We start from the raw sequence: 115,343 nt of genomic DNA on the forward strand, positions 1-115,343 counted from the left end.
GGTTGTCGTAGCTTCTTGGGTGCTTATGAAGAAAACGGTCATGAAGTGCATGATGGTCGCAATAATTTAGGCGTGGTCAGTCTGAATCTGCCTCGCATTGCTCTGGAAGCACAAGGAAATGAAGAAAAATTCTACCGCACTTTAGATGAACGCTTAGCCCTCGCGAAGAAAGCCTTACTTACCCGTATTGTGCGCTTAGAAAATACCAAAGCTCGTGTTGCGCCAATTCTCTATATGGAAGGCGCTTGCGGCGTTCGACTAAAAGCCGATGATAATGTTGCGGATATTTTCAAAAATGGACGAGCATCAATTTCTTTAGGCTATATTGGCATTCATGAAACCATCAATGCACTGTATAAAAAGGGACATATTTTTGACGATGAACAACTACGTGAAAAAGGTATTGCGATTGTGCGTCGTTTAAGCGAAGCGGTAAAACAATGGCAGAAAGAAACCGGCTATGCATTTAGCCTTTATTCCACACCAAGTGAAAACTTGTGCGATCGCTTCTGTCGTTTAGATACCAAACAATTTGGTGTCATTGAAGGCGTTACCGATAAAGGCTACTACACTAATAGCTATCACTTAGATGTAGAGAAAAAAGTCAATCCATACGATAAATTAGACTTTGAAATGCCTTATCCTGAACTAGCAAGTGGCGGCTTTATCTGTTATGGCGAATACCCTAACATTCAGCATAACCTCAAAGCACTCGAAGATGTGTGGGATTATAGCTACGATCGCGTGCCTTATTACGGCACCAACACGCCAATTGATGAATGTTACGAATGTGGTTTCACAGGAGAGTTTAATTGCACAAGCAAAGGCTTTGTTTGTCCTAAATGTGGTAATCATGACAGTGCAAAAGTCTCCGTAACCCGACGTGTTTGTGGTTATCTCGGCAGTCCTGATGCTCGTCCATTCAATGCGGGCAAACAGGAAGAAGTAAAACGTCGAGTGAAACACCTATAATGTCGCAACATTGATTATGATAAAATAGCTCATCAAAAGTGAGCTATTTTTATTTCAATAAATAAGGAAGTACCATGCCAACACTTACACAAATCACGCAATCCATTATGCAAGATCCCGATAATCAATCATTCACGGCAAAAGGAATTGAACCGCTTTTTGCGGCACCAACGACAGCTCGTATTAATATTGTCGGACAAGCCCCCGGAATTAAAGCCCAAGAAAGTCGTTTATATTGGAATGATAAAAGTGGTGATCGCCTGCGAGAATGGCTAGGCGTGGATCGTGATACCTTTTATCACTCGGGTATGTTTGCTGTCATCCCGATGGATTTTTATTACCCTGGGAAAGGCAAATCTGGTGATTTACCGCCACGCAAAGGCTTCGCAGAGAAATGGCATGCACCGATTTTAGCTAACTTGCCCAACATAGCGCTTACCATTCTTATCGGGCAATATGCACAAAAATATTATTTACCAGAAAACGAGCTTAATGTGACTGAAACGGTTCACCATTTCCGTGATTTTCTCCCTCACTTTCTCCCGCTCGTTCATCCCTCACCACGCAACCAAATTTGGCTCAAGAAAAATCCATGGTTTGAACAAGAGATTATCTCAGTATTACAAAAGCAAGTGAAAGCGATTTTATCTCGCTAAATTGATATTCAACGATAAAGTGCGGTCAAAAAGCATCCAGTTTTGACTGCACTTTTCTTTTACTGTAATCAATTTTTAGTATGCATTATTTCCTGATTTAAATCTCTATGGTAAAATCGCCAACTTCTTAAAATATATAGGGAAAATACATGCAACAAACCCCCATTACAAACTCACAATCTAAAGTTTGGAATAAAAATGCGATTATATTCCTCGCCGATATGGGTCTCTTTTTTATTTTATTAAATATTCTACCTTTTGAACCGGCAGCGAATAAAGGTTTAGCATTATTGGCATTCGTGGCGATTTTGTGGATGACTGAAGCAGTAAATGTCACCATCACCGCGTTATTCGTTCCAATTTTGTCGGTATTACTCGGATTGGTGAATAGTCGCGAAGCGCTCGTAGCCTTTGCAGATCCAACTATCTTCTTATTCTTCGGTGGTTTTGCACTTGCAACGGCATTAAATGTGCAAAAGATCGACCAAATGATTTCTAATAAAATCATGCAGTTAGCTAGGGGGCATTTATCTGTTGCCATACTCTATTTATTCATCGCTACCGCATTTTTATCTATGTGGATGAGTAATACTGCTACTGCTGCAATGATGATTCCTCTTTCAATGACCATTTTGAGTCAATTAGATCAGAAGGAAGAACATAATACTTATGTTTTCGTACTGTTAGGGATTGCTTATAGTGCCACCATTGGCGGAATGGGAACCCTTGTGGGTAGCCCGCCAAATGCCATTGCAGCATCTCAACTTCATTTAGATTTTGCTGACTGGTTAATGTATGGCACGCCAGTGATGTTAATTTTATTCCCGCTTATTATTGGTTGGTTATACCTTGTTTTTAAACCGAAACTCGGTCTCCGTTTTGATGCTGAATTTGCCAAAATTCACATGACGAAAAAACGTATTTTAACCTTAACTATTTTTGTGACTGTGGCGATTCTTTGGATTTTTGGTGGTTACCTCAATCCAATTCTTTCTCAATTATTAGGGCTACCAAAACCCATTGGCAGTTTTGACAGTATGGTTGCCCTATCGGCTGCAATCGTCATTTGCGTGACGGGTATCGCAAGCTGGAAAGAAATACAAGACAATACAGAATGGGGGGTGTTGTTCCTTTTCGGTGGAGGTTTAACCTTAAGCTCAGTATTGACTCAATCTGGCGCAAGCAAAATCATGGCGGATGGCATTGTCTTCATCATTGAAGGAGGTCACTACTATGTAATGGCATTAATTGTTGCAACCTTTATTGTCTGCTTGACTGAATTTACGTCAAACACAGCAAGTGCGGCCTTGCTCGTTCCAATCTTTATTTCGATCGCACAAGCACTGAATATGCCACCGCTTGGTTTTGCGATGATTATTGGTTTGGGTGCATCTTGTGCCTTTATGATGCCGGTTGGTACACCGCCGAATGCAATTGTGTACTCCACAGGCTTTGTTAAACAATCCGAAATGATCCGCGTTGGTAAATTTATTGATTTAACCTGTATGCTAATTATCGGAACAATTGCTTATCTATTCTGGATGTAGTCTTTAAATCAAACAAGTGCGGTTGAAAATCACGTAATTTTTAACCACACTTTTTTTATTTTCTTTACGCAAACGTTTGCGCTGAATAAAAATTAACGTATAATTCGCACAATTTTTTTCTACTTAAGGGAACCTAATGAATAACAACCTGCTTTATACCGTGGAAGACAAACCACCTTTCGGATTAAGTTTACTCCTTGCGGCACAACATTTACTTGCCGCACTTGGGGGAATTATTGCCGTACCATTGGTCATTGGTAACGTCTTAAAATTACCGACTGAAGATACTATTACCTTAGTTAATGCGGCTCTGCTCATTTCCGGCGTAGTGACCGTTATCCAATGTAAAGGCTTAGGACCTGTGGGCATTCGTTTGCCAAGTGTGATGGGAACCAGTTTTACTTTCGTTGCCGCAGCACTAGCGATTGGTTTTAGCGAATATGGCATCGCCGGTATTTTAGGTTCTTCTCTCATTGGTTCCTTAGTGATGATTATCGGCAGTTTCTTCATGCCGTATATTCGCAAATTGTTCCCACCACTTGTGACAGGGACTGTTGTCATGATGATCGGCTTAAGCCTGATTCCAGTTGCAGTTGACTGGTTTGCTGGTGGTCAACGTGGTGATGCGAATTATGCAACGCCAGAAAATTTAATGATGGCGAGCTTTGTATTAGTCATCGTAGTCGCACTCGTGCAATGGGGTAAAGGGATTTTCTCCGCCGCAGCTATCGTTATTGGGATGATGACAGGCTATCTCGTTTGTTTAGCCATGGGCTGGGTAAGCTTTGAAGGCGTAAAACAAGCACAAATTTTCGCGATTCCACAACCACTACACTTTGGCTTAGCCTTCCCAATTTCAGGTATTATCGGCATGTCCATTGCGTATTTAGTGACGATCGTTGAATCAAGCGGTAACTTCTTAGCGCTGGGTAATGCAACACAAACAGAAATCACCGGCAAACATTTACGCGGTGGCGTTTTAGCCGATGGTTTAGGATCTGCCCTAGCTGCCATTATGTCCACCACACCATTCTCTTCATTCTCACAAAACATTGGTGTCATTTCTCTAACGGGCGTGGCAAGTCGTCACGTTGTTGCGCTAACCGGTGTACTTCTAGCGCTAGCGGGTTTATTCCCTGTATTCGGTGCATTAATTGTATCAATTCCATTACCAGTATTAGGCGGTGCAGGCTTAATGATGTTCGCGATGATTATCGCCGCAGGTATCCAAATGTTAGATAAAGTCGCACGTAGCAAACGCAATGGTTTAATCATCGCCATTTCCATTGGCTGTGGCTTAGCCGTGACGACCCGTCCTGAATTGCTTGATAAATTACCACATTTTTTCAAAGAAGTGCTCGGTTCAGGTATTACTGTAGGTTCATTACTTGCCTTAATTCTTAACCTCGTGCTTCCAGAAGATAAAGTGAAAGAAATAAAAGAATAAAAATAGATCGTAAATAAGGGCAGATTAACACTGCCCTTTTCTTTTCCTGTAAAACATTTCTAAAACTGACCGCACTTTGCTAAAATCAAGCATCATTTTCCATTTATCAAGGAATAAAAATGGCAGATTTACCTTTTTTAGTTGAACTCAACGAACAAAATCTTACCGAAACGTTGCAAAGCTCTGTTGAAACCCCGCTTGTCATTAACTTTTATGCACCAAGCCATAAAGAATCAGCTGATTTTGCAAAAGTTCTACAACGTGTTGCTGAACAATACCAAGGGCAATTTATCCTCGGCTTAGTCAATTGTGAAACAGAGCAAATGATTGCTGCACAATTTCGTATTCAAGCGTTGCCTACAACTTATCTTTTTAAAGAGGCACAAGCATTAGATGCGTTCCCTGGTGCATTAGATGAAGCCAGTTTATTGCAACGTTTGAGTGCAATTTTGCCAAAAGAAGAAGATTTAAAATTCCAAAAAGCTTTGGATTTTTTACAAGTGGAAGATTACGACTCAGCCCTTCCATTACTGAAAGACGCCTGGGAGCTTTCAGATAAGAAAAACAGCGATGTCGCATTACTTTATGCAGAAACCTATATTGCCATGAAAAAAACGGAGCCTGCTGCAGATATTTTAGCGCAAATTCCGATTCAGGATCGCGACAGCCGTTGGCATGGCTTACAAGCGCAGATTGAGCTTTTAATTAAAGCGGCAGATACGCCAGAAATTCAGCAATTACAAGCGGATTATGCGAAAAATCCAACGCCTGAAATTGCGTTGAAATTAGCAGTTCAGCTACATCAAGCCAATCGAAACGAAGAAGCATTGGACTTATTATTTAGCATTCTTAGACAAGATCTTTCAGCTGAAAATGGTGAAGTAAAACAGCAGTTTTTATCTATTTTATCGGCCATTGGTAATGCGGATCCTATCACCAATAAATATCGCCGATTGTTGTATTCATTGCTTTACTAATACGATCAACTATTTTTTTATGCATGAAGGCTTTATAATGAACAAACTCCCAAAGCCTCATGCTTTATTTTATAAACAAAGGATTCTTTATGTCAGACGTTAAACACAGCAAATTATTAATTTTAGGTTCGGGCCCTGCGGGTTATACCGCGGCTATTTATGCCGCACGTGCAAACTTAAAACCTGTTTTAGTGACCGGTCTTCAACAAGGTGGGCAACTTACTACCACGGATGAAATTGAAAACTGGCCGGGTGATTTTGAAATGACAACTGGCCCAGGTTTAATGCAACGTATGTTGCAACACGCTGAAAAATTTGAAACCGAAATCGTGTTTGATCATATTAACAAAGTCGATTTATCTTCTCGCCCATTCAAACTTTATGGTGATATGCAAACCTTCACATGTGATGCATTAATCATCGCAACAGGGGCATCAGCACGTTATATCGGATTAGAATCTGAAACCGCTTATAAAGGCCGTGGCGTTTCAGCTTGCGCAACCTGTGATGGTTTCTTCTATCGTAATAAACCGGTTGCCGTTGTTGGTGGCGGAAATACTGCTGTTGAAGAAGCACTTTACTTAGCTAATATTGCGTCTGAAGTACATTTAATTCACCGTCGTGATAGTTTCCGTGCAGAAAAAATCTTAATCGATCGCTTATACAAAAAAGTCGAAGAAGGCAAAATCGTGCTTCATACTGACCGCACTTTGAATGAAGTGTTAGGTGATAACATGGGTGTAACTGGTGTACGTTTAGAAAACGTGAAAACCGGCGAAAAAGAAGATGTGAAATTAGACGGTTTATTTATTGCCATCGGTCATGCACCAAATACTGAAATCTTCCAAGGTCAGCTTGAACTTAACAATGGTTATATTGTGGTTAAATCAGGTCTTGAAGGCAATGCAACAGCAACCTCTGTAGAAGGCGTATTTGCTGCGGGTGATGTGATGGATCACAACTATCGCCAAGCCATTACTTCAGCGGGTACAGGCTGTATGGCTGCATTAGATGCTGAACGTTATTTAGATGCACAAGAATAAGTGCGCTAAATTCTCATGTAAGGTGCGTAAAACAAGGTTTCACGCACCTATTATTTTTCAAAGGTAAATTTTTTAATCCTCCAGCCAACCCATCCTATCCTAGGATAAACAAAAACAATGGATAAACTTCGCCAAAAATATTTACAAAAATGGCTTCATGCGCAACAACAACCTGTTAAAAAATTAATGCGCACCAATATTGCCCTTGCCACACTTTCTTCCTTAATTCTTGTGGCTCAAACCTATTTTCTTGCGACATTGCTCGACAAGCTGATTATGCAAAATGTCGATCGCGCTGAACTGGTTCCCTATTTTATTGCATTAATCATGACTTTTGCTTTGCGTGCGGTCATTTTATGGCTACGCGAAAAAATTGGCTTTAAAGCAGGTCGATTACTGCGCAGTCATATGCGTCAAAAGATCTTAGACAAAATCCACCAAGTGGGGCCGGCCACCATCAATAATAAACCAGCCGGTAGCTGGGCAAGTATCATGCTTGAACAAGTGGAAAATCTGCATAACTTCTATGCGCGTTTCTTACCACAACAAAGTTTGTCTGCCATTGTACCAATGGTGATTTTAATTGCCGTATTCCCGCTCAACTGGGTGGCAGGATTGATTTTGATGGTCACTGCACCGCTTGTACCAATTTTTATGATTCTGGTGGGGATTGCAGCAGCAGATAGCAGCCAAAAAAATATGGCGACCCTTTCTCGCTTAAGTGCTCAATTCTTGGATCGTTTACGTGGTTTAGAAACCTTGCGTCTTTTCAACTGCACTTCAGAACAAACTCAACATATTGAAAGCACAACGGAAGACTTCAGAGAAACCACAATGGCTGTGCTTAAAATGGCGTTTCTCTCTTCTGCAGTGTTAGAGTTTTTTACCTCTATTTCCATTGCTTTAATGGCGGTGTATTTTGGTTTTAGCTATTTAGGCCAAGTCGAATTTGGTACTTACGGTACCACACTGACCTTATTTACCGGTTTTTTCTGCTTAATTCTGGCACCAGAGTTTTATCAACCATTGCGTGATCTCGGGACTTACTACCACGATCGTGCAGCCGGTATTGGTGCTGCTGATGCCATTGTTGATTTCTTAGAGGCAGATTATTTAATTGCACATCAGGGTAATGAACAAATTCCAGCGCAAAGTGCGGTCGACATTCAGGCTGAATTTTTAGTGGCGCTTTCTCCACAAGGTCAACCATTAACTAAGCCGCTGTCATTCCATATTCCGAAAAAAAGCCATATTGCCCTTGTTGGTCAAAGTGGTGCAGGAAAAACCTCTTTAATCAATGTATTACTCGGTTTCTTGCCTTATGAAGGCAGCTTAAAAATTAACGGCGTGGAACTGAATCAAAGTCGTTTAAGCGACTGGCGCAAACAAATTGCGTGGGTAGGTCAAAATCCATTACTGCTACAAGGCAGCATCAAAGAAAATCTACTTTTAGGCGATATTCAAGCAACTGATGAGCAAATTGAGCAAGCCTTGACTTCTGCTCAAGCGAAAGAGTTTACCGACAAATTAGGCTTAGATAGTGAGATTAAAGATGGTGGAATTGGTGTATCTGTAGGCCAAGCTCAACGCTTAGCTATCGCTCGCGCTTTATTACGCAAAGGCAATTTATTATTACTCGATGAGCCAACTGCTAGCCTCGATGCTCAGTCTGAAAATCTGGTACTTGCTGCCCTTGCAGAAATGAGCCATAACCAAACGACCTTAATGATCACACACCGTATTGAAGATCTGAAACAATGTGACAATATTTTTGTGATGCAAGAAGGTGAAATCGTTCAACAAGGGCATTTCAACCAATTAAAAGATCAAGGCTTCTTTGCCGAATTATTGGCTCAACGAAAAGAGGATATTCAATAATGCGTGCTTTACTTCCCTTTTTACGTTTATTTAAATTCGCTAAGTTGCCTTTATTTTTAGGCTTGGTTTTAATGATTACAGGCCTCGCATCCAGTATTGGCTTGCTGACCACATCGGGTTGGTTTTTAGCGGCAACGGCCATTGCGGGTCTTGGCACGTTATTTAATTTCTTCTACCCTTCTGCTTCTGTGCGTGGCCTTGCTATTAGCCGCACCTTTTTCCGCTATTTTGAAAAGTTAGTGACGCACGATGCGACTTTCCGCATTTTGGCTAAATTACGGGTACAAGTTTTTGAGAAGATTATTCCATTAAGTCCTGCAGTGTTAAATCGCTACAGTAACAGCGATTTATTAAACCGCTTAGTGTCTGATGTGGATACGCTCGATAGCCTTTATCTTCGTTTAATTGCACCACTTATTACGGCTATTTTTGTGATTCTAGCTATGTGTATTGGCCTAAGTTTCGTCAATGTACCTTTAGCCTTAGGTCTAGGTGTGAGCCTGCTTTTATTAGTATTCGCCATTCCAACCGTTTTCTACCAACTGGGTAAAAAATTTGGCGACAAACTCGTGCATTCACGCGCACTTTATCGCACGCAATTCTTAGAATTTATCCAAGCACAAGCGGAATTATTGCTCTTTAATGCCGAAGATAAATTGAAAGATAATATGGCTAAAACTGAAGCTAACTGGCAAGCAGACCAGCAAAAAGAAGCAAATTTAAGCGGATTTTCAACCGCCCTTTCACTCTTTTTAAATGGTTTAATTATTGCCGCAATGTTGTGGTTTAGCTCCAAAGCGGAGTTTGGTAACGATGAATATAGCATGGCATTTATTGCACTCTTCACTTTTGCGGCCTTAGCCTCATTTGAAATCTTAATGCCATTAGGTTCTGCATTCTTACATATAGGACAGGTGATTGCTTCAGCTGAACGTGTGACAGATATTATCGAACAACAACCATTAGTAACTTTTAAGGGCAAAGCGGAGTTCAATCAAAACGCCACAATATTAATTGAAGCCAAAGATCTTTCTTTCACTTATCCTGAACGTCAAAATCGTGCTTTAGAGAATTTGAATTTAACTATTCAAAAAGGCAAAAAAGTCGCAATTTTAGGTAAAACAGGCAGCGGAAAATCCACGTTATTACAGCTTTTAGTGCGTAATTATGATGCTAATCAAGGAGAATTATTCCTTGCTGGAAAACCCATTGCTGATTATTCAGAAGACACATTACGCAGCCAATTCTGCTTTTTAACACAACGTGTTCATGTATTTAGCGATACACTTCGTCAAAATCTGCAATTCGCAAGTGCGGTCAATATTTCAGATGAAAAAATGATCGAGGTGTTAAATCAGGTTGGTTTAGGAAAATTGTTGGAACAAGAACAAGGCTTAGATATTTGGCTAGGTGATGGCGGCCGTCCACTATCCGGTGGAGAACAACGTCGTTTGGGCTTAGCCCGTATTTTGCTTAATGATGCGCCAATTTTATTATTAGATGAGCCAACTGAAGGTTTAGACCGCGAAACTGAGCGCCAAATTTTACGTTTGATTCTTGCTCATGCTGAAAATAAAACCTTAATTATGGTGACTCACCGCTTAACGGCGATTGAGCAATTTGATGAACTTTGTGTGATTGATGAAGCGAAGCTAATTGAAAAAGGCACTTATGCAGAATTATTGCAATTAGAAAAAGGGTTCTTCAAACAATTAGTGGAGCGTGTGTAAAATAAGGAAGGATAAGTTGGGTGGAAATCTTCCCAGCTTATTCTCGGCACACAGAAATTCCGACTTTGGCTGCTTTCTTCCGAACCTGACCGAGTAAACCGGACACCGTTGCGAGAGACCGAGAAGATTCCCATTGATATCGCAATGCGATTAGGTGGGCTATTATGCAAGAATTGCCCCTGTATTGCAAAGGTTAATTTATCAATTCGGTGAATTTGACGAGAAAATCGACCGCACTTTTGAGGTAAAACCATGAACTATCTCCAATACTACCCTACCGATGTTGTAAATGGCGAAGGCACGCGTTGTACCCTTTTCGTTAGCGGTTGTACGCACGGTTGCCGTGGTTGCTACAACCAAAAGAGCTGGTCTTTTGATAATGGCGTATTATTTGATGAAGCGATGGAACAACAGATCATCAATGATTTAAAAGATACGCGCATTAAACGTCAAGGGCTTACACTTTCCGGTGGGGATCCGATGCATCCTCGTAATGTTGAAGCCTTACTTCCTTTTATTCAGCGTGTAAAAAAAGAATGTCCTGATAAGGATATCTGGGTGTGGACGGGATATAAACTGGATGAACTTGATGATTATCAACGTCAAATGTTGCCTTATATTGACGTGCTTATTGATGGAAAATTTATACAAGAACAGGCTGACCCAAGCTTAGTTTGGCGAGGTTCAGCCAATCAAGTGATTTATCGTTTTAAGGTTTAACCGAATAAGGTTAAGCTATTCTGCCAAGCCGTTTCTTTAATCACTTCAGCATTTTCACTTCTTAAACGGCATAACACCTCAAATATGAGAACAATCCGCTCTGGTCGATTAGGTTGTCCTTGAAAGCCAAACACTGGCATATCTGGTGTATCCGTTTCTAATACCAGTGCCTCTAATGGCAACTTCGCAATCGCTTGGCGCGTTTTATTCGCACGTTCATAAGTAATCGTGCCGCCTACACCAATTTTATAGCCTAAATCCACAAATCGTTTTGCTTGATCATAACTTCCAGAAAAACCATGCACCACACCATATTTTGGCAAATTAGCCTGTTTCAAAAAGCGGAATAATTGCTCGTGGGATTTGCGACTATGTAAATTGACCGACAGATTGTATTTCTTCGCTAAATAAAGCTGACTTTCCAAAAAGTGCTGTTGCTTTTGCCACAATTCATCCGTCAATAAATCTGGAATCGCACACTCTAAGCCAATTTCTGCTACGGCTGTACAATTTTGATTACGAACGGATAATGCCGCATCCAATATCTCTAAATCATGCTCTTGATGCTTTTTGATATAAAGCGGATGCAACCCAAGTCCACAATAAAGATGCTCAGGGAAAAGTGCGGTCATATTTTGGATCGTTTTAAAATCCGACTCTTTTACCGCCACAATCAAGATTTTTTGCACATCCGCTTGCTTAGCGTTCTCCACCAGCTGAGCTAATGGCTCACCAGTATCATGATGAAGATAATCAAGATGGGTATGAGTATCGAAGAAAGGCATAATGTTATTTTACTTAAGAAAAAAGTGTGTAGATTACGCATCCACACACCGAATTAATTATTCTACAGAAACGGATGTAATCACCACATCTTCTGTCGGAACGTCTTGGTGGAAACCTTTATTACCGGTTTTTACTTTCTTGATTTTATCAACCACATCCATGCCTTCAACCACTTCACCGAATACGGCATAGCCCCATTCTTGCACGACTTCACGGCCAAACATCTCTTTTGAACGGTAGTTTAAGAAGTCATTATCTGCCACGTTAATGAAGAATTGTGCCGTTGCAGAATGAGGATCAGAGGTACGCGCCATGGCGATTGTGCCACGTTTATTGCTTAAACGATTGTTAGCTTCATTTTGGATCGGTGCGTTTGTTGCTTTTTCACGCATTCCGCTTTCCATACCACCACCTTGGATCATAAATCCATCAATAACACGATGGAAAATTGTGTTATTATAGAAACCGTTTTTACAATAATTTAAAAAGTTTTCTGCAGTGATTGGCGCTTTATCAAAATCAAGTTTAATTTTAATATCGCCAAAATTTGTGTGTAATGTAACCATGTTGTTTTCCTCTTGAAAATTAAGGCGTTCATTATTCCACAAATGGCGAGAAAGTGCCATAAGGAGCAGAAAAAGTGCGGTCGTTTTCCAACCTGTTTTAAGAGAAAAATATGTTAAAGATTTTTAATACCCTCACTCGAGAAAAAGAAGTATTCAAACCTATCCATGAAGGAAAAGTGGGTATGTATGTGTGCGGCGTGACCGTTTACGATTTATGCCATATTGGCCACGGCCGTACCTTTGTGTGTTTTGATGTGATTGCTCGCTATTTACGCGCTTTAGGTTACGATTTAACTTATGTGCGTAATATCACGGATGTGGATGATAAGATCATTAAACGTGCATTAGAAAATAAAGAAACCTGCGATCAACTTGTGGATCGTATGGTACAAGAAATGTATAAAGATTTTGATGCGTTAAACGTATTACGCCCTGATTTTGAGCCTCGTGCGACGCATCATATCCCTGAAATTATTGAGATTGTGGAAAAACTGATTGCACGCGGTCATGCTTATGTTGCTGACAATGGCGACGTGATGTTTGATGTGGAAAGCTTTAAGGAATACGGTAAATTATCACGCCAAGATCTTGACCAATTACAAGCTGGTGCACGTATTGAAATTAATGAAATCAAGAAAAATCCAATGGATTTTGTGCTTTGGAAAATGTCGAAAGAAAACGAACCAAGCTGGCCATCCCCATGGGGCGCAGGTCGTCCAGGTTGGCACATTGAATGTTCGGCAATGAACTGCAAACAACTTGGTGAACACTTTGATATTCACGGTGGCGGTTCTGACCTAATGTTCCCGCACCACGAAAATGAAATTGCGCAATCTTGTTGTGCTCATGGTGGTCAATATGTGAATTATTGGATCCATTCTGGCATGATCATGGTAGATAAAGAAAAAATGTCGAAATCCCTCGGCAACTTCTTCACTATTCGTGATGTATTAAACCACTACAATGCAGAAGCGGTACGTTATTTCTTACTAACGGCACACTATCGTAGCCAACTCAATTATAGTGAAGAAAACCTGAATTTAGCACAAGGTGCATTGGAACGTTTGTACACCGCTTTACGTGGTACTGATCAAAGTGCGGTCGCTTTTGGCGGTGAAATTTTTGTGGAAGCCTTCCGTGAAGCAATGGACGATGATTTCAATACGCCTAATGCCCTTTCTGTTCTATTTGAAATGGCGCGTGAAATCAATAAATTGAAAACTGAAGATGTAGAAAAAGCCAATGGTCTTGCTGCGCGTTTACGTGAGTTAGCGGGTATCTTAGGTTTACTTCAACAAGATCCAGAAAAATTCTTACAAGCTGGCTCTGACGATGATGAAGTCGCAAAAATTGAAGCGCTCATCAAACAACGCAACGAAGCTCGTGCAGCTAAAGATTGGGCTGCTGCGGATGCGGCACGTAATGAACTCACAGCAATGGGAATTGTGTTAGAAGATGGCGCCAACGGCACAACGTGGCGTAAACAATAATCTCACTTTGATACAAAAACTGCGGTCAATTTGACCGCAGTTTTTCTTTTAAGAAGAAAGCATTACATTTTCGGGTTTTCCATTGTTTTTGCTTTTTTCTTCATTTCTTTTGCTTTCATTTCTTTTGTTTTCATATCATCAGATTGCATGACTTCTGATTTCATATTATCCATTTTCATATCGTGAGATTTCATATCATGAGATTTCATCATTCCATCAGATGCCATTTTATCGTTTTGCATTGGCATAGCATCTTTTGTCATCGGCATGGGATCTTTTGCCATCGACATTTCATTAGATTTCATATCGGTCGCATAAAGACTGGTTGCGAAGAAAAGTGCAGCAATAGCAGTAAAGGTTGTTTTTGCAGTAATATTTTTCATTTTGAATCTTCCTTAATTTGTGAATAATTAACGTTATCTAGAAAGGTCTTCCCCTTTCATTATCATTAGACGGATAAGGAACCTTTTTCTTACACATTTTCCAAGGAAAAAATATGGAAACCGGAATTTCCGATAAAGAACTGACACAAATTAGAGAGCAAATGCTGAAATTTGCCACATTACAGGTGAATAATCCTGTATTAGCTGAAGATTTGGTTCAAGAAAGTTTTTTGAGTGCATTTAACAATCTCGAGCACTTTAAGCGACAAGCCGCATTTAAAACCTGGGTCTTTGCTATCTTAAAAAATAAAATCATCGATTTTCTTCGTCAAAAAGGCAAATTTGTACTGGAAACCGAAATAGAAGATGAAGAGCAAACCAATCATTTCTTTGATGAAGGCGGACACTGGAAAGCTGAACAGTCCCCGCTTGATCTTGAACAGAGCGAAAGTGCGGTCTATTCCGAAGAGTTTTGGCTGATTTTTGAAACTTGTTTAACTTGCCTACCGGCCAAACAAGCCAAGATTTTTATGATGAGAGAGTTTTTGGAATTATCTTCTGAAGAAATTTGCCAAGAAAATCAACTAAGCATAAGTAACTTGCACACGACACTCTATCGTGCCCGCTTACAACTTCAAAACTGCTTATCTCATAAACTTTAAGGAGTGACTTTATGAAATGTCGCCAAGCGACTCGCCTTATTTCAGATGCTCAAGAACGACAATTAATGACCAAAGAAAAAATTGGACTCAATCTGCATCTTTCCATTTGTACACATTGTCGTAAATTTCAACGAAACTGTAATACATTGAGAAAGTTAATGAAGGATTTCAAGGGATAAAAAAGCGGAAGAAAACTTCCGCTTGTAAGTCTATTACTTCGCCATTAACGCTGTTGCACGAGAAATGACTTCCTTGACTTCATCATCCGTCAATTTACCTTCTTTCACAAATTGCACTTTGCCGGTTTTATCAAGCAAAATAATCACACTGTCTTTTTCACGCAATTCCCATGCGTTTTTGACCGCACTTTTATCATCTAAAATCACTTGGCTGTGGGCATTCTCTTTTTTGCCTTTTTCTGCACTACTTTTCACAAACATGCCTGTGCCCACAACAGCATCATCTGCATTAATAATCGTCGTGGTTTGATATTTAGCTTGGTTAAAATGAGCAGCTTTGATGGCTTCGATCATTGCTTGATTTTTCTCTTTTGCCGCACTTCTGCCTGCAATATGCTGAATCACTCGAACTTTGCCTGGCAATGCCGTTGAGCTCCACGATTTATAAGTCACATCATTACCATTTAAAGTAATTTCGCCTTTATCCGAAACTGTTACGTTCGCTAAAAGTTGGTTAGGTTGAATATTGTGTGCGAATGCATTGATTGAGATTAAACTCCCCATCACTGCACTTAAAAGCATAATTTTTTTCATAAATACCTCATAAATTCCGTGAAATTGCCCATTTTTTGGCGAATAGTCACTTTTTTGTTATACTCCGTGCGCATTATACTTTGCTTAAATCAGATAAAGAAGGAAAAAGAAATGGATCAAATGCCAGCTTGCCCAAAATGTAAAGGTGAATATGTTTATCACGATTCTGTGAATTTTGTTTGTCCTGATTGTGGCAATGAGTGGAATGGTAATGAAACAGTTGAAGCCGATGACGATCAACTGATTGTTAAAGATAGCAACGGTAATTTATTAGCCGATGGTGATGATGTGCTTTTAATTAAAGATTTAAAATTAAAAGGCTCATCTGAAGTGTTGAAGAAAGGCACTAAATTCAAAAATATCCGTTTAGTTAACGGAGATCACAACGTCGATTGTGGAAAAATCATGTTGAAATCCGAATTCTTGAAAAAAGCTTAAGAATTCACAATAAAAAGAGCGGTCGATTTTAACGTTGTTTTAAATCGATCGCTCTTTTTTTCGTTATACCTTCGCAGGTTTCACAATTTCACTTGGATAACAACCAAGCACTTTCAGATAATTACTGAATTGCTTAAGCTCTTCCAAGGCAATTTGGGTATCTGGATGATGAATATTTCCTTCAATCTCCAAATAGAACATTTCTTCCCAAGGTTTGCCATAAATTGGACGAGATTCAAGCTTGGTCATATTAATACCGTGCTTTTTAAACACAAGTAAAGCATCCACTAGGGAACCCGCTTGTTGCGATGTTGTCATCAACAATAAAGTTTTCGTGTGAATTTGCGGTGAAACTTCTCGAGCTTGTTTTGCTACGACAATAAAACGAGTAATATTGTTTTCTTGATTCGCAATATTATGTTTTAACACATGTAAGCCGTAAAGCTTGCCGCCATCTTCATTGCCCAGTGCCGCAATATTCGGTTTATTCAAGCTTGATACAAGCTGCATTGCATGAGAGCTACTTTCACAGTACTCGATATGCACTCGCTCAAGACTTTGAATAAATTGACTACACTGCTGGATCACCTGTGGATGGCTATAAAGTGTATCAATTTTGCTTAAATCATCCTGCTCATTCACTAAAACACAGTGCTTGATAGGATAAGCCAACTCGCCCACCAAAGATAAGGTGGTATGTTGAAGCAAATCATAAACTTCATTAATTGCACCAGATGTGGTGTTTTCTAAAGGAAGTACACCATAATCAGCTTCTCCGCTCTCAACTTTTTCAAAAATTTGAGCAAAGGAATCACAACTGATTTCAGCAAATTGTTGATGGTAACGAGCCGCATAGTTACGCGCAGCCAAATTAGAGTAAGAACCACGCTTGCCTAAGAAAGCGATATGTAACGTTTCTTCTCGTTGCTCATTGAGTTTTTTCTGTAAATACACTTGTTGTGTTAACACAGAATCTTCAATAATTTTTTGGAAGACCGATGTAATATACTGTGGTTCAAGCTGGTAATTTTGACTTTCAGAAAATTGCACAAGCTCTTGCAATAGCTGCTGCTCGCGTTCTAAATCGCGCAACGCTTTTTGCGTCACTTCTTTGCTTCTTACTACATCATATGCCAGGCGATGACGCTCTGAAAGCAGCTTTAACAAGCTGCGATCAATTTGCGTAATTTGCTGACGAATTTCTGATAAATCTAATGCCATTTCATTCCTTATTTAAAGATTACTTCATTGTGAGGGATGTATTTCTCCGCATTAATAGGTGAATTTTTCTCAAAAAATTCTTTTAAAACATCCGCATCAATAAAACCTGTGTTAACAAAAGTTGGATTTTTTGTCATGACTGGATAACCATCTCCACCTGCAGCATTATAGCTTGGTACAGAAATACGGTAAGTTTTATTTAAATCCAATGGTTTACCTTGAATCTTCACATTTTCAACTTTCTTATTCGCACGATTCACTGTCATGCTGATACCTGAATATTGTGCATAAGCACCAGAATCCACTTCTTTCAATGCGACTACATTTAAATAATCCAATAATTCTTTACCGGTTAATTCAAAATAGCTTACAATATTACCAAATGGATGGATTTTTAAAATATCTTTATAGGTTACATCACCTTCTTGGATAGAATCACGAATACCACCTGAGTTCATGATACCAATGTCTGCTTTCGCTTTTTGACGTTGTGCTTCTGCAATTAAGTGACCAAGGTTAGTTTGTTCAAAACGAATAATGGTACAATCAACATCTAACTTACCATTTAATTTCCCCATTTTTTGGCTTAATAAAGCATCACCTTTATCTTGGTAAGACTTTAAAAGTTTTTCCATTTCCGGATCTTGTGGAATCTCTTCGGCATAGTTCACATATTCTGTTTTACCGTCTTCTTTTTTCACTTTTTTCTTCAGGTTCACTGGAATTAATTGATAATTCACTAATTTTAACTCACCATTTTTGAACTCAAAGTCAGCTCGACCAACGTATTTACCCCATTCAAACGCTTGCATAATCCAAGTACCATTTTGGAAATCTGGTTTACATGGTTGAGTTGGTTGATAATCTTTAATCCATACCCCTTTATCATCCACACAAATAGGATCATGGATGTGACCACCGATAATCGAATGCGCCTTTATTCAAATTACGCGCAAGACTCACATCACCTGGTGCATTTGAACTATGTTTCGCATCATAATAATAGCCCATATGCGTTAAAGCGATTTTTACATCCGGCTTAACTTTTTCATTTAGCTCCTTTAATGTGGCTTTTGCTACCGTTGTTGGATCTTCAAATTTCACATTGTGAAGGTATTCTGGGTTATCTAATTTTGCAGTATCTTCTGTGCTTAAACCGACCACGGCAATTTTAAGATCTTGTTTATTTAAAATGGTATAAGGCTTAACTAAGGTTTTACCTGTTTTCGTATTAATCACGTTTGCAGATAAGAATGGGAAGCTCGCCCATTTTTCTTGCATATCAAGAATTTGTAGTGGATTATCAAACTCGTGGTTACCTAATACGGTTGCTTCATAGCCCATCGCATTCATTGCTTTAATGTCAGGTTCTGCTGTTTGCATATCTGACTCAGGTACACCAGTATTAAAATCACCTGCATTTAATAAAACGAGTGAACCACCTTTTTGCTCGACTTCAGCTTTTACGCGATTAACAATTGTTTTGTGTGCAGGAAAGCCATATTCACCTTTTGCATTCGGCCAAAAATGTCCGTGCGTGTCATTAGTATGCAATATGGTAAATTGATAGGTTTTGTCCTGTTCATATGCCATTGCTGCAGAAGTTGCTAACACAAGAGGAAGCACGGTAAATAATTTTTTCATAATAAAAAACCCCTCTATTTTTGACCGCTCTTTACCTTAGCAGAAAACAAAATAACAGCGCAAGATGAGAAATAAAAAAGCTATACTCCCGAAAGAAGTATAGCTTTTCAACAAAACATTCTTAGATTAGTACCTGTGTAAGCGCAACATAACCTTGTGGAACTTGTTTCTTATCTTCAAAGGTAACAAATTCCCACGCTTCCTGATCGGCAAGTACAGCACGGAGTAACTTATTATTTAAACCGTGACCAGATTTATAAGCTTTAAAATCACCGATGATGTTATAGCCACACATATAAAGATCGCCAATCGCATCAAGCATCTTATGACGAACTAATTCATCTCTGAAACGTAACCCATCTTCATTTAAGATACGGTAATCATCTAATACGATGGCATTATCTAAGCTGCCACCTAGCGCAAGACCTTGAGATTGAAGATACTCAATATCTTTCATGAAACCAAAGGTTCTTGCACGACTAATTTGATGTACGAATGCCTGTGCTGAGAAATCCATCACGTAATTGCGTACATTTTTACTAATCGCAGGATGATCAAAGTCGATTGTGAAATCTAAACGGAAACCATTATAAGGTTTGAATTCTGCCCATTTATCACCGTCTTCTACTCGTACATTTTTCTTAATACGAATAAATTTCTTCGGTGCATTTTGTTCTTCAATACCTGCGTCTAAAAGCAAGTAAATGAATGGGCTTGCACTACCGTCCATGATTGGAATTTCAGGTGCATCAACTTCGATAATGATATTATCGATACCTAAACCTGCTAATGCTGCGTTTAAGTGTTCTACAGTTGAAACACGCACACCTTGTTCATTCACCAGTGCAGTACAAAGCATAGTATCGCGCACTGAATCCGCATTTGCAGGGAAAGTCACTGGCGGATTAAGATCAGTACGGCAGTAAATCACACCTGTATTCGGCATAGCAGGACGCAACGTTAATGTTACTTTTTTACCGCTATGTAAGCCGACACCTGTAACTTTAATGCTTTGTTTTAATGTTCTTTGTTTAATCATCTTTTTTACCTTATTGCTTCACAACAAGATTACTTCTACTCTTATCTCTCACCACGACCAAATGATGCCGGATTAAAGAAATTAGGATTATTTCTTAACTGTTCTAAACGACTTGGATCAAGCGGTTTATTTAAGTTACCGTATTGTGGATTTTCTTCCTGTACTGGTTCTGGTTGTGGATTATGTCTTAATGCATCTAAACCATGTAAACCAACTGGCGGCTGTGGCTGAATTGTTTCTTGCGCTACTGGTTGTTGAACTGGCGCTTGTTGTACTGCGGCTTGAGGACGAGCAATCACTACTGGCTCAGCTGCAACAACATCACCTAAACCCGTTGCAACGATCGTCACACGAATTTCATTACTCATTTCAGGGACTAAACTGGTACCCACAACGATAGTCGCATCTTCTGATGCAAAGCTACCTACTGTGTCACCCACCACGTTAAATTCGTCAAAACCGAGATCCATACCTGAGGTAATATTAACAAGGATACCTTTAGCATTAGAAAGATCGACTTTCTCTAATAAATCATTTTTTATTGCAAGACGTGCTGCTTCTTCTGCACGACCCGCACCTGGTTCACTTTGAGCTGAACCGAAACCAATCATTGCTTGGCCCATTTCTGACATAACGGTTCTTACGTCTGCGAAGTCCACGTTGATTAAACCTGGAGACGTAATCATATCTGAGATGCCCATAACAGAGTTACGTAATACGTCATTGGCAGCAGCAAAAGCATCAATTAACGTTGCATTTTTTGGGAGAACTTTTTGGATTTGTTGGTTAGGAATAATGATCATTGAATCCACGTATTGTGAAAGATCTTTAATCCCTAATTCAGCAAATTGCATACGTTTTTTGCCTTCAAAGCTAAATGGCTTAGTAACAACAGCAACAGTTAAAATGCCTAATTCTTTCGCAACTTTAGCGACGATCGGTGCGGCACCAGTACCTGTCCCCCCCCCCATACCGGCTGCGATAAAGACCATGTCTGCACCTTCAAGCATTTTACGGATTTCTTCTTGGTCATCTTCAGCCGCTTTACGACCTACATTTGGATTTGCGCCTGCACCAAGACCTTTCGTTGTTGCCCCACCAATTTGTACAGTTTGTTGAACTTGGCTTTTGCGTAACGCTTGCGCATCAGTATTCACCGCATAGAATACGATTTTACCGTGCTCTTCGCTATCAATTGCACTTTCGCCCAAGAAATTACCATTGAACTCTTGTTGCACCATGTTAGCAACCATGTGGTTAACCGCGTTACCGCCGCCTCCACCGACACCGACAACCTTAATCAGTGCACCTGTTTGCTCTTCAAAATCACCATACTCTGGGTATAACATTTGCTGTTCTCCGTTACTGCTAATACTCTGCTAGCACTTTAATAAAAGTTAAATTTTTTCTATTGTAAATGAAAAAGCCAAAATGATCAAAATTCTGATTTCACTTTATTGAAAATATTTTTAAGGCCTTTCCAGAATTTTTTACCTAATGCTTCATCGCCATAATTACTATCTACTGGATCATTATCACTATTTTGATGATGGTATTGTAATAATCCCACTACAGTTGAATATTGTGGACGATTCACATAATCTGTTAAACCCGTAATATTTAATGGACTACCAATACGAACCTGACAACCAAATACACTTGATGCGCAATCTTTTAAGTCTTCAATCTGTGCACCACCGCCAGTGATTACAATACCTGCAATTAATTCAAATTTAATATATTTGGTTTCTAAATCAGCTTTGAGCTTATCTAATTCGTCCTTAACAACGCCTAATAGTTCAATATATCTTGCTGAAGTGATTAAAGATAAATCACTTTTTGTTAAAGCACGTGGCGCTCGACCACCAATACTTGCTACTTCAATTTTCTTATCGCCATGTAAACGTGCCGGATATAATGCACTCGCATAATTCACTTTAATGCGTTCAGCTTCTGCACGAGAAACGGTACATGCATGGGCAATATCATTGGTTACAATGTTCCCAGCGTAAGGAATAACCTTGCTGAAACGCAACGAGCCATTGGTGTAAACCATCATATTCATGGTACCTGCACCAAAATCAACTAAGCAAACACCAAGATCTTTTTCATCTTCAGTTAAAACAGAATGTGTTGCTGCAAAGCCGGAGAACACGACTTTATCGACTTGTAATCCGCAACGCTCAACTGCTTTTTTCAAGTTATTTTGCCAGTCTTGATGACACGCAATTAAGTGTACGTTTGCTTTTAAACGAACACCTTGCAAACCTAATGGGTTTTTAATATTAACTTGTTTATCCACGGCATATTCTTGCGGGATTATGTGTAATAAAGAAAGAGCCTCAGGTAATTTCACTGAGCTCGCTGTATGTAGAGCATCATCAATTTCATCTTGAGTCACTTCATTTTCAGAAATAGCAACAAAGCCGCTCTCATTCAGGCTTTGAATATGCTCACCTGTAATCGCAAGAGTCACGCTCATAATTTGGCAATCGGCCATTGATTCAGCTGCTTCAATGGCACGTTGGATAGAATTAACAACGGCATCTAAATCAGTAATACTGCCACGATCAATCCCTTTCGATGGACAACTACCTACGCCAAGTACATTTACTACGCCATCAGGAAGCACTTCCCCAACGACAGCAACAACTTTTGATGTACCAACTTCAAGACCTACAATTACTTTCGGTTCCAACTCTTTTGCCATTTTCTTATTACACCCAATGAATTATTTTTATTTCTCTGTCAATCCAACCGCTGCTGATGCAGATGCATAACGCAAATCTACATAATCAATTCGTTTACCTTCAGGCACTTCAATTTGTGGGTAAATCGTTACAAATCTATCTAATTTGGGTTTCCAATCTCCGCGCCCAAGTTTTAATACTATATCATTATCTAGCGTAACTTGCCACGCACCACGATCATCAATTGTCACACCTTTAACCACCAAATTTTTCGCCTTAAAATCAGCAAAAATTTGATTCCAAGCCTCTAAGACCTTCAAGCTTTGATAATCTGGACCACCTAAATAAGGTAAAGCTTTTTCTTTTAACTTATCCATCGGCAATTGGAAAACCGTTCCCTCTTTTGTTACGAACTCTGTTTTGTTCCAAATGGCGACTGGCTGATATTCTGATAACCAGATACTTAAACGATTTGGCCAAATTTTACGAACTACCGCACCTTTTACCCAAGGAATCGTTTCAAGCTGTTCTTGAATTTGCTTAACGTCTTGTCCCCAGAAGCCCTTGAGAGATCCCATTTTGAGCAACACATCTTGCACATCTGGATAAGTGGTAAATTCATTTTGACCTACTAAGGCATAGGCAGTAATTTTTCTATCACCGTCTAAGCTGTCAAGCCAATTTTGCCAGTTTGAATAAACGAAATACCCTAGCCCCGCACAAAGTAACACCAAAGCAAGTTTAACCTGCAACATAAAACGGAATTTACCTTCTCCGTTAGATGAACGAGCAAATTGCGTTGGCGGTGTATTTTTGCGCTTAATTACATTCATTACGCACTCAACTCCAAAATTTTCACGACGAGTTGTTCAAATGAAATACCGACTGTTGACGCAGATTTAGGGAATAAACTGTGACTTGTCATGCCTGGGTTCGTATTTACTTCGACTAAACGGAAATTACCTTGTGCATCGGTCATCACATCAATACGACTCCAACCACGACAACCCACAACGTCATAAGCACGTTTAACTAATTTCGCTAATTCTTGCTCACGTTCAGCTGAAAGGCCAGCAGGGCAAAAATATTGAGTGTTATCTGAAATATATTTCGCATCATAATCATAAAACTCACCTTCTGGCACAATGCGAACAGCAGGCAATACTTCGCCACCTAAAACAGGCACAGTTAATTCATCACCAGCTAACCATTCTTCAATCAAAATGGTGTTATCAAATTTGAGTGCATAATCGACCGCACTTTTTAATTCTTCGACTGCTTTTACTTTAGTTAAACCCACACTTGAACCTTCAAGAGATGGCTTAACCATCAAAGGTAAACCTAATTTTTCGACCACTGCTTGTGGGTTTAGTTCGTGAGCGTTTTCTTTCGTCACAATCTCCATATCGGCAACGGGTAAATCAAAGGCTTTCCATAACATCTTAGTACGCATTTTATCCATGGTTAATGCTGAAGCCATCACGCCACAACCAGTATAAGGTAAGCCAATTTGTTCTAATAAACCTTGCATGGTGCCATCTTCACCACCGCGACCATGTAAAATATTAAAGACACGATCAAAACCATCAGCCTTTAAATTCGCGACATTATACTCTTTAGGATCGATACCGTGTGCATTATATCCTTGGCTCACTAATGCGTTTAACACGGCTGCGCCAGAATTAAGAGAAACTTCACGTTCAGCTGATGTGCCGCCTAACAACACAGCAATTTTTTCTTGTTTTAAATTCATTGTTTTATCCTGTTTTCTTTTTATTCTTTATAAAAAATGCGGTTATTTTTCGATGTATTTATGCTTTCCAACGTTCAGCTAAACCACGAGAAATTTTGCTTACACTTCCCGCACCTTGGGCAAGAATTAAATCACCATCTTGAATAATTTGATCTAATACATCACCAAGTTGTTCCGTATCCGAAACTAAAATTGGATCGACTTTTCCTAGATTACGAATAGAACGACAAAGTGCTTTACTATCTGCACCAACGATTGGCGTTTCACCTGCGGCATACACGTCTAACATAATCAAGGTATCCACTTGGGATAATACTTGCACAAATTCATCAAATAAATCGCGAGTACGTGAATAACGGTGAGGTTGGAAAATCATCACAATACGTTTATCCCCCCAACCTTCACGTGCCGCTTTAATTGTTACACCAACTTCTGTTGGGTGATGGCCATAGTCATCTACTAAGCGTACTTTACCATTTGGACGAATAAACTCGCCTAATTGGTCGAAACGTCTGCCTGCACCTTGGAAATCAGCAAGTGCTTCTAAAATCGCTTCATTGCCAATGCCTTCTTCTTTTGCCACAGCAAGTGCGGCCGTCGCATTTAACGCATTGTGTTTACCTGGTACATTCAATAATACATTAATACGTTCACCACTTGGACAAACTACGGTGTAATGACCTTGGAAACCAGTTTGTTCATAATCTTCGATACGATAATCAGCATGTTCACTGAAACCATACGTTAACACCTGACGACCAACTTGAGGAACTAGTTCCATTAATACCGCATCATCTGCACACATCACCGCTAAACCATAAAACGGCAAGTTATGTAAGAATTTTACATAGGTGGATTTCATTTTCTCAAAGTCACCTTCATAGGTATCCATATGATCCGGTTCAATATTGGTCACCACAGAAACCATTGGCTGTAAGTGTAAGAAAGACGCATCACTTTCATCTGCTTCAGCGATTAAATAACGGCTTGCACCTAAATGTGCATTTTTACCGGCTGATTTAACTAATCCACCATTAACAAAAGTTGGGTCCAGTTTCGCTTGAGTATAAATCATAGAAATCATGGCTGTAGTGGTGGTTTTACCATGGGTACCCGCAACTGCAATACCATGACGGAAACGCATAATTTCAGCCAACATTTGTGCTCGCTGAATCACTGGAATACGATTTTGTTTTGCGGCGATTAATTCAGGGTTATCTTCATGGATCGCGCTTGATACAACAACGACACTTGCCCCTTGCACATTTTCCGATTGATGACCAATGAAAATTTTTGCGCCTGCTTGAGCAAGACGCTGAGTCACGACACCATCTGCAATATCGGAACCAGAGATATCATAACCTTCATTTAATAAAATTTCGGCAATCCCACTCATACCGGCGCCGCCGATACCAATGAAATGAATTTGTTGAACCCGACGCATCTCAGGAATAATCTTTCTAATTTCATCCGAAATATGTTTCATATTATTTCACCTTTATTTTTAACCGCACTTTTAGGTTAAGGGTTTATTTACTATCCCTCAACTTCTCTATTCTTATTTCGCGTTCTCTACGATGACATCAGCCACACGTTTAGCCGCTAATGGTGCTGACATTTCTTTTGCCTTAATCGCCATCGCTAGCAAAGTTTCACGATCTGTTTTTTCTAAGAAATCGACCAACACATCCGTATTTAATTCATTCTGCTGAACAATTTTTGCTGCGCCTACATCGGCAAGATATTTCGCATTTAAATATTGTTGTTGATCTTTATGCTGGAATGGTACAAAAATTGCTGGTGTCCCCACTGCTGCTAATTCACATACAGTTAAAGCACCAGATCTACAAATCACCACATCTGCCCAAGCGTAGGCTTCTGCCATATCATCGATAAACTCTGTAATTTTGACCGAATCTGCGTGTTCACCATAAAGTGCAGTCACGCTTTCAACAGAACCTTTACCCACTTGATGAAACACTTCTAGTTTATCTGCCAAACACGCTACTACTTGCGGAATAGTCTGATTGAGTATGCGAGCCCCTTGGCTTCCACCCACGACAAGTACTCTCAGTTTTCCACTTCTTTCTGAAAAACGCGCTTGTGGTGATGGCATTTCAAATAAATCTTGACGAACTGGGTTTCCTACAACTTCGGCATCTTTGAATGCCGTTGGGAAAGCTTGCAATACACGTGTCGCAATTTTAGCCAGCCATTCATTGGTTAAGCCTGCTACGGCATTTTGTTCATGTAAAATAACTGGCACGCCACAAAGTTTTGCAGCGATACCACCAGGGCCTGATACATAACCGCCCATGCCTAATACTGCATTAGGTTGATATTCTTGAATAATTTTACGAGCTTGCAATACTGCTCTAAAAATAGCAAAAGGGGCACCAAGTAATGCTTTAATGCCTTTACCACGTAACCCTGAAATTTGAATAAAACGAATCGGAATACTATGCTTTGGTACAAGCTGTGCTTCCATGCGATCTTTAGTACCTAACCAGCAAATTTCCCAACCTTCTTTTTGTAAGGTTTGAGCAACAGCAATGGCGGGGAAAACATGTCCACCAGTACCACCTGCCATAACTAATAATTTTTTACTCATAAATATCCCTAATCATCTCTCAAACGTGCTTGACCACCACGTTGTAATCTATTTTCATGGTCAATACGCAATAAAATTCCTACGGTTGCCGACATAATAATGATACTTGAACCACCGTAACTCACTAATGGAAAAGTTAAACCTTTTGTCGGTAACATCCCTAAGGCCATGCCCAGATTGACGAAACCTTGGAAAAAAATCCAGAAACTAATACCTAAAGCAAAAAAGCCACGGAAACGCTGTTCTAACATGAGTGATTCTCGTCCAATTTTCATCGCACGGAAAATCAATAAACCTAAGAGAACCACTACCGCCAAAATACCAATAAAACCAAATTCTTCGCCGATAATCGCCATAATAAAGTCAGTATGTGCTTCAGGAAGATAATCAAGTTTTTGAATGGAGTTACCGAGCCCTTCCCCACTAATTTCACCACGACCAAAGGCCATTAAAGAGTTAGTCAGCTGGAACCCTGTTCCGTAAGGATCTTTAAACGGTTCTAAGAAACCGGTAAAACGTTTTAAACGATATGAAGCTGAAAGAACCAGCCATACAAAGAGAAGTATGCCTGTACCAATTAGCAAAATAAATTGCCAAAAATTTGCCCCAACAATAAAAAGCATGCCAAAGGTAATAACGAAAAGTACAACGGTACTCCCTAAGTCAGGTTGGGCTAATAAGAATACACCTAATACGCCCATCACAATAAAAGGCTTAGCTGCACTGAATTTTTTACCACGTACTTCATCATAACGACGTGTAAAATAGCTCGCCAGGAAACAGGTTAACGCTAACTTCGCAAATTCCGCAGGCTGGAAATTTAAAATTCCTAAAGAGATCCAACGTTTTGCACCATTAACAGAAGTTCCAATACCGAGAACCAGTATTAATAAAACAATAGCCAACAAGAAAACTTTTGCGTGCCACTTTTCCCATTGCGAAGAAGAAATTTGGAGAGTTAAATAGCAGGTTGCTAACGAAAGCAAAACATACACTGCATCACGTTTAGCAAAATAGAATGTATCATTAAATACACGTGCACTGTAAGGCATCGAAGCAGAAGTTACTGCCACTAAACCAATTAACAATAGCACGATAAAAAGCCAAAACAATGCGCGATCATAGAGTAACCCTTGTGGCGTCACTCTCGCCCATTGTTCATAATTTTGTTTAATTTTATTGATAAATTCCATTACTACCCTAATTTTTAAGCTAATTTTGCTAGACGAGTAAACTCTTCGCCACGTTTCTCAAAAGAGGCAAACTGATCCAAACTTGCGCAAGCAGGAGACAATAACACCATATCGCCTGATTTTAAATGTGGACGTAAAAATGAAATGGCTTGTTCCATGGTTTCAAACAAATGGCTTTGACTTGAAAGTGCCGCGAGTTGTTTACCATCACGACCAAAGCAATACGTTGAAATATGAGGTTGGTTGATTAAATCAGAGAGCTCAGAAAAATCTGCACCTTTGCCATCACCACCTAATAAAAGATGTAATGTTCCTTCAACATATAACCCTGCTAATGCCGCAACGGTACTGCCTACATTGGTGGCTTTAGAATCATTAATCCAACGAATGCCATTCGCTTGATGCGCTAATTGGAAACGATGGTCTAGGCCTTTAAATTGACGAAGTGCGGTACGAATTGCCTCTAAATTTATACCTACTGCTTGCGCTAACGCTGTCGCCGCTAAAATATTCATGTAATTATGACGACCAACTAAGGTGGCTTCATCACAAGGTAAAATTACTTCATCTTTCGCCATTAAGTACTGTTTACCGTTTTCGGTTTTCAACCAGTAATCTGCTTGATTTTCAGCAAAAGATACAACCTTCTTAGCTTGATTTTCACCTTCGCCAAAAGTGAGTTTGTCTTCTAAGTTCACTACTGATCTTTCCGCATTGTGGTAAATGCGTAATTTTGCTTGGCGATAATCTTCTAAATCTACATAGCGATCCATGTGATCTTCAGTCACATTAAGCACAGTCGCTGCAGCCGCTTTCAAACTGTAAGTGGTTTCAAGTTGAAAACTGGAAAGTTCTAATACATAAAGATCGCAATCTTCATTTAATAATGACAACGCAGGAATGCCAATGTTTCCGCCCATGCCCACTTTTATTCCTGCTGCTTTTGCCATTTCATAGACCAATGTTGTTACGGTGCTCTTACCGTTAGAACCAGTAATCCCGACAATCGGCTTCGTTGCTGCTCGGCAGAATAATTCGATATCCCCAATCACTTCCACACCTGCTGAAAGTGCGGTCTGAATTTCAGGTGTTTTTACCGCGAGCCCTGGGCTAATCACAATAATATCGCTTTCAAGTAACCATTGTTGATTTAGACTACCCGTGTGTAAAGGAACATCTTTAGGTAATTGAACTGCGCCTGATGGATGTTGCCGTGTATCAATCACCCGGATATTAGCTTGTTGAGATTGAAGATATTCAACGCAAGAAAGGCCTGTTTTCCCAAGACCTATGATGGTGATAGTTTTATTTTGATATAGAGTTGTCATGTTGTTTTTCTTCTCTCGTATTCTGGGATCACGCAGGGTGCAACAAGTGCACCCTACAAAAATTATCTTAGTTTGAGCGTAACAAGCCCCATCAACACCAACATTAAGGAGATAATCCAAAACCGAATAATCACTCGAGGTTCTGGCCAGCCTTTCAATTCAAAGTGGTGATGAATCGGCGCCATTCTAAAAATACGTTGTTTTCTTAATTTGTAAGAACCCACTTGCAAAATCACAGACAAGGCTTCAACAACAAATACCCCGCCCATAATCACTAATAAGAATTCTTGGCGAACAAGGATGGCAACAACACCAAGAGCACCACCAAGTGCTAGAGAACCTACATCGCCCATAAAGACTTGAGCGGGATAAGTGTTAAACCATAAGAATCCTAAGCCTGCCCCTACGATTGCAGTACAGAATACCACGACTTCAGAACTGTGTTTGATGTAAGGAATATGTAAGTATTCTGCGAAATTAACGTTACCGGTTGCCCATGCGATTAAAGCAAATGCACCTGCAACTAAAGCGGTTGGCATAATTGCAAGACCATCTAAACCGTCGGTTAAGTTTACCGCATTACCTGTACCCACAATTACAAAGTAAGACAACACAATATAGAATAGGCCTAATTGTGGCATGATATCTTTGAAGAATGGAATCACTAAACGAGTTGCATCTGTATCATGACCTAACCAATACAACCAAATGATCGCCACTAATGCGACGACTGACATCCAGAAATATTTCCAACGCGCAATTAAACCATCAGTATTTTTACGCGTGATTTTACGGAAATCATCCACAAAGCCAATCGCGCCATAACCAAACAATACAAATAAGCAAATCCAAACATAAGGATTCGTTAAGTTGGCCCATAATAACGTACTGACACCGATGGAGAATAAAATCATCACCCCGCCCATAGTTGGCGTACCTTTTTTCGCAAAGTGACTTTCAGGACCATCATTACGCACTTCTTGCCCAAATTTTAAAATTTGAAGGCGTTTGATCACTTTAGGACCAATCCATAAAGAAATGAAAAGTGCGGTCAATAATGCCAAAATCGCACGTACGGTAATATAGGAAATGGCATTGAATGCCGTTTCATAGCGAACTAAGTATTCAGCAAGCCAAACTAACATAAGCTATCCTTTAATGAATAAATCGTCTCTTCCATTTTCATTGAGCGAGAACCTTTCGCTAATACGACGACTTTTTGGTTTTCTTGTAATTTCTGTTTAATAATATCTAACGCATAAGCTGTCAATTCAGCTTTATCTGTAAAATGTTTTCCCAAAACAGCTTCAGAAATGACCGCACTTTCTGTTCCGTAAGAAAGCACTAAATCTAATTTAGCTTGTTTGGCGTGCTCACCCACTTGTTGATGGCATTTTAGGCTATCCTCGCCTAATTCTTTCATATCGCCCACAAGTAGAATACGGAAAGCATCATAACCTTTTAAAACATCAATCGCAGCTTGTAAAGAATCGACATTCGCATTGTAAGTATCATCTAATAAAAGTAGATTTTCATTCACTTGTATCGGGAACAAGCGTCCTTTTACTTGAGAACGATGTTCAAGACCAGCTTTAACATCAGCAAGGCTCGCCCCCACATTCATAGCAAGTGCGGTCGCTGCCAAAGCATTTTTTACATTATGCTCCCCTAAATAAGGCAAATTAATTTCAATGCGACCTTTTGGTGAAACTAACGAAAACGTCGAGCCATTAGGTGAATGTTTTACATTTTCAGCTTTGTAATCGCCACCATTAAAATATTGAATAGCATGGGAACCAATTTCTTTTTGCCACAATTCAATATAATTATGTTCACTGTTAATAATGGCTACACCATTTGGAGTTAAACCACGATAGATTTCACCTTTCGCACGTGCCACACCTTCAATGGAACCAAAACCCTCTAAATGTGCAGCTGCCACGTTATTCACTAATGCAGCTTCTGGCTGTGCAAGATGCGTGGTGTAATCAATTTCACCTTGATGATTAGCACCTAATTCAATAACGGCAAATTTATGTTGTTCAGTTAAGCGTAATAATGTGAGTGGTACCCCAATATCGTTGTTAAAATTACCATTAGTGAATAAGACTGCTTCAGGATTACCAGCTGTTTGTTGCAAAATGGATGCTGTCATCTCTTTCACCGTCGTTTTACCTGATGAACCTGTCATCGCCACGGTACGAGGATTAATTTTTTCACGTAACCATTTTGCTAATTGACCAAGGGCTAAGCGCGTATCTGCAACAACTAATTGTGGCGTTGCAATTTCAGTGTTGGCTTCTTGCACAACTAAGGCTGTCGCACCTTGCTCAACGGCTTTATCTAAGTATTGATGTGCATCAAAATGCTCACCTTTTAATGCAAAGAAAAGCGAGTTAGATACTACTTTGCGTGTATCAGTATTGATATTCTCAACAACGGCCTGCCCATCGCCAATAAGATTGGCATTTAAAATTTGAGCAAGCTGTTGGGTAGTTACTTTAATCATTCTGTTTTATTATTTTTTTGTTAAATAGGCTTCCGCCACTTCTTGGTCTGAAAAATGAAGTGTTTTATCTCCAATAATCTGATAGTTTTCATGGCCTTTTCCTGCAATTACGATCACATCATCTTCAATTGCATTCTCAATAGTAAATTTGATGGCTTCTTCACGATCCGGAATTACACCAACATCCTCCATTCTACTAAAACCAGTAAGAATATCTGCTTCAATTTTATTTGGATCTTCTGTGCGCGGATTATCTTGAGTTACGATCACTAAATCAGCAAATTGCTCTGCGGCTTTTGCCATCAGTGGACGTTTACCCGCATCACGATCACCACCACAACCAAAGATACACCAAAGTTTACCTTTACAATGTTGACGAGCAGAATTCAATGCTTTTTCTAATGCATCTGGAGTATGTGCATAGTCAACGATAATGGTTGGTTTTCCTGCTTTTTTAATTAATTCCATTCTTCCATTTACTCCTTTTAGCTGTGAAACAGTACGGATAAGATCATCGAAAGAATAACCTAAAGCCAATAAAACAGCCGTGGCTAACAACAGATTACTCACGTTAAAAGCGCCAATTAATGGGCTATGTAATGTGCCATTCCCCCAACTTGATAAAAACTCAATGACTGCTCCTTCATGAGTAAAACGAATTTCCGTAGCATAAAGCCATTGTTTAGATGTTGCATGGAAATTGGGGTGACAGCTGACTGCGATACTATTTGGTGATTCATTTAACCATGCGGCCCCAATTGGATCATCAGCATTAAGAATTTGTAACTCAGGTGCCAAATCAACGAAAAAGCGTTTTTTAGCTTCGGCATACTTTTCCATTGTTTCATGATAATCCAAATGATCACGACTCAAATTGGTAAAAATAGCGGCTTTAAATTTAAGTGCTTCAACACGATGTTGAACTAAACCATGTGAAGACACTTCGATAGAAGCAAAATCAGCCCCTTTCTCTACAAAATCAGCGAGGTTTTCTTGAACTTCAACGGCTGAACCTGTGGTATTTTTTGCTTCCTTAACTTGACCTAATAAACCATTACCAATCGTGCCCATAACCGCTGCTTTATGACCTAACATCGTAGCCCATTGAGCTAATAATTGAGAAACGGTGGTTTTACCATTTGTTCCAGTCACACCAACTAAAGTCAATTTTTCGGAAGGATTATTATAAAATTGACCTGCCAATGCTGAAAGATGAGCTGATAAATGATAGAAGTGAATCACAGGCACATTATTTTGCCATTGGATGCTCAAATGCTCGTTTTCTAAATCTGTTTCTAAAATAACAGCACTTGCACCAGAAGAAATGGCTTGAGGCACAAATTGACTCGCATCAAAACGATGTCCCTTTACTGCCACAAATACATCACCTTTGGTCACTTTGCGGCTATCTAACACCATCGCCTTCACATTTATGTCTGAAAGCACCGGAAGATCAAAAAGTGCGGTCAATTTTTTCATTATTTTGCCTTTTCTTAATTCATTTTTTCAAATTTTTGATCGCTTAAGCGAACAGTGCGTCTTGCTGTTTTTTCTGTTGGTTCTGCATCTGGTGCAATACCGTTAGCACGCAAGGTATAGCCCATAATGCTCGAGAATACCGGTGCAGATACTGCACCACCATAGTACTGCCCTGCTTTCGGATCGTTAATCAAAATAACTAATGCATAACGTGGATCGCTAATTGGTGCAATACCTGCTGTAAATGCTACATATTTATTGACATAGTGACCATTTTCAATTTTACGTGCCGTACCTGTTTTCACGCCTACACGATAGCCTTCAACCATCGCACGTTTATTTTTGATCGCGACTTTTTCTAACATGCCCACTACATCTTTCGTGATTTTTTCAGAAAAGACTCGTTGACCAATAACTGGCGGATCAACTTTAGTGATAGAAAGCGGACGATAAATCCCGAAGCTACCTAAAGTTGCATAAGCGCGTGCAATTTGTAATGGAGTTGAAGTAATACCATAACCATAAGCTACTGTTGCACGTTCGATATCGGCCCAACGTTTACGGTTTGCATTTAATACACCGCGTTGTTCACCAATTAAACCTAACTCGGTATCTTTACCTAAACCTGCATTTTGGTAAGTTTCCATTAAGGCAGAAGGTGGCATACGTAACGCAAGACGACTCACACCACGGTTACTGGAATTAATTAAAATTTCATCTAATGTTTGTTGTGGACGAGGTGCTACGTCAACAATTTCTTTACCACTTACGGTAAATGAACCTGTATTAATCACTTCATCACGTCTCACCGCGCCTCGTTGAAGTGCGGTCAACACAACGAAAGGTTTTACTGTTGAACCTGGTTCAAATGTATCCGTAATCGCACGGTTACGTTTTAACTCATCTTTTACATTGTTTAGATTATTCGGATTGTAAGAAGGCGCAGTTGCCATCGCTAATACTTCACCCGTACGCACATCTACCAATACGGCCGTGCCTGATTCAGCTTTATTCTCTGTTACCGCTTTTTTGATTTCTCGATACACCATGGATTGTAACTTTTCATCAATACTTAAGGTAACATCTTGTGCATCATATTTTTTCTCATCTGCAATATGTTCAACCACATTACCGCGTTTATCTTTACGAACAACACGAGCACCATCTTTCCCGACTAGCATTGAGTTGAAACTTGCCTCAACCCCTTCAATCCCTTTACCATCAATATTAGTAAAACCGACTAATTGAGCCGCTTCTTCTACACGCGGATAAAATCGACGTGGTTCAGTCTCTAATGAAATGCCTTTAATTTTGAGTTCACGGATATAATTTGCCTTGCTTGCTTCTATTTGACGCGCTAAATACAAGAAACCTGATTTTGCATTTTTCTCAATTTTTTTCACCAACTCAGCTGGTGTCATATTTAATTCGTTAGCAAGGGCTTTAATACGTTCTTTGTCATCTAATGCATTTTCTTTTAGCATTAAACGCGGTTCAGCCACAATTGCACTCATCGGCACACTCACCGATAACAATTGGCCATTACGATCTAAAATTGATCCTCGAACAGAAAGGACGTCATCTTTACGTAATGAACGTTTGTCCGCTTCACCAGAAAGGGTTTCAGAATTAACAGATTGCACATAAGCAGCACGAGCAACTAATGCGCCTAAGCCTAAGAAAATAAAACTTGTCGCGATGAGATAACGACCACGAAGGAAACATTTCTCAAACACCATTTTCGGTTTGTTCGGTTTTACTGACACAGGTTGAGCCAATTTTCTAATTGTTTTCTTTGGCTGTGCTGGTTTCTTAGAGGAATTAAATCTAACCATTTTATTTAAAATCCCTATTCAAAAATAACCACTTCTTGTTCACTTTGAACACGTTGCATTTTTAATGTACTGATTGCAATGGATTCAACTCTTGTATTATCACTTTCGGTTGCTTCTTGTAATTGCAAATTGCGATATTCGTTTTCAAGGGCTTGGTGTTGTAATACTAACTGCCCATTTTCAGAAATCAAGCCTCGTGTTTGGTGGGTCATCCAAATCGTGCCCATTGCAGAAGCTAAAATTAATAAAAGTAAGACGACAATTAATTTATTAGAAGAAAAAATATCTTCAACGAGAATATGTTGTAAAGGATAACGTTCGCTATTTTCTAACATCTTCTTTCACCCTTTCCGCTATACGTAATACCGCGCTTCTTGAACGTGGATTCGCTGAAATTTCTGCCTCACTTGACTGAATCGCCTTACCAATGATTTTTAATTTTTGATTACGTTGGATTTGATCTTCTCGCAATGGTAAGCCTCTTGGAATATCCTCGCCTTTGCTTTGCTTACGCATGAAATGTTTTACCATTCTGTCTTCAAGTGAATGGAAACTGATAATCGATAAACGTCCTTCTGGTGCCAACATATCTAATGCAGAATTTAATACACTTTCTAATTCATCTAATTCCGCATTAATATAAATTCGAATAGCTTGGAAACTACGCGTCGCTGGATGCTTATGTTTATCTTTAAACGGTACGGCTTGAGCAATTAATTCAGCAAGCTGAGAAGTACGACTTAAACATTCTGTTCCATTTTTGACCGCACTTTTATTGAATTCTACGATGGCCGTAGCAATTCGTTTTGCAAAACGCTCTTCACCAAAGGTTTTTAACACCCAAGTTAAATCATCAACAGATACTTGTTTTAACCATTCTGCCGCTGATAACCCCTGTGTTGTATCCATACGCATATCTAACGGGCCATCTTTCATAAAACTGAAACCACGCTCTGCTTCATCAAGCTGTGGAGATGACACCCCTAAATCCAGCAAAATGCCGTCAACTTTACCAACTAAATCAAGTTTTTGACAGATGTCTGGAATGTGAGAAAAGCTATTATGTTCAATATGAAAACGAGGGTCTTGAATTTTTTCAGCTTCAGCAATCGCACGCGGATCACGATCTACCGCAATTAAACGACCATTTTCAGAAAGTTGAGAAAGAATAAGGCGAGAATGGCCGCCTCGTCCGAAGGTGCCATCAATATAAATTCCATTTTCTTTCAACGCCAAACCATTCACCGCTTCGTGAAGCAAAACCGTGATATGTTCAGGTGCAGAAAAGGAATTTTGCGTAGTCATAAGTAAAAAAGTAAACGTTAAATCAAAATCGATAAAGAGAAGATAGAGCGGCGCAAGCACCGCTTATCCTGCTAGTGCTGCTGTTCTATAATGACAGCATTTTTAGTTCTTCAGAAGCACCGAATTCAGCACTTGAGCCAATTTCGATATCTTCATCAATTTGTGCGAACCATTCTGTATCGCTCCAAATTTCAAATTTGTTCAACTGCCCAACCAACATTAAGCCTTTTTCTAATTTTGCGTGTTGACGTAATGGACCACTTAATAAGATACGACCTTGTGCATCCATTTCACATTCTGTGGCATAACCAAGCATAACACGTTGTAAACGACGTTGATTTGGGTCAAAGTTGGAAAGTGAAAGTAGTTTTTGTTCGATTTTTTCCCATTCATCTAAAGGATAAAGTAATAAACAAGGCTGACGAATATCAACAGTACAAACCATTTGGCCTTGGTTCTTTTCCATGATTTCAGCACGATAACGCGTAGGAATCGCTACTCGACCCTTCGCATCTAAATTTACCGCTGCTGCACCACGAAACATTTTTCTACCTTTAAACGTTTATTTTTAGAAAAATTAGCAGAATTCTCCACAAAATTCCACTTTTCACCACTTTATGTAAGTTTATCGGTTGTAGCCTTAACTTGCAAGCAATTAAAACGTAAAGATTGGTAAATTTTGGTAACAAAATAAACAAAAAAACCGTTTGAGGTTTTCCTCAAACGGTTTTCAATTTTTAACTCGATTTAATTAGTTATTTACATACGCTTCTTCGTCACGATTACCTAATGGTTTAAGCTGTGTGAAGAATAAAACTAAACAAAGTACTGTTAAGCCTAAGCCGATATAAACAGATAATTGATAGTCTAAACCAAAACCGATTTTGTTGTATGCAAGGTAAGTAAAACATACGGTACTGATAAATGCCGCAGGGATTGTACATATCCAGTGGAATTTATTATAGCGATATAAATACGCAGCTGCAGTCCATAACATAACCATCGCAGTAGTTTGGTTCGCCCAAGTGAAGTAACGCCATAAGATAGAGAAATCCACTTTTGATACGATATAACCAACCACGAATAATGGCACAGCAATAATTAAACGCTTAGCTAAGGTTTTTTGTTCTAAATGGAAAAATTCTGCAATAACAAGACGTGCCGCACGGAATGCTGTATCGCCTGATGTAATTGGAAGAACAACCACACCTAACACGGCAAAAATACCACCAACAAGACCTAAGAAGTGGATAGAAGAGTCATAAACCACTTTAGAAGGAGAACCTGCTTTAATCGCTGCTAATAAATCTGGTAAAGAATCATAGAAACTTAAACCAACTGCACACCATACTAACGCAATCACACCTTCACCGATCATCGCACCGTAGAAAATGAAACGTCCTTCTTTTTCGTTTTCAGTACAACGCGCCATTAACGGGCTTTGTGTTGCGTGGAAACCAGATAATGCACCACAAGATATTGTTAAGAACAAGAGTGGCCATAATGGTAAATCTGCACGGGTTTCAAAGTTTTGGAAGAATTTCTCAAAAGACATACCGTCCACAGAACGATAGAAAGAAATTGGGTCTGCTGAGCTAAGATCTGCACTGACTAAACCATATACCATACCTACAGACATAAAGAGTAATAATGCACCGAAGAATGGGTAGATACGACCGATGATTTTATCAACCGGAAGTAATGTCGCAAGAATATAGTAAATGAAAATGATACCAGTCCAAACACTGATAACAGTCGCTTTATCCATACCCCAAACGGTAATACCACCTGCTTCAGCTACTTGATGGATTTCTTCCGCATTGCTAATAGAAATGCTACCTGATGCAGCACCGAACACATCCATTGTAATCGTACCCATTAATTGAGCCGGACTTGCAACGAATACCACACCCACTAATAATAAAAGTACAACCGCTAAGATGTTAATAAATGCTTTAACTGGACGACCTAAGTATTTACCTGCGAGGTTAGGCATAGATGCACCGCCATTACGCACACTTAACATTCCACAGAAATAATCGTGTACCGCACCCGCAAAGATACAACCAATTACAATCCAAAGCATAGCAACTGGTCCGTATAACGCACCAAGAATCGGACCAAAGATTGGGCCTGTACCAGCAATGTTTAATAATTGAATTAACCAAATCTTAGTTTTAGACATTGGCATATAGTCAACGCCATCATTCATGGCATACGCTGGCGTTTGACGATTTGGATTGATCACAAAAATGCGCTCAATGACACGACTATAAAAGAAATAACCTGCAAGCAATAATGCCACGCAGAAGAAAAACCACAACATAAGAATACTCCTCAGGAATAAAAAATACCGAATTCTAGGCATATACTAGACTTCGTCGGCGGTATTCTAAGTTAAATTTCTCAAAATCAAAAAGTTTAATTTTTACAATGTTTCAAATTTGTGATCTATATCACGTTTATCATTATGCTTTTTTCACTTACAATAAGCTCATAAATTCAAATAAATTAAAAAAGGATCATAAATGGCTCTTACTCGCTGCCCTGAATGTCATAAAAAAATCAGCGAATCTGCCCAATTTTGTCCCAATTGTGGTTTTTCTTTTAAAGAAGAAGATCTTGAAATTTACAAACAAAAACTCGAAGAACGACGCCAGCATAATACCGAAATTAATCGAAAAAGTACTAAACTTCACCTTATTTGGTTCGCTATTTTTACTATCGTTATTTTGCTCGCAAGTTGGCTGACAGGAGAATAAAAAGTGCGATCAAAAAACGATAAGAATTTTGACCGCACTTTAATCAGAACCCTATTCGTCTTGTTGTTGCAGAAAATGCTGGTTTCACTTCACATTCCCCTTGTAGTGCCATCAGCCAATCTTGCACCTTTTGAAAAGGGGAAAATTGGTGACGACGAGCCACTGCAGCAAAATCGCCTGGGGTCAGCAAATTAAGCGATTCAATCTGACTTAAATCCTCTTCTGATAACAACGGCAACCCTAAAATTTCTGCTTGTTGTTTAGCAAAATCTAAGCGTTGTGGCAACGTTAAATAATCAAACTTCAATTTTAAATCAAAACGGCGTAAGGCTGCGGGATCGAGTACTTCAATTAAATTTGTTGATACCACCATCAACCCTTCAAAGCGTTCAATTTGTGTCAACATTTCATTCACTTGTGAACGCTCCCAACTTCGATTTGCCCCCTCTCGAGAAAATAAGAACGTATCCACTTCATCTAACACCAATAAGGCGTTATCGGCTTTCGCTTGTTCAAAGGCTTGAGCAATATTTTGTTCTGTTCCGCCCACATAAGGATTAAGCAGATCAGAGCCTTGTCTTAGCAACAGCGGCATGTCCAACTGTTCCGCAAGCCATGCTGCCCAAGCAGTTTTTCCTGTTCCCGGCGGGCCATAGCAACAAATTCGCCCTTTTTTCGACCGTTTTAACCCTTCACTAATACGATGAATATTGTCATTACAAGCCACATAATCTAAGTTATAGTTAGCTTTACCTAAAACAAGCGGTTCAATTTTCGGTTTATTTTGCGACTTTAATGTTTGATTAAACATCATGAGCAAAGTCTCAGCAAAATTTGATGTATTGAGCTCCTTTGCCACCCGAATTGTACGACTTAAAATCGCAGGCGTTAATGACCGCACTTTAGCAAAATGTTGTACATAAGCCGGACTTAATTTTCCCTCGGCCAACTGCGTAATGAGTGCTGATTTATTTTTCAACGGCAAATCTGGCATTTCTAAAATAAAATCAAAGCGGCGCAAAAAAGCAGGATCTATGCCTGAAACCGAATTCGATAACCAAATCATCGGCACGTTATTGTTTTCCAATAATTGATTCATCCAAGCTTTATTTTTCTGCGCTACTGAACGCTCAAAAAAACCGGCACGAAAAACATCTTCTATTTCATCAAAAATCAATAACGAAGATTGCCCTTCTAACACCTTTTGCGCAAAACGGCATTTATTCAAACGCTCCTCCGCTCGGATCACTTCTTCATTTTCATCCATATAAGTAATATTATGCGCCGAAACACTCACTGCTTTTGCTAATAACGTTGCAAACTCTGTTTTTCCTGTACCAGGTGCACCATAAATTAAAATATTCGCCCCCTTTCTATGAGTAGCAAATGAGGACTGAAGATAATCCAGCATCATTGTTTTCATCTCGTTTAAATAAGCAAAATCTTCTAAACTCAAACTAGGCTCAATAGCTGGTTTTGTACAAACTTTTAATAACACCTGTTCATTTAATGGTTCTGAGATGAATTCATCAAAATCTAACATTTTTCCCCAATCCAAATAGTCATGGAACCTATCTGGATTATAGTTTCGTTCAAGCAAGCCATAACCTAATAGTTTTCCCTTATCTTTTAAGGCAGAAATAATGTCCGACTTTGGCAAACCAAATAAATTTGATAATAACTCACTTACCCCTACCAAATTAGATTTTGGTAATGCCTCGCTCAATTTTTTCAATGGTTCATCTAAGCGTAGCTGAACCGATAAATGGAAAAGCGTCTGCTCAGTAGTATTCAATGATAATAATTGGGTCAGCGTATCAATATTTTGTTGAATAATTGGATTCTCGTTTACGCAAAGAGCGGTCAATTTTGGCAACGTTTTATTTCGTGCTTGTAATAATTTTTTTACTTTCGAGCGGAAATCATCGCAACGCTCCATTTCACTCGGTAAACCTAAAGCCACTGCAATATTGTCATAGTGCCAAACATTTTCATTAAAAACCTCTGCAAATCCTTGATATTCTAATAAAAGTTGCAACATTAATTTTTCGGTATAAGGGGAAACTGATGGTGGGTTAAGTTTGAATTTAGACATAATCATTACTCCAATAAAAAATGCTCAAACCTAATAGGTTTGAGCATAGTTTAAAAAGTAGAGCGACGGATTGTGTCGTTAGGAATTAAATATTTAAGAAATTGGAGTATTTAACAATACAAGCATTTCTTTTCCATGCTCTAATATTTCCTCAGCTTTCCATTTATTAAACTCTTTTGTTTTTTCCATCATTAAAGCCTGTTTTAGGCTATCATAATCACCATTAGGATAATATGTTAACTTTGCTTCTGGAGGCAAATTACTCAAACGAGAATTTTTACTTTGAGACAACAAATATAAGTTACCAAAATTATCTAGGATCGCTTGTTCCAACTTCTCTAATCCATACTCTTCAGATGGGTGCTGAGGATAATGATGCTCCACTGAACTTCTAAACGTGAATCGAAACTTAGGATACTTATCTTTGTACTTCTGCCATAACTGATAATCTAATCGATTAAATACAAAATTAGGAACAGATACACCATAACCCCACTTTTCATCAGAAGAAAAACAAATTTCTTCTTTATCTAAAATAATATTTGTAATATCTTTTCCTTGGCAATTATTACCAAAATAGAATTTATCACAAAGTTCTTCTAAAAATTTAATATAATCACTTTGTTCAATATTATCTCTATTATCAAATAACCAACGTAACACAGCGTATAGCCAGTTTTTATAAATACGAGATGGATTAGAAACATGGAACATTGAAAGTAACATCACAGCTTTTTTTGTAGGATCTGAATCATTAAGTGATTCATCATCATTTTTATCTATATTGTCGACAGACTCATTTTTATAACTACCAAATGCATTTTTATAGTAGTAATCACCTGATTTTCCTTTAACTATTTTCCATAACGACCAGTTTTCATAATCAGTTCGAATCATATTAGATTTAATCACGTATAAATCAAATAAATAACGACAAACCAATAATGTATAAATAAACATCCTAACCTTTTTAGGTTTTCCTTCAAACTTACCTTCAAATGATTTTAATAGTAACTTTTCATCTAATGGAACATTGCATGGATCATTTTTGGTAGAATATTTACACTTATCAAATCTTTCTAAATAAATTCTTAAAACATGCATTAAGAAATTAGGAAAATCAATTACTGAAGTAAATTCGCCATCATATTTATCCTGTGATTGTTCTTCAATTTTTTCTATTTCTACATCGGGATCAATAAGTTTTAAGATACTATTTTCAGGTTCTCCAAGATTTTCAGACTCTCCAGAATTTTCATTCAAAATAGTCTTAAAAAATCCACGTGCTTTTCTCCAATCACCACCTAAAATGACTTCTCTTAATTCAGAATCAAACGCCATCACAACATAACGACTCATATCTGAGCATGCATCCCAAATTTTTGCAAATAATGATTGCTCAGATATTGGCAACTCCTTCATCAAACGAGCTTTTAGAATTTCATGCTTTTCAAGCTGTTCTCCACGGGTATTCATAATTTCGAAATAATGGTTTAAATCTGTACCTTCTGGCACTTCAGTTCGAATGATTTCAACTTTATCCAAAAGGAACTTTACAATTTCATCTTTATTATTCCCCCATTCATCAATTACTTTCTTAATTGTTTTTAATGCTTGTGAAAAATTACTTGGTAATTTTTCAGAATTAAGATTGGATAATGCTTGTTCAGATTCATCTCGATGTTCAAAAAAAACATTTCTAAAACCTAATTTGCCAAGATGATGCATTATTAACGTAAGTGTTGTTAGTCTTTGCTGGCCATCAATCACTTCAAAATCATCATTTTCTCGGCGATAGACAACTAAGCTTCCAATATAATATTTTTTATCTTGTTCTTTATTTTTTTCACAAGCATTTTTTATATCTTGAAGTAATGAACTAATTTCATTATCACCCCAAGCATAATTACGCTGGTAGATTGGAATAATATAGTTACATTTATTATCATTATCAAATAAATCAGACACGGTTAATGTTTTTACATATTTTATATTATTAGTCATCTTATACTCCAAAAACTTCTTTTATTTTACCATCTATATTTCCATTTACATTTGGAAAAGCTACTGTATCTTTAATTAACGAGAGTCTTAAAGGATATTTTAATACTTGAGATGGTGTTAAAGAACGCTCTATATGGGAAAGTAATCCACTTTTTGAGCAAGCTTCATCTTCTACTGTTTTAAATGGGATACGTTGATGTTTAAAGCGAATCAGGTAAACCCATAAAAATGCTTTACTTATAAATTCATCTAAATATACTTCACCAAATTTATCAAAATAGAATAATACGGTACATTCGAATAAATTTTTCAAATATTTATCCCCTACTCGATAGCAATACTCTTGATTGTTAAGAAAAGTATTTACGCCTTTTTCTATATCTTTACCGTTAATTTTTTTCACTTTATCAACAAGCCCACTTCCTTCTTTAAATAATTTTTCATAGAGCTCAGAATAATACTGAACATAATCAAAAAATTGCTCTCCATTTATTAGAGTTTGTATTGTTTGAAAACTTGTCTTCACAAATCTTGGATGATAAAACATAGGATTTTGTTGTGCTAATTTCTCTACAACCTTTGTTGAAAACAGTGGACTAAGATAAGGATAGGTAGCACCTTCTGATACACCTTTAAATGTCTCTAGCTCGTCCGATGTAAAAACCTCTCCGCTTTCTTGATAGTGCCATCGGCGTAATCTAAAAAGAATATAGTTGATAATTTTATCTAAGTTATTAATTTCTTGAGAAAGTGCAGATTTCTCCCAACGTTCAACACAATGATGAATAATCTCTTTTGGCTTATCTTCCATTTCTCGTAAATGATAAGCTTTCAGCAAATCATAAGATTCTAAAGGTTTCCCTCTTGAGTTTTGTGAGTCAAAAAATTGGAAGGCTTCGTCTAAATCATCTAATTCAACATAAACCATCTCACAAATTTCTAAAAGATACTTTTTAAATGCTTCCTTATGGGAAATAGAATAATTTTTAATAAAATTATAATTATTAATTATATTACTCTTACTAAGAGTATGTGCTACACCCTCATCTAATAAAGACTTATCCATGAATTTTTTTTCATTATTCAAATAATAAAGTAATAATGAAAGCGTAATTAAACGTTGCTGACCATCAACAATATCTAACTTTTCTTCAATTTTTTTAGTTTCTTTGTTTTCTTCATTATATTTATGTATTACCACTGTTCCAATTCGATAAACTTGTTGTTGATTACGGAAATGTGTCAGTAAATCATCAAGTAATTGTTGAACGTGTTTTATTGTCCATTTGTATGGACGCTGATAGCCAGGAATAGATAAATCCTTTCCTAAAATTTCTTTTAGTTTCACTACCTTAGCTTTTTCTTCTTTTGGGTTACTCATTTTATTCCTTAAGTTTTATCTAAAATTGGTACATTATGCTATATATCTAAAAAAATAACTGCAAGCGGTTATTTTTTCTCATCATTTTGCAAAAACGTACAAACCACCACTGACAAATCATCATAAAAGACTTGTTTTACAATTAATTTACGACACACCGTCAACCTAGATTTATCATTATCATATTGTTTCCAAATCTTTTCTCTTACTTCAGCAGAAAGTCCAGCTGTTAATCCATCAGAACAAAGTAATAAACTTTCCCCTTGCTGAATTTCAATTTCTTGATAAAAAATTTTATCTTGGAATTCGGAATAATCGGCGACTAAACAAGAAGAAACACCGCCATAAATCGTGGCAAAATCTTCTTCTTTTTTATCGGGCAAATCAGCCAATAATTCAGAAAGAATTGAATGATCTTGTGTGATTTGTTGCCATTTTCCTTGGGCATTAATTAAATAAGCACGGCTATCGCCTACGCTGAGAATTTTGGCTTTACAGATTATTTGATCAATTTCAGCTGCCACAAAAGTGGTTGCTGAGCCAAAATAATCCTCGGCTAATTCTGCTGATAAATGGGATTGTAAATCGTAGATCATTTGGCGACTTAGGCTTTCCATTTGGCTTAATAATTGCATAGCCAACTTGCTCGCTTTTTCAGGTCGGTTGCTATTAGAAATACCATCTGCCACACCCACAATAAAGTGCGGTCGGTTTTCAAGGCGTTTTTCAGCTGTTTTGAGTTTATATTGAAACACCGCCTCGCCATTAAAAAGAGCATCTTGGTTGTGTCGCTTGTTGCTGCCAATTTGTTGGCAGAAGGTAATTTCGCAAAAATTTTCCATTATTCAACCGCTTGTTGAGAAGGTTTTAGAAGGCGATCAATCTCTTTTAGTGCATCTAAAGCTTTCATTTCTAGACTTAAAAAGTGCATTTTCGGCACGCCTGCATCTTGTGGGTTAATACGAATAAATCCGCCTTTTTTTGCTTTCGCCGTACGTTCAGAAAATCGACGCACAGTTGGAATGGCTTTTCCTGCTCCCAGTTCGATAACGACGAGATTTTGCACTTCTTTTAACCACGATTCTAACCGCACTTTTTTAAAATCCTGATATTGACTTGCATAACTCCAATCGTTAAACATTAGTACATTTTGACGAGCAAGCCCCCACAATAAGGACAATGTGGTTTTTCACTGGTTAAACATAAGTTTTCATTATCCACGACAGGTTGAAAACTTGATGCAGACCAACTTAATCCTCGACAATTATTGACACACTGAAGACGCTCCAAAGTACCGTGTACTTCATAAACATGGCTATAATCAAAACCAGCCTTTTGAAAATGCCCATCAACATTACTGGTAAAAACAAAATATCCGTGAGATTTAGCTTCCGTCCAACGTTTTAAAATCTGATACCCTTCGTGAGGAATAGTATTTCGGTATTGAACTAATCGATGTCCATAAAACCAATAGGCAAGTTCCTGATTATGCTTATAAGCTAGTGGTGTCGCGATATCTTCAAAAGATATATTATGTTCTTTAAACATAGGATAAGCATTCCAAAATCCACCAACGCTGCGGAAATCGGGCAGCCCAGAATCCACGCTCATACCGGCACCAGCTGTAATTAAAATGCCATCTGCTTTGCGGATAAGTTCTACTGCATAATTCAAATCATTTTTCATAATACTTTTCTCTGTCCATTTTTCATTGGTGAAATAATACCCGCTTGTTCCAACTGTTCTAAAATTTGTCCAGCTCGATTAAAACCTAACATAAATCTGCGTTGAATCATTGAGCAAGATGCAACTTTTTGTTGTTGAACAAATTTTTTTACATCCTCAAAAAGTGGATCTCTTGCCATAATTACTTTCATTGCCATTATTTGCTCCTTTTTCTTAATTAAAGGCTTTATAAATATGTAAGAAGTAAAGAATTTCTCTTTATGGAGAAATTATATGAAAGGAAGCGACAACTTGTGTCGTTTGCGAATGTTGAAAGCGGTTATTTTTAGAAGATTTTTTGCAAATAAGATGATCTGTATTGCAATATGCATATTTATCTAGTTATATATACATGTAAGTTATTAAGGAAAATAATATGAATAACCAAAACCCGATTGAAATTTACCAAGCTCAAGATGGCACAACGCAAGTGGAAGTGAGATTTGAAAATGACACCGTTTGGCTTTCCCAGGCACAAATGGCAAATATTTTTGATACTAGCTCAGATAACATAAGCCTACACTTAAAAAATATTTTTAATGAAGCAGAACTTGATGAAAATTTAACTACCGAGGATTTCTCGGTAGTTCGACAAGAAGGAAAAAGGCAAGTTACTCGTAAGGTTAAACATTATAATCTGGATGCTATTATTTCTGTAGGCTATCGAGTTAAGTCTAAGTCTGCAACAAATTTTAGAATTTGGGCAACTGCACGTTTAAAAGAATATCTGACTCAAGGCTATACCATTAACCAAAAACGTTTACAGCAAAATGCTCACGAATTAGAACAAGCACTTGCGCTTATTCAAAAAACGGCAAATTCATCGGAATTAACGCTAGAAAGTGGTCGCGGATTAGTGGATATAGTCAGCCGTTATACGCATACCTTTTTATGGCTACAACAATATGATGAAGGTTTACTTACCGAACCACAAACACAGCAAGGAGGTACATTACCGACTTATGCTGAGGCTTGTTCTGCATTAGCAGAGTTAAAATCACAGTTGATGCCAAAAGGTGAAGCAAGTGATCTCTTTGGACGTGAACGAGATAATGGCTTATCTGCGATTCTAGGTAATTTAGATCAAAGTGTATTTGGTGAACCTGCTTATCCAAGCATTGAAGCAAAAGCGGCGCATTTGCTTTATTTTGTGGTCAAGAATCATCCTTTTTCAGATGGTAATAAACGTAGTGGCGCATTTTTATTTGTAGATTTCTTACATAGAAATGGGCGTTTGTTTGATCATAATGGGCATCCAGTTATCAATGATACTGGCCTTGCAGCACTTACTTTGTTAGTTGCAGAATCTGATCCGAAACAAAAAGAAACACTCATTAGGCTTATTATGCATATGCTTAAGTTAGAGAAAAAATGATAAATAGCGACCGAAGTCGCTATTTATCTATCAACGTTAAACTTAATAAAAAAATTATTTACATAATTCTTTTACTGACTCTACTAATGCTTCCATTTTTTCGTAAGAATTAATGCCATTTGGGCCACCAAAAAATGGGCAAACACAAATTAAAGTATCATTGTACTTGCGATAGAAGATATTAAATTCTTTCAACGCCTTAGTTTCATATACGGCTTCTCCAGTAAAAAATTTAAAGAAGTTATCTTTTTCAGTGACTCCCGTACAAATAATCACTTTAGGATTACATTCATCTATAAGTTGACGATAAAAAGCACCACGATTTTCAACACACCATTCTCTATATTCATCGAATGTTTCAAATCCTGTCATCTTAATGAATTGTTCATTCCATTGAATTGATGCTCTATTTTTGAAATTGATTGGTAACATATTTAGTTTAAAACCAATACCCTGTGGATAAAGCACATTATAAGTACTAACAAAATACTCATAGCTTTCACCACTTTTCCAATCTAAATTATAGTAATACCACAAAAACCAACATAATTTTTGATTATATTGCGTAGTCCAACTACCATCAAAATCGTCCTCTAACCAAGAGTGCGGTATTAATTTAGGGATTAAACTAAATTTCTTATAAAAATCATCAGGAGAAGCTTCATCACCAATCCCCCATTCTAACCCACAAAACCAAACATCTGAGTTAGGATTTCCGCCATCTCCTCCAGCGAAGGATACTGCCACTTTTTTAAAATCTTCTGTTACCATCATTTTATCCTTATTGTTGAAGTAGATTTGCCCAAATTTCCATTGTTTCTTCTTGAATTACGCCTTTTTCTTGACCTAATTTTATTGCCAGTTGCTGTAAACTTTTAGCCAACTCAGGATGACCGCAATAATTTAAACTACGAATGATGCGGGAAATCTTCTTACTTTCATGCCCGATATTACGTAGCCAAACTTTACGTTCACTCAATTCTGTTTTTGGGAATATTTTATTATCTTCACGATATAAACAGAAGTAATCCAGAATAATATCAATAGAATGTAAATATTTATTTTGAATTACTTCATCTCCAATAAAAATAGCTAGATCTTCTTCGTTAAAAACCGGTACTGAACGATTCCATTTGGAACTTTCAGTAACAGGTAAAAGCCAAGGAATATAAAAATAAGCATCGCCAATAATTCTTTTGGGCATCGCCCAAACATCTTGCAAAGATAAATTATATTGGTTTTTTCTTTGCTCTAAATAAAATTCAATTACGGGGTGCATACATTTCTCGTTAATTAATAAACAATAAAATAGCACAGCATAGCGACAATTCGTGTCGTTAAAAAATAACAACATAAAAATCGCTATTTGTTTAAAAAGTGCGGTCAGTTTTCTATGATTTTTTAATTTTCTCCAATAACTCGGCGACCACTTTAGGAACGCCCTCACCCGCTTTTTCTTTTATTGCAATCACTTTCTTACGAACAAATCCTGTATTGGGATTAGGATCGATCAAATAGATAAGTGAACCGTATGGAGCTAGATTTACTAATCCATTAGCTGGATAAACTTGTAATGAAGTGCCAATAACAATCACAATATCTGCCTTTTTCACTAACTTTTCTGCTTTAGGAAACATTGGTACATTTTCCCCAAAAAAGACTATATGTGGACGCATTGGATGACCGTGATTATCCTTATCCTCTAACAGTTGATCACCCAAACATGGAACAATGTAATCGGTATTAAAACTACTGCGCGCTTTATTCAATTCACCATGTAAATGGAGTACGTTAGTACTTCCCGCTCGCTCATGTAAATCATCCACATTTTGAGTGATTATATGAACTTCATAAAATTCTTCCAATTCAACCAAAGCTAAGTGTGCTGCATTAGGCTCTGCAGCTTGAGCATTACGACGTCGTTCATTATAAAACTCTAATACTTTTGCGCGGTTTATCTTTAAGGCTTCGGGCGTACAAACTTCTTCTACTTTATGCCCTGCCCACAAACCATCTTCTGCTCTAAAAGTTGGAATACCACTTTCGGCACTAATGCCAGCACCGGTTAATACTACGCAAATTGGTTTTGTCATATTTTCTCCATTATCAATTCGTAACAATATAAATTGTCTTTACTATCCTAATTCAAGGAGTAAAACTAAACTTATTTTAGCTCATTTATCTATTAAACTTAGTTAAGTTTTTATGGTAGCTAACTTAATTTATTAATCATTATTTTTTTGTAAAAATCTCCAATTATACCCATGTGGAAAGTTTTTATGAGTAAATATTGAATAATCCTCTATATTCAAACCTAACTCTAAATATTTTAAATTATTCAATGAAAGTAATGGATGATAATTTTTTATTGAATTTCCATCTAAGTTGAGACAGACCAAATTAGTTAATCTAGATATATAACTTATATTATTGATATTACAATCTGAAACATTAAGATCTTTTAATTTTGTTAACTTTTTAAGTTTTTTTATTTCAATTTCATCAAGTGCATTACCAGATAAATTTAGTGCTTGTAATTCTTTCATTTTTTCTAAAAATGAGATATTTTGAATATTTTGATTTACTAAATCTAAATCTTTTAAATAAACTTTATCTATTAATACTGACAAATCATTAATTGTTTTAGAGTTTCTATAACCGCCTAGACTCAGATACTCTATTCTTAGAACATTTATTAATGGTGATATATCATCAATTGGATTATCATATAAATCAAGTTCAATTAAATTAACTTGATTTCTTAATGGTTCTATATTGGTTATTCCACAATTTTGAAGATAAACATATTTCAAACTATTTAATTTTCTTAAAGATGATAAAGACTTTATATTACAACAAGTTGCATTAATCCATTCCAAATGCTTACAATACTCCAAACCCTTAATACTGTCTAAATTAGAGTATTCAAATGAAATTTTTTTTAAATTTTTACAAAATCTTACTGAGTAAAAATTTTTTATTTTATTAGTATTATCATCAAATCTAAGAAATTCTAATTTAGTTAATGACTTAAGAAAATCAAAATCTAAATAGCCATCAACATTACATTGGCTAACATCTAAACTTTTTAAATTGTTAAATTTCTTTAATAAATGAAGATCTTTAAATATATTACCTTCAAGATTAAGACTTTCTAAATTAGATGCAATAGGTATAATAGGTTTTATACTTGGCTCCCAGATATGTCCTATATTTAGATGTTTTAGATTTTTTAATTTATATAAACAATTAAAATCAAAATTATAACAGAAACTGACATCCAGTTCATTTATCTGATTTAAATTACTAATAACTTTATTAAAGCTACGATCTACTCTACTGCCAGATATAGATAGAGATTTCAAATTAGTAATATATTTCAGATTTTTTAAATCATCAATCTTTGGTGATTTTATTTTTATTTTCTTTAAATTAATTAGCTTATCTATTTTGAAATTTATTTCATAAGCATTTAATTCCTCTAATCTAGTTAAACTTTCAATTTCTCTTATATTACTAATTTTACAATAACCTAAAGTTAATTTCTTTATATTTTTTAATCGTTCAAAAGGAAATAATTTAAAGCTATGTGATTCTATATATAACTCTTCTATTTGCTCTAGAAGTGGTAACCAATTTTCAGGAATTGAATTAAATTTATAGAAATCAATATCTTGTATTATCAATGATTTCAGATTCTTCAATTTTTCTATGTAGTCAAATTTCTCAATAAAATCCTGATGTGTTCGGCTATAACTAAGAATATCGTAGTTTCCCACAATATTTGCATATAAAATCTTTTTCAAAAATTTATCTGATTTTTCCCAAACATCACGTAATTCTTGTTCTTTTTTATTCATGTAAAACCTCTTTTTTTATTTTTTCTTTACAAGAATAATAATTAAACATACGACATTTTATGTCGCTATAAAATATAAGTAATAAAAAATCCCTTTCATTTTTATGAAAGGGATTTCAAACTACGCATTTATTATCACATATAACATTAATTATTATCTATTTTTTTAATTAATGATTCTATTGCATTCTTATGATCTTCTTCTATTTTTCCTTGAGGGTGAGCACTATGAATATAATAAACACCATTTAATTCATACAGAATTGAAGATGTATTACCCCATTTTTCTTCTGAAATATATTTTCCACTAGGTAGATCTAAAATATCCCAATCAGATGTAAAAAGGATTACAACTTTAGGTTTTAAAATATCGATTTCTGTTAATAATATTTTTTTACAAATATCTTTCTGTTTATAAAATTCAGCATTATTTGGATTTCCTTTATCTGCTGGCGCTACTTTACATAAATTGGACCATGCTATATATTTATACCAATTTTGAGGAAAATAACTGTGAGCAATATTTTCAGTAACTCTCCAAAAAGCAGATTTTGAAGTGTTGTACTCGCTATCATTTCCCTTTTGATCTTCAACCCATTTTAAGGGATCTTCTGATTCATTAGTAAAATCAGCAAATAATTCTTCTGCACTAGAAGAAATCCCCCAGCCATTTGTTGCTTTTCCAACAAAAAGCAATCCGTGATTTTCTTTCCATTCACTACCAATTTGTACATAAAAAGGTGATAGATGCTCTTTAAATGCCTCATTCCCAAATTCCATGTACAGTTCATCATATAAGGGAAGTAACTTTTCTTTAAGTTTTATTTTAATGCAGGATGCATACTATGTTCTCCGTATTTGTTTAGTTAATGGATTTTTTTCGATTAGAATTATACTAATAAATATAAATTACACAAGATATAGACATAGGATTTTTATCTAATAAATCTTTATATTTACCAGTAACATAAACCTCTTCACCTTGCTTTAAATTAAATTCATAACAATATATCTTGTCATTAAATTTTATTGATGTTTTTTCATCTTCTATTTTCTTGTTTATTATTACTGGAAGGTTTTTAAAATAAGAATTAAATTCAATGCTATGACTATTAGTAAAAATCTTAGTATAACCAGTTTCTTTTTTCACTAATACAATAGAAAAAATATCTGATTGACAAAAATTAGTATCTCTTATTAATTTATTTATTTTTTTATCTAAATAATTTAAAGTTTTCTGGCTTAATTCCGTTTCTTTATAAACTGAATTAATTATGCAATTCATTGAATTGCTTGCATAAGAGTTATTTAGAGTAATAAGATCAACTGCATTATTAATAAAATTATGTAAATCATTTATTCTAACATCAATTTTGCTTGTACTAATTTTCTCTGCATGTACCTCATAATCAAATAAAATAGAAATATTTCCGTAACATACTAATGTAAATAATACATCAACTAGATCCACTATAACTTTCTCATCTTTATAATCTATAATATCTTCTAAGATTTTTTCTAAAAAATAAGATTTATTTTTTTGAAAACCACTTTCAAATAAAATATTTTTTATATAATCAAAAAAGATTGAAAACATTTTACATTCAATAAACGTCTTTACATTTTCTATATCTATATAATGATGATAAATTGGAGCAACTTGAGTTATAGGTTGAGCAATATTAGAAAAGTATGGACGTTCATAATTTATATAAAATCCATCTCCACGGCTAATTAACTGAAAATCCCCCATATATTTACCTTGAATCAATTTATGCTCTAACTCTCAAGATTTCATCAACCTGTCTATCTCTCGCCATCATGCCAAATATATTCCCTGCTTTATAAAGTGGTTGATAATTATAGCTTTCAATATGTAAGAATGACTTATCTGAAAGGCGTTGGAAATATTGTTTTAGCTGTGATTTTGAGCGTAATAACACGTCATATTCGGCTTGAATATGAGCACACATTGTTTCAATACGCATTTTAAACTCATCACTGAGATAAGGGCTGATAATTAAATAGACCGTTTTGTGTTCGGTTGCTGTTTCATCCGCATAAATACAGGCTAAATTAAACACTTGCCATTTATAGCGATCCGCAAAAGCACCAATGACTCGGCTTTGCTCCTCATTTTCAACTTGCACAAGTGCGGCTGATTTTTTTAAACAATCTTGCAAAATGTCACTTGGTGTAAAAGGCCCACAATCTAAGTAAGAGAGTACACAGTTCCAGTTAGCAAATTGTTCAGTACCAAAATGTAAGTGTTTGCCTTCGAATTTATCCGCCCCATTTTTAGTGCGATCATCAATTAAATAATCGCCTTGGTTCAGGTTTTTATGGTGAGATAAAATTAACCGCTTGTATAATGCCGAGCCTTTTTCTTCACCGAAATAATGCTGAATCCATTTTACTTTATCACTCCAAGCGGAAGGATTATGCCAAGGTGCAGTAGAAAGCACATAAATATGATATTTCTTCATCAATTTATGAACGGCAGAAATCGCGTTTGGCATTGGTTCCATTAAGCTAAAAATACCCTCTACTTCATCATATCGACCTTCATATTCTCGCTTGGTTTTATCATCTAGTTTTGCAATACCTGATGGAAAATCTACCATCACATTATCCATATCAATATAAACAATTTTCTTCATTTTAATGCCCTCTCTGTTGATGGCTTAATGATAAAAGATGAAGCGACAATTCATGTCGTTAGGTATTTTTGTCTAAATAAGTGCGGTCAATTTCTTGGTAATCTTCACCAAAATGGGCAATCCACCACTCCAGCATAGCGCTCTCAATCACGGTAGCGGAAATTTCATATTCAGAGCCATAATCTTTTACTGTTTGATCGGTTGATAATGGTGTTTCTGTCAAAAAGCCACCTGTTTTTTTATCAATACGGAAAGTTAGGCGAATTTTCTTACCTGAACTAAAACCAAAATTTTGACTTTCAATATGCGTTTTTAGGCTAAATTTCGGGCGTTCAAATTGCATTGTACTGACATTAACTGAGATAAATCGGTGTAATGCAAGATGTCTAATCGCTCCACTCTCATATTGAACTACCAAATAAGTACTTGGGCCTTGTTGCACTAATGCAAGAGGTTTAACTTGAGCATCGCGTATATTTCCATCATTCTTACGATAGCTCATGTTAATGTATTTATTATGATAAAGAGCAATACTTACTTTATTGAATACTTCAGGATCAATCTTTGCAGGTAATAATGGCTGGCTAGTAGGAGCAATCCCAGCTTTATTCAACCACTCAGAGGCTTCCTTTTTCTGATTTTTACCATAAGCCAAATTATATTCAGCCTGTTTAAAAAAACCGTCCATCGATTGCATAATATTGGTTGGCAAAATACCGGTTAAATATTGCTTTGCCAACATCAACACTAACGATTGTTGTTCGTTTAAAATTGGCATATCCAAGCCTTTCGCATCAGGCTTCCAGCGATAACTATAGGGCTTATCATTGGTATTGCAGTCAATTTCAAACTGCTCACATAACGTATTTAGTGCACGCTGAATACTGCGCAAATCCCGCTCGATGCCTAATGCAAGCAATTTCTCTCGCAATTCTAATGAGCTGATGGAATAGTTTTTCGGAATTAAACGTAATAGTTCGAGGTAGAATTTTAGGGAAGATGATTCGGACATAATTGCCTCATAAATAAAAATATTTTCTTTAATCATATAAAAAATCGGGCAATTTTTAAACTGCCCGATTTGTTTCTATTTTTGACCGCACTTTATGCTTTTGCGGTATCAATACGTTCGAATGACAACACTTTATTTTCTAACTGACGGAGTAATAAAGTGGCGATACCAGTAATGATGAGGTAAATACCGCCTGCAATACCGTAAATAGTTAGCGCATCATATTCAGTACCGTAAAGTTGGCGAGCATATCCCATGATATCCATGATCGTAATGGTAGAAGCTAATGCTGTACCTTTAAATACCAAAATAATTTCATTGGTATAAGAAGGGAGTGCGCGTTTTAACGCATAAGGAATGAGAATTTTTAAAGTCTGCATACGGCTTAGTCCTAATGCCGCACAGCTTTCCCATTGACCTTTAGAGATCGCTTTTACTGCGCCGTGGAATAATTGGGTTGAATAAGCCGCACTATTCAAAGCCAAAGCTAACGCTGCACAGAACCATGCGTTGGAGAATAATCCCCATAATGGGCTATCCACCAACCATTGGAATTGACCAGGACCGGCATAAATTAAGAAAAATTGCACTAAAAGTGGGGTGCCTGTAAATAAAACAAGGAATAAATTGACCGCACTTTTCACCAATTTATTGCCAATAGAAAGCAAGAAGGTTAAGCCCAATGCTAGGAAAAAGGCAATAAACAATGCGACAACCGTAAGCAACAGGCTAGTCGGAATACCTTGAGCAATAACAGCTAAATACTCTTGAAACATTATTCGACTCCCCGTTCAAATCGAGTGAAACGTAATTCTAATTTGCGAATCCCCGCTTGGCTGATCAGCGTAATCAATAAATAAATCAAGGCTGCAATGCCATACCAAGTGAAAGGCTCATGAGTATTGGTATTGATGTACCCTGCTTGACGCATTAAATCATCGACACCAATTAATGATACCAACGCCGTATCTTTTAATAACACAAGCCATTGGTTGCTTAAGCCCGGTAAAGCATGTCGCCATACTTGTGGCATAATTAAATTGATGAAAGTATAAGGATGGCTTAATCCTAAAGCAGCGCCTGATTCCCACTGCCCTTTTGGAATGGCTTGAATCGCACCACGTAAGGTTTGGGAAGCATAAGAGGCAAAAATCAAAGACAATGCAAGTACACCACAACCAAAGGCGCTGAATTCAATATACTCACCCGTCAGCATTTCCACGACTTGGGTTGAGCCAAAATAAATCAATAATACGACTAAGATTTCTGGCAAACCACGTAATAAAGCAATGATAATCGCCGTTGGTTTTGCAATAAATGCATATTTATTGGCTTCTAAGGCGGTAAAAACAATACTGAGTAATAAACCAACAATCAGAGAGCAAATAGCAAGCCCTAAGGTCATTAGGGCTGCGTGTCCAATTAATGTAAGATAATCATAAAACATAGATTATTTAGTCATCCATTTATCATAGATTTTTGGGTATTCGCCGTTTGCTTTTACCGCTTCTAAACCTTTATTCAAGCTTTCTAGCAATTCTTTACTTGATTTATTTACCGCGATACCTAAACCGTTACCGAAATATTTTTTGTCTGTCACTTTGTCACCTACAAATTGAATTTCAGCTTCTTTTGAAATCATATCAGCTAGCACCGCTGTATCACCGAAGATAATATCAATACGGCCATTTTTTAAGTCTAAAATCGCATCTTGAAGGCTGGCATAAGCTTTCGCATTATATTGTTTGCTTTCTGCTGCAGTATATTGTTGGAATGTTGTTCCGTTTTGAACACCAACTGTTTTTGCTGAAGCTAAATCTGCTTTACCTTTTAACGCTACATAGCTTGCTGAACTATCATAGTAAGCATTAGAGAAAGCCACTTGTTTTGCTCGAGCATCCGTAATATCAATCGCAGAAATTGAAGCATCAAAACGTTTAGATTTTAAGCCTGGAATTAACGCATCAAATGCTTGGCTTTTAAAGTGACAAGTTGCTTGAATTTCCTTACAAATTGCATTCGCTACATCCACATCAAAACCGATGATTTCGCCTTTTTCATTCGTTGTTTCAAATGGCGGGTAGCTCGGTTCCATCGCGAAAGTGATTTCTTGTGCATTCGCAGCAAAAGCTGAGCTCATTAACATTGCGGTTAAAAGTAATTTTTTCATGTTGTGTTTCCTTATTCTGAGTGTGAAAGATATTGTTTAAATTGTTCGGTTTTTGGATTATTAAAGCAATCTGCACTACCCATTTCAATAATCTTACCTTGTTCCATATAGACGATCTTTGTCGCCACTTTTTGTGCCACATTCACTTCGTGGGTCACAATCACCTGAGTAATACCCGTTTGCTGAAGCTCTTTAATGATATCAACAACTTGAGCTGTAATTTCTGGATCCAGTGCAGCCGTTGGCTCATCAAACAACAACACTTGCGGTTTCATCATTAATGCTCGAGCAATGGCAACACGTTGTTGCTGACCACCTGATAAATGAAGGGGGAAACGATCGGCATGCTCTTCTAAACGTAAACGTTTTAAAAGTTCTAATGCATCTTTTTTCGCTTCTTCCTCGCTAATACCTAACACTTTTTTCGGCGCTTCAATTAGGTTTTCAATCACTGTTAAATGTGGCCAAAGATTGTATTGCTGAAATACCATCCCCACATCTTGACGAAGTTGACGAATAGCCTTTGGATTATTATTCGCTTGAGACAGATCAAAATGGTTATTCGCAATATGCAATTCACCAGAGGTTGGTACTTCTAACAAATTTAGCGTACGGATTAACGTACTTTTCCCAGCACCACTTGGCCCGAGTAACACCACAGTATCACCTTCTTGTGCATCAAGATTGATATCAAACAATGCCTGTGATGAACCATAAAAGAAATTCAAATTTTTAACACTAATCGCCATTTTAAGTTTACTGCTATCCTTGATTGATTCGTAAGAATGAATAAATATTACTTTTTAAGTGATTATTTATGCAAGTGTTTTTTTATAAAAAATCCCAAAAAAACTTTTTGGGATCTTTAAATCATTGAATTTTTAACCGCACTTGTCGCGTATTAAGCCTCTTTCGCCATTTCAAATTCAACTAACATCATTAAAATATGGATCACTTTGATGTGGATTTCTTGAATACGATCTGCATAACCAAAGTGTGGCACACGAATTTCAACATCCGCTAAGCCTGCCATTTTACCGCCATCTTTACCTGTCATCGCAATCACTTTCATACCTTTTGCTTTCGCCGCTTCGATCGCATTTAAGATATTTTTAGAATTGCCTGATGTCGATAATCCAAATAAAACATCGCCTTCTTTACCCACCGCTTCAACAAAGCGAGAGAATACATATTCATAGCCAAAGTCATTACTTACACAGCTTAAATGACTCACATCAGAAATCGCAATTGCAGGATAACCAGGACGATTTTCACGATAACGACCGGTTAGTTCTTCTGCAAAGTGCATGGCGTCACAGTGAGAACCACCATTACCGCAAGATAATACTTTACCGCCATTTTTAAAGCTTTCGGCTAACAATTTAGCTGCTTTCTCAATGAGTTTGATGTTGTTATCATCTGAAACAAACTTATTTAATACGTCTTGAGCTTCCACAAGCTCAGCTTTAATTTGATCAAAATACATTTTATTCTCCTTAAAAATTAAATTCGAAATAGCGTTGGCATTGTATAGCGTTCATTTCAAATAATCTAGCGCTCTTTCTTATCTCTCTATTTTCCAGCTTACTTCTCATTATTTTGCGATACGAATCACAAATCCAATTAAAAACGCTGTAAAAAATGACCGCACTTTTTAAACTCAAACAATTTAAAGGAGAGATTATGCGAGTAGTTTATTTATTACTTTGTATGCTATTCAGTCTGATAACTTGGGCAAATGATAGTGATTTAATGCTATTAGGTACCTATGAAAACCAAGATATCCAGGGTTGGGTGATGTCTGAAAAATTAGATGGAGTACGAGGTTATTGGGATGGCAAAGCGCTATTAAGCCGTCAAGGATTACCCTTACCCGCGCCCGCCTATTTTACCGCTCAATTTCCGCCTTTTGCCATTGATGGTGAGCTATTTAGTGAACGTAATCAATTTGAAGAGATTGCCTCTATCACGAAATCCTTTAAAGGTGATAATTGGGCAAAATTAACACTTTATGCTTTTGATGTACCGAATGCCTCAGGAAATCTCTTTGAACGCCTCCAAATCTTAGAAGATTATTTGAAAAACAACCCTACGTCTTATATCAAGATTATTCCACAAATTCCAATCCAAGATAAAACACACTTATTCAACTATTTACATGAAGTAGAAGCAAAAAAAGGTGAAGGGGTTGTGTTACGTAATCCTAACGCCCCTTACGAACGGAAACGCAGTACACAAATTTTGAAGCTTAAAACCGCTTATGATGAAGAATGTATGGTGGTTGAGCACCATAAAGGAAAAGGACAATTTGAAAATATACTCGGTTCACTCACCTGTGAAAATCATCGTGGAAAATTCAAAATCGGTTCAGGATTTAATCTGAGTGAGCGCAAGAATGCACCACCTATTGGCACCACAATCACCTATAAATATCGAGGATTAACTAATTCTGGAAAACCTCGTTTTGCCACTTATTGGAGAGAGAAAAAATAAGAACGGTCAAAAACATTGCTATTTTTGACCGCTCTTTTATGTTTAATAACTCAATTATAGATGTTGATTAATAAACGCCGCTAATTGATTTTTTGGTAACGCACCAACTTGTGTTGCAACAAGTTGACCATTTTTGAAAAGTAGTAAAGTTGGGATACTACGTACACCAAATTGACCTGCCACTAATTGGTTGTCATCTACGTTGATTTTAACGATTTTTGCTTTACCTGCGAATTCAGGTGCAATTTCATCTAAAATTGGCGCAATCATTTTGCAAGGGCCGCACCAAGGTGCCCAAAAATCCACTAATACAGGGATATCAGATTGCACAACCGCAGTTTCGAAATCTGCATCAGTAATATGTAATACTTCGCTCATTTTTGTTTCCTTATTTAATAAGGTGCTGACAAATCAACACCTAGCGTTAATTGATGTTATTCATAATAGCACAAGGCATATTGAATTGCACAGATTAGTCCGATTGATAAAAACTAACTATTTAAGCTGTGCAAATGCCTGTAATAAATCGGCCTTGATGTCTTCCATATCTTCTAAACCAACAGAAAAACGCAACAACGTGTTTGTAATACCACGGGCGACGCGTTCTGCTTCTGGAATATCCATATGGGTTTGGGTTGCTGGATAGGTAATAAAGCTTTCTGTTCCCCCTAGACTTTCAGCAAAGGTAATCAATTTGATTGATTTTAAGAAAGTATTCACCCAATTTTCATCTTTCAAACGGAAAGATAGCATACCGCCTTTGTTTGGATATAACACACTATCAATTTGTGGCTGTTGACGTAAAAAGTCTGCAATCGCCTTCGCATTATCTTGATGGCGTTTCATACGCAATGAAAGGGTTTTCATACCACGCACGGTTAACCAAGAATCAAATGGCGAAAGTACGGCACCTGCACCATTTTGAATATAAGCGATACGATCACAAAGTTCTTGCCCTTTTGCAATAATCAAGCCCACCAAGCTATCATTATGACCCGCAATATATTTTGTGCCACTGTGGATTACAATATCCGCGCCTAAATCTAATGGACGAGATAGCACTGGAGTTAAGAAGGTATTATCCACAATCATTAACAAGTTGTGTTTTTTCGCTAATTTCGCAATTTCTGCCACATCACACTCTTCCATTAATGGATTTGATGGGGTTTCAATAAAAATTGCTTTTGTATTCGCTGTAATAGCGGCTTCAATTTCAGCTAAAGAAGCGGTATTCACATAAACGGGTTTCACGCTGTTGTTATTTTTATAGGCAAAATCTAATAAACGATAAGTTCCACCATATACATCACTTGACACAATCCATTCATCAGGACCTTTAAATAAGTTCATTAACACTTGAATTGCCGCCATGCCGGAGGAAAAGGCAAAACCACGATCGCCATTTTCTAATTTGGCTACGGTATCTTCTAAAACAGTACGCGTTGGATTTTTTGTACGCGTATAATCAAATCCCGTGCTTTCACCAATCCCGTGATGACCATAAGCCGTTGAAAGATAAATTGGCGTAGAGACTGCACCAGTACGTTCATCACTGCGATTTCCCGCTTGGGCTAATAATGTATCGATAGAATATTGTTGTGTCATAATTTACCTCTAAAACATGCAAAAATTTGACCGCACTTTTCTTGATTTAATGGCGAACAAAACGTTCCAATTTTGTCATAAAGCCACTCACGATAAAAGTAGAAATTGAAAACTCTGTGAAAATTATATTCTTGTGTCAAATTTTGCTGTAATTTCAACCGAAACGAAGATTTTTTCAACATTTGAATTTTTTTTTCAGATCTTCGATTGACAGAATTTCAAATTCCCGTAAAATGCACCGCACTAACAGCGTATGCGGGAATAGCTCAGTTGGTAGAGCACGACCTTGCCAAGGTCGGGGTCGCGAGTTCGAGCCTCGTTTCCCGCTCCAAACTAACGGCGTGTTAGCAAAGCGGTTATGCACTGGATTGCAAATCCATGTAGCTCGGTTCGACTCCGGGACACGCCTCCATAACCACGCAGTTAGTTAATCACTCTATGCCCGAGTGGTGGAATCGGTAGACACAAGGGATTTAAAATCCCTCGCCTTTCGAGGCGTGCCAGTTCAAGTCTGGCTTCGGGCACCATCTAATTCCAAACTAATAATCAGTACCTAGTCCAATACTTAACTTTAATTATCGTTAGGTGAGGAATTATGGACTTCTCTTCTCATCCACCGCAAAAGAATAAGCAAGCAAACCAATTGAGAACGTCGTCGCAAGGGTAAAAATATAACTAAGCGGCCAAGCGGAATTAATTAAAGTCGAATTTTTTTGAATAATCCAAATTGAGGCACTAACGCAAGAAAAAACGCGCTAGCTGTTGCGAGTAAAAGAAGGAAAAAGCCAAGTTCAGGAAGCATAATGTCGCCGTTTTCTTCGTTGAGATTCAGATTCGTCCATTAACGAGTTATTTACTAATTAAAAAACACACGCCAATTTAAATCCGTATTAAAGTGCATTTTTCTCACCCGAATTCTACCGAAAATCCTAAATTTTGCACGCAGTTTGTGATTCAAGCTAACTTTTGTAAAAGGAATTAAATAACATAAATCAGTAGAAAAAACATTCAGATCATGGTTATGGTTATGGTTATGGTTATGGTTATGGTTATGGTTATGGTTATGGTTATGGTTATGGTTATGGTTATGGTTATTATTCTTAAAAATTTTCTTTCTATTTCAAATAACAAAGTGGTATAATCTCTGCCCAAATTCTATTTGTCTATTTCTAGTTCAGTAAACAAATGAATTGATATATCTAAAAGTTAATTTCACTATTTATAATAAATCAGGCCATAAAATGAACCTTATTCGTTGTATGACATGGAATGTTACCGGCTTTTTAAATATAACTAAGCCGTTATTAGGTCAGTTAATCTTTTACCACTCCCTTCTTTCCAGGCGGAAACACTCTTTCATTTATTAAACACTTTAATTTGTATACCACCTCTCTTAATCAATAATATTAAGCTTTTCATTTTGTTATTGAACTGAGAAATTTCAATTTTTCACAATAGGAAAAATATATGAATCATATATATAAAGTTATTTGGAATACGATCACACAAACATGGGTTGCAGTTTCCGAACTTAGCCGAGTCAAAGGCAAAACAAAATCAAGTAAAACATTAAGTGCGGTAGTTTTAGCAGCAGTTTCTGCTGGAGCTATTGTTGGGGATGCTGAAGCAGCAGCACTTACAGGTGCTGGTAATGGAATAGCCATTCAATCACAACCAACAACTGAACAATATGGTGCGTTTGCTAGAGCTGACGACAAAACATCAACAGCAATTGGGTATTTGGTTGTAGCAGAAAGTAATCACGCTCTTGCAATAGGCTCTCAAACACAGGCAATCGGAGAAAAAACGGTTGCTATTGGTCACTTATCTAGAGCAACAGGTAATGAATCAGCTGCATTTGGTGTAAACGCAACGGCCGCTGGTAATGGTGACATTGCGTTAGGTAAACATGCTGTAGCACAAGGTGGGGCCAACGGTATAACAGGTTCTGCTGCCGTGGGGGATGAGGCAAAAGCAACTGGTGCACAATCTGCAGCTGTAGGTGGAAAAGCGAAGGCAAGCGGAACTCATGCTCTTGCCTCAGGTTATAACACTCAAGCAACAGGCGGTTCTTCATCGGCTATCGGGGATGCGGCTGAAGCAAGTGGTAACCAAGCTACTGCTGTAGGGGTATCGTCTGAAGCTAAAGGCGATCAAAGTGCAGCATTAGGCATGCAAGCACATGCACATGGTAGCGGCTCTGTTGCTGCGGGTGTATCTTCTCAAGCAATGCAAGCGGGAACAACCGCTATTGGTGGTTGGACTGAAGCCACAGCAGAAAAAGCTACGGCTGTAGGTGATTCAGCAAAAGCAAAAAACAACCGAGCAACTGCGTTAGGCCATGACGCTCAGGCTACAGGAGAATTCTCAACTGCAACTGGTATTAGCTCACGTGCATCAGGTTCAGCATCTATCGCTACTGGTAAAAACGCAACAGCAAGTGGTGATAATGCTATTGCAACAGGAAACGCCTCAAATGCAGCAGGAGCAGACAGCATTGCATCAGGACGCCAAGCTTCCGCAACAGGCACAGGAGCTACAGCAACAGGGGCGGAAACTTCTGCTTCTAACTATGCGGCTGCTTATGGCAATAAAGCAAACGCAACCGGTGGATGGTCTTCAGCTTTCGGTAACGAATCTAAAGCAACCGCAACAGACGCATCAGCTTTTGGCAATAGTGCAAATGCAGGAGGTGCAAATTCTACAGCTATCGGCTCTCATAGCACAGTGACTGCAAAAGACGGTTCTGCACTAGGGAACTACGCTAGCGTATCTGCAGAAGGCGGAGTAGCATTAGGTCAAGGTTCAAAATCCACTCGAGCTTCATTAGATGGTAAAAACATCACAATTAGCTCACAAGGCAACGTCGTATCATCAAATCATATTACTGATGATGATTCTAAAAATAATAACAGCAATGACGTTTATGCCCCAGTTAAATTAATCAATGATCCATCAACCTTAGAAAGAATAAAAAATACCATTAAAGGTACTGCTGGTGCAGTCTCCCTAGGTAACGACACCACTACTCGCCAGCTCACCAATCTAGCTCCAGGTAGTGCAGATTCTGATGCTGTAAACGTGGCGCAGTTAAAAGCTGTTGTGGGGACAATTAAACATTATAACGTGACCTCTAAAGATGGGGATATTACCGTTAATCCCGATACAACCGATCCAAATAATACTGTTTGGGATTTAAAAATAAATCCTAAATATAAAATCAAATATTTCTCAGTCAAGTCAGAGGGCGGCACCAACGAAAATAATGATGGTGCCACTGGAACAGACGCGATTGCGATTGGTAAAGACACAATAGCCAAAAAAGCAAACGCTATTGCAATTGGTCACGAAGCGAAAGCGCAAGGATACCAAAATGATATAGCCATAGGTTATAAAGCAGCAACTAATTCTGAGAAATCTATAGCTATCGGAGATAATGCTAAAACAGACGCAGGATATTCTATAGCCTTAGGTACTAACGCTACTGCCACTGTGAAAGATGGTATTGCCTTGGGCTCAGAATCAAAAGCAACTGCAGATAAAGGTCAATCTGGCTTTGATGCATCTCAAGATGCAGATGGGGCTCGCGTTAATAAATATACCAACCTAACGAATAACAATCAAAATGTCCGTACTTCTACTTTAGCGGGCCTTTCTATTGGTGACACAGCCAAAACCCGTCAAATCAACCACCTAGCAGCTGGTAAAGCAGATGATGATGCGGTAAACGTAGCGCAATTAAAATCCGTGAACCTTGCATTTAAAGGTGATAATGGATCAGGCGATGTACGTTTACACGATCAACGTTTATCTGTTGTTGGAGCTGCAAATAGTTTTATTACCACTACGGCAAGTGATAAAAAATTAGAAATTGGTACTACACAAGGAACATTCTCTACGGCGGATGGCAAATCATCCTCTACCAAACAAGGTTTAGCTACAACGACTGCTGTTGCTAGTGCAATCAATGACAGCGGCTGGGAGGTACAAGCAAAAGGTACAAAAGTTGGCCTTGTAAATCCAGGTGATAAAGTTGACTTCACCAATGCAGATAAAAGCATTGAAATCGAATCATCCGCCGAAGCCAACGGTTTATCTACAATTAAATTTAAAGCAGTCACTGCAAAGATTAACACCGAGAAAAAACATCCAGTTGAAATTACCGTAAATAACGGTATAACAACCAAAAAAATAGATAACACAAAACAAGCTACCCCTACAGGTCGATTTGTTGTACCAACAGGAGATGATACTAATAAATATGCCTTAGCTACAGCTTATGATGTAGCGGATAAAGTCAATCAAACAGGTTGGAATTTATACACCAATGGCGGAGCGCCGGCTTTAATTAACCCTGGTGATTATGTCAACTTTAAGTCAGGCAATGCTACCAATGCCAATGTTGTGACTGAAGCAAGCGAAGGGGCAACCATTAGCTATGATGTAAACGTAGATAACACCACAATAAAAATTGACCCTAATGGTAATAAGCTTACTGCAAATACCGTTGATTTAACCGTTAATAAAACAGGCGATAACGCAGGTAAAGTAGAAACACCAGCAGATGCGGACAAAGGCAAGTTAGTTACAGCTGAAAATGTAGCGAAAGCGATTAACGAAAGTTATTGGGTGGCTAAACGTGGCGATAGCGTAACAACCAATGAGGACTCTGGTGACGGAGATAGCAATGTTGCAGCGGGTAATAACGTGACTTTCGTTGCAGGTAAAAACATGGCGCTGAAAAAAGCAGGTAATACCTTCACTTACGGCACCAAAGATAATGTAAGCTTCACCACAGTAACCTCGAATGAGTTTGTGGTAAATCCAAACGGTAAATTTACTGTAGGTGCAGGCTCAACCATTAATATGGGTAACAATATTGTTGGCGGTGTAGCTAATGGTGTTGCAGACACTGACGCTGTAAACGTGGCTCAGTTGAAGGCGAATACCTCTGTGGTAAGTGCGGGTGATAATATTACTGTTACACCATCTACTAATGCAGAGGGCAACAAAGTCTATACCGTTGCAGCTAAAAACACTCAAGCGACAGTATCAAAAGCTGAGGGTGACAACCCTATCACTCTTGATAACTCAACAACAAATGCTAACGGCACAACTAACTATAAAGTTGGCTTAAACATTGATGAAAGCACACTTGAGGTTAAAGAAGGAAAATTAGCCGCTAAAGCTCAAACTAAAGCAATCGAAACCGTTGAAAGCAAAGAAGGTGGAGATAACATTGCACAGGTAGATGTGAAATCAGGCAAAGCTAAAGGTGATGCAGGTGCAACTTATCAAGTTAGCGTGACTAAAAATGATGTAAAAGATGTGGCGAAAGAAGCTGTTGATGTGAGAGGTAGTGATTTTATTACCGTCACCCCAACAGATGGGGAACATTTAAAAACCCATACAGTTGCTGCTAAAACAGGCACGATTGCTGTTACAGAAACAACAGGCGCAGTAACCTCCATTGCAACCGCAACAGGTTTAGTGACTGATAAAACAGTCGCCGATGCGATTGCAAAATCAGGTTTCCAATTAAAACAAGGGGAAGAAACTACAGCTAAAACTGTTATCAACCCAGGTGATAGCTTAACCTTTAAAGATGGACAAGGAACCAAAGCAGTTGTTAATGCAAATGGTGATGTTCAAGTGAATGCGAACGTAGCAAGCTTAACAGGTGGAGATAATGTCACTGTTAAGGATAATGGAAATGGTAGCTTCACAATTAACGCAAAAGACACCAACACGCAAGCTAGTGTATCTAAAGCAGCAAATAGCCCAATCACAATTAATGCGACTGGTGCTGATAATGCTAAAAACTATGAGCTAGATGTAGCTGTTGATGGCACCACCATTGTGAAAAAAGATGGTAAGTTAACAGCCAATGTACCTGATGTCTCAACTACAGATTTAACGGTTAATAATGGCAAGGTCACAGAACCAGGCGCTGATGATGGCAAAAAACTAGTTAATGCGACTACTGTTGCTAAGGTAGTAAACAACTCATACTGGAAAGCAACCCGTGGTACAAGTGACAATACCAATGACGATAAAGCTGAAGGTGATGCAACATCAAATATCAAAGCGGGCGATGAATTAACCTTTGTTGCTGGCAAAAACATGGCGCTGAAAAAAGCAGGTAATACCTTCACTTACGGCACCAAAGATAATGTAAGCTTCACCACAGTAACCTCGAATGAGTTTGTGGTAAATCCAAACGGTAAATTTACTGTAGGTGCAGGCTCAACCATTAATATGGGTAACAATATTGTTGGCGGTGTAGCTAATGGTGTTGCAGACACTGACGCTGTAAACGTGGCTCAGTTGAAGGCGAATACTACAACTGTTGTTGCGGGTAAAAATGTATCTGTAGATGTTTCAGAAAATGCATCAACAGGCAAAACATTTACTGTAAATGCAGATAAAACCACTGTTTCTGGTACAGGTCCTGTCTCCGTAAAAGCAACTTCTGATGCTGCGAATCACACAACAAACTACAATGTAGAATTTGATTCCAGCAAAGCTGCAGAACAAACAGATTTAACTTATAAAGCTAATGGTAAAGATGCTAAAAAAGTTAAACTTTCAGAGGGTCTAGACTTTACTAATGGTAAAGGTACAAAAGCTTCTATAGGTGATAACGGTAAAGTAACCTTTGATGCAACGGTTGCTGATGTTAAACAAGGCGATAATGTCACAATTAACAAAGATGAGACTACAGGTGTTTACACTGTAAATGCTAAAGACACCATTACGACTGTAAAAGGTAAAAATGGCAGCGCAGTAAAAGTAACCACAGCAACTGGAAGCACTGATACCAACAAGATTTACGAAGTTGATGTCAATGTTGATGGCAAAACTATTGTAAATGAAAATGGAACCTTACAAGCTAAAGGTTGGAAAACAAAAGTTGTCAAAGGGGAAGGTGAAGTTGAAGGAGCTTCGGAAGAAACTGTCAATGGTAGTGATACTGTAAACTATATTGCAGGTAAAAACGTGAAATTAGTTCAAGATGGTAAAAACTTTACTATCGCAACTAAAGATAACGTAACCTTTAAAGATACTACAACAACAAACCTAAGTGTTACCCCTGGCGGTAAAGTTGACATGGGTAACAATAAGGTAACCAATGTAGCTGAAGGCACTGAAAATACTGATGCAGTAAATGTAAAACAGTTGAAAGACTTCAAAGCTGAGGTTGCTGACGGGGGATTAACTTTCGCAGGTAATAGTGGTACAGCGCATAAAGCGAAGTTAAACACAACTATTAATATTAAAGGTGGTAAAGATAATACTGATGCTACAAAATTTGATAATGGTAAAAATGTAATGACCACAGTAAATGGCGATACTGTTACTGTTTCCATTAAGAAAACACCTGAAGTTGAGGGCATCAACATCACTGATACAACCGGTAATGTAAAAGTTAAATTAACTCAAACAGATGAAGGTTTAAAAGTATCTGATGGTAACAATAATGCAACACGTATTACCAATGTAAAAGCTGGTGAAAAAGATACTGATGCAGTAAATGTGAAACAATTAAAAGCCGCGAAAACAGAAGTTGAAGCTGGTGAAAATATTGAGATCACATCTCGTACAGATGCAACAAATGGTCAAACTATCTATAAAGTGAGCGCAAAAGGTATTAATGATACTTCTGCAGCAGTTAAAGGTGGTTCTGATCACGTTAAAGTGACAAAAGCTGCTAATACGCATAAAGATGGTTCAACAACTGTTACTGACTATACCGTTGATCTTTCAAATAAAACAAAAGAAGATATCAAAAAAGGTGTGGATGCGCATACAGAAGTCACCACGAAAGGTTTAACCTTTAATGCAGATAAAGGCACCACCGGTGTGAAAAAACTAGGCAGCAAAGTATCTGTCAATGGTGATGGTAAAAACATTACCACAACTGCAGATGAAAACGGTGTAAAAGTATCGATGAAAGATGATATTAAAGTAAACTCTGTCACAGCAAAAGAAGTGAAAGTGGGTAACGTTAATATCAACGAAAACGGTATCAACGCTGGTGGTAAACGTATTACCAATGTTGCTCCAGGTAAAGATGGCACTGATGCTGTAAATGTAAACCAATTAAAATATGTTGCAGGTAATATCAGCAATCAAATCAATAATGTTGATAAAGGCTTGCGTGCAGGTATTGCAGGTGCTTTAGCATCAGGTGGGTTATATCATGCTACGACATCAGGTAAATCTATGGTGTCTGTCGGTGCAGGTACATATCGTGGACAAAATGCGTTGGCGGTGGGTTACTCTCGCTTATCTGATAATGGTAAAGTTGGGGTTAAATTCACGGTAAACAGCAATTCACAAGGCCATGCAGGTGCAAGTGCAAGTGTTGGCTACCAATGGTAATTAACTTGTAAGTAAAATAAAAACCCGGCAAAAGTCGGGTTTTTTTATTATCTAAACGTAATTTCAAATCCAAATCCAATCTCATTTTTTACTTTAATTTTTAAAAACTTATTTTATTAGTTATTTCTTAGGCTGAAAGTATTTCTACGAAAATATAATTATTTTATTCTTATATTGCTCTTCTCATTCCAAGCCAAAAAGATCAAACTTAAGTTTGATCCGGTCTACATCTTTTTTATATTCAAGCATATTAAGTATGCGTTATCAGCGCTAAACAAGAGAACCGCTCTCATCAAATGAAATTTATTCTTGTTTTATTCTACATTGAGATATACAATCGTTTTCAACTCTAGTCGGGGTGCCACAAAGTGGCTGAGATGATACCCGTGAACCTGAAACAGTTAGCACTGACGTAGGAAACTAATATGCCAAAATACTTTTCATTCTTCATATCTATTTTCAATCCTTTTTTCTCACAGCCTCTAGTTATTAATCAATAAGGTTAATGCTATGGTGAATATTCAGGATCTCAGCCTTGCTTTTGGTAAGCAGGCATTATTTGAGCATCTTAATTTAACGCTTTTACCTAATGAATGGGTAAGCCTACTTGGCTGCTCTGGAGTAGGTAAATCAACGCTTTTAAGATTAATTGCAGGGCTTGATACACAAGGGAAAATCCAAGGCAATATCATCTTTAATCCTAATATTCAAGTGGCATGGCTACCACAAAAAGATACCCTTTATCCCTGGCTTTCAATTATTGATAACGTCCAGTTAGAAAACGTACTATTCGGGAATAAATCTGCAAAAACAACTCTTCAAGCAAAAGCACTACTTGAACAAGTAGGTATGTCAGAGCATCTGCATAAAAACTGTGCTCAATTATCTGGAGGGCAAAAACAAAGAGTAGCTCTCGCTCGAGTATTAATGCAAAACGCTGATTTAGTTTTACTTGATGAACCTTTCTCTGCCCTTGATGCGATTAGTCGTTACCAATTACAAAACTTAGCCTATGAAATGTTAAAAAATAAATCAGTGTTATTGGTTACACACGATCCCCAAGAAGCATTACGCTTAAGCCAACGTATTTTTGTATTACGTTCACCGCAGCCTAATCAATCAGCATTATCCGATGTCATAAAACCTGAAGGTAAAGCACCACGAGATCTAAACCAAAACAATTTGTGGATGCTCCAACAGCAATTATTAAATGAGTTATTAGAGGGAAAAAGATGAAACTTAGCCTTCTTAAACCACTCTTTATTGGAATTATATTGCTGTGTCTCTGGCAACTTATTGGCGTATTAGGTGATTTTCCTCATTACATATTTCCTTCTCCACAAGCCGTGTGGCTGCAATTGACTTCCAATGCAGAACTACTTTGGCAGCATACACAAATCACCTTAATTGAAATTGGCTTAGGGTTATTGTTGGGGTTTATTTTCGGACTGTCATCAGCCCTCTTACTCTCTTTTTCACCTAAAACATCATCATTACTGTTACCGATTTTAGTCATTTCTCAAGCAATTCCTGTTTTTGCTATCGCCCCGATACTCGTACTTTGGCTAGGTTATGGTATGCCATCAAAAATTGTTATGGCTATTCTCATTATCTATTTCCCTGTAACCGCAGCCTGTTACGATGGCTTACGCAACACGCCTAAAGCTTGGCTCGATCTCGCTAAAACGTTCAAACTCTCACCTTTACGTTTATTGCTTAAAGTACGTTTACCAGCTGCTTTACCTGCATTTGCATCAGGCTTTCGCATTGCTGTTTCAGTCGCCCCGATTGGTGCTGTAATCGGAGAATGGGTGGGGTCATCAGAAGGGCTTGGCTATTTGATGATTCACGCCAACGCCCGTATGCAGGTGGATTTAATGTTTGCCGCGTTGCTGATCTTAGTGGCAATTTCGCTTTGTTTATATTTCAGCATTGATTGGCTACTACGCCGTTTTATTTGGCACGTTTAGCACTTCATGACAAAAGGAGACAAAAATGAAGAAAATCATCCGTTATTTCAGTATTTTTATTGGACTCACCGCCAGTTTTACCAGCTTGGCAAAAGAGAAAATCAGCTTAATGCTTGATTGGTATGTAAATCCTGATCACGCCGCAATCATTGTCGCGCAACAAAAAGGCTTTTTTGAAAAAAATAACTTAGACGTCGACATTATCGAACCCGCCGATCCATCATTACCGCCTAAATTAGTTGCAGCAGAAAAAGTGGACTTAGCTATTAATTATCAACCTCAACTTTATCAACAAGTTGCTGAAGGATTACCTTTAGTACGCGTAGGTTCACTGATTTCTAGCCCACTAAATAGCGTTGTAGTGCTCAAAAATAGCAATATCAAAACACTTGCCGATCTGAAAGGCAAAAAAGTAGGCTATTCAGTTAGTGGTTTTGAAGATGTGTTGCTCGACACAATGCTCCATTCTATTGCACTCAACAATCAAGACGTAAAATTAGTAAACGTGAATTGGTCACTTTCCCCTTCTCTTTTAACTGGACAAGTCGATGCGGTCATCGGAGCATTTCGTAATTTCGAACTGAATCAGATCCATTTGGAAAAACAAGAAGGTGTGGCATTTTTCCCTGAAGAATATGGTGTGCCGGCTTATGATGAATTGATTGTAGTTGCTAACAAAAACAGTCTTGCTTCTAAAAAAATTTCCGATTTTTTGACCGCACTTGAACAAGCTACAACCTATATACAAAGTCATCCAGGTGAAGCATGGCAAGCATTTGTGAGCTATAAGCCAAAAGAGCTTAATACGGAATTAAATCAATTAGCATGGAAAGATACCCTACCTTTATTAGCAACGAAACCCCGTCAATTGGATGCTAAACGTTATCAACAAATGGCGGAATTTATGTATCAGAAAGGCTTGATTCAAAAAGCACTTGAATTGAAAGACTATGCTGTCGAATTACAGTAAGGGAAAATGATGATCAACCAACTCATTCAGCAAGCGCAACCTTATTGGAAGCAATATGTTGAGCATGAATTTGTGCAACAACTTGCAAAAGGCACCTTGCCAAAAGCTTGTTTTCAGCATTATTTAAAACAAGATTACATCTATCTTTTCCATTACAGCCGCGCTTTTGCTTTGGGTGTGTTCAAGGCAAGAAATTTTGCCGAAATGGACATGCCGCGTAAAACACTCGACATTCTTTGCCAAGAAATCCAATTACATTTGGATTACTGCCGGCAATGGGAAATTAGTGAACAGGAAATATTCCAAACACCAGAAAGTGCGGCATGTATTTCCTATACACGTTACCTGCTTGATTGTGGAATGACGGGCGGCTTACCAGAACTTTATGCAGCGGTTACACCTTGTGCTTTAGGTTACGCACAAGTCGCCCGCTATATCACAGAAAATTATCCAAAACTACCAAGCAATCCTTATCAAGCATGGATTGACGCATACTCTGCATCAGAATATCAACAAGCCGCACAAGAAACTGTTGATTTTCTTACCGTACTTTGTGACCCACTTAATGATTCTCAACTCGCTAATATCCAACAGATTTTTACCACAGCCACTCGAATGGAAATTGGATTTTGGCAAATGGGATTAGATTTAGCATAAAAATGGAGGGGTGAAATGAAATCAGTTTATTTATCAAAAATTCGCGAACAAAATCCGTTGATTCATAATATTACCAATATTGTCGCAGCAAATTTTAGCGCCAATGGTTTGCTCGCTTTAAGCGCATCACCGTTGATGTCTGCTAATATTGAAGAAATGGTTGAAGTACCCAAAATCAGCCAAGCATTGGTAATCAATATCGGCACGCTTATCGGTAAAGAACGAGAGGCTATGTTATTAGCAGGTAAAACCGCTAATTCAATCGGTATTCCTGTCGTGCTTGATCCTGTTGGAGTGGGTGCTACTAGCTACCGACGCGAAACCATACGTCAATTATTATCGGAAGTGAAATTTACCTTAATCCGAGGTAACGCTGGCGAACTTGCTACGATTGCTGGTGAAGACTGGCAAGCAAAAGGCGTGGATGCAGGACAAGGTAAAACAAATCTACAAGAAGTTGCTCAACACGTTGCACAACGCTATGACTGTGCAGTGTTGATTAGTGGCGAAGTCGATATCATCAGTGATGGAAATCAAACAGCTACCATCCATAACGGCACGCCATTATTCCCCAAAGTCACCGCATCGGGGTGTTTATTAAGTGCAGTATGCGCAGCATTTTTAGCCGTTGATGAAGGTAATCATTTTTCTGCAACAGTCGAAGCCTGTGCCGCTTACACCGTTGCAGGGGAGCTTGCGGCTAAAAACTTAACCACGCAAGTCGGTCAGTTCCAAATTCGCTTACTTGATGAATTGGCAGCCTTAACGCCTGATTTAATAGAACAAAACGCGGAGATGAAATATGTCTAACATTCCACAAACATTGACTATTGCAGGTTCTGACAGCGGCGGCGGTGCTGGCATTCAAGCAGATCTCAAAACCTTTCAAATGCAGGGCGTATTTGGCACTTCAGTGATTACTGCAGTCACTGCTCAAAACACACTTGGCGTATTTGATATTCACCCAATTCCGCTGAACACGATTCAAGCACAACTGGAAGCGGTCAAAAATGACTTTCAGATTGCAAGTGCCAAAATTGGTATGCTTGGTACAGCAGATATTATTGAATGTGTTGCTGATTTCTTAAGTCATCGTCCATTCGGCACATTAGTTCTTGATCCCGTCATGATTGCGAAAGGGGGCGCACCTTTATTGCAACAACAAGCGGTTTCTGCATTAATCCAACATTTATTACCACTAGCCGACGTGATTACACCTAATATTCCCGAAGCAGAAGCTTTAACAGGCATCAAAATTTCTGATACAGCTAGCATTCAACAAGCTGCGTTAGACTTGCAAAAACAAGGCGCAAAGAATGTGATTATTAAAGGTGGACATTCGCTCAATTCACAAAGTCAGCAATGCCAAGATTGGATCCTTTTACAAAATGGTGAGCATCTTGTTTTAGAAAGCCCGCGTTTCAATACTCCACATACTCACGGCACAGGCTGTACTTTTTCAGCCTGCTTAACAGCAGAATTAGCCAAAGGTGCGCCATTAAAAAGTGCAGTGAAAACAGCTAAAGATTTTATTACGGCAGCCATATCTCACCCATTGAATATTGGTCATGGACATGGACCAACAAATCATTGGGCTTACAGTCACCTTTAAGGATTGAAAGATGAAAAATATTCAAGAAATTTTACCGCTCTATTTTGTAGCGGGCACGCAAGATTGCCGACATTTAGGTGAGAATCCAGCAGAAAACTTGCTCTTTGTACTAAAACAAGCTTTAGAAGGTGGCATTACCTGTTTTCAATTCCGAGATAAAGGCAAATTCTCATTAGAAAATTCACCAATGGAACAACGTTCTTTAGCCATTAGCTGTCAAGATTTATGTCGTCAATATAATGTGCCATTTATTGTAGATGATAACGTTGATTTAGCTTTAGAAATTGAAGCGGATGGCATTCATGTTGGGCAAAGTGATATGCCCGTAAAAACGATTCGAGCAAGAACCAATAAACCACTTATTATTGGTTGGTCAGTCAACCGTCTAGACGAAGCCAAAATCGGAGAGGAATTATCTGAAATCGATTATTTCGGTATTGGTCCAATTTTTCCGACTCAGTCAAAAGAGAATCCTAAACCAACACTTGGAATGGCGTTCATTCAAACATTGAGAGAAGCAGGAATCACCAAACCACTTGTGGCTATTGGTGGTGTAAAACAAGAACATGTAAAAACCTTACGGAAATATGGCTCTGATGGTGTTGCAGTTATCACGGCTATAACTCAAGCGAATGATATAAAAGTAGAAACTCAAGCCCTAAAGGAAGAAAGTAATGCAAGCAACCAATAATCCAAATAGCTTAAAACGAGTAGCAATAGCAACAATGATTGGCACCGCTATTGAATATTTCGATAACTATATTTATGCCATGGCTGCGGTGCTCGTTTTCAATCATCAATTTTTCCATGCAGCTGATCCACTTTCAGGCCAAATTGCTGCGCTTTCTACGCTAGCACTGACTTTTATTGCTCGTCCTCTGGGGGCGGTATTATTCGGACATTTTGGCGATCGCTTAGGAAGAAAAAATACCTTTGTTATGAGCCTGTTAGTAATGGGAATCTCAACCGTAGTGATCGGCTTATTACCGACTTACGACAGTATCGGAATATGGGCAACCATCTTACTTTGCTTGTGCCGTATCGGGCAAGGCATTGGTTTAGGTGGCGAATGGGGTGGCGCTGCATTAGTGGCAATCGAAAATGCACCTGAAGGAAAACGTGGTTGGTATGGTACTTTTCCACAATTAGGCGCTCCTCTAGGATTACTACTTGCCAATGGTGTCTTTTTACTCATTACCGCGCTTTTTGGACAAGCAGCAATGACTGACTGGGCATGGCGAATTCCATTTCTTTCCTCTTTTGTATTAGTTGTCATTGGGTTGTATGTTCGATTAAAACTTACGGAAGCACCAATATTTATTGCCGCACTTAACCAGCTTAAACCTAAAACTTTACCAGTGATGGAAGTGATCGTTACTCATTTCAAACCATTCTTCTTAGGCATATTGATCTGCATTGCAGGCTATGTGCTCTTTTATATTATGATCGCTTTCAGCCAAATTTATGCAAAATCTGCCCCAACCGTATCAGAAGCTGGCTACGCAATGGGATTAGGTTTCTCACCACAAATTTTTACTGCTTTACTAATGTGCAGTGCGATTTCATTAGCCATTACAATTGCTATTTCAGGCAAATATATCGATATCGTTGGACGAAGAATTTGGTTAATTTGGACAACCTTTGGCGTGGCTATTTTTGGCTTAGCCTTGCCATATTTTCTCGATAATGGAACAACTACCAGTCTATTTTGGTTCTTGATGATAGGAATGGGGTTAATTGGCATGGGTTATGGCCCGCTTGCGAGTTTCTTACCTGAATTATTTCCAACACATGCTCGTTATTCCGGTGCATCGTTGACCTACAATATTTCAGGCTTATTCGGTGCCAGTGTAGCAGCAATTATTGCATTACCACTGAATGCAAATTATGGCTTAAAAGGTGTTGGAATTTATCTAACCTTAAATGCCGTATTAAGTTTGATTGGACTTTGGTTTATTACGGAAACAAAGGATAAACACTTAGCATAAAATAAGGGAAAAGATACTCATCGTTTTGCTTTATAGTAAATCTCAAAATAAAACACATAAAAAAACGACCGCACTTGCGGTCGTTTCTATTTATAGCTCAAAGGATTATTTTAATTTTTCACCTTTAAATTCACCTGTTAAACTTTCAAGAAAGAGGTAATGTATTCCACATCTTTTTGAGCGGGCTGTTTCACATTACTTTGGTATTTCAACATTGCACTCACAGCATCTTTTAGCTCTTTTGCTGACGCATCATGGAAATACGGTGCAGTAAGTGCGAGATTACGCAAGGTTGGCACTTTGAAACGATGCATATCAAATGGAGCTTTCGTTTGAACAAAGCGACCTTCATCGGCATCAGTTAATGGCGTAAACGATCAGCGTCAACATTGGGTGTTTATTTTGGCAAAGACATTTTACGTGCTTCACGAATCCAGTTAAGCAACGCCACTTTTTCTTGTTCGCCCGTATAGCGATTTTCCATTAAAAATTAGGTCGCATTCTCTTTATCAAATTGATGTAGATACCCCACTACGCCCAAATAACCTAAGATAGCAATGGCGGCTCCGCCAATAATCAGTTTTTTCATCTAATAATCCTCCAAACGATCAATAAACATAAAAAATGCGGCTATTTCTAACCGCACTTTACTTTTCATTATCTTTTGTTTATTTCTTTGGCGCCTGCATAAAGCGGAAAAAATCGCTATCAGGTTTCAAGATCATCATATTATCTGAACCTTCGAAGCTACTTTCATAGGCTTTTAAGCTACGAATAAAGCTATAAAATTGTGGTTCTTGAGCAAAAGCTTGAGAATATAATTTTGCTGCAGCCGCATCACCATTACCACGTAATTCTTGTGCGGCTTTATTCGCATTTGCTAAGATTAAGATCACTTTACGATCTACATCCGCTTGAATGAATGCTGCTTTTTCCTTGCCTTGAGAACGATGTTCACGCGCAACGGCATCACGTTCTGCACGCATACGTTGGTAAATCGAAGAAGAAACTTCATCCGGTAAATTGATTTGTTTTACGCGAACATCGACGACTTCAATCCCTAATTCAGCGGTACTATCCTGCCCTGAATTCAATGCTTTTTTCGCTCCCACCATTAATTCACCACGTGTACCTGAAACGATATCTTTAATCGTACGAGTACCAATTTCTGAACGCAGACGGTCATTCACTTTACGGCTTAATAAGCTTGAAGCTTGGTTATAATCGCCACCACCCGTTGCAGTATAGAAACGACCGAAATCGCTGATTTTCCATTTCACATAGGAATCTACCAACAAGTCTTTTTTCTCGACTGTCACAAAGCGAGTAGCTGAACCATCTAAAGTACGAATACGCGCATCAAGCACTTTAATACTATCAATTAAAGGCAATTTGAAATGCAAGCCTGGTTCATACACAACCACTTTGTTTTCTGCATCACGTTGTACTTTATTAAAACGTAACATGATGCCACGAGTGCCTTCAGTTACAACCACGATGCTGGAATACAACACCGCGGCAATCACCACAATAATCGGAAGTAAAAATTTACGCATTAGTTAAATCTCCCTTGGCGAATGCCTTCATTTGATTGAACTGGTTGAGCCGCTTGTGTTTCTACTCGACGTTCCTGTGTTGAAACAGGTGCAGAACTGACCGCACTTTCAGAAGTAGTAGTCATTGGCTTGGTCACTTTTTTACCCATTAATTGCTCCAATGGCAATACAGTTAAATTATTACCATTATTGCTGTCTAGCATCACTTTTGGTGTGTTTGCCATGACTTTTTCCATGGTTTGAATATAAAGACGCTCTTTTAACAAATCAGGCGCCGCTTTAAATTCAGGTAGAAGACGTTGTAAACGTTCCACTTCCCCTTGCGCATCAAGTACAACACGATCTTTATAAGCCGTAGCTTCTTCCACAATACGTTGTGCATCACCGCGAGCGATTGGCTCTTTCTCGCGAGCATAAGCTTCTGCTTCACGAATGTAACGTTGTTCGTCTTCCTGTGCTTTAATCGCATCATCGAAAGCATCTTTCACTTCTTCTGGTGGGCGTGCGGATTGAAAGTTCACGTCAATCACTTCAAGTCCCATATCATAAGGTTTAATAATATCGTTCAATGCTTTCCACGTATCTTCACGCACCACGGCACGACCAGTTGTCAACACATCATTCATGGTCATATGACCAATCACATAACGAAGTGCACTGTCAGTCGCTTGTCCGAGGCTATTATCTGCATTGCTCACGCTAAACAAGTATTTTTCAGGATTTTGCACGCGATATTGCACGGTCATTTCTACTTTAACCATGTTTTCATCTTTAGTTAACATCGCACCTTGCGTTTTAAGCTCACGAACTTGTTCCACATTCACTGGAATCACTTTATCAATAAAAGTTGGTTTCCAGTTTAATCCTGGTTGAACAATAGAATGAAACTCACCAAAACGTAACGTCACACCACGTTCTGCTTCTTTAATAGTATAAAAACCACTTGCGCCCCAAATAATCCCTCCGATTACGGCGGCGATCGGTAAAATTTTACCTAAATTAAATAAAGGCACATTAGACGAAATATTATTTGAACCGCCTTTTTTATTACCACCACCTAATTTTTTCAGCAGGTTATTGAATACCTCTTCAATATCTGGCGGTGATTGCTCCTGATTTTTATTGTCTCGCGCTCCCCAGCCATTTTCATTTTGCTTATCTGATGAATTATCTGACTGTTTTGGACCGCTGCTCTGTCCCGGTTTACCCCAAGGATCTTGATCTGGACCGTTTTGCGACATTACGTTCTCCATTTGTCTAAAAATTTTAATGAGTTTATCGAAATAAATGGGGTTAGTCTATGAAAATACAAGTGGCGAATCAAGTTTTATAAAATAAAAAATCCTTGAATATTTTCAAGGATTTTCTTTTATTCATTTACTTGGTAAATCAAGGATTTTTTTATATTTTTTTCGAGTAATTTTTTTCCATTCCAGTGATAAAAGTGCGGTTGAATTTTTGACTGATTTATAAATCCTGCAAAGTAAAAAGGCAATTCATCCGTAAAGAGCAACGCACCTTTCGGGCAATAATCTGAAAAGATCTGCAGTTGTTCTGGCAAATGCGTCACACTTGATAACTTCACTATTCCTACGCCTTGTGATTTCAATACAGCTTCACGCAAACACCAACAACGATAAAAAGCCAGGTCTGCATCAGGCTGTTTAGCAAACCATTCTTGTTCTGCTTGTGGCGCAAAATGAGCCATGAGCGCAGAAAAATTCCGTTTTTTTGAAAATTCAATATCAATACCGACCGCACTTTTTTCTGATTCATTAATATGTAGCAATACGGTGACCCAATCATCAGAGTGACTCATATTAAAATCAATATTCTCGACGAGAAATTGTGGTCTGCCACTTTGTGTACGATAAATTCGCTCTAAAAGTGCGGTTGATTTTTCTGCTGTTTTTAACAACTGCCAAAGTAAAAAATGTGCCAATCGACGACATTGATGTCGTTGTGTTATCCGAGAATTTCCCTTCGGTTCCGTATGCAAATTCTCAGGGACTAGTTCCCTAGGAATTTCATCAAAAGGAAAAGGTTGTTGAATATTGGCGTAGGCAATAAAAGCTGTCATAAAAATAATGAATAAACATGCAAATTTGATTGCATTATAAAAGGAAATCCACCGCACGCCAACATAAGCTAAAACTCACCAAAGCAAGGTGTTAGGTTGAAACTGTGAGCGGTTTCACAGATTTTTCTCTTTAAATACGTTACATTTCAAAAAAGTAATCACAGGAGGTTCTATGTTTAAACAACTTCAACAAGTCGGTAAGGCATTCATGTTACCAATTGCTATTTTGCCTGCTGCCGGCCTTTTACTCGGGATCGGTGGGGCACTTTCCAATAAAGCAACAATGCAAGCTTATCCAATTTTAAATAATGAGGCGCTGCAAGGCCTGTTTCAGATTATGTCTGAAGCTGGTAGCGTGGTGTTAAGGATGTCAAAGCCGTTGATAAAGCCACATTAAAAAATTAGGCGCGATTGATGTGTTTGAAGTCGGTGGTAGCGTACAGGCTATTTTCGGTGCTAAAGCCGTACTCTATAAGAGTGAAGTAAATCAAATCTTAGGAAAAGAAGATTAATTCCTAAAAATAAAGGGCGTTTATCCCGCCCTTTGAGTGACAAAATAAAAGTGTGGTCAAAATCAACCGCACTTTTTTATTATTTCAACAAATATACACGTAATTGTGCAAAATCGTCATCCATTTCATCAGAAAGTAATGGCAATTTATTATGTTTATCCAACGCTTCTGGCAATGGAAGATCGAGCGAAAGAATACGCTCCACAGACTCTTTAAATTTCGCAGGATGTGCCGTACATAAGAAAATACCGGTTTCATCCGCTTTAAGTTGGTCTTTCAATACTTGATAGGCGATCGCACCGTGTGGTTCACATAAATAACCTTTTGCATACATCGCTTTTAAAGTATCTTCTGTTTCGCCATCGCTTAACATACCTGAACCTAAATCACTTAAATTCCAGCCATTGCGTTTGAATAGTTCTTCTACACGCGGCCAGTTGTTCGGACGACTGACATCCATCGCATTAGAAAGCGTGGCTACAGTCGCTTTAGGTGCCCAGTTACCTGATTCTAAATAACGCGGCACGGTATCATTCGCATTGGTTGAAGCAATAAAGCGTTTAATTGGTAAACCTAATGTTTTTGCGATTAATCCCGCAGTTAAGTTTCCGAAGTTACCACTTGGTACGGAAACTACGACATTATCACGTTTTTCTTTTGGTAATTGCGCGATCGCTTCAAAGTAATAACAAACTTGCGCTAATAAACGGCTAATATTAATGGAGTTTGCTGAGTTTAGACCAATTGCTTGACGTAGTTCAGTATCATCAAACGCTTGTTTGACTAACGCTTGGCAGGCATCGAAATCGCCATTAATCGCAACAGTGCGGATATTCCCACCTAAAGTACAGAATAGTTTTTCTTGTAATGGGCTGATTTTGCCTTTTGGATATAAAATCACCACATTGATATTTTCCAACCCGTAAAATGCGTGGGCAACGGCTGCGCCAGTATCACCAGATGTTGCTGTTAAAATGGTGATTTTACCATCACCACGCACAGCAGCGAGCGCCTGCGCCATAAAACGACCACCAAAGTCTTTAAATGCTAAAGTTGGTCCATGAAATAATTCAAGGGCATAAATATTGTCTTCCACTTTTTCTAATGGTGCAGTAAAGGTGAATGCATTTTTCACCATCGCATCTAAAGTGGCTTTCGGTAATTCTTCACCGATTAATGCACCAAGAATTTTTTGGCTACGTTCAACCAATGGTAAGGCTAATAACTCGTCAATATTGGTTAAAGCGGGAATCGTTTCTGGAAAGAATAAACCTTGATCTTTGCCAAGTCCTTGACGTACTGCTTGCGCAAAATTTACTTGTTCTTCGGGGTGTTTAATGTTGTACAAATTCATTGTATATCCGTTAATTATAGAGTTTTAATAAAATGGTATTCCCCTCTTAATAAGAAGAGGGGAAGATGATTGACTGCTTAACCTAGCTCTCTCGCGCCATCATTATCAACCTTACAAACATGAACAAAGCCTTCATTGTTTTGTAAATAATGATTTTCTAAATAAGTCGCCAGTTTTGTTGCCGTTTGTAAATCGGGTGCAATGGAGAAAATCGTTGGACCAGAACCTGAAATTCCCGTCGCTAATGCGCCTAAATCACGAGTAGCTTGTTTCACTTCTGCGAAATTTGGTAATAAAGCCTCACGATAAGGTTCTGCAATCACATCTTTCATCATCATCGCTGCAAGGTTTTCTTGATGCGTGTGACATGCGTGCACAAAGCCACCTAAATGACGACCATGAGAAATTACATCCTGACGCGTATAGCTTTTCGGTAAAATTGCACGCGCTTCAGCGGTTGAAACCTCAATGCCTGGATAAGCTAAGACCCAATACCAATTATCAAAAAATGGCAGTTTTTGGCAAATGTTACCGAGGGATTGTACCATAAATTGCACACCGCCTAGGTAACAAGGTGCCACATTATCATAATGGATCGAGCCTGAAATACGCCCCTCTAGCTCTCCCATCATCTCTAACAATTCCATTTTTGAGAATGGTTCATCGTGGAATTTATTTAATGCCACTAATGCAGCCACGATAGAGCACGCACTTGACCCCAAGCCCGAACCAATCGGCATATTTTTCTCAAGGGTCAAACGCAATGGTTTGACTCTCATATTGCGTAATTTTAATTGCTCACTAAACAGCACATAGGCCTGATACACGATATTTTTTTGCGGCTCTTTTGGCAATTTACGCACAAAATAGCCCGCACTTTCGAGCTCAAAGCCACTTGGAATAGACTCAATCTGTACAACATCACCTAATAACGAACCATCAATCGGTGAAATGGCTGCACCTAACGTGTCAAACCCTACACTAATATTTGCACTCGATGCCGGCGCATAAATTCTTAACATGTTATGTCCTTTTTAGTGGTGTAATGTTCTTAAAATATCCGCAAAGATACCCGCTGCAGTCACGGCATTACCCGCACCGTAACCGCGTAATAACAACGGAATTGGTTGATAATACCGAGTGTAAAATGCAAGGGCATTTTCACCATCTTTCACCTTATACAATGGATTATTTTGATCCACCGCGATGATTGACACTTTGCAGTGGCCATCTTTAATTTGTCCTACGTAGCGCAATACTTTGCCTTCCGCTTTCGCGGCTTCAACGCGTGCTTTAAATTCCGCATCTAATTGTGGCAACATCGCCATAAATTCATCAGCTGATTTGCCTTCAGAGAAGCCTTTCGGTAACACGCCTTCCACTTCCACATCGGAAAGCTCAAGTTCTAGACCCGCTTCACGCGCTAAAATAAGCAATTTACGTGCCACATCTTGACCCGATAAATCATCACGAGGATCTGGCTCTGTAAAGCCTTTTTCACGTGCAAGTGCGGTCACTTCTGAAAGAGAAAGTCCTTCTTCTAATTTACCGAAGATGAAAGAAAGTGAGCCCGACAAAATGCCTTCGAAATACTCAAGCTCATCACCCGCTGCCAATAAATTCTGTAAGTTTTCGATAACCGGTAAGCCAGCGCCTACGTTGGTTTCGTACAGGAATTTATGTTGGCTTGCTTGTGCATTGCGACGTAATTCGTGGTAATAGGCTAATTCACGCGTATTCGCTTTTTTATTTGGGGTTACCACATGGAAGCCTTCTTTTAATGCGCGCGCATAAAGCCCAGCGACCGATTCAGCTGTTGTACAATCTACGAAGACTGGGTTCACTACGTGGTGTAATTTAATGAAAGATAACAAAACATCGAAATCAGAAGGTTGGGTCGCATTTTCAAGATCCACTTTCCAATTATCTAAATTTAATCCGTTTTCATCTAAAAGCATTTTGGTTGAATTCGCTAACGCACAAACTCGGATTTCAATGTCCTTCTTTGCAAGATACTCTTTTTGCTGCTTGATTTGCTCAATCAACTCGCCGCCAACACCACCTACACCGACTAGAAACATATCAACAACTTTTTTGTTATTAAAAAGCGCTTGGTGAGTGGCTTTCACAGCTTCAATCGCTTTATTTTGCGCCACTACCGCTGAAATTGAACGCTCAGAAGAACCCTGTGCAATTGCGACTAAGCTGATATTCGCTTGTGCCAATGCAGAGAAGAAACGAGCCGCGATACCTTTAGCTTGTTTCATACCATCACCTACAACTGAAATGATAGAAAGATCTTTTGCAACTTCAATAGGTTCTAAGTCATGCGCTTTTAATTCTGTCGCAAACTCTTGTTCTAAAACCGCTTTTGCTGCATCCGCTGATTTCACTGGTACACAGAAACTAATGCTGTATTCAGAGGACGATTGCGTAATTAAAATAACTGAAATACCGGCTTTTGACATCGCTGAAAATACACGCGCAGCCATCCCCACCATACCTTGCATACCAGGACCTGAAACATTGAACATTGCCACGTTATCAAGGTTAGTAATCCCTTTTACCTGTAACCCTTCAGATTTCACATGACCATCAATTATTGAACCTGGTGCAGATGAATTACCGGTATTTTTAATCACACAAGGGATTTGTTTTGGTAATAATGGACCAATTGTACGTGGATGGATCACTTTCGCGCCAAAATAAGAAAGCTCCATCGCTTCACGGTAAGAAAGGCTTGGTAATAAACGAGCATCTGGCACTAAACGTGGGTCACAAGTATAAACGCCATCTACATCAGTCCAAATTTCACAAACAGACGCATCTAAACAAGCGGCTAAACAGGCGGCTGAATAATCAGAACCATTACGGCCTAATAACACTAATTCACCTTTATCATTACATGCGGTAAAACCAGCCATTAAAACGACTTTATCTTTACCGATACTTTTCGCATCAACGCGTTTTGTCGATTCGTCAATATCAACTGAAGATTCTAAGTAACCACCTTGTGCTAATAATTGCTTAACTGGATCAACAATGTGAACACTGTATCCACGCGCTTCAAACCACGCTTTCATCATCGCAATCGATAATTTTTCACCACGACAGTCAATAGTTGCTTTAACTTTATCTTCTACTTTGCCAGCTTGGCGGATTTCTTCTAATAAGCCTTTAATTTGAGCAAATTCTGCATCAATGAGGGCTTTAGTACCAGCAAGATCAAATTTATTATTTTCAGCGTGTAAACCATTAATGATGTTATAGAAAATCTCAATGGCTTCGTTAAAGTGGGTATCAGTAGGTTGGTTTAATGCGGCTTTTTCAGAGAGGGCAACAAGATGGTTAGTAATTTTTGCAGGAGCAGATAAGACACCAGCCGCCTGCTCTTCCAAATGAGCTTTTTCGATTAATTGAGCCGCTTGCGAGAAACGCTCAGGGTTGGCTAATGAAGTGCCACCAAATTTTAATACGCGCATGATAATATCCTCAGATGTTGTGATTTTTAAATACTAAAAAACCCGCACTAGACTGAATGCGGGTTTTCTTGATCCTGTTTGTTACGCACTAACCCGCCCCATTAATGGTCGTAATGGTCATAATAATGGTGGTAATCGTGAAAGTGCGGTTATTTTTCATTGTGTTTTAACCTTGAAAAAAAAGATGTGTTTAGAAATACCGAAAAAGCGCGGGCTTGTCAAACACAAAATTGAAAAAATGAAGATTTTTTCTAAAAATCATCGCTTTGGTGTAGAATAAAGAGAGTTTCACATTGGTCAGGAAGGGAATTATGACAATTAAACAAGCACTCGAAACCATCCATCAAAAAATCCAAGATGCCACTCAACTCGCTCACCGCCCAGAAAGTGCGGTCACTTTATTAGCAGTTTCTAAAACGAAACCCAATGAAGCGATTTTAGAAGCCTATCATGCAGGACAAAAAGCATTTGGGGAGAACTACGTTCAAGAAGGTGTCGATAAAATTCAGTATTTTGAAGCACAGAATATTCAGCTTGAATGGCATTTTATTGGCCCATTGCAATCCAATAAAACGCGTCTTGTGGCTGAACATTTCGATTGGATGCAAACGCTAGAACGAGCCAAAATTGCCGATCGTTTAAATGAACAACGCCCTGCCAATAAAGCTCCGCTGAATGTTTTAATTCAAATTAATATCAGTGATGAAGCGAGTAAATCAGGCATTCAACCAAGTGAAATGATTGAGCTTGCAAAACACATTGAAAATCTACCGCACTTACGTTTACGTGGATTAATGGCTATCCCTGCTCCAACAGACAATATTGCAGAACAAGAAGCGGCTTTTAGCCAAATGGAACAATTATTTGAGCAATTGAAAGTCGCTTTCCCTCATCAACAAATTGATACGCTTTCGATGGGAATGACCGATGATATGCAAACTGCCATTAAATGTGGCTCAACCATGGTACGTATTGGTACAGCCATTTTTGGGGCGAGAGATTATTCGAAAAAATAATGAATAGAAAATAAAAAAGCGGTCAAAATTGACCGCTCTTTTTTATCTGGATTTAATTAAACTTCTTCGCTCTTTTCAGAGAAACGTTCAATCTTCGCACCTAAGCAACGAAGTTTATCTTCAACGTGTTCATAACCACGATCGATGTGATAAATACGATCAACAATGGTTTCACCACTTGAGATACAACCTGCTAAGACAAGGCTGATTGATGCGCGTAAATCTGTTGCCATCACTTCTGCACCAGAAAGATGCTCAACACCATGACACACTGCAGTATTACCTTCAATCTCAGCTTTACCACCCATACGAATTAATTCTGGAATATGCATAAAGCGGTTTTCAAAGATGGTTTCAGTGATGATACTTGTACCTTCTGCCACCATGTTTAACAAAGTGAACTGAGCTTGCATATCGGTTGGGAAACCTGGGTGTGGTGCAGTACGAATATTAACAGCTTTTGGACGATTGCCATGCATATCCAAGGTAATGCTATCTTCTGTGACTTCAACTTGTGCACCCGCTTCACGAAGTTTATCAATTACCGCATCCATGGTATCCGCTTTGGTATTTTTACATACCACGCGACCACCAGAAATAGCACCTGCAATTAAGAATGTACCAGTTTCAATACGATCTGGCACAATGCTGTGCTCGCAACCAGTTAAACGTTCAACACCTTCAATAACAATATGATCCGTACCTGCACCTGTAATTTTAGCGCCCATTTTGTTGAGAAAATCTGCCGTATCAACAATTTCCGGCTCGCGAGCAGCGTTTTCAATAATTGTTGTACCTTTTGCAAGCGTTGCAGCCATCATGATAGATAAAGTTGCACCAACGCTCACTTTTTCCATCACAATACGTGTACCCACAAGACGATCTGCGACAACTGCTTTTACATAACCTTCATCAAGTTCAATCGTTGCACCGAGTTTTTCTAAGCCACTAATGTGAAGATCGACTGGACGTGCACCGATAGAACAACCGCCCGGTAAAGAAACTTGACCTTGATTAAAGCGAGCCACCAATGGTGCTAATGCCCAAATAGAAGCACGCATGGTTTTTACTAATTCATACGGTGCAACGAAGTGATCAATTTTAGAACAATCTAATAATACTGCACCTTCAGCATCACGCTCTGCCACAACGCCAAGTTTACGTAAGATTTTTAAAGTGGTATCAATATCTTTTAGTTCTGGTACATTTGTTAATTTAACTGGCTCAGTTGCCAAAATTGCGGCAAAAAGAATAGGAAGTGCAGCATTTTTTGCACCAGAGATGGTTACAGTACCACTTAAGCGAGATTGCCCGCCATAAACACGAAATTTTTCCATAGAAAATCCTAGCTTGCTTGATGTAATAGACGATCCATTTTCCACTTTGCAGTGGTATAGGTTTTAATGGTTAAAGCGTGAATTTCGCCAGTTTGGAAATAAGGCATTAATGGCGCGTAGATGGTTTGTTGCTGCTTTAATTTAGAAAGTGCTGAGATCTCATCACTCACTACAATCACACCAAAGTGTGCATTTTCACCTTGAGCATAAACTTCATCTACATTCAGGCTTTCTTTTAAAATACGTTCAATTTCTTGCAGTTCCATTAGGATTTCCGTTTTAATGATGATCAATAAAAGTGCTAATCCAATGAGATAAATTCACTAAATCAGCAAGGGTTAATAACTGTTCTGGAGGGTTTATCAACCGCACTTTTTTATTTGGTAACTGCTCACAATCATGTAAAAAATCACACAATAATGCAAAACCGGCAGAATCAATTCGATTGATTTCAGTTAAATCAAATTCAATGAGACTTTGATTGTTTTGCTTTTCTGATAAAAAAGAAGCACGTTGTTGCCATAATGGTAACAACGTGTTGCGGGATAGCTCCCCCGATAATTGGAGGGCTATCTTATCATTATTTTGGATTAAATCCCACTTTAACGCAGTCATTCGCTTATTTGCTCAATGTCACGGGTGCTGCGGCAGATTTTTGAATTTGAGCTGTTAAAGCATCAATACCTTGTTGACGTAAAATACCGCTCCATTCGTTTTGTTTGGTGACAACCATACTCACGCCTTCTGCAACCATGTCATAAGCTTGCCATTCGCCAGTTTTACTGTTTTTACGCCATTTGAAATCTAATTTGATTGGCGCTTGTCCACCATTTTGCATGATGTTTACACGAATGCTTACAAGGTTTTTGTCACCTACTTCTTTAGCCGGTTCAATTTGAATATTTTGATCGGTGTAAGCGGTTAACACTTGTGCGTAAGCTTGTTCGATAAAATCGCTAAATGCTTTAAAGAATTTATCACGTTGTTCTGGTGTGGTTGACTTAAAATACGAACCCAACACTAAAGAACCTGCATAGTTTACTTGCACGTAAGGTAATAAATCATTACGCACGATAGTACGTAAATAGTTTGGATCCTTTTTAATTTTTGCCTGATTGTTTTTGATATCGGCAAATAACTTATCTGATGCTTGTTGCATCAACACATAAGGGCTCGTTTCTGCACGTACAGTTTGAGTCACAAAAAGTGCAGTCACTGCAAATGCCATTACGCTAAACCATTTTTTAAACTGAGTAAATTTCATCATAAATCTCCTAAATAAAGATTATTATTTGGCTTCAGGTTCTGCTTTGTCAGCATTGCCATCGGCTTTTTTATCACCGTAAAGGAATTGGCCGATTAAATCTTCCAACACCATTGCGGATTTTGTGTCTTGAATTTGGCTACCGTTTTTTAACATCGCGGTTTCACCATCATCAAAACCCATCGTTAAGGCGATATATTGTTCGCCCAATAATCCCGATGTTTTGATCGATAACGAACTATTTTCCGGAATTTCTTTATATTCTTCATTAATCGCGATACTGACTTTTGGTAAGTAAGATTTTTCGTCTAACGTAATGTCAGATACGCGACCAATGACCACCCCACCAAGTTTAAGTGGTGCACGGACTTTTAGTCCACCAATATTGTCAAAAGTTGCAGTCACTGTGTAAGATTTTGTTTCACCAAAACCTTGTACGTTTGCTACACGTAAGCCTAAAAACACTAACGCGGCGATACCAAGTAGTAAAAATAAGCCTACCCAAAATTCATATTTAATTGTTTGTCGCATAAAAATACCCTTTTAGCCTGCCCCAAACATAATGGCAGTTAAGATGAAATCGAGCCCAAGTACCACAAGTGATGCGTGGACAACCGTTCTGGTTGTGGCTTGACTGATACCTTCAGATGTTGGAATACAATCATAACCATTGAATAACGCAATCCACACCACCGCAATGGCGAAAAATACGCTTTTAATAAATCCATTTAGAATATCATAGCTCCAGCTGACAGCATTTTGCATCACTGACCAGAAGCTACCTGCATCCACACCTTTCCAATCCACGCCAACAAGCGAGCCGCCCCAAATACCAATCGCGGTAAAGAGAATCGCAAGAATTGGCATCGCAATCACGCCCGCCCAAAAACGCGGTGCAATCACACGACGTAGTGGATCGACTGCCATCATTTCAAGGCTAGAAAGTTGTTCTGTGGCTTTCATTAAGCCAATTTCAGCCGTTAACGCTGAACCCGCACGACCCGCAAATAAAAGTGCGGTCACTACTGGGCCTAATTCACGTAATAAAGACAGTGCCACAAGTTGTCCAAGGCTGGTTTCAGCAGAAAAATCCACCAAGACCACATAGCCTTGTAAGCCTAACACCATCCCAATAAATAAACCTGAAAGCAGGATAATTAATAAAGACTGTACACCTAATACGTACAACTGCTTCACTAATAAAGGAAAATGTTTGCGAATTTGTGGCTTACCGACTAACGCACCAAACAACATAAAGCCTGATCGGCCTAATGCACGGAAAAATTTGATTACGCTTCGTCCAAGTGAAGAAATCATATCAACGATCATTTAAATAATTCCTCCACATAATCTTTTGCTGGATAATGGAATCTCACCGGTCCATCCGCTTCGCCTTTTAAGAACTGCACCACTTGAGGATCTTGGCTAGCAAGCAGTTGCTCTGATGTTCCTTCGGCGATCACATGCTTATCCGCAATAATATAGGCATAATCTGCAATACTTAATATTTCATTCACATCATGAGAAACCACGATAGACGTTAAGTTCAGCGCTTCATTCAAGCGTTTAATTAAACTCACGATTACGCCCATGCTGATTGGATCTTGCCCTGTAAACGGCTCATCAAACATAATTAAATCAGGATCAAGTGCAATCGCTCGAGCCAATGCGGCACGACGCGCCATCCCACCAGAAAGCTCCGAAGGCATCAAATCTGCTGCACCACGTAAGCCCACCGCTTCTAATTTCATCAACACAATTTGACGAATTAGACTTTCCGGCAAACGGGTATGCTCGCGAATCGGAAATGCCACGTTATCAAACGTGGAAATATCCGTAAATAAAGCGCCTGATTGGAATAACATTCCCATGCGTTTACGTACTTCGTAAAGCTCGCGATTTGAAAGACGACAAATATCTTGTCCATCAAACAAAATCTCGCCTTGTTCAGGATACAACTGACCACCAATTAATTTCAGCAGCGTGGTTTTCCCGATCCCTGACGGCCCCATAATGGCCGTAATTTTACCCTGTTGGACTTTCAAATTCAGGTTATCGTAAATCACACGCTCACCTCGTTTAAAGGTCAGGTTTTTGACTTCGATTAGATTTTTATTCATTAAAATCTCATTGGTTTTACAAGAGGATATTTATTTTCCTCTCACGTTAAAAAAGTGCGGTCGTTTTGACTGCTATTTTTGTGAAAGGTTCAAGCGGCGTTTTAATAACGTCGTGAAGCCACGTAATAACACAAAAATTAATGACAACACATAAATAGGTAAATTACCCAGTGCAGCATAAGGCGTTTTGCCTTCTGTTGGCACCATTTTATGGGTCAGCGTTGTTTCCTCAAATTGAGGTGCTTGTGCTTCAATATTACCCTTTGAATCAATAAACACTGAAATCCCTGTATTGGTTGCACGAATTAATGGCTTACCTAATTCTAGCGCACGCATTCTAGCCATTTGTAAATGCTGCCAAGGGCCAATGCTATCACCAAACCATGCATCATTGGAAATAGTCAGCAAATAATCAGTTTCTTTTTTCAGATTTTCACGAAGTTGCTCACCGAAAATAATTTCATAACAAATAGCCGGTGCAAAAGCATGTTGTTTTGCCATAAAAGATGGCTGTACCGCATCACCACTTTGGAACGCAGACATTGGTAAATTAAATACCGAGTTAAGTGGACGTAACAAACTTTCTAACGGCACGTACTCACCAAATGGCACGAGATGATGTTTGCTGTAACGATTTTTTGTCGTTAATTCATAAGGAAAATCTGGATTCCCGGCCGTCACAATGGAATTCAATAATTTACCGCTTTGCTCATCACGATATACGGTGCCAATCATCACTTCCGTGTTTTTCTCTTTCGCAACTTTATCTAAAGCTTCAAAAAATGGCGTAATCGCATTTTCAAGAGTCGGTAATGCCGACTCGGGCAAAATAATTAAATCAGACTTGCCTAAATGCGCCAAAATTTGTTTTTGATAGATATCTACCGTGGCATAAAGATATTCAGGATCCCATTTTAAATTTTGCTCAATATTGCCTTGTGCAAGCGTGACGGTTAGCCCTTTATCTTCTTTGGGTTGAACAAAACTCACCTTACCGGCATAAGCACTTAATCCACCCACAACCAATAATAGCAATGCATTCACACTGACTAAATTCAATTGTTTTTTCGATAGTGCAAAAATAAGATTAAAAATGACCGCACTTGCCCAAACGGTAAAGAATGTCATCCCCGTGACACCAAAGATCGGCGCAATACCGAAAAATGGACTATCAATTTGGGTATAACCAAATTGTAACCAAGGAAAGCCAGTAAATACCCAACCGCGCAAGAATTCAGTCAATGTCCAAATCGCGGCAAAAATGACCGCACTTTGCACCTGAAAACACTGCACTAAATAAGTAAAAAGCATTGGATAAAGTGCAAGGTAAGCCGAAAGCAAGCCCACCAAGAGATAACTTACACCAAGGGAAGCACCACCAAATTGATGAATGCTGACATTTAACCAACTTACACCAAAACAGAAAAAGCCCATCGACCACAAAAAAGTAGCAAAAAGTGCGGTTGATTTTTTGGCATTTTTTGCCACAAAAAGCAATCCACCCAACGATACGTAGGCTAATCCCCAATAATCAAACGGCGAAAAGGCAAACACGCCAATCACCCCTGAAATCAGGGCTATAAGATAAACGACTAATTTATTCATTTTATCAATACTACAAAAAAATATTCCCCCTCTTCAGCAAAGAGGGGGCTAAGAATACGGTCAAATTGAGCAACCTACTCAGCTTGTTCTTCCACGCCTTCCATATCCGATAAATGCTCATCTGGCACGGTTACGCGTACCTGAATTAAACGACGACTATCGGCAGAAGTCACCTTAAACTGAATATTTTCTAAGGTAATTTCTTCACCTCGCTTAGGCAAATAGCCAAAGGCTTGCATAATTAAACCGCCAATGGTATCCACTTCTTCATCATCAAAATGCGTATTAAATTGCGCATTAAAATCATCAATATCCGTTAGCGCGCGCACCGCATAAGTATGACGAGAAAGCTGACGAATATCTGCGACATCTTCCTCATCGAACTCGTCTTCAATATCACCCACAATTTGTTCGAGAATATCTTCGATGGTCACCAAACCTGATACCGCACCGAACTCATCTACCACAATCGCCATATGGAAACGTTCAGAACGAAATTCTTTTAGCATACGATCGACACGTTTACTTTCCGGCACGATCACAACAGGACGTAATAACTTGGAAAGTTTGAACTCCTCCGCATCTTCACGTAAAAACTTGAGTAAATCTTTCGCGTGTAAAATACCTTCAATATTATCGCGATCATCTGTATCTGCAATCACTGGAAAGCGAGAGTGCGCCGATTCAATAATCGTGTTTAAGCACGCATCAAGATCTTGATTAGACTCAATAAATACAATTTGCGAGCGAGGAATCATGATATCGCGTACACGAAGCTCAGCGATTTCCATTACCCCTTCAATCATCTCGCGAGTGTTTTGATCGATTAAATCGTTTTGTTCTGAATCGCGAATCACTTCCACGAGTTCTTCACGGTTTTTCAGCTCACCTTGGAAAAAGCGGCCAATAAGTGATTGGAAAAAAGATTTTTTAGTTGTTTCAGTTTGATTACTCGAATGTTCTTCGTTCATAAAATTAAATGTGTTACTGTCGGATTGACTGCGTAAAAAGTAGCACATTTTGACAAAAATCGCAAAAAACTTAAGCTAAATGGCTGAAAATAAAGTGCGGTTAAAAACACAATAGTTTTTAACCGCACTTCAATTTTAACTGTTGTTATGATTCCTTCTGCAGGTAGAAGGAGCTTCCATAACTCACGCTTATTTATAAGCATCCTCTGAATCAATAATTTCTACGTAGTTCGGATCTGGTATTGGTTTTTGTATGAACGCCAACCATCTTTCTAAAAGGTAAGTTAGTTTCTTACGAGGGATTAAATACTCTGTATGCTCGCTTTCATCATCAATTTCATCGCATTTATCTAGAAGATCGAAACCCAATTTAACCCTATTATGATCGATAAAGGCATCAAAAGCTTCCGTGCCGATATATTTCCATGTGAGTTCTGAATTTTTTAAATCATCTAAAACAAGACGAACAATATCTATATCATTTAATGTTAATATATATGTGGCTATAGCTCTTCTTGCATTGTCTGACGAATCTTTAGCTACACACCTAGGCGCTAGTTTGCCAGAAGAATCACAATATCCAAATTCAATTGAATCAACAATTTCTATGTAGTTCGGTTCTGTTATTGGTTTTTGTATGAATGCCAACCATCTTTCTAAAAGATAAGTCAGTTCCTTACGAGGGATTAAATACTCTGTATGATCTCTTTCATCATCAATTTCATCATATTCATCGTATCCATCTAAAAGATCGAAACCCACTTTCACCCTATCATGATCGATATAGGCATCAAAAGCTTCCGTGCCGATATATTCCCATGTGAGTTCTAAATTTTTTAAGTCATCTAAAACAAGGCGAACAATATCTATCTCATTTAATGTTGATATATATGTAGTTATAACACTTGAATCAAATAACGAATCCTTAGTTGCACAGATAGGAGCTAGCTTGCCAAAATAATCATAATATCCAAATTCAACTATCATTATTGTCCTCTTATAGGATAAATACTTAGAACATTTTACTTATTGTCTAATGAATTAATCCATTTATTAAAAAACACAATTTGTTCATCTACGGAAGAAGTTAGTTCACTATCTTCAGGAGAAAAAATAAAAACTAAATCTTCAAATGTAGCTTGTTTACCAAGTTTGTATTCATATACTTTTACAGCTTTTCCCATCTGTAGTAGCATGCGCGATGGATAAGCATTTCGTTTATATCCTTTACAATGTAACAATATATCAGGATATTGTTTTTTTAATCTAGATAAACAATCCCAAAAATTATCCTCTACAATACAAATTTTCATATCAAAACATTCAAAGGATATTTGGCATTGATCATTATCAACATATCCAAAATAAACAGGGAAAAATCCTGCATTACTTCCTTTAGATATTTTAAGCATCGTTTTTTCAAAGGCGCTTTTCATTTATAATTTTTCACCTCTAGTAAAATATTACGAATTAAATACAATTAATGTATTTTTTATACATTTTATGTAATTACATATAAACAAAGTGCGGTTAAAAACACAATAGTTTTTAACCGCACTTTCAGAGATTACCTATTTAAACCTAAATTCTGTCCACTGGTAATACCGCTCACCTGCTTTTTGAATACCGCCATAATTTTGCCATTCGGGGTGGTTAGGGGTATCGGGAAGGCATTGAGTTTCAAGTGCGATGCCACTGAAATCTTGATAAGTGCCACCTTTACGAGTTGGGATGCCTGCAAGATAGTTTCCCGTATATACCTGTAATGCTGCTTGGGACGTGAGCACTTCAAGGCTTAAATCTTCATTAGGGGAAGTCAATAATACACAAGGCTTTTGCCATGCTTTATTGACGATAAAAGAATGATCGTAACCTTTTGTCACCACTTGATCGCCTTGCTGAAAATCTTGTGCGATTGGTTTTGCAACACGAAAATCAAAGCTGGTATTCACCACATGCTTAAGTGGTGAATTTGGGATGCCTTCACCATCAACCGGTAAATAGAAATCCGCATTGAGGCGTAATGTATGATTTCGCACATCACTGCTCTGCTCCGCATTTTCCAAATTGAAATAAGCGTGGTTTGTTAAGTTCAGCGCGGTATCTTTATCGCTGTCTGCTTCGTATTCAATTTTTACACTATTTTCATCGGTCAGCGTGTAAATCACATTAGCTTGAACATTACCTTCAAAACCTTGATCACCATCGGGAGACACAAGGGAAAAACGCACAAAATTCTGACCGCACTCTTCCACCTTCCAACGGCGTTTATCAAAGCCTTCTTTACCACCATGTAATTGATGTTTGCCTTGATTAGCGAACAGCTGGATTGTTCGCTCACCTAATTCAAATTGGGCGTTAGCAATACGGTTCGCATAGCGTCCTACGCTTGCGCCCAAATAAGCAGTTTGATGAGGATAATCTTCCACTTTGCAGCCAAGTAACACTTCTCGCAACTCACCATTCACAGGGACTTTACAAGAAAGCCAAGTGGCTCCCCAATCCATAAATTGCACGATCATGCCATTTGAATTGGTGAGTTGAACAAGTTGATAAGGCTGTCCATCTGGTGCATTGAACGCCGTTTTTTCTAGCATAGACTCACTCCTTGTGAGGCTGTGCAAACGTAGAAATCTTCTTTTAACCCCGTTTGTTTTTCATAATTATCGGCAATAATTTTACGCACTTCTTCAACTTTATCATGAGGTGCAAGGGCAACAATGCAACCACCGAAACCACCGCCAGTCATTCTCGCACCACCGGTTTTACCAATCACTAATTGAGCAAGTTCAACAAGATAATCGATTTGTGGCACGGTAATCTCAAAATCATCACGCATGGACTCGTGAGATTGCCCCATTAATTCGCCTAATTTTGTTAAATCGTTATGTTTTAAGGCTTCAACCGCATCAAGTACGCGTTGGTTTTCAGTCACCACATGACGTGCACGTTTAGCCACTAAAGCATTAAGTGCGGTCAATTCTGCTTCTCTTTTTTGGAATTCTTCTACTGACACATCACGTAATGCTTTCACGCCAAAGAACTCTGCGGCCTTTTCACATTGCCAACGGCGTGTATTGTATTCACCCGTCACCAAATCATGGGGTACATTTGAGTTCACAATAATAACAGCGACATCTTTCGGCACTGGCGTTGGCTGTGTTTCTAAGCTACGGCAATCAATCATTAAGAGATGCTCTTTTTGTCCTAAAGCGGAAATTAATTGATCCATGTTCCCGCAATTTGCGCCTACAAATTTGTTTTCAGCTTTTTGACCAATTAAAGCAATCTCTGTATGTGTTAAAGGTAAATCATTCAATTGTTGGCAGAACTTACCCGTCGCTACCTCAAGGGCAGCCGAAGAACTTAAACCAGAAGAATGTGGCACATTTCCAGAAATCACTAAATCAGCGCCTTGTTTAAATTGCGGGCAGCGTTCTTGAATAAATTTCACGACACCGCGCACATAATTCGCCCATTTTTGCTCACTTTGAGGGAAATCTTCATTAAGAGAAAAGGTATCCTCAAGATTAAGATCTGCGGCATAAACATTCCAAATATGATCAGCACGTTTTGATCCCGCAATGGCTGTACCATAATTGATCGCACAAGGCATCACAAAACCATCATTGTAATCCGTATGTTCGCCGATAATATTTACACGACCTGGTGCATACACGGTCAGTTCAGGTTGCTTGTTATATTTTTGCGTAAAAATGTGTTGGGATTTTTGGACTGGAGTCATATTATTTTCCTTTATCTTTCACACTCCCTCTTAACTCGAGAGAGAAATTATTGCTTAACGTTCTTTATAATGTACTTCGCTTAACGCACGTAATCTTTCTGCTGCTTGTTCAGCGGTGAGGTCACGTTGGCTTTCACCCAGCATTTCATAACCCACCATAAATTTACGTACTGTAGCTGAACGCAACAACGGCGGATAAAAATGCGCATGAAGCTGCCAATGTTCGTTATCTTCACCATTAAATGGTGCAGCATGGAAGCCCATTGAATAAGGGAAAGATGTTTCAAATAAGTTGTCGTATTTTGTTGCCAGTTTTTTCAATATCACGGCAAGATCTTTAGCTTGAGCCTCGGTTAATTCTGTTAAGCGTTTTACATGCACTTTAGGCAACAACAAGGTCTCAAATGGCCACACCGCCCAATAAGGCACCACCGCAACCCAATGTTCGGTTTCCACCACAATACGTTCTTTTTTCTCTAATTCTTTTTGAACGTAATCCACTAAAAGGACAGAACCATGCTTTTCATAATAATTCCGTTGAGCGACATCTTCACGTGCGACTTCATTCGGTAAAAAGCTGTTTGCCCAGATTTGTCCGTGCGGATGGGGATTGGAGCATCCCATTGCCGCACCTTTGTTTTCGAAAATCTGTACCCACTGATATTTTTGACCCAGTTCACGCAATTGCGCTTGCCACACTTTAATCACTTCTTCAATTTCAAGTGCGGTCAATAATGGCAATGTTTTACTGTGATCTGGCGAAAAACAAATAACACGGCTTTCACCACGAGCTTGGCTCATTTGGAAAAGCGGATCGGCTGATTGCTCTGGCGCTGGTGTATCTTCTAATAAAGCCGAGAAATCATTTTTAAATACATAAGGTTTATGGTAATCCGGATTAGGTTCGCCTGTGATACGTTTATTACGCGGGCAAAGATAACAATTTGGGTCGTGGCTTGGCTTTTGCTCCTCACTCACTTTTTCTTGTTGCCCCTGCCATGGACGTTTAGCACGATGTGGCGAGACTAAAACCCATTGGTCAATTAACGGATTATAACGACGATGCGGATGATCTGTCGGTTCAAATACGGTTTCGCTCATATTTTTGCTCCAAAATGTAAACGATTACAAAATTTTATTCATAAGATAACAAATTAAAAAAAATAAACCGTGATCATTATCACAAAATCAGGAAATAAGGCGCTAGTCCAATCTCTTTTTTGTGACGAATGTAGCATTTTTGAAAGTAACCGCTTTCAATTTTATTCAAATTTACTATGATAATTAGTATGAAAAAATGAATGAGAGCCCAGTTATGCCTACAATTCGAGATGTTGCTGAATTAGCTTGCGTGTCGGTTGCCACTGTTTCCCGGGTAATTAATCACTCTCCCTCCGTAAGTGAAAAAACCCGTTATTCAGTTCAACGCGCAATGGAGGTTTTAAATTATCAACCCAATGCAAACGCACAAGCTCTGGCGGTACAAAATACTGATACCATTGGCGTGGTGGTTACTGATGTAACGGATCCCTTCTTTGCTATCTTGGTCAAATCAGTCGATAAAGTGGCTGAAGAGCATCAAAAAACGATTTTGATTGGTATTGGATACCACCATGCAGAAAAAGAGCGTGAAGCCATTGATACCTTGCTGCGCAAGCGTTGTAGCTGTCTGGTCGTTCATTCCAAAGCCCTTTCTGACGAAGAATTACGTCATTATCTTGAAAATGTACCGGGTATGGTTGTGATTAACCGTGTGATTTCAGGTTATGAAAATCGTTGCGTCAGTCTTGATAACCGCCAAGGTACCTATCTCGCGACTGAAATGCTGATTCGTTATGGTCATAAGCACATCGCCTACATTGGATCTAATCACGGTATTTTAGATGAAACCGAACGTAAAGAAGGTTATTTGGCCGCTTTAAGAGATCATCATTTTCCTATTGTCGAACAAGCCATTGTACATAATTCGCCGGATTTTGAAGGCGGTGAAAAGGCGATGATTGATTTATTGAGCTACAACTCTAACTTAACAGCGGTTGTAGCCTATAATGACACGATGGCAGCGGGAGCAATTTCCGTTTTAAATGAAAACAATATCAAAGTGCCGAAACAGTTTTCCATTGTGGGCTTTGATGATATGCCAATTGCTCGATATTTGATTCCGAAGCTTACCACTATTCGCTATCCAATTGATTTAATGGCAAATTATGCGGCGAAACTGGCTTTGAGCTTAGTTGATTCGTCTATTGTTACACCGACTGTTGTCCAATTTAATCCAACCTTGGTGAGACATTTTTCTGTAGAAAATGCAATGAAACCGTGATGGAGATCACAAATTTAAACATTGCCATGTAATCGTTTTCATTTATGTGAGTTTGATCACAGATTAACAATTTTTATTTCGTTATGATGGATTCAGTTGCAATAGATGTACGCAACATTCCTCTATTGGGTATATAAAAATCAACAATAAAATCTCTTTCTCTAATAGGAGCGTTTTTATGAAAAAAACAGCAGTATTAAGTGCAGTCGCTTTAGCAATCGGTTTAGGTTCAGCAACGTCAGGTTTCGCAGCCGATAACCGTATTGGTGTTACCATTTATAAATATGATGACAACTTCATGTCATTAATGCGTAAAGAAATCGATAAAGAAGCGAAAGCGCTTGGTGGCATTGAGTTATTAATGAATGACTCTCAAAATGCACAATCTATTCAAAATGACCAAGTGGATGGTTTGCTTTCTAAAGGTGTAAAAGCTTTAGCGATTAACTTAGTAGACCCAGCAGCAGCTTCAACTGTTATCAAGAAAGCTAAACAAGATGACATTCCTGTTGTTTTCTTCAATAAAGACCCAGGTGCAAAAGCAATTGGTAGCTACGATCACGCTTACTATGTTGGTACAGACCCGAAAGAATCTGGTTTAATCCAAGGTGACTTAATTGCTAAACAATGGAAAGCAATGCCAGCCTTCGACTTAAACAAAGACGGTAAAATCCAATATGTATTATTAAAAGGTGAACCAGGCCACCCAGACGCAGAAGCGCGTACTAAATATGTGATTGAGCAATTAAATGCTAAAGGTATCCAAACCGAACAATTATTTATTGATACCGGTATGTGGGATGCGGCAATGGCTAAAGATAAAGTGGATGCATGGTTATCTAGCTCTAAAGCTAACGAAATTGAAATGATTATTTCAAACAATGACGGTATGGCGTTAGGTGCATTAGAAGCAACCAAAGCACACGGTAAAAAATTACCAATCTTTGGTGTGGATGCATTACCAGAAGTGCTTCAATTAATTAAGAAAGGCGAAATTGCTGGTACTGTGTTAAACGATGGTGTTAACCAAGGTAAAGCAGTTGTTCAACTTTCTGCAAACCTTGCTAACGGTAAAGCAGCAACAGAAGGTACACAATGGAAATTAGAAAACCGTGTGGTGCGTATCCCTTATGTTGGTGTAGATAAAGATAACCTAAGTGAATTCTTAAAATAAGAAAATCTATTGCTTTTCTTTAATTTTAGGGGGAAAGGAAACCCAAATTCCCTTTCCCCCTTTTTGATGAGGTTGGATATGACAACTCAAACCCAAGACAGTGATGTACTACTGACAATGACGGATGTCAGTAAGTCTTTCCCCGGTGTAAAAGCCCTTGATCACGCCAATCTAACAGTTCGTTCTCACTCTGTTCACGCCTTGATGGGCGAAAACGGGGCGGGTAAATCTACATTATTAAAATGCCTCTTCGGAATTTATGCAAAAGACGAAGGTGAAATTTTATTCTTAGGCAAACCTATTGATTTTAAAACATCAAAAGAAGCCCTTGAAAATGGGATTTCAATGGTTCACCAAGAACTTAACTTGGTGCGTCAAACCAGTGTAATGGATAACCTATGGTTAGGTCGCTACCCACTTAAAGGTCCTTTTGTGGATCACGCCAAAATGTATCGTGATACCAAAGCGATTTTCGATGAATTGGATATTGATGTTGATCCAAAAGAAAAAGTGGCCAAACTTTCCGTTTCACAAATGCAGATGATCGAAATTGCGAAAGCGTTCTCTTATAACGCTAAAATCGTAATTATGGATGAGCCAACATCCTCACTTTCAGAAAAAGAAGTGGAACATCTTTTCAAAATTATTCAAAAATTAAAAGATCGCGGTTGTGGCATTATCTATATTTCACACAAAATGGATGAAATCTTCAAAATTTGTGATGAAATCACCATTCTTCGTGATGGTAAATGGATCAATACTGTTCAAGTTAAAGGCACCACCATGGAAGAAATTGTTTCAATGATGGTAGGCCGTGAATTAACACAACGTTTCCCTGAAAGAACTAACGTACCAAAAGAAATCACGCTTGAAGTGGAACATTTAACTGCGGCGAACCAACCTTCTATTCAAGATGTTTCCTTTAATTTACGCAAAGGTGAAATTTTAGGTATTGCAGGTCTTGTTGGTGCAAAACGAACCGATATTGTGGAAGCCATTTTTGGTGTACGCGAATTAAAAGAAGGGACGATCAAACTCAACGGAAAAATCGTGAAAAATCATACCGCACTTGAGGCGATTAACCACGGTTTTGCTTTGGTGACTGAAGAACGTCGTTCAACCGGGATTTATTCAAACCTAAGTATTGAATTCAACTCTTTGATTTCAAATATGAAATCTTACCTCACCCCATGGAAATTGCTCAGCAACAAAAAAATGGCGAGCGATACACAGTGGGTGATTGATGCGATGAACGTGAAAACACCTTCTCACAAAACAACGATTGGATCACTTTCTGGTGGTAACCAACAAAAAGTCATTATCGGCCGTTGGCTTTTAACCCAACCAGATATCTTAATGCTCGACGAACCAACTCGTGGTATTGATATTGGGGCAAAATTTGAAATTTATCAGCTCATTCAAGAACTCGCTAAAAAAGATAAAGGCATCATTATGATTTCATCAGAAATGCCGGAACTATTAGGCGTAACAGACCGAATTTTGGTCATGAGTAATGGTCGTGTTGCCGGCATCGTTGAAACGGCAAAAACGTCTCAAGAAGAAATTTTGCAACTTGCCGCAAAATATTTATAAATCATAAAGGAACAAATTATGAGTGCCTTACAAAAAAATAAATCATTCGATTTCTTAAAACAAAATGCGATTTATTTTGTGTTGTTGATTTTACTTGGCATCATCATCGCACAAGATCCAACATTCTTGAATGTTCGCAACTTTAGTAACATTTTAACTCAATCATCCGTCCGTCTCATTATCGCCCTTGGTGTTGCAGGCTTGCTAATCACTCAAGGTACCGACTTATCAGCCGGTCGCCAAGTAGGTTTAGCAGCGGTTATTTCTGCTACTCTCTTACAATCAATGGAAAACATGAACCGCGTGTTCCCGGATTTAGGTGAAATTCCTATTCCAGTAGTTATCCTGACTGTTTGTGCGGTAGGTGCTGTAATCGGCTTAGTGAACGGTTTAGTTATCGCTTATCTCAATGTAACCCCGTTCATTGCAACCATGGGTACCATGATCATCGCTTACGGTTTCAACTCACTTTATTATGATGGCGTAGGTGGCTCACCAATTGCAGGTTTCAGTGAATCTTTCTCTAACTTCGCACAAGGCTTCTTCAGACTTGGTTCGTTTAAATTATCCTACATCACTATTTATGCGGCGATTTGTGCATTCTTAGTTTGGGTAATGTGGAATAAAACACGCTTCGGTAAAAATATCTTTGCTATCGGTGGTAACCCTGAAGCCGCAAAAGTATCTGGCGTAAACGTAGCGCGTAACCTTGTTGTGATTTACATGATTGCTGGTATGTTCTATGCATTCGGTGGTATGTTAGAAGCAGGCCGTATCGGTAGTGCTACCAACAACCTTGGTTTCATGTATGAATTAGATGCGATTGCTGCCTGCGTAGTAGGTGGTGTATCTTTCGCCGGTGGTGTGGGTACTGTTATCGGCGTAATCACTGGTGTTATCATCTTCACCGTTATTAACTACGGTTTAACTTACATCGGTGTAAACCCTTACTGGCAATATATCATTAAAGGTAGCATTATCATCCTCGCGGTTGCTATCGACTCCTTAAAATACGCGAAGAAAAAATAATTAAAAACAACAATAAAAATAACCGCACTTTAGTAATAAAGTGCGGTTTTATTTTGGGGTAAATTCTTAAAACAAAAAAGCGAGCCTCTCAGCTCGCTTTTTTAATCGAATCGATTACTCGTATTCATCTAACCATTTCAACAAAATCGCTTCCAGAATACTCTCATTAGATTTCATTGGATCATCATCAAAATCGTCTAGTTCACAAATCCACTTATGCAAATCCGTGAAACGTACCGTTTTAGGATCTAAATCTGGATTACGATCATAAAGTTCTTCTGCGATAAGCTGGGCATCAGTCCATTTCATTAGTGAGCCGCCTCATTCGCATGGTTAATATTATATTTAGGGATTTCCACCACTAAATCTTCATCACCCACGACACATTGGCAAGAAAGGCGGCTATCCATTTCTAAGCCCCATGCTTTATCTAGCATATCTTCTTCTTGATCGGTAGCTTCATTTAATGAATCAAACCCTTCACGAATGATGACATGGCATGTTGTACAAGCACAAGAACCATCGCAAGCATGATGAATTTCAACACCCGCATTATGTGCCACTTCTAATAAGTTGTCGCCTGCTGCTGCATCAACCACCATACCCTCTGGACAGAACTCTTCATTCGGTAAAAAAATCACTTTTGGCATATTACTTTCCTCAATATAAAAAACTCGTTAATTTATAACCGCACTTTATTGCTCAATATCTGATACAGATTTACCTGTCAGCGCTTGATTAATGGATTTATTCATTCGTCTTGCCGCAAATTCTTGAGTCGCAACATCAAGGGCTTTGATTCCCTGAACGATAGCATGACGATCTGTGCCTTCTTTTACATCCATTAGTTGTTTCAATGCATTTTCAATTTGGTGGAATTCGGCTTCGGTTAATAAGTCTGCCCCATCTTGTTGTAATGCCACAATCACGCTTTCAATCACACGATCAGCCTCAACGCGCTGCTCAGCTAATTCACGGGCTTGCATATCATCTTGTGCATTATCAAAAGAAGCTTTAATCATTGCCGTTACTTCTTCATCTGTTAAGCCATAAGAAGGCTTAATTTGAATCGATGCTTGGACTTTAGTGGATTTTTCCATGGCGGTCACACTTAATAAGCCATCTGCATCCACTTGATAAGTTACTCGAATATGTGCAGCACCCGCCACCATTGGCGGAATACCACGCAATGTAAAACGACCTAAAGAGCGGCAATCATCCACCAACTCACGTTCACCTTGTACCACATGTACCGTCATCGCTGTTTGACCATCTTTAAAGGTGGTAAATTCTTGCGCGCGAGCCACTGGAATCGTGGTGTTACGTGGAATGATTTTCTCCACTAAACCGCCCATAGTTTCAATACCTAAAGAAAGCGGCACCACATCGAGTAATAACATATCACTGTCATTCTTGTTGCCCACTAAAATATCCGCTTGGATTGCCGCACCTAAAGCAACTACTTTATCTGGGTCGATAGAGGTTAATGGTGTTTTACCGAAGAATTCGCCCACTTGCTCACGTACATAAGGCACGCGAGTGGAACCTCCAACCATAACCACTTCTTGTACGTCTTCAGCTTCAACATGCGCATCTTTCAATGCGCGACGGCAGGTTAATAAAGAACGTTTTACCAATGAGTGGATTAATTCATTGAATTGCTCACGACTTAACTCACCTTTAAATCCGCGCCAAGAAATGACTGCACTTTGTGCACTTGTTAAAGCAATTTTAGTCTGAGTCGCTAAGCTTAAAAGCTCACGCTGCTCATTTACATTTTGTGGTTGAATACCCGCTTGCTCAACAATCCAATCGGCAATTAAATGGTCAAAATCATCACCACCTAAGGCCGTATCCCCACCCGTTGCTAACACTTCAAATACGCCTTTAGATAAGCGTAAAATTGAGATATCAAAGGTACCGCCACCTAAGTCATAAACAGCGATGACGCCTTCTTTTCCGCTATCTAAACCATAAGCGACTGCTGCAGCGGTGGGTTCATTTAATAAACGTAATACATTTAACCCTGCAAGACGTGCTGCATCTTTCGTACTTTGACGTTGAGCATCATCAAAATAGGCGGGTACGGTAATCACCACTCCAGAAAGCTCACCTGCAAGGCGTTGTTCTGCAATATGATTTAAACGAGATAAAATATCCGCAGAGACTTCAATCGGGCTTTTTTTGCCTTGATGCGTCACCAATAATGGCAAGCCATTTTCACTTGCCACAAATTCATAGGGCAAATTGGTATAACGAGCTTGCACATCATCAAGGCTACGTCCAATCAGACGTTTCACAGAAATAATCGTATTTTTAGGATCAATTGCAGCTTTTGCAAATGCTTCTGTACCAACAAGTTTTTCATTTTCACCATAGTAAACGACTGAAGGCACAAGGCTTCTGTCTTGTTCATCATTCAAAATGGTGGCTTGACCGCTACGCACTGCGGCAACTAAAGAGTTTGTTGTACCTAAATCAATCCCTACCGCAAGACGGTGTTGATGTGGTGCAGCCGTTTGTCCTGGTTCTGCAATTTGGAGTAATGCCATATCTCTTTTTATCTCTAATAATTAATTCGTTAAAGGCTCATTATGCGACTGAATAAACTTGTGCAAATTTATCTTGTTCAGTAAAACTTGCGTTGTAATGGGTTTCAATGTTGACTTCGCGTCGCTCACGCTGATTAATGTCGGTTGTCTTATCTTCTGAAAGCTCTGGTGTAAAAACGATCATGTGGTTACCATCGAGTTGTTTTACATCTTCTTGCCAATTTTGCCAAAATAGATTTTGGTAAAATGCTTCAATGTCACTATTTAATGCCCAAGCTAAGAAATCCGTATAGGTAAAATTTAAATCATGCCAAGTTAAATCTTTTGGCGAAAAATAATAAATCTTGCCAAGATTAGAACCTAAAGAGCCACCATTTAAAGCAAAATAACCACCAATGACATCGTCCGCAACAAGCAAATATTTTGGTTTATCACCTGATTGATTAAAGGATTTACTGAAATTCCAGTCCATTAATCCACGTGGTAATTTAAAACTGCCTGACCCCAATATACGCAACCAACCATGATGGATTAAAATGCCGCCAGTTTCATAAATGACTGCTCCCATTGGAGAAGAAGTGGGCATTTGCATGGTGAAAAGCTCACGTTCTGCACTAGATTGATCTTTTTTAATCACATCACAATGATTACGAGCATGCTCAATCCATTGGGAAATGGTTCCCCAAGCAGATTTTGAGGCATCAGTCAGTTGTTCTAAAGTTTGCATAATCGAGTTTCATTAGTATGAGGGCAATTACCCATTTATCAATAGCGAAAAGGGCGTATTAAACGCCCTCAAGATTATAATTCAAATAGACGTTCTTCTACTTGGCTAATTTCATCCGCCAATTTTTTTAGAAAACGTAATTTATCACAGAACTGTGCAGCAGTTGACCATTGTTGCTCATTTAGTTGTTCTTCAAGTGCAGTCAATATTTCTTTTGTTTCTTTTTTAACGCGTTTCGCAAAGGATTCTAATGCATTTTCATCCTGGCTTTGCTCAATATTTTCGAGCTCTTCTCGCCATTCTAATTGCTGCATTAGGAATGCCATATCTTGTGTGCTCTTTTGTTCTAAATCCTGTGCTTCTCCCGTATTTAATGCAATAATTGCTTCCGAACGTAAAATTGGGTCTTTCAAGGTTTTTAATGCATCATTAACTTCTGTTGATTTTTGCATTGCAATGCGTTGTTCTTGTGCATCTGCCGTAACAAAATTATCTGGATGCAAACTCTTTTGAAGCACTAAATAGCGTTCAGACAAAAGAGATTGATCAACATTGAAAGCAACGGGCAAATCAAAAATAGCAAAAGGATTTGTCATCTTTATTCCTTAAACATGGAAACTTTCACCACATCCACATGATTCTTTCACATTTGGATTGTTATATTTAAAGCCTTCGTTCAAGCCTTCTTTGACATAATCTAGCTCAATGCCATCTAAATAAACCAAGCTTTTTGGATCGACTACCACTTTCACGCCATGCTGCTCAAAAACAAGGTCGTCATCATTGAGCACATCAACGAATTCAAGCACATAGCCTAAACCCGAACAACCTGATGTTTTCACACCTAAGCGTAAACCGATGCCTTTTCCACGATTTTCAAGAAAAGTACGAACTCGTTGTGCCGCTTTTTCAGTGAGTGTTATAGACATATTCTGATCCTTAAATTGATAAAGTGCGGTCATTTTCAACCGCACTTTGATTACTTACCTTGTTTATTTTTATAGTCAGCAATGGCGGCTTTAATTGCATCTTCTGCTAAAATTGAGCAGTGAACTTTTACTGGTGGTAATTCAAGTTCTTCCGCAATTTGACTATTTTTGATTGCTCCTGCTTCATCTAAAGATTTACCTTTCACCCATTCGGTAATTAAAGAACTTGATGCAATCGCAGAGCCACAACCATAAGTTTTAAATTTCGCATCTTCAATAATGCCACTATCATTTACTTTGATTTGTAACTGCATAACATCACCACAAGCCGGTGCGCCAACCATACCCGTTCCTACTGAATTATCTTTTTTGTCCATTGAACCAACATTGCGTGGATTTTCGTAATGATCGATAACTTTTTCGCTGTATGCCATATTATGTTCCTTTCCTAAATAAGTTGCTATCAGGCGGTCAAGCCACCTTGAAAATTAGTGGGCTGCCCACTCAATAGTGTTTAAATCAATACCTTCTTTGAACATATCCCAAAGTGGCGATAATTCACGAAGTTTTGCTACTGCATTACGTGTTAAATTAATGGTGTAATCAATTTCTTCTTCCGTTGTCCAACGACCAAGTGTGAAACGAATTGAGCTATGTGCTAATTCATCATTACGACCTAATGCGCGTAATACATAAGATGGTTCTAAACTCGCTGAAGTACAAGCCGAACCAGAAGAAACTGCCACATCACGTAATGCCATCATCAATGATTCACCTTCAACATAGTTAAAGCTGATGTTCAAGTTATTTGCTACACGGTGCTCCATTGAACCATTTACATAGGTTTCTTCAATTTCTTTTAAGCCATTATATAAACGATCGCGTAAAGCTCTGATACGAGGTATCTCTGTCGCCATTTCTTCTTTTGCAATACGATAAGCTTCACCCATACCAACAATTTGGTGTACAGGTAATGTACCTGAACGCATACCACGCTCGTGACCACCACCATGGATAATTGCTTCTAAACGAACGCGAGGTTTACGACAAACATATAATGCCCCGATACCTTTGGGTCCGTACAATTTGTGACTAGACATTGACATCAAATCAACTGGTAATTCAGCAAGATTAATTTCTACTTTACCGACACTTTGGGTCGCATCTACGTGAAAAATCGTTTTATTTGCACGGCAAAGCTCACCAATTGCTTTAATATCCTGGATCACGCCAATCTCATTATTCACGTGCATAATTGACACAAGAATCGTATCTGGACGTAATGCAGCTTTGAATTTCTCAAGATCAATTAAACCATCTTCTTCTGGATCTAAATAGGTGACTTCAAAGCCTTCACGCTCTAACTGACGACAAGTATCTAATACGGCTTTGTGCTCAGTTTTACAAGTAATAATGTGTTTACCTTTTGTTTGGTAAAAGTGTGCTGCGCCTTTAATTGCAAGGTTATCTGCTTCTGTTGCGCCAGAAGTAAACACGATCTCACGTGAATCTGCGCCAATCAAATCAGCAATTTGATTACGTGCAATATCAACTGCTTCTTCAGCTTGCCAGCCAAATTTATGTGAACGAGATGCTGGATTACCGAATACACCATCAATGGTTAAATATTCCATCATTTTTTTAGCCACACGTTCATCAACTGGACATGTTGCTGCATAATCTAAATAAATTGGTAATTTCATTTTCACTCCTAAATAACTACCAAAAATGCCATCATTCTGACCGCACTTTGATCTACTTTCCTATTATTGGTTAACGACAACCAAATCATCAAAATCTTTGTGAGCTTTATGTTTTCCTGATTTTTTCTCCACAAGCTCGGCTAATGTAATCTCATCTAAAAAATCAGAAATACGATCACTTAAATCTTGCCATAAAGTATGAGTTAAACATTCAACCCCACCTTTACAATTTCCCTTTCCAAGGCATCTTGTGACATTAATGTTCTCATTTACGGCAGAGATCACCATACCGATAGAAATTTGATCAGTTGGTAAAGCTAAACGATAGCCACCACCCGGACCTCGAACACTTTTTACTAATCCACCACGACGCAATTTTGCAAATAATTGCTCAAGATAAGAAAGTGAAATATTTTGACGTTCTGAGATATCCGCTAAACAAACTGGAGCTGTCCCCGCATGTAATGCGATATCTAAAATTGCGGTAACCGCATATCGCCCTTTAGATGTAAGTTTCATAAAGCATCCCTATTAATCGCCGTTTGGATAGTTTACATATCTGACTATGATAGTCAATTTTAGTCTTTTTGCAGATTAAGGCGTTTTTCGACCGCACTTAACATTCCTCGCAAAATATTTAATTCATTTTTTTCTAGAGAAGAACGGTTATAAAGTCGTCTTAACTTTTGTATAACCCCTTGATTTTGAATAAAACCAAGAGACTGATACACCTGTTCCGTATGAGCAAAAAAATACTCCATTTCTTGTGCTGTTGGATAGATATTTTCTATTGTTGAAAGTGCAGTTTCCGTTCTATTTTTCACTAAAAATGCCATTCGCATTTCATAACTTACTAACTGCACTGCCATCGCTAAATTTAGCGAAGAATATTCAGGATTCGCAGGGATATTTAAATGATAATGACATTTAAGTAATTCTTCATTTGTGAGCCCAACACGCTCACGACCGAACACGATTGCCACTTGGCCTTGATGTGTACTGACTTTCTCCGCACATTCTCTTGGCTCAATCAACGTACTCTGTAAATGGCGTAATCTCGCACTGGTCCCAATTACTAATGAGCAATCTTCTATTGCTTGTTCAAAAGTATCAACAATGTGGGCATTACGCACAACATCATCAGCGCCTGCAGCTAATGCAATAGATTGCTCATCCAGCGATTTTGGCGAGACCAAATAAAGATTGGATAATCCCATTGTTTTCATCGCACGCGCCGCTGAACCGATGTTCCCGCTATGTGATGTTTCAACCAAAACAATTCGAATATTTTGTAACATTTTATGCCCGACTTAACTTTGTGGATATTCTACCATAATAACCGCTAAATATAGTCAAGAATTTTGAAAATATTTTAATTTTTTGTAAATTTATTAACAAACAGGAGAAATAAGATGTTGAGTGGTGGGCTGTGAGAGGCTCGAACTCTCGACCGACGGATTAAGAGTCCGCTGCTCTACCAACTGAGCTAACAACCCAACCGGTTAAATAATGATCTGTAAAATAGATGGTGGGTCGTGAAGGATTCGAACCTTCGACCAACGGATTAAAAGTCCGCTGCTCTACCGACTGAGCTAACGACCCATTTAGGAATTCTTCGAAATAAAAGTGGTGGGTCGTGAAGGATTCGAACCTTCGACCAACGGATTAAAAGTCCGCTGCTCTACCGACTGAGCTAACGACCCATATCATTTCGTAACAGGTGCGTATATTACCGATTTTATTTTCTGACGCAAGAAAAATCTGAAGAAATTGTGTTAATTGCGTGAATACTCGTCAATTTCTGACAATATCTTAGAACAAATAAAAAAGGAGAGTATTTCTACTCTCCCTTTTTCTAAGAATCAAAATTCTCTAAAAATTAGTATGCTAACACTGCACGACGGTTTTTAGAGTATGCTGCTTCATCGTGACCTAACACTGCAGGTTTTTCTTCACCGTAAGAAACAGTTGATACTTTACCAGCGTCAACACCTTTACCAGCTAAGAAACCTTTAACTGCGTCAGCACGACGTTGACCTAAAGCGATGTTGTACTCTGGAGTACCACGTTCGTCAGTGTTACCTTCAACAACCACTTTAGAAGCTGGAGTTGCATTTAAGTATGCAGCGTGAGCATCTAAGATTTGAACGTATTCACCTTCGATGTTGAATTTGTCGAAACCGAAGTAAACGGTATTGTAACGTTGTTGAAGATCTTCAACAGAGTAACCACCGAAAGTTTGACCGTTGTTAGCACCGTTGCCTGCTGCATCGTTGTTTGATGAGCTACATGCTGCTAATGCAGCTACTGAACCAGCAACTAATAATGATTTAACAAATTTGTTCATTAGATTTCTCCTCAATGAGTTTTTTTATTTAGTCAAGTATGGAGACCAAGCTGGAAATTTCACTTGGCCATTACTTCCTGGAAGACTCGCTTTAAAGCGACCATCTGCAGAAACTAATTGTAACACCTTTCCTAGCCCTTGTGTAGAGCTGTAAATAATCATGATACCGTTAGGAGAAATACTTGGGCTTTCACCTAAGAAAGATGTACTTAATACTTCAGAACTACCGCTTGTGAGATCTTGTTTCACCACGTTGTTATTACCGTTGATCATCACAAGAGTTTTACCATCACTACTGATTTGCGCACTACCGCGACCGCCAACTGGTGATGCACCACCACCGCTTGCACTCATTCGATAAACTTGTGGTGAACCACCTCTATCTGAAGTAAAGAGAATTGAGCTACCATCTGGAGACCATGATGGTTCCGTATTATTACCCGCACCGCGAGTTAATTGAGTAGGGGTACCGCCATTTGAGCCCATTACATAGATGTTTAATAAACCATCTTGTGAAGAAGCAAATGCGAGTTTTGAACCGTCTGGAGAGAATGCTGGCGCACCATTATGCCCTGGGAAAGAAGCTACTACTTTACGAGAACCTGAACCTAAGTCTTGTACAACAAGTTGTGATTTTTTGTTCTCAAAAGATACATACGCTAAACGTTTACCATCTGGAGACCAAGCTGGAGACATAATTGGTTGCGAGCTACGATTAACGATAAATTGGTTGTAACCATCATAATCTGCTACACGAACTTCATAAGGTTGTGAGCCACCATTTTTTTGCACCACGTAAGCGATACGTGTTCTGAATGCGCCACGAATACCGGTTAATTTTTCAAATACTTCATCACTCACGGTATGTGCACCATAGCGTAACCATTTATTAGTCACGGTATAGCTATTTTGCGCAAGTACCGCACCAGGTGTACCTGATGCACCTACAGTATCAACTAATTGGTAAGAAATGTTATAACCGCTACCCGTTGAAGTCACTTGACCTACAACAACAGCATCAATACCTAAAGCTGTCCAAGCTTCTGGTTTCACTTCAGCTGCTGTTGTTGGTTGTTGTGGCATTTGGCTTACTGGAATTGGGTTAAATTTACCACTATTACGTAAGTCATCTGCAACAATTTGACCAATATTTTCAGGTGCAGAACCTGCGAAAGGAACAACTGCGATAGGACGAGCACCATCAACACCTTCATCAATCACAATTCGAACTTCATCTTCTGCCATTGCTGTGCTTGCAAACGCAAACATCACCACAAATAGCCCCATAACACGTTTGATCAATTTCATTTAATCACCTTATTTTAACGTTGTTACTTTCCTAAAACCAATTATCGAGCATTGATATCAAAGTCGATAGTCGGCGCTTTATATTTTTCATAAATAGCATCAGATGGTGCTGCTGGAACTTTTTTCGTTCTAGCTACCGCACTTAATGCTGCAGTACAAATATCATCTGGTCCAGAAACGCGCTGGTAGCCTAAAATCGTACCATCTCGACCGAGCTGAATTTTAATACTACAAACTTTACCAGCAAAGCTTGGGTCTTTTAAGAAACGGCGTTGAATTTCACGCTTAATCACACCTGCATATTGGTCACCGACCTTGCCACCGTCTCCAGCTCCAAGTCCCGCACCACTACCTTGAGTACCGCCTTTATTCGCATTACCACCTTTAGATGCGCTACCACCACCGATGTCACCACCGTTCATGAAATCATCTAAAGCTGCTTGATCCGCTTTACGTTTTGCTGCATCTGCTTTGGCTTTAGCATCAGCCTTCGCTTTAGCTTCTGCATCCGCTTTAGCTTTTGCTTCTGCCTTGGCTTTTGCTTCTGCCTTGGCTTTTGCTTCAGCCTCTGCCTTGACTTTTGCTTCAGCCTCTGCCTTGGCTTTTGCTTCAGCCTCTGCTTTCGCTTTGGCATCAGCCTCGGCTTTCGCCTTAGCATCTGCTTCTGCTTTAGCCTTGGCATCAGCCTCAGCTTTTGCCTTCGCTTTTGCTTCTGCTTTAGCTTTCGCCTCAGCCTTGGCTTTAGCATCCGCTTCTGCTTTTTCTTTCGCTTTTTGAGCTTCAGCTTGTGCCTTTGCTTTTGCTTCTTCTTCAGCCTGTTTAGCGGCTGCAGCTAAACGTTTTGCCTCGGCTTCCGCTTTCAACTTCGCTGCCTCTGCAGCTTGTTTTGCTTTTGCTTCTTCAGCTTGTTTCTGTTTTTCTAACGCCTCTTGACGAGCAAGTTCTTGTTGCTGTTTTTGCTTTTCAATTTCTTGCTGCTTTTGTTTTTCAAGTTCTTTTTGACGTTGAATTTCCTGCTGACGCTTAATCTCTTCTTGTTTCGCAATTTCTTGCTGATTTGGTTCAGGTTCAGGCTCTGGTTTCTTCTCTTCGACTACAGGTTCTGGTTTTTTCTGTTTATCAGTTTGACCTTTCTTCTGTTGTTGAATACGTCCCCATTCCTGTGCTGCAGTGCCAGTATCGACCATCACAGCTCCCATGGCATCACCTTCACCTTCT

Annotated in this window: 105 protein-coding genes, 6 tRNA genes, 1 other RNA gene, 5 pseudogenes, 1 riboswitch and 1 other annotated feature (2 of these 119 running past the window's edge); of the genes and pseudogenes, 34 read left to right on the forward strand and 83 right to left on the reverse strand. The window is 38.5% G+C overall.

What is annotated here, in order from left to right; translation table 11 throughout:
• The 8 genes from nrdD to cydC all read left to right on the forward strand — a co-directional run.
• Positions 1 to 972 carry the 3' portion of an anaerobic ribonucleoside-triphosphate reductase gene (nrdD, locus tag DPV97_RS00570; protein ID WP_070714122.1) on the forward strand. Its footprint begins 1,155 nt before the window's first position, so only the last 972 of its 2,127 coding nucleotides appear in the window; the start codon falls outside the window, past its left edge; the stop codon is at positions 970 to 972.
• A gap of 74 nt (positions 973 to 1,046) precedes the next feature.
• Positions 1,047 to 1,628: a uracil-DNA glycosylase family protein gene (locus DPV97_RS00575; protein ID WP_070714119.1), complete on the forward strand. Its 582-nt coding sequence runs from the start codon at positions 1,047 to 1,049 to the stop codon at positions 1,626 to 1,628.
• A gap of 149 nt (positions 1,629 to 1,777) precedes the next feature.
• A complete protein-coding gene (locus DPV97_RS00580) occupies positions 1,778 to 3,175 on the forward strand; it encodes a DASS family sodium-coupled anion symporter (protein WP_070714117.1) in 1,398 nt (465 codons plus the stop codon).
• Positions 3,176 to 3,311: 136 nt separating this feature from the next.
• On the forward strand, positions 3,312 to 4,622 hold the full coding sequence (locus DPV97_RS00585; protein ID WP_070714113.1) for a nucleobase:cation symporter-2 family protein: 1,311 nt from the start codon (positions 3,312 to 3,314) through the stop codon (positions 4,620 to 4,622).
• A 119-nt stretch (positions 4,623 to 4,741) separates the two neighbouring features.
• The gene (locus DPV97_RS00590) at positions 4,742 to 5,599 is read left to right on the forward strand and encodes a co-chaperone YbbN (protein WP_070714112.1); all 858 of its coding nucleotides are present in this window, start codon (positions 4,742 to 4,744) and stop codon (positions 5,597 to 5,599) included.
• 89 nt (positions 5,600 to 5,688) lie between these two features.
• Entirely contained in the window at positions 5,689 to 6,642 is a 954-nt protein-coding gene (gene trxB, locus DPV97_RS00595) for a thioredoxin-disulfide reductase (protein ID WP_005699879.1), read from the forward strand.
• Positions 6,643 to 6,759: 117 nt separating this feature from the next.
• Positions 6,760 to 8,520 carry a heme ABC transporter permease/ATP-binding protein CydD gene (gene cydD / locus DPV97_RS00600; RefSeq protein WP_070714108.1) on the forward strand — a complete coding sequence of 587 codons (1,761 nt, stop codon included), beginning with the start codon at positions 6,760 to 6,762 and terminating at the stop codon, positions 8,518 to 8,520.
• A complete protein-coding gene (cydC, locus tag DPV97_RS00605; RefSeq protein ID WP_070714105.1) occupies positions 8,520 to 10,250 on the forward strand; it encodes a heme ABC transporter ATP-binding protein/permease CydC in 1,731 nt (576 codons plus the stop codon). The genes cydD and cydC overlap by 1 nt, the downstream gene beginning before the upstream one ends.
• 26 nt (positions 10,251 to 10,276) lie before the next feature.
• Here the strand turns inward: cydC and ffs are convergent.
• Positions 10,277 to 10,375: signal recognition particle sRNA small type (gene ffs / locus DPV97_RS00610), an RNA gene on the reverse strand.
• Positions 10,376 to 10,502: 127 nt separating this feature from the next.
• On the opposite strand from ffs, the gene nrdG reads away from it, so the two are divergent.
• Entirely contained in the window at positions 10,503 to 10,970 is a 468-nt protein-coding gene (nrdG, locus tag DPV97_RS00615; protein ID WP_070583289.1) for an anaerobic ribonucleoside-triphosphate reductase-activating protein, read from the forward strand.
• Here the strand turns inward: nrdG and DPV97_RS00620 are convergent.
• Entirely contained in the window at positions 10,967 to 11,755 is a 789-nt protein-coding gene (locus DPV97_RS00620) for a TatD family hydrolase (RefSeq protein WP_070714102.1), read from the reverse strand. The two genes, nrdG and DPV97_RS00620, sit on opposite strands and share 4 nt — an antisense overlap.
• Positions 11,756 to 11,812: 57 nt before the next feature.
• On the reverse strand, positions 11,813 to 12,322 hold the full coding sequence (locus DPV97_RS00625; protein ID WP_005699853.1) for a peptidylprolyl isomerase: 510 nt from the start codon (positions 12,320 to 12,322) through the stop codon (positions 11,813 to 11,815).
• Positions 12,323 to 12,432: 110 nt separating this feature from the next.
• Between DPV97_RS00625 and cysS the strand changes: the two genes are divergently transcribed.
• Positions 12,433 to 13,812 carry a cysteine--tRNA ligase gene (cysS, locus tag DPV97_RS00630; RefSeq protein ID WP_070714099.1) on the forward strand — a complete coding sequence of 460 codons (1,380 nt, stop codon included), beginning with the start codon at positions 12,433 to 12,435 and terminating at the stop codon, positions 13,810 to 13,812.
• A gap of 62 nt (positions 13,813 to 13,874) precedes the next feature.
• Here the strand turns inward: cysS and DPV97_RS00635 are convergent, their stop codons facing one another.
• On the reverse strand, positions 13,875 to 14,195 hold the full coding sequence (locus DPV97_RS00635) for a hypothetical protein (protein WP_070714096.1): 321 nt from the start codon (positions 14,193 to 14,195) through the stop codon (positions 13,875 to 13,877).
• 113 nt (positions 14,196 to 14,308) lie between these two features.
• Here DPV97_RS00635 and DPV97_RS00640 point away from each other — a divergent pair, with 113 nt between their 5' ends.
• Both DPV97_RS00640 and DPV97_RS00645 read left to right on the forward strand, forming a co-directional pair.
• Positions 14,309 to 14,857, forward strand: coding sequence for a sigma-70 family RNA polymerase sigma factor (locus tag DPV97_RS00640; protein ID WP_070714093.1), 549 nt, complete (start codon positions 14,309 to 14,311; stop codon positions 14,855 to 14,857).
• A gap of 11 nt (positions 14,858 to 14,868) precedes the next feature.
• Positions 14,869 to 15,036, forward strand: coding sequence for an anti-sigma factor family protein (locus DPV97_RS00645; RefSeq protein ID WP_070714090.1), 168 nt, complete (start codon positions 14,869 to 14,871; stop codon positions 15,034 to 15,036).
• Between the two features lie 33 nt (positions 15,037 to 15,069).
• On the opposite strand, the gene DPV97_RS00650 is transcribed toward DPV97_RS00645, so the two are convergent.
• Positions 15,070 to 15,630, reverse strand: a complete 561-nt coding sequence (locus DPV97_RS00650; protein WP_070714085.1) for a YtfJ family protein — start codon at positions 15,628 to 15,630, stop codon at positions 15,070 to 15,072.
• Positions 15,631 to 15,741: 111 nt separating this feature from the next.
• Between DPV97_RS00650 and DPV97_RS00655 the strand changes: the two genes are divergently transcribed.
• A complete protein-coding gene (locus DPV97_RS00655) occupies positions 15,742 to 16,068 on the forward strand; it encodes a zinc ribbon domain-containing protein YjdM (RefSeq protein ID WP_054418140.1) in 327 nt (108 codons plus the stop codon).
• Positions 16,069 to 16,131: 63 nt separating this feature from the next.
• On the opposite strand, the gene pheA is transcribed toward DPV97_RS00655, so the two are convergent.
• From pheA to DPV97_RS00750, 19 genes and pseudogenes are all read right to left on the reverse strand, one after another.
• Positions 16,132 to 17,289, reverse strand: coding sequence for a prephenate dehydratase (gene pheA / locus DPV97_RS00660; protein ID WP_070714084.1), 1,158 nt, complete (start codon positions 17,287 to 17,289; stop codon positions 16,132 to 16,134).
• 8 nt (positions 17,290 to 17,297) lie between these two features.
• Positions 17,298 to 18,933 (reverse strand): annotated as a pseudogene (gene ushA / locus DPV97_RS00665) (bifunctional UDP-sugar hydrolase/5'-nucleotidase UshA).
• A gap of 121 nt (positions 18,934 to 19,054) precedes the next feature.
• The gene (lpxC, locus tag DPV97_RS00670) at positions 19,055 to 19,972 is read right to left on the reverse strand and encodes a UDP-3-O-acyl-N-acetylglucosamine deacetylase (RefSeq protein WP_070714083.1); all 918 of its coding nucleotides are present in this window, start codon (positions 19,970 to 19,972) and stop codon (positions 19,055 to 19,057) included.
• A gap of 41 nt (positions 19,973 to 20,013) precedes the next feature.
• Complete coding sequence (ftsZ, locus tag DPV97_RS00675) at positions 20,014 to 21,321, reverse strand: cell division protein FtsZ (RefSeq protein ID WP_070714082.1); 1,308 nt, start codon at positions 21,319 to 21,321, stop codon at positions 20,014 to 20,016.
• Positions 21,322 to 21,407: 86 nt separating this feature from the next.
• Positions 21,408 to 22,682: a cell division protein FtsA gene (ftsA, locus tag DPV97_RS00680; RefSeq protein ID WP_070714081.1), complete on the reverse strand. Its 1,275-nt coding sequence runs from the start codon at positions 22,680 to 22,682 to the stop codon at positions 21,408 to 21,410.
• A gap of 27 nt (positions 22,683 to 22,709) precedes the next feature.
• Positions 22,710 to 23,495, reverse strand: a complete 786-nt coding sequence (locus tag DPV97_RS00685; RefSeq protein ID WP_049364423.1) for a cell division protein FtsQ/DivIB — start codon at positions 23,493 to 23,495, stop codon at positions 22,710 to 22,712.
• On the reverse strand, positions 23,495 to 24,415 hold the full coding sequence (locus DPV97_RS00690) for a D-alanine--D-alanine ligase (protein WP_070714078.1): 921 nt from the start codon (positions 24,413 to 24,415) through the stop codon (positions 23,495 to 23,497). The genes DPV97_RS00685 and DPV97_RS00690 overlap by 1 nt, the downstream gene beginning before the upstream one ends.
• A gap of 58 nt (positions 24,416 to 24,473) precedes the next feature.
• The gene (gene murC / locus DPV97_RS00695; RefSeq protein ID WP_049364425.1) at positions 24,474 to 25,901 is read right to left on the reverse strand and encodes a UDP-N-acetylmuramate--L-alanine ligase; all 1,428 of its coding nucleotides are present in this window, start codon (positions 25,899 to 25,901) and stop codon (positions 24,474 to 24,476) included.
• Positions 25,902 to 25,973: 72 nt separating this feature from the next.
• Positions 25,974 to 27,026, reverse strand: coding sequence for an undecaprenyldiphospho-muramoylpentapeptide beta-N-acetylglucosaminyltransferase (gene murG / locus DPV97_RS00700; protein WP_049364426.1), 1,053 nt, complete (start codon positions 27,024 to 27,026; stop codon positions 25,974 to 25,976).
• An 8-nt stretch (positions 27,027 to 27,034) separates the two neighbouring features.
• Positions 27,035 to 28,219: a putative lipid II flippase FtsW gene (gene ftsW, locus DPV97_RS00705; protein WP_049381686.1), complete on the reverse strand. Its 1,185-nt coding sequence runs from the start codon at positions 28,217 to 28,219 to the stop codon at positions 27,035 to 27,037.
• 14 nt (positions 28,220 to 28,233) lie between these two features.
• Positions 28,234 to 29,547: a UDP-N-acetylmuramoyl-L-alanine--D-glutamate ligase gene (gene murD / locus DPV97_RS00710; protein ID WP_049375250.1), complete on the reverse strand. Its 1,314-nt coding sequence runs from the start codon at positions 29,545 to 29,547 to the stop codon at positions 28,234 to 28,236.
• 62 nt (positions 29,548 to 29,609) lie between these two features.
• Positions 29,610 to 30,692: a phospho-N-acetylmuramoyl-pentapeptide-transferase gene (mraY, locus tag DPV97_RS00715; protein ID WP_049370102.1), complete on the reverse strand. Its 1,083-nt coding sequence runs from the start codon at positions 30,690 to 30,692 to the stop codon at positions 29,610 to 29,612.
• Positions 30,686 to 32,056 carry a UDP-N-acetylmuramoyl-tripeptide--D-alanyl-D-alanine ligase gene (gene murF, locus DPV97_RS00720; protein WP_070714074.1) on the reverse strand — a complete coding sequence of 457 codons (1,371 nt, stop codon included), beginning with the start codon at positions 32,054 to 32,056 and terminating at the stop codon, positions 30,686 to 30,688. The genes mraY and murF overlap by 7 nt, the downstream gene beginning before the upstream one ends.
• Before the next feature lie 9 nt (positions 32,057 to 32,065).
• Positions 32,066 to 33,535 (reverse strand): UDP-N-acetylmuramoyl-L-alanyl-D-glutamate--2,6-diaminopimelate ligase, encoded by a 1,470-nt coding sequence (gene murE, locus DPV97_RS00725; RefSeq protein WP_070714071.1) that lies wholly within the window; start codon positions 33,533 to 33,535, stop codon positions 32,066 to 32,068.
• A gap of 14 nt (positions 33,536 to 33,549) precedes the next feature.
• A complete protein-coding gene (locus tag DPV97_RS00730) occupies positions 33,550 to 35,370 on the reverse strand; it encodes a penicillin-binding transpeptidase domain-containing protein (protein WP_070714069.1) in 1,821 nt (606 codons plus the stop codon).
• Between the two features lie 14 nt (positions 35,371 to 35,384).
• On the reverse strand, positions 35,385 to 35,705 hold the full coding sequence (gene ftsL / locus DPV97_RS00735) for a cell division protein FtsL (protein WP_070714068.1): 321 nt from the start codon (positions 35,703 to 35,705) through the stop codon (positions 35,385 to 35,387).
• Positions 35,692 to 36,675 (reverse strand): 16S rRNA (cytosine(1402)-N(4))-methyltransferase RsmH, encoded by a 984-nt coding sequence (gene rsmH, locus DPV97_RS00740; protein WP_070714347.1) that lies wholly within the window; start codon positions 36,673 to 36,675, stop codon positions 35,692 to 35,694. The genes ftsL and rsmH overlap by 14 nt, the downstream gene beginning before the upstream one ends.
• An 85-nt stretch (positions 36,676 to 36,760) precedes the next feature.
• A complete protein-coding gene (gene mraZ / locus DPV97_RS00745) occupies positions 36,761 to 37,219 on the reverse strand; it encodes a division/cell wall cluster transcriptional repressor MraZ (RefSeq protein ID WP_070714066.1) in 459 nt (152 codons plus the stop codon).
• 207 nt (positions 37,220 to 37,426) lie between these two features.
• Positions 37,427 to 39,001: a carbon starvation CstA family protein gene (locus DPV97_RS00750; RefSeq protein WP_070714062.1), complete on the reverse strand. Its 1,575-nt coding sequence runs from the start codon at positions 38,999 to 39,001 to the stop codon at positions 37,427 to 37,429.
• 202 nt (positions 39,002 to 39,203) lie between these two features.
• On the opposite strand from DPV97_RS00750, the gene DPV97_RS00755 reads away from it, so the two are divergent.
• A complete protein-coding gene (locus tag DPV97_RS00755; protein WP_070714058.1) occupies positions 39,204 to 39,437 on the forward strand; it encodes a zinc-ribbon domain-containing protein in 234 nt (77 codons plus the stop codon).
• A 43-nt stretch (positions 39,438 to 39,480) separates the two neighbouring features.
• Here DPV97_RS00755 and DPV97_RS00760 read toward each other — a convergent pair whose 3' ends face one another.
• The 6 genes and pseudogenes from DPV97_RS00760 to DPV97_RS00785 all read right to left on the reverse strand — a co-directional run bounded on the left by DPV97_RS00760 (position 39,481) and on the right by DPV97_RS00785 (position 46,800).
• Positions 39,481 to 41,532 carry an AAA family ATPase gene (locus tag DPV97_RS00760; RefSeq protein WP_070714056.1) on the reverse strand — a complete coding sequence of 684 codons (2,052 nt, stop codon included), beginning with the start codon at positions 41,530 to 41,532 and terminating at the stop codon, positions 39,481 to 39,483.
• A gap of 93 nt (positions 41,533 to 41,625) precedes the next feature.
• Complete coding sequence (locus DPV97_RS00765; RefSeq protein WP_070714054.1) at positions 41,626 to 43,536, reverse strand: DUF262 domain-containing protein; 1,911 nt, start codon at positions 43,534 to 43,536, stop codon at positions 41,626 to 41,628.
• 1 nt (position 43,537) lies between these two features.
• Positions 43,538 to 44,917 (reverse strand): DUF262 domain-containing protein, encoded by a 1,380-nt coding sequence (locus tag DPV97_RS00770; protein ID WP_070714053.1) that lies wholly within the window; start codon positions 44,915 to 44,917, stop codon positions 43,538 to 43,540.
• 68 nt (positions 44,918 to 44,985) lie between these two features.
• Positions 44,986 to 45,759: a PP2C family protein-serine/threonine phosphatase gene (locus tag DPV97_RS00775; RefSeq protein WP_070714049.1), complete on the reverse strand. Its 774-nt coding sequence runs from the start codon at positions 45,757 to 45,759 to the stop codon at positions 44,986 to 44,988.
• Positions 45,759 to 46,603, reverse strand: a pseudogene (locus DPV97_RS00780) (SIR2 family NAD-dependent protein deacylase). Before DPV97_RS00780 ends, DPV97_RS00775 begins: the two are co-directional and overlap by 1 nt.
• A complete protein-coding gene (locus tag DPV97_RS00785; RefSeq protein WP_038439774.1) occupies positions 46,600 to 46,800 on the reverse strand; it encodes a DNA translocase FtsK in 201 nt (66 codons plus the stop codon). Before DPV97_RS00785 ends, DPV97_RS00780 begins: the two are co-directional and overlap by 4 nt.
• Before the next feature lie 218 nt (positions 46,801 to 47,018).
• On the opposite strand from DPV97_RS00785, the gene DPV97_RS00790 reads away from it, so the two are divergent.
• On the forward strand, positions 47,019 to 48,017 hold the full coding sequence (locus DPV97_RS00790) for a virulence RhuM family protein/type II toxin-antitoxin system death-on-curing family toxin (protein ID WP_070714044.1): 999 nt from the start codon (positions 47,019 to 47,021) through the stop codon (positions 48,015 to 48,017).
• Between the two features lie 54 nt (positions 48,018 to 48,071).
• Here the strand turns inward: DPV97_RS00790 and DPV97_RS00795 are convergent, their stop codons facing one another.
• The 13 genes from DPV97_RS00795 to lpcA all read right to left on the reverse strand — a co-directional run bounded on the left by DPV97_RS00795 (position 48,072) and on the right by lpcA (position 59,204).
• Entirely contained in the window at positions 48,072 to 48,788 is a 717-nt protein-coding gene (locus DPV97_RS00795) for a hypothetical protein (protein WP_065264957.1), read from the reverse strand.
• Positions 48,789 to 48,798: 10 nt separating this feature from the next.
• Entirely contained in the window at positions 48,799 to 49,296 is a 498-nt protein-coding gene (locus DPV97_RS00800; protein WP_065264958.1) for an opioid growth factor receptor-related protein, read from the reverse strand.
• A 112-nt stretch (positions 49,297 to 49,408) separates the two neighbouring features.
• Positions 49,409 to 50,110 carry an SIR2 family NAD-dependent protein deacylase gene (locus DPV97_RS00805; protein WP_065264959.1) on the reverse strand — a complete coding sequence of 234 codons (702 nt, stop codon included), beginning with the start codon at positions 50,108 to 50,110 and terminating at the stop codon, positions 49,409 to 49,411.
• 132 nt (positions 50,111 to 50,242) lie between these two features.
• Entirely contained in the window at positions 50,243 to 51,877 is a 1,635-nt protein-coding gene (locus DPV97_RS00810) for a leucine-rich repeat domain-containing protein (protein ID WP_065264960.1), read from the reverse strand.
• A 146-nt stretch (positions 51,878 to 52,023) separates the two neighbouring features.
• Positions 52,024 to 52,656 (reverse strand): uracil-DNA glycosylase family protein, encoded by a 633-nt coding sequence (locus tag DPV97_RS00815; protein ID WP_070714039.1) that lies wholly within the window; start codon positions 52,654 to 52,656, stop codon positions 52,024 to 52,026.
• A gap of 115 nt (positions 52,657 to 52,771) precedes the next feature.
• Entirely contained in the window at positions 52,772 to 53,629 is an 858-nt protein-coding gene (locus DPV97_RS00820) for a hypothetical protein (protein WP_111382835.1), read from the reverse strand.
• Positions 53,630 to 53,648: 19 nt separating this feature from the next.
• Positions 53,649 to 54,536: a 5' nucleotidase, NT5C type gene (locus tag DPV97_RS00825; RefSeq protein ID WP_070714035.1), complete on the reverse strand. Its 888-nt coding sequence runs from the start codon at positions 54,534 to 54,536 to the stop codon at positions 53,649 to 53,651.
• A gap of 58 nt (positions 54,537 to 54,594) precedes the next feature.
• Positions 54,595 to 55,551: a helix-turn-helix transcriptional regulator gene (locus DPV97_RS00830; RefSeq protein ID WP_186821758.1), complete on the reverse strand. Its 957-nt coding sequence runs from the start codon at positions 55,549 to 55,551 to the stop codon at positions 54,595 to 54,597.
• An 89-nt stretch (positions 55,552 to 55,640) separates the two neighbouring features.
• Positions 55,641 to 56,324: an arginine ABC transporter permease ArtM gene (gene artM / locus DPV97_RS00835; RefSeq protein WP_049375226.1), complete on the reverse strand. Its 684-nt coding sequence runs from the start codon at positions 56,322 to 56,324 to the stop codon at positions 55,641 to 55,643.
• The gene (artQ, locus tag DPV97_RS00840) at positions 56,324 to 56,995 is read right to left on the reverse strand and encodes an arginine ABC transporter permease ArtQ (protein WP_070714029.1); all 672 of its coding nucleotides are present in this window, start codon (positions 56,993 to 56,995) and stop codon (positions 56,324 to 56,326) included. Before artQ ends, artM begins: the two co-directional genes overlap by 1 nt.
• 3 nt (positions 56,996 to 56,998) lie before the next feature.
• Positions 56,999 to 57,718, reverse strand: a complete 720-nt coding sequence (locus DPV97_RS00845; RefSeq protein WP_070714028.1) for a lysine/arginine/ornithine ABC transporter substrate-binding protein — start codon at positions 57,716 to 57,718, stop codon at positions 56,999 to 57,001.
• Between the two features lie 11 nt (positions 57,719 to 57,729).
• A complete protein-coding gene (gene artP / locus DPV97_RS00850) occupies positions 57,730 to 58,467 on the reverse strand; it encodes an arginine ABC transporter ATP-binding protein ArtP (protein WP_070714025.1) in 738 nt (245 codons plus the stop codon).
• Between the two features lie 152 nt (positions 58,468 to 58,619).
• Complete coding sequence (lpcA, locus tag DPV97_RS00855; protein WP_014065007.1) at positions 58,620 to 59,204, reverse strand: D-sedoheptulose 7-phosphate isomerase; 585 nt, start codon at positions 59,202 to 59,204, stop codon at positions 58,620 to 58,622.
• Between the two features lie 197 nt (positions 59,205 to 59,401).
• On the opposite strand from lpcA, the gene DPV97_RS00860 reads away from it, so the two are divergent.
• Entirely contained in the window at positions 59,402 to 60,211 is an 810-nt protein-coding gene (locus DPV97_RS00860; RefSeq protein ID WP_070714022.1) for a DNA ligase, read from the forward strand.
• A gap of 54 nt (positions 60,212 to 60,265) precedes the next feature.
• Here the strand turns inward: DPV97_RS00860 and trxA are convergent, their stop codons facing one another.
• Together trxA and DPV97_RS00870 are read right to left on the reverse strand one after the other, a co-directional pair.
• Complete coding sequence (gene trxA, locus DPV97_RS00865) at positions 60,266 to 60,589, reverse strand: thioredoxin TrxA (protein WP_049364449.1); 324 nt, start codon at positions 60,587 to 60,589, stop codon at positions 60,266 to 60,268.
• Positions 60,590 to 60,706: 117 nt separating this feature from the next.
• Positions 60,707 to 61,816 (reverse strand): methionine biosynthesis PLP-dependent protein, encoded by a 1,110-nt coding sequence (locus tag DPV97_RS00870; RefSeq protein WP_070714019.1) that lies wholly within the window; start codon positions 61,814 to 61,816, stop codon positions 60,707 to 60,709.
• A gap of 255 nt (positions 61,817 to 62,071) precedes the next feature.
• On the opposite strand from DPV97_RS00870, the gene DPV97_RS00875 reads away from it, so the two are divergent.
• The 3 genes from DPV97_RS00875 to DPV97_RS00885 all read left to right on the forward strand — a co-directional run bounded on the left by DPV97_RS00875 (position 62,072) and on the right by DPV97_RS00885 (position 62,343).
• Positions 62,072 to 62,147: transfer RNA gene (locus tag DPV97_RS00875), tRNA-Gly, on the forward strand.
• A gap of 7 nt (positions 62,148 to 62,154) precedes the next feature.
• Positions 62,155 to 62,228: transfer RNA gene (locus tag DPV97_RS00880), tRNA-Cys, on the forward strand.
• A 28-nt stretch (positions 62,229 to 62,256) separates the two neighbouring features.
• Positions 62,257 to 62,343 (forward strand) — tRNA-Leu (locus DPV97_RS00885).
• A gap of 81 nt (positions 62,344 to 62,424) precedes the next feature.
• Here the strand turns inward: DPV97_RS00885 and DPV97_RS00890 are convergent.
• Positions 62,425 to 62,618 (reverse strand): annotated as a pseudogene (locus DPV97_RS00890) (heme lyase NrfEFG subunit NrfE); the annotation flags it as partial.
• Between the two features lie 665 nt (positions 62,619 to 63,283).
• Between DPV97_RS00890 and DPV97_RS00900 the strand changes: the two are divergent.
• The 9 genes from DPV97_RS00900 (at position 63,284) to DPV97_RS00940 (ending at position 77,398) form a co-directional block, all read left to right on the forward strand.
• Positions 63,284 to 70,201, forward strand: a complete 6,918-nt coding sequence (locus DPV97_RS00900) for an ESPR-type extended signal peptide-containing protein (RefSeq protein ID WP_111382837.1) — start codon at positions 63,284 to 63,286, stop codon at positions 70,199 to 70,201.
• Between the two features lie 344 nt (positions 70,202 to 70,545).
• A riboswitch (TPP riboswitch) is annotated at positions 70,546 to 70,637 on the forward strand.
• Positions 70,638 to 70,711: 74 nt separating this feature from the next.
• Positions 70,712 to 71,437 carry an ABC transporter ATP-binding protein gene (locus DPV97_RS00905; RefSeq protein WP_070715336.1) on the forward strand — a complete coding sequence of 242 codons (726 nt, stop codon included), beginning with the start codon at positions 70,712 to 70,714 and terminating at the stop codon, positions 71,435 to 71,437.
• Positions 71,434 to 72,171, forward strand: a complete 738-nt coding sequence (locus DPV97_RS00910) for an ABC transporter permease (protein WP_005636483.1) — start codon at positions 71,434 to 71,436, stop codon at positions 72,169 to 72,171. Before DPV97_RS00905 ends, DPV97_RS00910 begins: the two co-directional genes overlap by 4 nt.
• A 25-nt stretch (positions 72,172 to 72,196) precedes the next feature.
• On the forward strand, positions 72,197 to 73,141 hold the full coding sequence (locus DPV97_RS00915) for an ABC transporter substrate-binding protein (RefSeq protein ID WP_070715335.1): 945 nt from the start codon (positions 72,197 to 72,199) through the stop codon (positions 73,139 to 73,141).
• 9 nt (positions 73,142 to 73,150) lie between these two features.
• Positions 73,151 to 73,798: a thiaminase II gene (tenA, locus tag DPV97_RS00920; RefSeq protein ID WP_070715333.1), complete on the forward strand. Its 648-nt coding sequence runs from the start codon at positions 73,151 to 73,153 to the stop codon at positions 73,796 to 73,798.
• 15 nt (positions 73,799 to 73,813) lie between these two features.
• A complete protein-coding gene (gene thiM, locus DPV97_RS00925) occupies positions 73,814 to 74,608 on the forward strand; it encodes a hydroxyethylthiazole kinase (protein WP_070715331.1) in 795 nt (264 codons plus the stop codon).
• Positions 74,601 to 75,410, forward strand: a complete 810-nt coding sequence (thiD, locus tag DPV97_RS00930) for a bifunctional hydroxymethylpyrimidine kinase/phosphomethylpyrimidine kinase (protein ID WP_070715329.1) — start codon at positions 74,601 to 74,603, stop codon at positions 75,408 to 75,410. The genes thiM and thiD overlap by 8 nt, the downstream gene beginning before the upstream one ends.
• Positions 75,411 to 75,420: 10 nt before the next feature.
• Entirely contained in the window at positions 75,421 to 76,101 is a 681-nt protein-coding gene (gene thiE, locus DPV97_RS00935) for a thiamine phosphate synthase (RefSeq protein ID WP_070715327.1), read from the forward strand.
• Complete coding sequence (locus tag DPV97_RS00940) at positions 76,085 to 77,398, forward strand: MFS transporter (RefSeq protein WP_049364527.1); 1,314 nt, start codon at positions 76,085 to 76,087, stop codon at positions 77,396 to 77,398. Before thiE ends, DPV97_RS00940 begins: the two co-directional genes overlap by 17 nt.
• Before the next feature lie 105 nt (positions 77,399 to 77,503).
• Here DPV97_RS00940 and DPV97_RS09630 read toward each other — a convergent pair.
• From DPV97_RS09630 to DPV97_RS00960, 4 genes and pseudogenes are all read right to left on the reverse strand, one after another.
• A pseudogene (locus DPV97_RS09630) lies at positions 77,504 to 77,769 on the reverse strand (cytochrome-c peroxidase); the annotation flags it as partial.
• Between the two features lie 297 nt (positions 77,770 to 78,066).
• Entirely contained in the window at positions 78,067 to 78,954 is an 888-nt protein-coding gene (gene hflC, locus DPV97_RS00950; protein WP_049374430.1) for a protease modulator HflC, read from the reverse strand.
• On the reverse strand, positions 78,954 to 80,195 hold the full coding sequence (gene hflK, locus DPV97_RS00955) for an FtsH protease activity modulator HflK (RefSeq protein WP_070715324.1): 1,242 nt from the start codon (positions 80,193 to 80,195) through the stop codon (positions 78,954 to 78,956). Before hflK ends, hflC begins: the two co-directional genes overlap by 1 nt.
• Before the next feature lie 128 nt (positions 80,196 to 80,323).
• The gene (locus DPV97_RS00960) at positions 80,324 to 81,034 is read right to left on the reverse strand and encodes a 4'-phosphopantetheinyl transferase family protein (protein WP_070715322.1); all 711 of its coding nucleotides are present in this window, start codon (positions 81,032 to 81,034) and stop codon (positions 80,324 to 80,326) included.
• A gap of 172 nt (positions 81,035 to 81,206) precedes the next feature.
• On the opposite strand from DPV97_RS00960, the pseudogene DPV97_RS00965 reads away from it, so the two are divergent.
• Positions 81,207 to 81,395, forward strand: a pseudogene (locus DPV97_RS00965) (PTS transporter subunit EIIC); the annotation flags it as partial.
• A 230-nt stretch (positions 81,396 to 81,625) separates the two neighbouring features.
• Here DPV97_RS00965 and thrC read toward each other — a convergent pair.
• The 3 genes from thrC to thrA all read right to left on the reverse strand — a co-directional run bounded on the left by thrC (position 81,626) and on the right by thrA (position 86,382).
• Positions 81,626 to 82,900: a threonine synthase gene (gene thrC / locus DPV97_RS00975; protein ID WP_070715318.1), complete on the reverse strand. Its 1,275-nt coding sequence runs from the start codon at positions 82,898 to 82,900 to the stop codon at positions 81,626 to 81,628.
• Between the two features lie 77 nt (positions 82,901 to 82,977).
• Positions 82,978 to 83,922 (reverse strand): homoserine kinase, encoded by a 945-nt coding sequence (gene thrB / locus DPV97_RS00980; protein WP_005696633.1) that lies wholly within the window; start codon positions 83,920 to 83,922, stop codon positions 82,978 to 82,980.
• Positions 83,923 to 83,934: 12 nt separating this feature from the next.
• Complete coding sequence (gene thrA, locus DPV97_RS00985; RefSeq protein WP_005696634.1) at positions 83,935 to 86,382, reverse strand: bifunctional aspartate kinase/homoserine dehydrogenase I; 2,448 nt, start codon at positions 86,380 to 86,382, stop codon at positions 83,935 to 83,937.
• 31 nt (positions 86,383 to 86,413) lie between these two features.
• Positions 86,414 to 86,529, reverse strand: a sequence feature (Thr leader region).
• A 164-nt stretch (positions 86,530 to 86,693) separates the two neighbouring features.
• Between thrA and DPV97_RS00990 the strand changes: the two genes are divergently transcribed.
• Complete coding sequence (locus DPV97_RS00990) at positions 86,694 to 87,398, forward strand: YggS family pyridoxal phosphate-dependent enzyme (RefSeq protein ID WP_049371515.1); 705 nt, start codon at positions 86,694 to 86,696, stop codon at positions 87,396 to 87,398.
• Positions 87,399 to 87,454: 56 nt separating this feature from the next.
• Here DPV97_RS00990 and murA read toward each other — a convergent pair whose 3' ends face one another.
• The 14 genes from murA to galT form a co-directional block, all read right to left on the reverse strand.
• Complete coding sequence (gene murA, locus DPV97_RS00995) at positions 87,455 to 88,735, reverse strand: UDP-N-acetylglucosamine 1-carboxyvinyltransferase (RefSeq protein WP_049371516.1); 1,281 nt, start codon at positions 88,733 to 88,735, stop codon at positions 87,455 to 87,457.
• Positions 88,736 to 88,743: 8 nt separating this feature from the next.
• Positions 88,744 to 89,001: a BolA family protein gene (locus tag DPV97_RS01000; protein ID WP_005697151.1), complete on the reverse strand. Its 258-nt coding sequence runs from the start codon at positions 88,999 to 89,001 to the stop codon at positions 88,744 to 88,746.
• Positions 89,002 to 89,014: 13 nt separating this feature from the next.
• A complete protein-coding gene (locus tag DPV97_RS01005; RefSeq protein WP_049371517.1) occupies positions 89,015 to 89,350 on the reverse strand; it encodes an STAS domain-containing protein in 336 nt (111 codons plus the stop codon).
• 4 nt (positions 89,351 to 89,354) lie between these two features.
• Entirely contained in the window at positions 89,355 to 90,002 is a 648-nt protein-coding gene (mlaC, locus tag DPV97_RS01010) for a phospholipid-binding protein MlaC (protein WP_070715316.1), read from the reverse strand.
• Between the two features lie 21 nt (positions 90,003 to 90,023).
• On the reverse strand, positions 90,024 to 90,530 hold the full coding sequence (mlaD, locus tag DPV97_RS01015) for an outer membrane lipid asymmetry maintenance protein MlaD (RefSeq protein WP_049364516.1): 507 nt from the start codon (positions 90,528 to 90,530) through the stop codon (positions 90,024 to 90,026).
• A gap of 12 nt (positions 90,531 to 90,542) precedes the next feature.
• Complete coding sequence (gene mlaE, locus DPV97_RS01020; protein ID WP_070715315.1) at positions 90,543 to 91,328, reverse strand: lipid asymmetry maintenance ABC transporter permease subunit MlaE; 786 nt, start codon at positions 91,326 to 91,328, stop codon at positions 90,543 to 90,545.
• Positions 91,325 to 92,119 (reverse strand): phospholipid ABC transporter ATP-binding protein MlaF, encoded by a 795-nt coding sequence (mlaF, locus tag DPV97_RS01025; protein ID WP_111382838.1) that lies wholly within the window; start codon positions 92,117 to 92,119, stop codon positions 91,325 to 91,327. The genes mlaE and mlaF overlap by 4 nt, the downstream gene beginning before the upstream one ends.
• Before the next feature lie 72 nt (positions 92,120 to 92,191).
• The gene (lnt, locus tag DPV97_RS01030; protein ID WP_111382840.1) at positions 92,192 to 93,724 is read right to left on the reverse strand and encodes an apolipoprotein N-acyltransferase; all 1,533 of its coding nucleotides are present in this window, start codon (positions 93,722 to 93,724) and stop codon (positions 92,192 to 92,194) included.
• Between the two features lie 74 nt (positions 93,725 to 93,798).
• Positions 93,799 to 94,695, reverse strand: coding sequence for a CNNM family magnesium/cobalt transport protein CorC (corC, locus tag DPV97_RS01035; protein WP_111382842.1), 897 nt, complete (start codon positions 94,693 to 94,695; stop codon positions 93,799 to 93,801).
• A 189-nt stretch (positions 94,696 to 94,884) separates the two neighbouring features.
• Positions 94,885 to 95,682: a DUF5376 family protein gene (locus DPV97_RS01045; protein ID WP_070591457.1), complete on the reverse strand. Its 798-nt coding sequence runs from the start codon at positions 95,680 to 95,682 to the stop codon at positions 94,885 to 94,887.
• A gap of 35 nt (positions 95,683 to 95,717) precedes the next feature.
• Positions 95,718 to 96,131 carry a hypothetical protein gene (locus DPV97_RS01050; RefSeq protein WP_083304348.1) on the reverse strand — a complete coding sequence of 138 codons (414 nt, stop codon included), beginning with the start codon at positions 96,129 to 96,131 and terminating at the stop codon, positions 95,718 to 95,720.
• A 135-nt stretch (positions 96,132 to 96,266) separates the two neighbouring features.
• Positions 96,267 to 97,292 carry a galactose-1-epimerase gene (gene galM, locus DPV97_RS01055; protein WP_111382845.1) on the reverse strand — a complete coding sequence of 342 codons (1,026 nt, stop codon included), beginning with the start codon at positions 97,290 to 97,292 and terminating at the stop codon, positions 96,267 to 96,269.
• Positions 97,286 to 98,440, reverse strand: coding sequence for a galactokinase (gene galK / locus DPV97_RS01060; RefSeq protein WP_111382847.1), 1,155 nt, complete (start codon positions 98,438 to 98,440; stop codon positions 97,286 to 97,288). The genes galM and galK overlap by 7 nt, the downstream gene beginning before the upstream one ends.
• A 54-nt stretch (positions 98,441 to 98,494) precedes the next feature.
• A complete protein-coding gene (gene galT / locus DPV97_RS01065) occupies positions 98,495 to 99,541 on the reverse strand; it encodes a galactose-1-phosphate uridylyltransferase (protein WP_111382848.1) in 1,047 nt (348 codons plus the stop codon).
• 214 nt (positions 99,542 to 99,755) lie between these two features.
• On the opposite strand from galT, the gene DPV97_RS01070 reads away from it, so the two are divergent.
• The 4 genes from DPV97_RS01070 (at position 99,756) to mglC (ending at position 104,559) form a co-directional block, all read left to right on the forward strand.
• Complete coding sequence (locus tag DPV97_RS01070) at positions 99,756 to 100,763, forward strand: substrate-binding domain-containing protein (RefSeq protein ID WP_111382850.1); 1,008 nt, start codon at positions 99,756 to 99,758, stop codon at positions 100,761 to 100,763.
• A 178-nt stretch (positions 100,764 to 100,941) separates the two neighbouring features.
• Complete coding sequence (gene mglB, locus DPV97_RS01075; RefSeq protein ID WP_014064930.1) at positions 100,942 to 101,937, forward strand: galactose/glucose ABC transporter substrate-binding protein MglB; 996 nt, start codon at positions 100,942 to 100,944, stop codon at positions 101,935 to 101,937.
• A gap of 78 nt (positions 101,938 to 102,015) precedes the next feature.
• A complete protein-coding gene (gene mglA / locus DPV97_RS01080; RefSeq protein WP_070715312.1) occupies positions 102,016 to 103,530 on the forward strand; it encodes a galactose/methyl galactoside ABC transporter ATP-binding protein MglA in 1,515 nt (504 codons plus the stop codon).
• 18 nt (positions 103,531 to 103,548) lie between these two features.
• Positions 103,549 to 104,559, forward strand: a complete 1,011-nt coding sequence (mglC, locus tag DPV97_RS01085) for a galactose/methyl galactoside ABC transporter permease MglC (protein ID WP_070715308.1) — start codon at positions 103,549 to 103,551, stop codon at positions 104,557 to 104,559.
• 114 nt (positions 104,560 to 104,673) lie between these two features.
• On the opposite strand, the gene iscX is transcribed toward mglC, so the two are convergent.
• The 16 genes from iscX to tolA form a co-directional block, all read right to left on the reverse strand.
• Entirely contained in the window at positions 104,674 to 104,868 is a 195-nt protein-coding gene (gene iscX, locus DPV97_RS01090) for a Fe-S cluster assembly protein IscX (protein WP_014064926.1), read from the reverse strand.
• Complete coding sequence (gene fdx, locus DPV97_RS01095) at positions 104,868 to 105,209, reverse strand: ISC system 2Fe-2S type ferredoxin (protein ID WP_070715307.1); 342 nt, start codon at positions 105,207 to 105,209, stop codon at positions 104,868 to 104,870. The genes iscX and fdx overlap by 1 nt, the downstream gene beginning before the upstream one ends.
• A 45-nt stretch (positions 105,210 to 105,254) precedes the next feature.
• Positions 105,255 to 107,111 (reverse strand): Fe-S protein assembly chaperone HscA, encoded by a 1,857-nt coding sequence (gene hscA / locus DPV97_RS01100; protein ID WP_070715305.1) that lies wholly within the window; start codon positions 107,109 to 107,111, stop codon positions 105,255 to 105,257.
• A gap of 40 nt (positions 107,112 to 107,151) precedes the next feature.
• Entirely contained in the window at positions 107,152 to 107,838 is a 687-nt protein-coding gene (locus DPV97_RS01105; RefSeq protein ID WP_070715303.1) for a DUF2625 domain-containing protein, read from the reverse strand.
• Between the two features lie 74 nt (positions 107,839 to 107,912).
• Positions 107,913 to 108,434, reverse strand: a complete 522-nt coding sequence (gene hscB / locus DPV97_RS01110) for a Fe-S protein assembly co-chaperone HscB (protein WP_070715301.1) — start codon at positions 108,432 to 108,434, stop codon at positions 107,913 to 107,915.
• A gap of 9 nt (positions 108,435 to 108,443) precedes the next feature.
• Positions 108,444 to 108,767, reverse strand: coding sequence for an iron-sulfur cluster assembly protein IscA (gene iscA, locus DPV97_RS01115; protein ID WP_032822628.1), 324 nt, complete (start codon positions 108,765 to 108,767; stop codon positions 108,444 to 108,446).
• 50 nt (positions 108,768 to 108,817) lie between these two features.
• Positions 108,818 to 109,201 carry a Fe-S cluster assembly scaffold IscU gene (gene iscU, locus DPV97_RS01120; RefSeq protein WP_005696665.1) on the reverse strand — a complete coding sequence of 128 codons (384 nt, stop codon included), beginning with the start codon at positions 109,199 to 109,201 and terminating at the stop codon, positions 108,818 to 108,820.
• Between the two features lie 54 nt (positions 109,202 to 109,255).
• On the reverse strand, positions 109,256 to 110,470 hold the full coding sequence (locus tag DPV97_RS01125) for an IscS subfamily cysteine desulfurase (protein WP_070715298.1): 1,215 nt from the start codon (positions 110,468 to 110,470) through the stop codon (positions 109,256 to 109,258).
• Positions 110,471 to 110,533: 63 nt separating this feature from the next.
• Positions 110,534 to 110,989 (reverse strand): Fe-S cluster assembly transcriptional regulator IscR, encoded by a 456-nt coding sequence (gene iscR / locus DPV97_RS01130; protein WP_070715296.1) that lies wholly within the window; start codon positions 110,987 to 110,989, stop codon positions 110,534 to 110,536.
• Between the two features lie 59 nt (positions 110,990 to 111,048).
• Positions 111,049 to 111,768 carry a tRNA (cytosine(32)/uridine(32)-2'-O)-methyltransferase TrmJ gene (trmJ, locus tag DPV97_RS01135; RefSeq protein ID WP_070715294.1) on the reverse strand — a complete coding sequence of 240 codons (720 nt, stop codon included), beginning with the start codon at positions 111,766 to 111,768 and terminating at the stop codon, positions 111,049 to 111,051.
• 122 nt (positions 111,769 to 111,890) lie between these two features.
• Positions 111,891 to 111,966: transfer RNA gene (locus tag DPV97_RS01140), tRNA-Lys, on the reverse strand.
• Between the two features lie 30 nt (positions 111,967 to 111,996).
• A tRNA-Lys gene (locus DPV97_RS01145) sits at positions 111,997 to 112,072 on the reverse strand.
• Between the two features lie 25 nt (positions 112,073 to 112,097).
• A tRNA-Lys gene (locus DPV97_RS01150) sits at positions 112,098 to 112,173 on the reverse strand.
• Between the two features lie 176 nt (positions 112,174 to 112,349).
• A complete protein-coding gene (gene pal / locus DPV97_RS01155; protein WP_005696669.1) occupies positions 112,350 to 112,817 on the reverse strand; it encodes a peptidoglycan-associated lipoprotein Pal in 468 nt (155 codons plus the stop codon).
• A 24-nt stretch (positions 112,818 to 112,841) separates the two neighbouring features.
• A complete protein-coding gene (tolB, locus tag DPV97_RS01160) occupies positions 112,842 to 114,125 on the reverse strand; it encodes a Tol-Pal system beta propeller repeat protein TolB (protein ID WP_049364498.1) in 1,284 nt (427 codons plus the stop codon).
• 41 nt (positions 114,126 to 114,166) lie between these two features.
• Positions 114,167 to 115,343 carry the 3' portion of a cell envelope integrity protein TolA gene (gene tolA, locus DPV97_RS01165; protein ID WP_070715291.1) on the reverse strand. Its footprint extends 125 nt past the window's final position, so 1,177 of the gene's 1,302 nt are visible here — the last part of the coding sequence; the start codon falls outside the window, past its right edge; it ends in the stop codon at positions 114,167 to 114,169.

Source organism: Haemophilus parainfluenzae (assembly GCF_003253005.1).
GTDB lineage: Bacteria > Pseudomonadota > Gammaproteobacteria > Enterobacterales > Pasteurellaceae > Haemophilus_D > Haemophilus_D parainfluenzae_M.

What these genes read in the sequence shown, in the direction of transcription:
- lpcA (WP_014065007.1), bottom strand. Translation starts at nt 59,204, where the DNA reads ATGTATTTTGATCAAATTAAAGCTGAGCTTGTGGAAGCTCAAGACGTA.
- nrdG (WP_070583289.1), top strand. Translation starts at nt 10,503, where the DNA reads ATGAACTATCTCCAATACTACCCTACCGATGTTGTAAATGGCGAAGGC.
- corC (WP_111382842.1), bottom strand. Translation starts at nt 94,695, where the DNA reads ATGAACGAAGAACATTCGAGTAATCAAACTGAAACAACTAAAAAATCT.
- DPV97_RS00645 (WP_070714090.1), top strand. Translation starts at nt 14,869, where the DNA reads ATGAAATGTCGCCAAGCGACTCGCCTTATTTCAGATGCTCAAGAACGA.
- DPV97_RS00960 (WP_070715322.1), bottom strand. Translation starts at nt 81,034, where the DNA reads ATGACAGCTTTTATTGCCTACGCCAATATTCAACAACCTTTTCCTTTT.
- pal (WP_005696669.1), bottom strand. Translation starts at nt 112,817, where the DNA reads ATGAACAAATTTGTTAAATCATTATTAGTTGCTGGTTCAGTAGCTGCA.
- murD (WP_049375250.1), bottom strand. Translation starts at nt 29,547, where the DNA reads ATGACAACTCTATATCAAAATAAAACTATCACCATCATAGGTCTTGGG.
- DPV97_RS01070 (WP_111382850.1), top strand. Translation starts at nt 99,756, where the DNA reads ATGCCTACAATTCGAGATGTTGCTGAATTAGCTTGCGTGTCGGTTGCC.
- artQ (WP_070714029.1), bottom strand. Translation starts at nt 56,995, where the DNA reads ATGTTTTATGATTATCTTACATTAATTGGACACGCAGCCCTAATGACC.
- DPV97_RS01005 (WP_049371517.1), bottom strand. Translation starts at nt 89,350, where the DNA reads ATGACTGCGTTAAAGTGGGATTTAATCCAAAATAATGATAAGATAGCC.
- DPV97_RS00770 (WP_070714053.1), bottom strand. Translation starts at nt 44,917, where the DNA reads ATGAGTAACCCAAAAGAAGAAAAAGCTAAGGTAGTGAAACTAAAAGAA.
- DPV97_RS00655 (WP_054418140.1), top strand. Translation starts at nt 15,742, where the DNA reads ATGGATCAAATGCCAGCTTGCCCAAAATGTAAAGGTGAATATGTTTAT.
- hflC (WP_049374430.1), bottom strand. Translation starts at nt 78,954, where the DNA reads ATGCGTAAATTTTTACTTCCGATTATTGTGGTGATTGCCGCGGTGTTG.
- fdx (WP_070715307.1), bottom strand. Translation starts at nt 105,209, where the DNA reads ATGCCAAAAGTGATTTTTTTACCGAATGAAGAGTTCTGTCCAGAGGGT.
- DPV97_RS00760 (WP_070714056.1), bottom strand. Translation starts at nt 41,532, where the DNA reads ATGTCTAAATTCAAACTTAACCCACCATCAGTTTCCCCTTATACCGAA.
- thrA (WP_005696634.1), bottom strand. Translation starts at nt 86,382, where the DNA reads ATGCGCGTATTAAAATTTGGTGGCACTTCATTAGCCAACCCTGAGCGT.
- trxB (WP_005699879.1), top strand. Translation starts at nt 5,689, where the DNA reads ATGTCAGACGTTAAACACAGCAAATTATTAATTTTAGGTTCGGGCCCT.
- murF (WP_070714074.1), bottom strand. Translation starts at nt 32,056, where the DNA reads ATGATTAAAGTAACTACCCAACAGCTTGCTCAAATTTTAAATGCCAAT.
- DPV97_RS00815 (WP_070714039.1), bottom strand. Translation starts at nt 52,656, where the DNA reads ATGGAATTTGGGAATGAGGCATTTAAAGAGCATCTATCACCTTTTTAT.
- mglB (WP_014064930.1), top strand. Translation starts at nt 100,942, where the DNA reads ATGAAAAAAACAGCAGTATTAAGTGCAGTCGCTTTAGCAATCGGTTTA.
- DPV97_RS00825 (WP_070714035.1), bottom strand. Translation starts at nt 54,536, where the DNA reads ATGAAGAAAATTGTTTATATTGATATGGATAATGTGATGGTAGATTTT.
- DPV97_RS00860 (WP_070714022.1), top strand. Translation starts at nt 59,402, where the DNA reads ATGCGAGTAGTTTATTTATTACTTTGTATGCTATTCAGTCTGATAACT.
- DPV97_RS01045 (WP_070591457.1), bottom strand. Translation starts at nt 95,682, where the DNA reads ATGATAGTTGAATTTGGATATTATGATTATTTTGGCAAGCTAGCTCCT.
- murC (WP_049364425.1), bottom strand. Translation starts at nt 25,901, where the DNA reads ATGAAACATATTTCGGATGAAATTAGAAAGATTATTCCTGAGATGCGT.
- DPV97_RS00915 (WP_070715335.1), top strand. Translation starts at nt 72,197, where the DNA reads ATGAAGAAAATCATCCGTTATTTCAGTATTTTTATTGGACTCACCGCC.
- mlaC (WP_070715316.1), bottom strand. Translation starts at nt 90,002, where the DNA reads ATGATGAAATTTACTCAGTTTAAAAAATGGTTTAGCGTAATGGCATTT.
- DPV97_RS00640 (WP_070714093.1), top strand. Translation starts at nt 14,309, where the DNA reads ATGGAAACCGGAATTTCCGATAAAGAACTGACACAAATTAGAGAGCAA.
- DPV97_RS00795 (WP_065264957.1), bottom strand. Translation starts at nt 48,788, where the DNA reads ATGGTAACAGAAGATTTTAAAAAAGTGGCAGTATCCTTCGCTGGAGGA.
- mraY (WP_049370102.1), bottom strand. Translation starts at nt 30,692, where the DNA reads ATGTTAGTTTGGCTTGCTGAATACTTAGTTCGCTATGAAACGGCATTC.
- galT (WP_111382848.1), bottom strand. Translation starts at nt 99,541, where the DNA reads ATGAGCGAAACCGTATTTGAACCGACAGATCATCCGCATCGTCGTTAT.
- thrC (WP_070715318.1), bottom strand. Translation starts at nt 82,900, where the DNA reads ATGAATTTGTACAACATTAAACACCCCGAAGAACAAGTAAATTTTGCG.
- trxA (WP_049364449.1), bottom strand. Translation starts at nt 60,589, where the DNA reads ATGAGCGAAGTATTACATATTACTGATGCAGATTTCGAAACTGCGGTT.
- murA (WP_049371516.1), bottom strand. Translation starts at nt 88,735, where the DNA reads ATGGAAAAATTTCGTGTTTATGGCGGGCAATCTCGCTTAAGTGGTACT.
- ftsA (WP_070714081.1), bottom strand. Translation starts at nt 22,682, where the DNA reads ATGGCAAAAGAGTTGGAACCGAAAGTAATTGTAGGTCTTGAAGTTGGT.
- mlaD (WP_049364516.1), bottom strand. Translation starts at nt 90,530, where the DNA reads ATGCGACAAACAATTAAATATGAATTTTGGGTAGGCTTATTTTTACTA.
- DPV97_RS01000 (WP_005697151.1), bottom strand. Translation starts at nt 89,001, where the DNA reads ATGGAACTGCAAGAAATTGAACGTATTTTAAAAGAAAGCCTGAATGTA.
- DPV97_RS01125 (WP_070715298.1), bottom strand. Translation starts at nt 110,470, where the DNA reads ATGAAATTACCAATTTATTTAGATTATGCAGCAACATGTCCAGTTGAT.
- DPV97_RS00940 (WP_049364527.1), top strand. Translation starts at nt 76,085, where the DNA reads ATGCAAGCAACCAATAATCCAAATAGCTTAAAACGAGTAGCAATAGCA.
- ftsZ (WP_070714082.1), bottom strand. Translation starts at nt 21,321, where the DNA reads ATGTTATACCCAGAGTATGGTGATTTTGAAGAGCAAACAGGTGCACTG.
- hflK (WP_070715324.1), bottom strand. Translation starts at nt 80,195, where the DNA reads ATGTCGCAAAACGGTCCAGATCAAGATCCTTGGGGTAAACCGGGACAG.
- mlaE (WP_070715315.1), bottom strand. Translation starts at nt 91,328, where the DNA reads ATGATCGTTGATATGATTTCTTCACTTGGACGAAGCGTAATCAAATTT.
- murG (WP_049364426.1), bottom strand. Translation starts at nt 27,026, where the DNA reads ATGAGTAAAAAATTATTAGTTATGGCAGGTGGTACTGGTGGACATGTT.
- DPV97_RS00590 (WP_070714112.1), top strand. Translation starts at nt 4,742, where the DNA reads ATGGCAGATTTACCTTTTTTAGTTGAACTCAACGAACAAAATCTTACC.
- hscB (WP_070715301.1), bottom strand. Translation starts at nt 108,434, where the DNA reads ATGACAAATCCTTTTGCTATTTTTGATTTGCCCGTTGCTTTCAATGTT.
- DPV97_RS00750 (WP_070714062.1), bottom strand. Translation starts at nt 39,001, where the DNA reads ATGTTGTGGTTTTTCTTCTGCGTGGCATTATTGCTTGCAGGTTATTTC.
- artP (WP_070714025.1), bottom strand. Translation starts at nt 58,467, where the DNA reads ATGGCGATTAGTGTTAAAAATTTGAATTTCTTTTATGGTTCATCACAG.
- DPV97_RS00650 (WP_070714085.1), bottom strand. Translation starts at nt 15,630, where the DNA reads ATGAAAAAAATTATGCTTTTAAGTGCAGTGATGGGGAGTTTAATCTCA.
- DPV97_RS00625 (WP_005699853.1), bottom strand. Translation starts at nt 12,322, where the DNA reads ATGGTTACATTACACACAAATTTTGGCGATATTAAAATTAAACTTGAT.
- DPV97_RS00900 (WP_111382837.1), top strand. Translation starts at nt 63,284, where the DNA reads ATGAATCATATATATAAAGTTATTTGGAATACGATCACACAAACATGG.
- DPV97_RS00810 (WP_065264960.1), bottom strand. Translation starts at nt 51,877, where the DNA reads ATGAATAAAAAAGAACAAGAATTACGTGATGTTTGGGAAAAATCAGAT.
- cydD (WP_070714108.1), top strand. Translation starts at nt 6,760, where the DNA reads ATGGATAAACTTCGCCAAAAATATTTACAAAAATGGCTTCATGCGCAA.
- thiM (WP_070715331.1), top strand. Translation starts at nt 73,814, where the DNA reads ATGAAATCAGTTTATTTATCAAAAATTCGCGAACAAAATCCGTTGATT.
- trmJ (WP_070715294.1), bottom strand. Translation starts at nt 111,768, where the DNA reads ATGTTACAAAATATTCGAATTGTTTTGGTTGAAACATCACATAGCGGG.
- rsmH (WP_070714347.1), bottom strand. Translation starts at nt 36,675, where the DNA reads ATGACTACGCAAAATTCCTTTTCTGCACCTGAACATATCACGGTTTTG.
- lnt (WP_111382840.1), bottom strand. Translation starts at nt 93,724, where the DNA reads ATGAATAAATTAGTCGTTTATCTTATAGCCCTGATTTCAGGGGTGATT.
- DPV97_RS00845 (WP_070714028.1), bottom strand. Translation starts at nt 57,718, where the DNA reads ATGAAAAAATTACTTTTAACCGCAATGTTAATGAGCTCAGCTTTTGCT.
- iscU (WP_005696665.1), bottom strand. Translation starts at nt 109,201, where the DNA reads ATGGCATACAGCGAAAAAGTTATCGATCATTACGAAAATCCACGCAAT.
- mglA (WP_070715312.1), top strand. Translation starts at nt 102,016, where the DNA reads ATGACAACTCAAACCCAAGACAGTGATGTACTACTGACAATGACGGAT.
- cydC (WP_070714105.1), top strand. Translation starts at nt 8,520, where the DNA reads ATGCGTGCTTTACTTCCCTTTTTACGTTTATTTAAATTCGCTAAGTTG.
- mraZ (WP_070714066.1), bottom strand. Translation starts at nt 37,219, where the DNA reads ATGTTTCGTGGTGCAGCAGCGGTAAATTTAGATGCGAAGGGTCGAGTA.
- DPV97_RS00800 (WP_065264958.1), bottom strand. Translation starts at nt 49,296, where the DNA reads ATGCACCCCGTAATTGAATTTTATTTAGAGCAAAGAAAAAACCAATAT.
- hscA (WP_070715305.1), bottom strand. Translation starts at nt 107,111, where the DNA reads ATGGCATTACTCCAAATTGCAGAACCAGGACAAACGGCTGCACCACAT.
- DPV97_RS01050 (WP_083304348.1), bottom strand. Translation starts at nt 96,131, where the DNA reads ATGAAAAGCGCCTTTGAAAAAACGATGCTTAAAATATCTAAAGGAAGT.
- thiD (WP_070715329.1), top strand. Translation starts at nt 74,601, where the DNA reads ATGTCTAACATTCCACAAACATTGACTATTGCAGGTTCTGACAGCGGC.
- DPV97_RS00685 (WP_049364423.1), bottom strand. Translation starts at nt 23,495, where the DNA reads ATGAATGTAATTAAGCGCAAAAATACACCGCCAACGCAATTTGCTCGT.
- mglC (WP_070715308.1), top strand. Translation starts at nt 103,549, where the DNA reads ATGAGTGCCTTACAAAAAAATAAATCATTCGATTTCTTAAAACAAAAT.
- thiE (WP_070715327.1), top strand. Translation starts at nt 75,421, where the DNA reads ATGAAAAATATTCAAGAAATTTTACCGCTCTATTTTGTAGCGGGCACG.
- DPV97_RS00765 (WP_070714054.1), bottom strand. Translation starts at nt 43,536, where the DNA reads ATGACTAATAATATAAAATATGTAAAAACATTAACCGTGTCTGATTTA.
- mlaF (WP_111382838.1), bottom strand. Translation starts at nt 92,119, where the DNA reads ATGAATAAAAATCTAATCGAAGTCAAAAACCTGACCTTTAAACGAGGT.
- DPV97_RS00990 (WP_049371515.1), top strand. Translation starts at nt 86,694, where the DNA reads ATGACAATTAAACAAGCACTCGAAACCATCCATCAAAAAATCCAAGAT.
- DPV97_RS01105 (WP_070715303.1), bottom strand. Translation starts at nt 107,838, where the DNA reads ATGCAAACTTTAGAACAACTGACTGATGCCTCAAAATCTGCTTGGGGA.
- DPV97_RS00690 (WP_070714078.1), bottom strand. Translation starts at nt 24,415, where the DNA reads ATGAATTTAAAACAAGAAAAAATTGCTGTGTTGTTAGGCGGCACATCA.
- iscR (WP_070715296.1), bottom strand. Translation starts at nt 110,989, where the DNA reads ATGAAACTTACATCTAAAGGGCGATATGCGGTTACCGCAATTTTAGAT.
- tenA (WP_070715333.1), top strand. Translation starts at nt 73,151, where the DNA reads ATGATCAACCAACTCATTCAGCAAGCGCAACCTTATTGGAAGCAATAT.
- iscX (WP_014064926.1), bottom strand. Translation starts at nt 104,868, where the DNA reads ATGAAATGGACTGATGCCCAGCTTATCGCAGAAGAACTTTATGATCGT.
- DPV97_RS00635 (WP_070714096.1), bottom strand. Translation starts at nt 14,195, where the DNA reads ATGAAAAATATTACTGCAAAAACAACCTTTACTGCTATTGCTGCACTT.
- DPV97_RS00870 (WP_070714019.1), bottom strand. Translation starts at nt 61,816, where the DNA reads ATGACACAACAATATTCTATCGATACATTATTAGCCCAAGCGGGAAAT.
- pheA (WP_070714084.1), bottom strand. Translation starts at nt 17,289, where the DNA reads ATGGCATTAGATTTATCAGAAATTCGTCAGCAAATTACGCAAATTGAT.
- iscA (WP_032822628.1), bottom strand. Translation starts at nt 108,767, where the DNA reads ATGTCTATAACACTCACTGAAAAAGCGGCACAACGAGTTCGTACTTTT.
- artM (WP_049375226.1), bottom strand. Translation starts at nt 56,324, where the DNA reads ATGTTTCAAGAGTATTTAGCTGTTATTGCTCAAGGTATTCCGACTAGC.
- DPV97_RS00910 (WP_005636483.1), top strand. Translation starts at nt 71,434, where the DNA reads ATGAAACTTAGCCTTCTTAAACCACTCTTTATTGGAATTATATTGCTG.
- tolB (WP_049364498.1), bottom strand. Translation starts at nt 114,125, where the DNA reads ATGAAATTGATCAAACGTGTTATGGGGCTATTTGTGGTGATGTTTGCG.
- thrB (WP_005696633.1), bottom strand. Translation starts at nt 83,922, where the DNA reads ATGTTAAGAATTTATGCGCCGGCATCGAGTGCAAATATTAGTGTAGGG.
- DPV97_RS00580 (WP_070714117.1), top strand. Translation starts at nt 1,778, where the DNA reads ATGCAACAAACCCCCATTACAAACTCACAATCTAAAGTTTGGAATAAA.
- DPV97_RS00785 (WP_038439774.1), bottom strand. Translation starts at nt 46,800, where the DNA reads ATGGCAATGAAAGTAATTATGGCAAGAGATCCACTTTTTGAGGATGTA.
- DPV97_RS00820 (WP_111382835.1), bottom strand. Translation starts at nt 53,629, where the DNA reads ATGGGGGATTTTCAGTTAATTAGCCGTGGAGATGGATTTTATATAAAT.
- murE (WP_070714071.1), bottom strand. Translation starts at nt 33,535, where the DNA reads ATGAAAAAATTGACCGCACTTTTTGATCTTCCGGTGCTTTCAGACATA.
- galK (WP_111382847.1), bottom strand. Translation starts at nt 98,440, where the DNA reads ATGACTCCAGTCCAAAAATCCCAACACATTTTTACGCAAAAATATAAC.
- cysS (WP_070714099.1), top strand. Translation starts at nt 12,433, where the DNA reads ATGTTAAAGATTTTTAATACCCTCACTCGAGAAAAAGAAGTATTCAAA.
- ftsW (WP_049381686.1), bottom strand. Translation starts at nt 28,219, where the DNA reads ATGGAATTTATCAATAAAATTAAACAAAATTATGAACAATGGGCGAGA.
- lpxC (WP_070714083.1), bottom strand. Translation starts at nt 19,972, where the DNA reads ATGATTAAACAAAGAACATTAAAACAAAGCATTAAAGTTACAGGTGTC.
- DPV97_RS00575 (WP_070714119.1), top strand. Translation starts at nt 1,047, where the DNA reads ATGCCAACACTTACACAAATCACGCAATCCATTATGCAAGATCCCGAT.
- DPV97_RS00805 (WP_065264959.1), bottom strand. Translation starts at nt 50,110, where the DNA reads ATGACAAAACCAATTTGCGTAGTATTAACCGGTGCTGGCATTAGTGCC.
- DPV97_RS00790 (WP_070714044.1), top strand. Translation starts at nt 47,019, where the DNA reads ATGAATAACCAAAACCCGATTGAAATTTACCAAGCTCAAGATGGCACA.
- DPV97_RS00730 (WP_070714069.1), bottom strand. Translation starts at nt 35,370, where the DNA reads ATGGTTAGATTTAATTCCTCTAAGAAACCAGCACAGCCAAAGAAAACA.
- galM (WP_111382845.1), bottom strand. Translation starts at nt 97,292, where the DNA reads ATGCTAGAAAAAACGGCGTTCAATGCACCAGATGGACAGCCTTATCAA.
- DPV97_RS00585 (WP_070714113.1), top strand. Translation starts at nt 3,312, where the DNA reads ATGAATAACAACCTGCTTTATACCGTGGAAGACAAACCACCTTTCGGA.
- DPV97_RS00755 (WP_070714058.1), top strand. Translation starts at nt 39,204, where the DNA reads ATGGCTCTTACTCGCTGCCCTGAATGTCATAAAAAAATCAGCGAATCT.
- DPV97_RS00905 (WP_070715336.1), top strand. Translation starts at nt 70,712, where the DNA reads ATGGTGAATATTCAGGATCTCAGCCTTGCTTTTGGTAAGCAGGCATTA.
- DPV97_RS00775 (WP_070714049.1), bottom strand. Translation starts at nt 45,759, where the DNA reads ATGGAAAATTTTTGCGAAATTACCTTCTGCCAACAAATTGGCAGCAAC.
- ftsL (WP_070714068.1), bottom strand. Translation starts at nt 35,705, where the DNA reads ATGTTAGAAAATAGCGAACGTTATCCTTTACAACATATTCTCGTTGAA.
- DPV97_RS00620 (WP_070714102.1), bottom strand. Translation starts at nt 11,755, where the DNA reads ATGCCTTTCTTCGATACTCATACCCATCTTGATTATCTTCATCATGAT.